This is a genomic window from Kribbella sp. NPDC020701 (assembly GCF_055562215.1).
Genome location: NZ_JBVHFT010000001.1, coordinates 341681 through 456601 on the forward strand (window position 1 = coordinate 341681; position 114921 = coordinate 456601).

The following is a 114921-nucleotide window of genomic DNA, read 5'->3' on the forward strand; positions in this document are numbered from 1 at the left end:
CTCAAGGTGCTCGACCAGAACGGCAAGCTCGTCACGGTCACGATGGGTTCGTACGGCGTCGGTGTCACCCGCGCGGTGGCCGCGATCGCCGAGGGCAACCACGACGAGCTCGGCCTGGTCTGGCCGCGCGAGATCGCGCCCGCGGATATCCACCTCGTTGCCACCGGCAAGGACAGTGAGGTCTTCGAGAAGGCGGCCGAGCTCGCGGCCGAGCTCGAGTCCCGCGGGCTCAGCGTGATCTACGACGACCGTGAGAAGGTCTCGCCGGGCGTGAAGTTCAAGGACGCCGAACTGCTCGGCGTTCCCACCATCGCCGTCGTCGGCAAGGGTCTCGCCGACGGCACCATCGAGGTCAAGGACCGCCGCTCCGGAGACCGCGCCGACGTCCCGGTCGCCGAGGTTGTCGACCACCTGGTCACCACCGTCCGCGGCTGATCCAGCTCCGGCCCCGCTTCCTCTGGGAGCGGGGCCGCGTCACGTCCGCAGGTGGGTCAGGGGCGGACCCAGACTGTCCAGCGTTCCAGGCGGAGGTAGTCGAGGCGTTGGTAGACGGGTTGGCCGTCGTCGGAGGCGATCAGGGCGGCGGGTTCGTCGGGGTGGTGGGTGGTGGCGGCCCAGGTGACGGCGGCGCCGGCGCCGCGGCCGCGGGCGGCGGGCATGACGGCGACGTTCTCGACGATGGTGAGGCCGGCGGCGTGGTGGCCGGTCGACGTCGCGAGGGGTACGTCGCCGTCGTACCCGACCCAGACCGTGGAGCCTTCGAGGAAGGACGTGGAGTAGACCGCGCCGGCCTGGAACGGCTGGAGCTCGGGGAGCGGGTAGCCCTCGACGAGGACGCGTTCGGCGTCGGCGAGGCCGGCGGCGTCGGTGACCTGGCGGATCTCGAGATCCGTGACCGGGGGAGTGGTGGTGCTGACCGGGAGGCGGATCATCAGTGGTGGGTGGCCGGCCAGCGCCAGGCCGTGTTCGCGGAGGTCGCGGGTCGGCCAGGCGCTGACGAACAGGTACGGCACGTTGTTCGGCAGCTCACGGGCGGCGTCGGCGATGACGTCGGCCGGATCGACGGGTTGCTTGGGGACGACCCAGTTCGTCAGCGGGCCGCGGTCGCCGAGAATCCCGCCGGCCCAGGTGTCGCCGTCGTACCACGGCCTACCGGCGCGGCGTGGGGCGTCGACCGCCCAGGACGCGTGCGCGAGGACGGCCCGGCGGACGAGCGAGTCAGCGGGATCGAGGTCCGGTTCCCAGCCGGTGGCGAGGGTCTCGCCCTCGGGTGGCAGGATCGACGACGCCATGGGCCCACTGTCGCACCGGTGACGAGGTTTGTCTCTCATTCCACCGTGTAAGGGTTGAGCGGAACAATGCCCTTACCTGATCATCGGGTGCGTGAGGACTTGCCGCTGTGCCTGATGTTTCGTTGTGGACCCTGCTTTTCCTGGTGATCGCGGCCTTCGCGGCCGGCTGGATCGATGCGGTGGTCGGCGGCGGTGGGCTGCTGCAGTTGCCCGCGATGCTGCTCGGCCTGCCGAACGCGTCCCCCGCGCAGATCCTGTCGACCAACAAGATCTCGTCGTTGTGCGGTACGGCGACCAGCGCGGTGACGTTCGGTGTGAAGGTCCGGCCCGATCGGAAGACCGTCGTACCGATGGCCATCCTGGCCGGACTGGGGGCTGCGGCCGGCGCGCTGGTGGCGACGAAGATCCCGATGTCGTGGTTCAAGCCCATCGTGCTGGTGCTGCTGATCGGCGTCGCGATCTACACCGCGTTCAAACCGTCACTGGGTGCGCGGACGGCGCTCCGCTTCGACGGTCGCGACCATTACGTCGCTGCGAGTGCGGTCGGCGTACTGATCGGCTTCTACGACGGCGCGGTCGGACCGGGCACGGGGTCGTTCCTGATCTTCGCGCTGGTCGGCTTCCTCGGTTACAACTTCCTCCAGGCCAGCGCGAAAGCCAAGATCGCCAACGTCGCCACCAACCTCGGCGCGATCGTCATCTTCGCGGTGCACGGCGCCCCGCTCTGGAAGCTCGGCCTGATCATGGGCGCCGCGAACATGCTCGGCGGCCTGCTCGGCGCCCGTACCGCAGTGGCCCGGGGCAGCCGCTTCGTCCGCGTCATCTTCCTGGTCGTCGTCTCGGCCCTCATCCTCCGCCTGGCGCACGACGTCTTCCACGGTTAGTGCTTGCTGAACGTGGGCGCCCACGGAGCGTTGTCGAGTCCGATGCGCTGGATCGCGGTCGCGGTCTGGGCCGCGAGGTCTTGCAGCGCGGCGATCTCGCCCGGGGTGGCGCGGTAGTGATGGGACCAGTACGCACCGATGGCGGCGACCGGGGTCGGCGAGCCGACCGGGACCATGACGAGACTGCGGACGAACGTCGGGAGGTAGGCCTCGAGCGGGATGCGCTCGTCGACGGTGATGTCGGGGACAACGGCGGTGTCGTCGTGCAGCATCGCCCAGCCGCTGATGCACGTGGCGATCGGGAACCGCTGTCCCTTCCAGAGCGGAGCGATCGCGTCCTCGTCGGCGTAGAAGCAGCGGTCGCCCTCGCGGAGCACGAACGTCGCTCCGTGCGCGCCGGTACGACGTCTCGCCTCGACCCGCACGACCTCGCCGACCTCCTCGAGAGTGCGGGTCGTTTCGAGTCTCAACAGTTCCGTCATGCCGCCATTCTGCGGCGGTTCCGCGCGTCGCGATAGGGTCACGGCATGGTCGACTACAACGGTCGGATGGGCAGTGTGTACGTCGCCGGCCGGAGGATGGCCCCCGAAGAAGTCCGACGGTGGTCCGCGGCGCTCGCGGCGTACCTGCCTGAGAAGCGACCACTTCAGATCCTCGATCTCGGTAGTGGCAGTGGCCGCCTCACGCCTGGGCTGGCCGACGAGTTCCACGGCCCGGTGTACGGCGTGGAGCCGTCGGACCGGATGCGGGAGACGGCTGAGCAGGCCGCGGTGCACCCGGCGGTGACCTATCTGAAGGGCAGCGCCGAGGACATTCCCTTGCCTGAGGCAACGGTGGACGGCGTACTGATGTTCCTGTCCTTCCATCACTTCCCTGACCAGTTGAGGGCGCTCCAGGAGGTACGCCGGGTGTTGCGGCCCGGGGGAGTGGCGTTCCTGCGGAGCCAGTTCTCGGACCTGATGCCGGATCTGTTCTGGTACGACTACTTCCCGTCCGCCCGCCTGGTCGACGCCGGTATGTACCGCTCTGTCGCCGAGGTCAAGGCGCTCGCCCGTGAGGCGGGGTTGCAGCCGGCCGAGGACGTTGTCCACGTGACCACGGAAACCTCGCGGACGCTGCGCGAGAGCTACGAGCGGCTCAGCCTGCGCGCGCTGTCGACGTTCGAGTACCTGCCGGCGGACGAGATCGAGTCCGGCTTCGAGCGCTTCGCCGCCGACGTAGCCCGCGATCCGGACCGCGTGATGCCCGTCTACTCCGCCGCCATGCTGGTACTGACCCGCCCGAGCTGACCAGGCGCCGTCCGGCTACAGGGTTACGCGCAGGGCCTCGGTGACCGGGTCGCCGGCGAGGAGGTGGGCTCCGGCCTCGTCAGCGATCGCTTGGTTCGCGCCTGCCCCGGCCAGGGCGAGTGGCGCGGTGGACGCGAGTGCGCGGAGTTCGTCGACGATCGGGGTCAGGCGTTCCGGGACGGTGGCGGCGATGACCACCAGTTGGGGTCCGGTGTCCGCGGCGATCCGGATCAGGTCGGCGATCGGGGTGTTGGCGCCGAGGTAGCCGATCCGCCAGCCGTTGCGGGCGAGCACGATGCCGAACGCCATCGGCGCCAGGTCGTGGAGCTCATCCGGCGGGCATGCGATGAGGGCCAGCGGTCCGCGCCCACCGCCCCAGCCGCGAGCCAGTCCGGCGAGGCGCCCGCGGATCACGTGACTCGCGAAGTGCTCCTGTCCGACCCCGACGACGCCTTGCGCGACGCGTTCCCCCAGATCGTGCAGGTACGGGATCACGACATCGCGCAGCACGGTCTCGACGGTGAACTCGTTCAGCAGCTGATCCAGCGCACCCTGCGCGCCCGGCTCGTCCATCGCATCAAGCGCCGCTCCAAACGCCGCCGCATCACCACGCCCAGGACCCGAGTACGCCGATCCGCGTGGCACCTCACGCGTGTCCGGCAGCTCGAGACCGCCCACGACCGGGGCGATCGACAAGTCCTCGGCGAGCGCTACGCGTGCGGCCTGGGCTGCTGAGAGACCTTTGGCCAGCTCTGCCTGCATTCGCAGTACGCGGCGCTCGTCGTTCTCGGAGTACAGCCGGAAGCCGCCGGCCGACCGGACCGGGGACAGCAGTCCGTACCGGTTCTCCCACGCCCGCAGCACGTGGTCGCTGACGCCGACCCGGCGGCTCAGCTCACCGATCCGGAGCAGCCCCGGTACCGAATCCATGCGGACACTCTACATTCCTTAGACGAATATTAGACAGACCTGCTAGGGTTCCTAGACAAACCTTAGACAACCCGTGGAGGGATCGACTGATGAGAGTTCAGCTGCTGCCGCGTCTCCTCGGCCTGCTCACGCTGGGGTACGGCGCCTACACCGCGGCCCGCCCGGAGTCGCTGATCCGGGCCGCGGGGCTGACGGACGAGCTGCCGGACTGCCGTTCCGGGCGGGTGCTCGGCACGGTGATCGGGGTCCGGGATCTGCTGTCTGGTACGGCGATGGTCGTCGCGCCGGCGGGCGCCCCGCTGCAGGCCGCGATCGTCGCCCGGGTCGCCTGCGACCTCAGCGACATGGCCGGCTTCGGCCTCGCCGGACCACCACGAACCCGAGCCAAGGTCGCCGGCATCGCCGCCGGCTGGGGCCTCCTTTGCGCTTCCTCCCTCGCAGCCACCCGGGCCCGCCGATGACCCACCTCGATACTCGCGGCCGCGCGGGCCTGCCGATGGCCCACGCCGACCACCGGCCGACGGTTGCGGTTGTCGGGGCTGGGGTGGCCGGCCTCACCGCGGCGTACCTGTTGTCGCGGTCGCACGCGGTCACCTTGTTCGAGGCAGAGCCCAGGCTCGGCGGCCACGCGCACACGCAGGTCGTCAGCGACGCAGCCGGGGTTCCAGTGCCGATCGACACCGGCTTCATCGTTCACAACGACCGCACCTACCCCTTGCTGCGCAGGCTGTTCGGCGAGCTCGGCATCGCGACCCGGCCGACCGAGATGAGCATGAGCATCACCGATCGAGCCACCGGCATCGAGTACGCCGGAGGTCGCGGTGCCGCCGGCGTCTTCGCCCAGCGTCGCCGGATCGCCGACCCGCGGTTCCTGAGCGTCCTCGGCCAGGTCGCCCGCTTCCACCGTCGTGCGACAGCGTTCCTGGCCGCGACCGATGACGCAGACCTGACCAGCCTCGGCGAACTCCTGGACGACGAGGGCTTCTCGCAGGAGTTCCAGCGGCTGTACGCCGTACCGCTCGTGTCCTGTGTCTGGTCCACCGGATCGCAGTCCTCACTGCAGTACCCGGCCCGCTATCTGTTCAGCTTCCTCGAGCGGCACGGCATGTTGTCGTTCCGGGACTCGCCGCGCTGGTCCACGGTCGTCGGCGGCTCCCAGACGTACGTCGCAGCCATCGCCGACCGCCTCGACCACATCTACGCGGGCCGACCAATCCGCGGGATCACTCGCGGAGTCGACGACGTACGCGTGACAGACGCCGCCGGCGAGACGGCCTCCTTCGATCGGGCAGTCATCGCCACCCACGCCGACACCGCGCTCGACTTGCTGGACGACGCGGATCCAGCGGAGAAGGAGGTGCTGTCCGCCTTCCAGTACGCGCGCAACGAGACAGTGCTGCACACCGACGCGTCGTTGCTGCCGCGGACGCCCCGTGCCCGAGCATCGTGGAACTTCCTGACCCCCGAGCCGACCGGCGACGATCGACCGGCGGTCGTGAGCTACTGGATGAACCGGCTGCACGGCCTCGACAGCGACACCCAGTTTCTGGTCACGTTGAACGCCCGCGAACGGATCGATCCGGCAGCGATCCTCGCGGTGATGGACTACCGCCACCCGGTGTACGACGCCGCCGCGGTCGCCGCCCAAACAAAGCTCGCCGCCTTGAACACCGATCGCACCGCCTTCGCCGGGGCGTATCACGGCTGGGGCTTCCACGAGGACGGCTGCCGCGCGGGTGTCGCGGCCGCGGCCGCCTTCGGAGCCACCTGGTGACGACCGAGTGATGACACTGAGCGACCTGCCGACAACGCCCGCGCTCGTCGTCGGACAGATCTGGCATCGGCGCCGGATCCCCGTCCGGCACGCGTTCCGGCACCGTACCTATCAGTGGCTCGTCGATCTTGACGATCTGCCGCAACTCCCGCCGTGGTTACGGCCGTTCGCCAAGTTCGACGCGAGCGACCACCTGGGCGCCACCGAGCCGGCCGGGATCAAAGCCGCTGTCAAGCGCTACCTGGCTCATCAGGGCATCGCCCTCGGATCCGCCGACCGGGTCGTGATGCTCGCGAACGCCAGGTTCCTCGGCTACGTCTTCGATCCGCTCACCGTGTTCTGGTGCTTCGCCGCCGATGGCTCGCTGCGGTGCGTGGTCGCCGAGGTGCACAACACCTACGGCGAGCGCCACGCCTACCTCCTTCACCCTGAGGCAGACGGTACGGCGGAAGTCGGCAAGGAGTTCTACGTGTCACCGTTCAACGACGTCTCCGGCCGCTACGACTTCACGTTCGTCGTCGCACCGGACCGCCTCACGATCTCCATCACGCTGAAGCGCCGAGGCCAACCGGTCTTCGAGGCCGGCTTCGGTGGCCGGATCCGCTCCGCGACAGCCGGCTCGGTGGCTCGAACGGTATTCACGCGGCCGGCGATGCCGCAGCGCGTCTCGATCCTGATCCGCGCGCACGGGATCTGGCTGTGGCTGCGCCGGCTGCCGGTGGTGTCCCGACCAGTCCACCACCCACCGGAAGGCGTCCGATGACCTCGATCACCACCGCGCGCGTTCACGATCTGCCAGGCCCGTTACGTCCTCGGGCCTGGCTCACCCGGGCCCTGGTCGACCGCGTCGTCGCAGGTCTGCCTGTCCGGGTGCTGTACCCGGACGGCGAGGTCCGGGGAGGCGGCGGCCCGCACGATCCAGCTGCGCGGATCGTCCGGCCGGCGTCCTTCTTCGACCGCCTCGGCCGCAATCCGAAAATAGGCCTCGGCGAGGCCTACCTGGCCGGCGACTGGACTGTTGCCGAGGGCACCGATCTCGGCGAGTTGCTGACGCCCTTCGCGGCCCGGCTTCCCACCTTGCTGCCGCGCCCGCTGACCCGGTTGCGTGGCGTGGTGGACCAGCGGATCCCGCGGCGGCTGCGCAACACGGTGTCCGGCGCACGGGCCAATGTCAGCGCACACTACGACCTGAGCAACGACCTCTTCGCCCGCTTCCTCGACCCGACGATGAGCTACAGCAGTGCGCTGTTCGACGGTGCACCGCCGTACGCCGGGCAGAGTCTCGAGGAAGCGCAGCGTCGCAAGATCGACCAGGTCCTCGACCTGGCCGGCGTGACCGAGGGCAGCCGCCTGCTCGAGATCGGCACCGGCTGGGGTGCCCTCGCGATCGCCGCCGCCCGCCGCGGCGCACAGGTCACCGGAGTCACCTTGTCCGGCGCACAACTCGAGTTCGCAAAGAGCTGGGTGGCCGAGGCCGGGCTCGACGACCGCGTCGAGCTGCGGCTGCAGGACTACCGCTCCGTACGAGGCGAGTACGACGCGATCGTCAGCGTGGAGATGATCGAGGCCGTGGGGCAGGAGTACTGGCCGGAGTACTTCTCCACGCTCGACCGACTGCTGGCTCCCGGCGGCAGGATCGCGGTGCAGGCGATCCTGATGGATCACGACCGCCTGCTGGCGACCAGGAACTCGTTCAGCTGGATCCAGAAGTACATCTTCCCGGGCGGACTGATCCCGTCCCGGCAAGCGATCGAGGAAAGCCTCGCGGCGAACACCCGGCTCCGGATCGTCGCCGATGATCGCTTCGGCCCGCACTACGCGGAGACGCTGCGCCGCTGGAGGCAGCGCTTCGACGAGCAGTGGCCGCGGATCCGGCCGCTCGGCTTCGACGAGACCTTCCGCCGGATGTGGGAGCTCTACCTGGCCTACAGCGAGGCCGGCTTCGCGTCGGGTTACCTCGATGTCGGTCAACTGCAGCTCACGAGGGGTCCGGAATGAGTGCCCTTGCCGGCAAGGCCGTCTGGGTCGTCGGCGCGTCCAGCGGGATCGGCGCGGCCCTGGCCGACGAGCTCGTCACGCGGGGTGCGCGGGTGGCGGTCTCGGCACGGAGAGCTGACCGACTCGAGGAAGTGGCCGGCGACCGGATGTCCGTCGTACCGCTGGATGTGACCGATCGGGGCGCGGTGGACGAGGCCTCCCGGCGAGTCGCCGACGAGATCGGCGGGCCGGACCTGGTCGTGTTCAGCGCGGGAGCGTGGGAGCAGCTGGATGCCACCGCCTGGGACCGGGATCGGTTCGCCCGGCAGATCGAGGTCAATCTGCTCGGCCTGAACAACGTCCTCGGCGCGGTGCTGCCACCGATGCTCGAGCGCGGCCACGGCGGGATCGTCGGGCTCGCGTCCGTCGCCGGCTATCGGGGCCTGGCCGGTGCTGAGGCGTACGGCGCCACCAAGGCGGCGCAGATCAATCTGCTGGAGGCGTTGCGGATCGCAGTCGGCCGGAGGGGTGTCGACGTGGTCACCGTTTGTCCCGGATTCGTCCGGACCGAACTGACGGAGGCGAACTCGTTCCCGATGCCGTTCATGATCGAGGCGGACCAGGCCGCCCGGTCGATCTGCGACGGACTGGAGCAGGGTCGGGCCGAGATCGTCTTCCCGCTGCCGATGGCGGTCCTGATGAAGCTCGCCCGCCTGCTCCCGGTCCGCCTCTGGGCGACCGCGATGCAACAGTTCACGCGTCCCAAAGGACGTTGAGGGCAGAGGGCTTGCGGAAGACGAGACCGCGCGGTGGGGGAGAGCCCGGTGCGAGACGCAGGCCCGGCAGCCGCAGTACGGCGTCGACGGCGGTCAGGGTCTCCAGGCGGGTGAGGTGCATGCCGAGGCAGATGTGCGGTCCGCTGGCGAAGGCGAGGTGGCGCCGGGCGTTGGACCGGCGTACGTCGAACTCGTCGGGCGACTCGAAGACTGCCGGATCCCGCCCGGCGCCGGCCAGCGACACGGTGACGAAGTCGCCGCGGCGGATCGACGCTCCGGCGAGCTCGACATCACGGGTGGCGTAGCGGTCGACCACGGCGGCGGCCGGTTCCAGGCGGAGCGACTCTTCGATCGCGTTGGCCAGCAACGAACGGTCGGCGAGCACCGCGTCGAGCTGGTCCGGATGATTCAGCAGGTGCCAGAGCGCGTTGGTGATCATCCCCTCGGTGGTCTCGATCCCGCCGAACATCAGCACCGCCGCGTTCGCGACCACTTCGTCCACGCCGAGCCCGGCCTGCGCCGCCGCGGCGATCAGCGCGTCCGGCGAATCGATGCCCGAGGCAACGTGTTTGTGCAGTTCCGCGAACGCCGCCGCTCCTTCGGCGGTGACCGGCCGACCGGCCGAGACTCCCGACACCGAGTCGGAGATCGCGGTGTACCAGGCCAGCACCGTCGAGGCCGAGGCCGGCGGCAATCCGAGCGAGAGGGCGACCACCGCAACAGACAGCGGCCCAGCCAGCGTCGTCCGAAGGTCAGCCGACTCATCGTCGCGGATGGCGCCCATCAACTCCTCGACGGTCTGCTCCACCGGCCCGGTGAACCGGCGCCGCGTCTCGGCCAGTCCGAACGGCGCCTCGAACGGATCGCGATGAGCGGTGTGCGCGGCACCGTCGAGCGAGAGCATCGAGGGCCCGACGACCTGCGCCGTGGAAAACCGCGGATCGTCGACGGTAAACGTCTCCGGATCCCGCAGTACCGCCATCACCAGCGCCCGCGAAGCCACCACCCAACCGCCGAGGGCCTCGACCCAGCCGATCGGCCGGAGCGCGGCGAGGGCCGCATGCGGATCTGTCTCGAGTTCCTCCAAGGTGGTCACGGGGCCACCCTAAATCGATGAGACCACAGACTAGACTGGTATTGCTGAGACAGATTGGATCTCAACGACTCAGCGGGCGTCCGGGTTACGGATCCTTCCCGAACGCCCTCTAGGGTGTGGGCCATGTCAGAGAACCTGGTGCTGCTACCTGCCGTCGATGTGGCGGACGGTCAGGCGGTCCGGCTGGTGCAGGGCGAGGCCGGAAGTGAGACGTCGTACGGCGATCCGCTGACGGCCGCGATGGCCTGGCAGGACGCCGGCGCCGACTGGATCCACTTGGTCGACCTGGACGCGGCGTTCGGTCGCGGCAGCAACCGGGAACTGCTCGCCGAGGTGACCGGCAAGCTCGATGTCCAGGTCGAGTTGTCCGGAGGCATCCGCGACGACGACTCGCTGGCAGCGGCGCTGGCGACCGGTGCGCGCCGGGTCAACATCGGCACCGCGGCGCTCGAGGACCCCGAGTGGTGCGACCGGATCATCCAGCAGTACGGCGACCGGATCGCGATCGGGCTCGACGTCCGCGGCCGGACCCTGGCGGCCCGGGGCTGGACCAAGGAAGGCGGCGACCTGTACGAGGTGCTCGAGCGGCTGGAAGCGGCCGGCTGCGAGCGGTACGTGGTCACCGACGTCACCAAGGACGGCATGCTGCAGGGCCCGAACCTGGATCTGTACCGCGATCTCTGCGTGCGCACCGACAAGCCCATCATCGCTTCCGGCGGCGTCTCCAGCCTGGACGACCTCAAGGCGCTCAGCACCCTGGTCTCCGACGGCGTGGAGGGCGTCATCGTGGGGAAGGCCCTGTACGCCGGGGCGTTCACCCTGACCGAGGCACTCGAACTCACGCGTGGAGGCGACAAGTGAGTCTGGCCGACAAGCTCAAGGACAAGAAGGTCCTGGTCACCGGCGTCACCGGATTCGTCGGTGAAGCGCTGCTGCACCGGATCATCGGTGACCTGCCCGGCACGACCGTGGTCGCGATCATCCGTCCGAAGGGCTCGCTGACCGGCACCGACCGGATGGCGCAGCTGCTGAAGAAGGACATCTTCAAGCCGTTCTACGGCGAGGGCACCGGGTACGCCGATGCCGAGGCGCTGTCGGCGGCCCGGATCCAGGTGATCGACGGCGATCTGGCCGACGTACCGGCGCTGCCGAAGGATCTCGACATCGTCGTGCACTGCGCCGGCGACGTCAGCTTCGACCCGCCGATCCACGAGGCGTTCACGACCAACGTGCTCGGCACGAAGAGCCTGCTGGAGCGGATCGATGAAAGCCGCGCAGGGACCGCGCGTCGTATTCATTACGTCCACATCAGCACCGCCTACACGGCCGGTCGCCGGCGCGGCGCGATCCCCGAGGCGCCGGTCGAGCACACCGTCGACTGGCGGACCGAGGCCGAGGCCGGGATGGCGATGAAGGCCCGGATCGAGGAGCAGTCCCGGTCGGCGCCGATGCTGGCCAAGTTCCGCAAGGACGCCGAGAAGCTGCACCGCCGCGCCGGTCACCTGACCGCGGCGGCCGACACCGAGCGCCGCCGGACCGAGTGGGTCGCGAAGAAGCTGGTCGAGACCGGCACCGAGCGGGCCCGCAGCCTCGGCTGGACCGACTGCTACACCTTCACCAAGGCGCTCGGCGAGCGCGTGGTCGAGGAGTTCGCCAAGACCCTGCCGACGTCGATCGTCCGGCCGGCCATCATCGAGTCCGCGGTGCAGAGCCCGCACCCGGGCTGGATCGAGGGCTTCAAGATGGCCGAGCCGCTGATCCTGGCCTACGGCCGCGGTGAGCTGCCCGAGTTCCCGGCCAGCCCGGACTCCGTGGTCGAGATCATCCCGGTCGACCACGTCGTCGGCGCGATCTGCGCCGTGATGGCGACCGAGCCGGAGCTCTCGAAGCCGGAGTACTACCACGTCAGCTCCGGCGCGCGGAACCCGCTGACCTTCGAGCAGTTGTACGCCGGAGTCCGCGCGTACTTCTCCAAGCACCCGTTCGACCTCGGCGAGCGCGGCGCGGTCCGGCTGCCGGTGTGGAAGTTCCCCGGCGGCGACTCGGTCGAGAGCATGCTCCGGTACGGCGAACGCGCGCACAAGGTGGCCGACGCCGTGATCACCCGCGTCCCGCGCAGCGAGCGGACCCGGAAGTACGCCCGCGAGCTGGACGTCCAGAAGCGCCGCCTCGACTTCCTCCGGCGCTACATGGATCTGTACTCCGAGTACGCCCAGGCGGAGCTGCAGTTCATCGACGACAACGTCCTCGCGCTGCACAACGCGCTCGAAGGTGACGACCAGGAGAAGTTCTGGTGCGACACCTCGATCGTGGACTGGCAGCACTACCTGCAGGAAGTGCACTGCCCGAGTGTCACCGACTCGCTTCGCCGGCTGGACGTCGTACGGAAGAAGCGGAACAAGGCGCTGGCCGAGTCGGCCGGTGTCCTCAAGAAGGTGGAGCCGTCGCAGGATGCGGAGATCATCGCCGCGTTCGACATGGACGGCACGCTGCTGTCGTCGAACGTGATCGAGACCTACCTGTGGATGCGGCTGCCCGAGCTGGACAGTCACCAGCGGGTCGGGGAGATCGGCCAGATGCTGCGCCGGCTGCCGAAGCTGATCTCGGCCGAGCGCAAGGACCGGGGCACGTTCCTGCGGACGATCTACCGCCGCTACGAAGGCGCCGACCTGGAGCAGCTGAACCAGCTCGTCGACGAGGTCCTCGCCGAGCACGTGCTCGAACGCTTGAGCGGCGCCGCTGTCCGGCGGATCCGCGAGCACCGCGCGGCCGGGCACAAGACGATCCTGATCACCGGCGCGATCCGGCCGCTGACCCGGCCGCTCGAGCCGCTCTTCGACGAGATCGTCGCCGCCGAGCTGGCCGTCGACGACCGCGGCCGCTGCACCGGCTTCCTGACCGGCCCGCCGCTGGTCGGTGAGTCCCGGGCCGCGTGGATCAAGCACCGTGCCCGCGGTACGAACATCGACCTGTCGAAGTCCTATGCCTACGCCGACAGCCACTCCGACCTGCCGATGCTGATGACCGTCGGCAATCCGGTCGCCGTCTCGCCGGACGTGTCGCTGTTCCGGGCCGCCCGGGCCGCGCGCTGGCAGATCGTCGACTGGAAGACCCCGTCCACTTCGTCCCGACTGGAGCTCCCAGGGGTGCAGCGTTTCTCCGGAGGTGTGGCCCGATGATGCTCGCGCTCGAGATGTACCGGTCGCCGGCCAAGTTGCTGGCGGCCAAGGCGGTCGGCGGCCGCATCCCCGGCATCCTGACCGGTCCGGCCGCGCCGCTGCGCCTCGTCACCATCAACGAACCGAAGGCCGAGCGGGCGGGCTGGGCGCGGATCCGCCCGATCCTGTCCGGTATCTGCGGTTCCGACCTCGGCATGGTGACCGGCAGTACCAAGATGTACTTCTCCGCGCTCGTCTCGATGCCCTTCGTCCCGGGTCACGAGATCGTCGGCGAGTTGCTCGACGACTGCGAGGACCTGCCCAAGGGCACCCGTGTGGTGATGGACTCGGTGCTGACCTGCGCTGCCCGTGGCGTCGAGCCGTGCGAGAACTGCTCGTCCGGCTCCACCAACCGCTGCGACCGGATCACGGTGGGTCACGTGACGCCCGGTCTGCAGACCGGCTTCTGCAGCGACACCGGTGGTGGCTGGGGCAAGCTCATGGTCGCGCACCGCAGCCAGCTGTACGCCGTGCCGGACGGGCTGGCCGACGAGCGCGCTGTGCTCGTGGAGCCCCTGGCCGGTGCTGTGCACGCCGCGTTGCGAGCCAAGGTCCAGCCGGGCCAGTCGGTCCTCGTCAGCGGCGCTGGGGCGGTCGGCCTGTTCGCGACGCTCGCCCTGCGCGAGCTGACCCAGGCGGGCCGGATCACCGTGGTCGCGAAGCACGCCAGGCAGCGCGAGCTCGCCCGGGCGTTCGGTGCCAGCGACGTCGTCGCGCCCGACGAGGTGTTCCGCGGCGTTCGCCGGTCGACGGGCGCGTTCCGCCTCAAGCCCGAGCTCGGCGCCAAGGAGTTCCTGCTCGGCGGTGTCGACATCGCCGTCGACGCGGTCGGCAGCAAGGACTCGATCGACACCGTGCTCCGGGTGACCAAGGCCGGCGGCCGGGTCGTCCTGTCCGGGATGCCGGCCAGTGGCGCCGACCTGTCGCCGATCTGGTTCCGGGAGCTGGAGCTGACCGGCACCTACGCCTCCGCGCGGCAGGAGCCGAACGAGCAACCCGCGTTCGAGACCGCGCTGGAGCTGGCCGCCAAGGCCCCGCTCGACGGGATCGTCGGGGCGAAGTACCCGCTGTACCGCTGGCGTGAGGCGATCGACCACGCGCATTCGGCCGGCCGACTGGGCACGGTCAAGGTTGCTTTCGATGTGAGGGCCTCATGAGGGCCGTGACACAGGCGCAGTACGTACGACGAGAGGGTTTCTGACATGTCTCGGCCAGGTTTTGTGCTTGAGGTGGACGACCGGACACCGCCGCTGCTGGTGCACAACGGTGAGGGCTTCCTGCTGGAGCGGTTCCCGCTCGGTACCCGGGTGGTGTACCCGCCGGAGGCGCTGCCGCCGGTCCGGGACGTCGAGGAGTCGATCCAGAACGCGCTGCTGAACCCGATCGACTCCGAGCCGCTGCCGGAGCTGCTGCGGCCCGGGATGCGGCTGACGATCGCGTTCGACGACATCTCGCTGCCGCTGCCGCCGATGAAGAAGCCGGACATTCGCCAGCGGGTGATCGAGGCCGTCCTGACGATGGCCGCCGACGCCGGGGTCGACGACGTCGAGCTGATCTCGGCGAACGCGCTGCACCGCCGGCTGACCCCGAACGAGCTGCGCGACATCGTCGGCGAGCGGGTCTTCCGGTCGTTCTTCCCCGACGGCAAGCTCTACAACTTCGACGCCGAGGACGCCGCGAACCTGACCCACCTGGGCCAGACCAAGCACGGCGAGGACGTCGAGATCTCCAAGCGGGCGGCCGAGTCCGACCTGCTGGTCTACGTGAACGTGAACCTGGTGGCGATGGACGGCGGCCACAAGTCGACGTCGATCGGGCTGGCCTCGTACAAGTCGCTGAAGCACCATCACAACAGCCACACGATGATCCACTCGCGGTCCTTCATGGACCACAAGGCCTCGAAGATGCACCACTCGGCCTGGCGGATGGGCGCGGTGCTGACCGAGCACGTCAAGGTCTTCCAGATCGAGACCACGCTGAACAACGACATCTTCGGCGGCGCGCTGGAGTTCCTGCAGAAGCGCGAGTGGGAGTGGTCGATCAAGGACCAGGCCTCGATGCTCGGCACCAAGCGGGCGCTCGCGGCGGCGCCGGGCAAGCTGCGGCACAAGATCTTCACCGACGTCCGGTCGAACTACGGGCTGACCGGGATCCACGCGGGCTCGATCGAGCCGGTGCACGAGAAGACGATCGAGAACGTGCACCGCCAGCACCTGGTCGAGGTGCAGGGCCAGTCCGACGTCGCGATCATGGGCGTGCCGTTCGTCGGCCCGTACAACGTGAACTCGGTGATGAACCCGATCCTGGCCGCCTGCATGGGGCTCGGCTACTACTTCAACTCGTACCGGGGCAACCCCGTGGTCCGCAAGGACGGCGCGGTGATCCTCTACCACCCGGTGCCGGACGAGTTCAGCCAGCTGCACCACCCGTCGTACGTCGACTTCTTCGAGGAGGTGCTCTCCGAGAGCACCGACCCGGCCACGATCGAGGCGAAGTTCGAGAAGCAGTACGCCGAGGACCCGTGGTACATCCACCTGTACCGGACGTCGTACGCCTACCACGGTGTGCACCCGTTCTACATGTGGTACTGGATCTCCCACGCCCTGGACCACTGCGGCGACATCGTCTGGGTCGGCGCGAACCGCAAGACGGTCGAGCGGATGGGCTTCCGGTCCGCGTCGACGCTGCAGGACGCGCTGGAGATGGTCAGCCACTCGGTCGGCCGGTCGCCGTCGATCACCTACCTGCACAACCCGCCGCACCTGCTCGCGGACGTGCGCTGATGGGTACCAGCCTCGTCAAGTTCAGCCGCGACACCGCGCGTGACGTCAAGCAGGTCGCGCGCGGCTGGCGGTGGGGCCGGCGGCCGCAGGTGCCGCGGTCGGCCGAGCCGTACGTGATCCCGAAGGAGACCTCGGTCTTCCCGACGAAGTGGGCTCGTACGCCGGCCGCGATCGCGGTCCGTGAGGTGCTGCAGAAGGGCGCGCTCAACTCGGTACTGCGGTTCGAGGTGAACCCGCAGGTGAGCGGTCTGGACTCGCTGCTCAAGCTGAACGGTCCGGCCCTGATCGTGGCGAACCACTCGTCGCACCTGGACACGCCGTTGCTGCTGTGCACGCTGCCGGGCGAGATGCGGCGTAAGACCGCGGTCGCCGCGGCGGCGGACTACTTCTTCGACACCTGGTGGCGGGCGACCGCGTCGGCGATCGTGTTCAACACGTTCCCGATCGAGCGCCGCGGCGGCAAGCTCAGTTCGACGCCGGGCGACCTGCTCGCGGACGGCTGGAACGTGGTCGTGTTCCCGGAGGGGACGCGCTCGCCGGACGGCTGGATGGAGCGGTTCCGGATGGGTGCGGCCTACCTGGCTGTCGAGCACGGTGTCCCGGTCATCCCGGTCGGCATCAAGGGCTCGTTCGCCGCGATGCCGCGCGGCCGCGGCTGGCCGGTGCCCGGTCGCCCGACGGTCGCGGTCCGGTACGGCGACCCGCTGCGACCGGCCGAGGGGGAGAGCGCCCGCGACTTCGCGCCCCGCATCTCCGCCGCGGTGTCGGCGCTCCTCGACGAGGAGTCGACCACCTGGTACGAGGCGCGCCGCCGCGTGGCGATCGGCGCGTCCCCGTCCCAGTCCGGTCCCGACGCTGCGCGCTGGCGCCGGGTGTGGGCATCGACCGCCCCGATCAAGCCTGCCGGTAGCAGGCGCAAGGCCTGGAAGTAGTCACCCCTGGTTGCGTCCGGAGATTGCTTCGGACGCAACCACGGCCAGTGCCTGGTATCCCGCGTCGTTCGGGTGCAGGTGGTCGCCCGAGTCGTACGCCGGGTTCAGCCGCTGCTCGTCCGCGGGATCCCCGACGGCCTGCGCGAAGTCGGCGACCGCGTCGTACTGGCCTGACGTGCGGATCCAGGTGTTGACCTGGTCGCGGATCGCCTCCGCCCGCGCGAAGTCGGCCGGTTGCATGTAGTCGGCCTTGAACGGCGTGATCGTCGCCCCGACGATCCGGACACCGTGGGCGTGCGCGGACCTGATCATGCTGCGGTACCCGGCCACGATCTGGTCCGCGGTGACCCTTGGCGTACTGCCACAGCCGAAGTTGAACTCGCTGTCCCAGATATCGTTCTCGCCTTCCTCCACGATCACGGTGCGAACCCCCGGCTGACCCAGGGCATCGCGCTCGAACCTGGCGACGCCCTGCGCGCCGAAGCAGGGCAACTCGCTGAGCAGCAGGTTCCCCGTGATCCCGACGTTGGCCACCCCGAGCCGGCGCGACCGCAGCCGCTCGGCGAGGGCATCCGAGTACCGGCGATCCGAACCGACGGTCGAGTTGTGCCCGTTGGTGATCGAGTCGCCGAACGTCACGACTGTGCCCGTCGCACCGGTCACGTCGACGCCGGTGAGGTAGTAGACCGAGTGGCTGGTCTCGCCTCCGACCACGTCGTCGTGCAGGTGGTCTCCGGCGGTCGCGTACGTCGTCGTCAGCCCGTCCTCGTGAAACGTGGCCGGCCCGGTGGAGCCCTCGACGTACAGGGAGATAGTGAGTTGTTCGCCGGCGACGGTCGGGATCTTGATCGGATCCGAGGTGATGGTCCGGCCGGGGGCGATGGTGGTGCGCGGCGAGCCGTGGAAGGTCGCGGTGAGGTGTCGTTCGCCCATGGTCACGCCGGTGAGGTGGAGCGGCGTGGTGCCGTACTGGTTGGAGAGCCGGATCCGCAGCGAGCGACCGCCGGTACTGAGCCGGATCGTGTGCCGGATCGTCTGGTGGTCGAAGCCCGTGGTGGACCAGTTCGCAGTGTTGGCGGTGGGTCGTTGCATCGCGGTCGCCCAGGCGGCGGACCAGCCGTCGTGCGCCGCGGCCGAGGCCGGCAGAACGGAGGAGGTGGCCAGCGCGAGTGCGGCAAGCAGAGTGGTTTTCATGTCCGCGATAGTTGCAGGGCATCTAGTTGCAATGCAACTAGATTTTTGGAGAGCGCCGGATCGCGGGGTCCGAGTCGGTACCCTTTCCGCGTGACTCTTGCCGTGCGTGTGATCCCCTGCCTGGACGTCGATGCCGGGCGGGTGGTCAAGGGCGTGAACTTCACCGGACTGCGGGATGCCGGCGACCCGGTCGAGATGGCCCAGGTGTACGACGCGGAGGGGGCCGACGAGCTCACCTTCCTCGACATCACGGCGTCGTCCGGTTCGCGCGAGACGACGTACGACGTGGTCGGGCGGACCGCCGAGCAGGTGTTCATCCCGCTCACCGTGGGCGGCGGGGTCCGCGAGGTGACGGACGTGGACCGGCTGCTGCGTGCCGGGGCGGACAAGGTCGGCATCAACACCGGTGCGATCGCCCGTCCGGAGGTGATCCGCGAGATCGCCCACCGCTTCGGCAACCAGGTGCTCGTGCTGTCCCTCGACGTACGGCGGGCCGCGGATCAGCCGAGTGGGTTCGAGGTGACCACGCACGGCGGCCGGAAGTCGGCCGGGCTGGACGCGATCGAGTGGGCCCAGCGCGGCTGTGAGCTGGGTGCGGGGGAGATCCTGCTGAACTCGATGGACGCCGACGGGACCAAGCAGGGGTTCGACCTCGAGCTGATCAAGGCGGTCCGGGCGGTGGTCGACGTACCGCTGATCGCCAGCGGAGGAGCGGGGGCGCCGGAGCACTTCCCGCCCGCCGTCGAGGCCGGCGCGGACGCGGTGCTCGCGGCCAGCGTGTTCCACTTCGGTGACTTCCGCATCGCCGACGTCAAGAAGGCGTTGCGCGACGCCGGGATCGTGGTCAGGTGAGCTCGCCGGTGACCGACCGGCCCGAGCAGAGCGAGCAGCTGGTCGCCGACATCGAGCAGGAACTGTCGGCGCTGTTCCGGCGGTCCCGCTCGGCGTCGCTGCGGCTGGCCCGCCGGGTCCACCCGGACATGGACGCGGCCGGCTACGCGCTGATCTCCCAGATCGAGCTCGGTACGCCGAGCGGCGGCGCCGGCGTCCGTGCGTCGGACGTGGCCCAGGCGCTCGGCCTGGACAAGTCCACGGTCAGCCGCGGGATCACCCAGCTCGAGAGCCTCGGCCTGATCGAACGCGTCGGCGACCCCGACGACGGCCGCGCCCGCCTGCTCCGCCTCACCGCGACCGGCGCCGAGAGCTTCGGCGCGATGCGCGCCCAGCGCCAGACCGAGTTCCGCGCCATCCTCGACCGCTGGAACCCCACCGACCTGGCCGACCTCGGCCGCCTCCTCGCCCGCCTGAACGACGACCTCGGCTGACCGGCCTCGCCGACGTCTGCCGCCTGCCGGCCCGCCTGAACGACGACCTCAGCTGACGGCGCGGCCGCCGTCGTCGTTGCCTGCGGCGCGCCACTGGGACCAGGTCAGGTCGTTGTCGTTCCAGGCGAAGTACGGCTGGGCGAGTGACGGGACGACGTACGTGTTGTTCTCGAAGCGGTTGTTGTTCCGGGTGTAGACGGCGGTGTCGCCGATGTCCTGGACGGCGCCGCTGACCTGACCGTCGGCCAGCGTGACGCGATTGTCGTGGACCCACACGTTCCGGACGACGTGCGGCCCGTACGGCGCCGGCCTCTCGTCGGCCCGGCCGCCGCTCTCGATCAGGGCGATCCCGTTCGCGTTGTCGCCGAGGGTGTTTCCGGCAATCTCGATGAGTCCCGTCGTCCCGCCCGAGGACTGGATCTGGATACCGGCCTCCCAGGCCCAGCCCTTGTGCTGCAGGCCGTTCCCGGAGATCTCGTTGTCCCGGATGACGGCGTCATAACTCATCTCGTGCTGGATGCCGGCTCCCCAGTTCGCGGTGATCCTGTTGGCCGAGTACTCCGTGTGGATGTTGCCGCCGTCGGTCCACAGCCCGGGACCGTGGTTGTCGTGGACGTAGTTGTGCGTGACCGTGTGCCGGCCGGTCTGCCAGCTCTTGCTCCCGCCGGCCTCCCAGTCCGGCGAGTACCCGGCCATCCCGTTGAACGAGATCTCATTGCCGCTCACCACCGATCCGTTGCCCCAGGCACCGAAACCGAGCTGGCCCTGGTGGTGCACGAAGTTCGCGCGGACGACGGCTCCGTCGGCCAGGCCGAGGCCGACGCCGTGGTTGAGGCGCACCTCGTTGTGCAGGATCTGCCAGCCCGACCCCATCCCGTACGGCGTCGTCCGGCGGGACTCGACGGCGGCGACCTGAGCCTCGTTCGCGGCCTGCTCGAGCACGAGGTTGGCGACGGTGACGTGGTCGACGGTCGCACGGATGAGGCTGGGCGCGACGGCCTGCTCGACCAGGTGGAGCCGCGGATCGTCGCCGATCGTGATCGTGTTCGTGCGGTAGTCGGCGTGGACGGTGCCGGCGGTCACGGCCGCCGCGGAGTCGACGCGCGTCAGCCGCTGCTTGTCGACGAAAACGTCCTCGGCGTACGTGCAGGTCGGTACGGGTTCCATGCACTCGCCGTGGTCGTCCGGTGCCGGCGGCAGGAATCCCGTGGCCGACCAGACGCCGCCGGTCTGCCGCCAGCCGGTCAGCACCTTCGACCCACTGATGACCGCCCCCGAAGCACCGATGAACGCGTCACCCTCCTTCGGCTCCAGGGGTTGTTCCAGCCGGTAGGTGCCGGGGGAGAGGCAGTACGTCGTACCCGCCGGATGCGCGGCGATGACCGACTGAAGATCCTCGGCGGGACTGACCACGACTCCATCACAGGTTCTCGGAACCGGGCCAACGGGGCCGGTGGGACCGACAGAGCCGGTGACGCCGGAGGGGCCGGACGGGCTGGCGGGGGTCGATCCGCCGCCTGCATCGAAAGGCCACGCCAGTGCCAGCAAACCCACCACTGCGCAGCCGGCCACGATCCAGCGCCCCCGGCCCGATGCCGGTCTCACGACGTCCCGCCACCGAACCAGGGCCGGACCGTCGTCACCGTCACCCCGATCCCGAACGCGGTCCACAGCAGCGCCGCGACCTGCGGCCCCTCCAACTGGGGATCGAAGAAGCAGGACACCAGCACAGCCGTGCACACCATCAGCGTGAGGACACCCACCTGGCGTCTGGTGTGCAGCCCTTCGCGCGCCAGCCGACGGCAGCCGGCGACCATGCGCCAGTACCAGCCCACCCACAAGGCGATCCACAACGAGATTCCGACCACCCCCAACCTCGCCAGGAGGTGCAGGTGCGAGTTGTGCGGGCTCCGCAAGGTGTCCTTGCCGGCGTCGAGCACGCCGACCTCGCTGGCCAGGTTCTGGCCGAACCCGGACCCGTCGACGAGGTGGCCGTCGTTGATCTGTTTGGCCAGGATCCGCGACCAGAGTTGCTGACGCCCCTCGACGGTGCCGCCGAGGTTGCCGGGTTCGTTCTTCCCACCGAGGCTCACGACGTTGTCGATCAGCTGGGTGGCCGAGAACTCCCGGCCCTGCAGTCCGCCGAGCGGAATCTTGAGCGACAGCAGCGAAGCCACTCCCAGACCGACGGTCATCACGAGTACGACGCGGGCGGCAAGCCCCACGCGGTTGCGGAGGAACGCCAGCCCGACCGCGCCGCCGGCCATCACGCCGAGCAGGCCACCCCGGTTCTGGGTGGCGGCGAGGGCGACCACCACCAGAGCCAGCACGCTCCAGCCCGTGCGACTGCGTGCGCTGCGCGTACCGGGAAAGAGCCACATGCACCCGAGCACGAGGAGCGCCGCGATGGCCGCGCTCCCAGATTTGTGCGACAGCACCGAGACCGCCGAGAACGGCACCGTCGGGAAGCTGTCGGACAGGGGATAGAGCACGACGGCGAACGGCAGCCACAGCAGCAGCCATGGAGTCAACCGCGTCAGCTGGGTGATCCACCGATCGATGAGTTCCGGTGATCTGGCCAGCGCCGCGGTCACGAAGAACCCGAACAGGCAGTAGAACCAGAGGGCGGCGTCCCGCACCGCATCCAGGTGGTAGGTGCCGACGCCGGGAATCGTCCGGATCAGTCCCCAGCCGGCGAACGCCACGAGCAGCGCGAGGATGGACTCGTCCCTCATCGGCATCTTGAGGTAACGGGTGGCCATGACGGTGGCAGCCGCGCCGACCCCCAGCACCATCTCGCCGACGAACAACGGACTGCCGGGCAGATGGAGGTAGGCGAAGGCCCGGTCGAACAGCAGGTAGCCGCCCAGGAGCGGCCCGAGCACGCGGCCGTACAGGACCCAGAGCCGGCCCGATGCCTGCGGCGGCGGAGCGCCCAGAACCGTGCCGCGTTCGCGTCGACTACCGGCGGCGGACGACATCCCGCATCAGCCCTGCGGTAGGCGTGCCGACGTTCGACGGTTCCTGGCGGGCCGGAAGGCGAGGCGGTCGCCGGCCTCCACCGACTCCTGGCCGATCCGCCGGGCGGTCCGCTCCCGCATCCGGCGGACGAACTTCGGCCCACGACCGGTCCGCCGGAAAACGTAGCCCGCCACGTCCGGCTCGACGTGCTCGAGACGCTCGACCACGGTGACGTGGTCCCGCACCGACTCGCCGGGGCCGAGGACGACGACGGTCGCGTCGGAGTCCTGCACCAGTTCGACCGCGTTCGCCGCTCTCAGCACCGCCGGACTGTCGATCAGCACGAGCTCGAAGGACTCCTTGGCCTCGGCGATCAGCTTCTCCACCGCCTCGGCGTACGCCGTGCCGCTGGTCCGCCGGACCCGGACGGTGCCGGCCCGGAGGACGGTGACATCGGCGTTGAGCGGGCTCGGCTCGATGCACTCCGACACCAGACAGCACCCGGCCACGACCTGCTCGAAACCGTCGGCCTCCGCGCTGCCCGGGAGGAGGAGGCCGGTGAGGGCGCTCCCGGTGGCATCGGCGTCCACCGCCAGGACCGGCGTTCCGCTCTCGGCGACCGCGAGCGCGAGGTTCGCCACGACCGCACTCCGATCGGTGCCGCTGTCCGCCGAGACGAAGACGACGGCCAGCCGGTGGTCGCGGGAAGCGCGCATCCGCTCGACCGACCCCGCGGTGAACCGGAAGGCCTCGGCGGTCGGCGACTGCGGATCGGCGGCCACCGGCAGCGGGTGGGCGGCGGCCGACAGGGCGGTCCGGATCCCGTGGTTCCCGGTCGACGGGATGTCGCCGATGAGGGGCGCGTCGTAGATCGCGACCGGGTCGAGGCGGTCGTCGAGGCACCGCTTGCGGCCGGCCCGCAGGTACGCCACCGCGGCGCCCAGCACGAGCCCGGCCACCAGCCCGATGGCACCGGACCGCTTCACGTTGCCGTTGATCGGCACCTGGGGTTCGGCGGCCCAGACGGCGCTCGGATGGGTGGCCAGGTCGAGCTCCAGGTCGACCAGGGTCTTCGTCCGCTGGTTCTTCAGGTCGACCAGCTGGCCCGCTGTCCGAGCGTCGTTGATGGCTCGCTCGACCGCGGCGACGTCGGCGGCACCTTGCGCGGCGGTGGCAGCGGATCGTGCGTCGTCGAAGGCCTGGAGCGCCGCGTTGACACCGGCCCGGGCCACCCTGGCGTCCGGCCAGGTGAAGGTGAGGGCGACGATGCTGGAGCCGAAGCTGCCCGGAGTGGCCTGCTCCGGAGGGGTGATCTCCAACGACTTGTGGTCGCCCGCGAAGTCGTCCTGGGTCAGCACGTTGTCATTCAGCGCCGTGTTGGCGATGGTGGCCGCGCGATCGGCCACCTCCTGGGATTGCAGCAGCAGAACCTGACTGTCGAAGTACTGGGTGCGGTCCTCGCCCTCGGCCAGCGTGCTCTGCGGCACCGTGACCGTTCCGTACGCGCGGTAGAGCTCGGTCTGCGCCGACGCGTACGCCATCGCCGCCCCGGACGTCAGCACAGCGATGACCACGACCATGATCCAGTGCCGGCGTACGGCACTGAAGACAGTCGGTTCAAACCGTGCTTGATCGATCCTGGTGGCCTTCATGGCCTCACCTCAGTCGCTCCCCTGGACTTCGGTGCACCGCCGCAGCAAATGCCCCCTTGCAGGATGATAGACGGAGAGTCGCCAAAATAGCTCGGTTTCAACCAATGACTGACTCTCCGTAAACGAAACCGCCCGGTCTGCCATATGGTTGCAGAAACCAACTAATTGGTATATAGTTGGGTTATGCAACTAGCTCAGGAACCCCTCGTCCCGGGGGTGGAGCGGGACGCGCCGGCCCAGGAGCTGCTCGAAGGAGTCAGTTCGCTGATCCGGGCGGTGCGCTGTGTGGAGCACCGGCACCCGATGCCCGACAGCGGGCTGCGACGATCCGACGCGAGTGTGCTCAAGGTCCTCCTCAAGGGCGGCGAGCAGCGCGGCGGTGAGATCGCCGCCAAGCTCGGCGTCGACGCCTCCGTGGTGAGCCGGCAAGTGACCGCCCTGGAGGCCGACGGACTGGTGAGCCGTCGGCCTGACCCGGCCGATGCCCGGGTCGGGCTGGTCAGCCTGGCACCCCGCGGAAGGGCTCAGCTGGAGGCCCTCTACTCGTCCTACACCCAGCATCTTCGTGCCGCCCTGGCGGACCTCGACGACGACATGCTGCTCGCCGCTGCGGAGACCATGCAGCGGCTCGCGCAGGCCATCACGGAGGTCAACCAGGTCGTGAGGCGCACCAACTCGACTGGAGACTGATGACTGTCACGGAGACCCGGCAGCAGGTAGTGCCCAACCCTGTGCTCGCTGCGCCGGAACTCACCCATCGCGAGATCCTCGAGATCCTGATCGGCCTGCTCGCCGCGCTGTTCACAGCGATGCTGAGCTCGACCATCGTCAGCAATGCCCTGCCGACGATCATCGCCGACCTCGAAGGCTCCCAGACGCAGTACACCTGGGTGCTGACCGCGAGCCTGCTGGCCACCACGGTGTCCACCCCGATCTGGGGCAAGCTCGCCGACCTGATGAGCAAGAAGCTGCTGGTGCAGCTGGCGATCTCGTTGTTCGTGGTCGGCTCCGCGCTGGCCGGCCTGTCCCACACCGTGCCGTTCCTGATCGGCGCCCGCGTGCTGCAGGGCCTCGCGATGGGCGGCCTGATGGCGCTGGCGCAGGCCATCATCGGCGCGGCCATCCCACCCCGCAGCCGGGGCCGGTACTCCGGCTACATGGGTGCGGTGATGGCGGTCGCGACCGTCAGCGGCCCGCTCATCGGTGGAGTCATCGTCGACACCTCCTGGCTCGGCTGGCGCTGGTGCTTCTATGTCTGCGTCCCGCTGGCCCTGATCAGCCTGGTGATCCTGCAGAAGTACCTGCACCTGCCGCTGATCAAGCGTGAGGTCCGGATCGACTACCTCGGCGCGATCCTGATCAGCATCGCCGCGAGCCTGCCGCTGCTCTGGGTCACGTTCGCCGGTCAGGACTTCGCCTGGATCTCCTGGCAGTCGGTGCTGTTCGTCGGTGGCACGGTGCTCGTCGGCATCCTCGCCGCACTGGTCGAGAACAAGGTCGCGGAGCCGCTGGTCCCGCTGAAGGTCGTCCGGCAGCGGACCACCGCGCTGGCGATCGTGGCCAGCCTGGCGGTCGGTGTCGCGATGTTCGGCAGCGCGCTGTTCCTCGGGCAGTACTTCCAGATCGCCCGCGGCTACAGCCCGACCGAGGCCGGTCTGCTGACGATCCCGATGATGCTCGGCTCGTTCCTCGGGTCGGTCGGCTCGGGACAGATGATCACCCGCTACGGCAAGTGGAAGCGGTACCTGGTGTCCGGCGGCATCCTGCTCGTGCTCGGGCTGACACTGCTCGGGACGATCGACCACACCAGCCCGTACTGGTACGTCGGTCTCGGCATGCTGGCCATGGGCCTCGGCATGGGCATGATGATGCAGAACCTGGTCCTCGCCGTCCAGAACACCGTGGACGTCCGCGAGATCGGCGCGTCGAGTGCGACGGTCAGCTTCTTCCGCAGCCTTGGTGGTGCGGTGGGCGTGGCCGTACTCGGCGCCCTACTCGCGACGCGCGTGAAGGACCTGATCATCGAAGGGGTGCTGTCCGGCCCAGGTGGTGCGGAGGCGGCGCGGAAGCTGCAGGAGGGTGGCTCCGACGGCACGAGCCTGCTGGACGTCAATCACCTGCCGCCGCAGCTGGCGGAGCTGGTGCGGATGTCGTACGGCGATGCGACCGGACGGATCTTCCTGATCGCGGCCGCGTGTGCCCTGGTCGGCCTGGTCGCGGCGTTCTTCATCAAGGAGGTCCCGCTCCGCAAGACCGTCGCCAAGGTCGACGTCGAGGACCTCGTCGACAGCAACGTGCACGACTAAAGTTCGGGTGGCTCCAGGTCGGTCAGTTCGCGGGTGCGGATGATCGGTGAGCCGACCAGCCACAGGACGGAGAGCAGGCCGCCGGCGGCGGAGACGAGGAGGGTTTCGCGGACACCGATCCAGGTGCCGAGGAACCCGCCGACGACCGCGCCTAGCGGCCTGACGCCGTAGTTGATGCTGGTGAACGCACCCGCGACCCGGCTGCGCATGTGGTCGTGGATGACCGCGGCCTGCAGTGAGTTCAGCGGTACGTCGAAACACATCACGGCGAAGCTCGCGACGAACTCGGCGCCGGCCAGCGCGGTGGCGCGGACCCAAACCGGACCGTCGGCCAGGACCACGAGTGCCATCGCGCCGGGGAAGACGATCGAACCGGCCGCGATCACCCGGCCGGCCCCGAAGATCCGGCTCAGCGGTGCGGCCGCGACCGCGCCGAGAAGGCCGCCGACCGAGCCGATCCCGAAGGCCAGGCCGATCGTTCCGGCTGAGAGCCCGAGCTCGCGGCTGGCGAACAACACCAGCAGCGCCATGCCCATCAGGTTGAAGAAGTTGACCGTGGTCGCGCAGCCGAGACTGCGGCGCAAGTACGGGTGCCGGAGCAGATAGCGCATGCCCTCGCGGGCTCGGGTGAGCAACGGTTCCGATGTCTCGTCGGCCTCGCCAGGTGTCGTCTTCAGCCGGCTGAGCTGGATCGCCGAGAACACGAACGACAACGCGTCCACGACGATCGCGACCGGTGCCGTCAGCCACTGCACGAGCAGACCGGCCACGGCCGGGCCACCCATGAAGGAGATCGACCGGGTCGCGGAGAGCTTGCTGTTGGCCTCGAGGAACTGGTCGCGCTCGACCAGCCGGACGAAGAACGACGCGTAGGCGGTGTTGAAGAGGACGTGCGCCGTACCGGCCAGGATCGCGATCGCGTAAAGCTGGCCGAGTCCCAGCAGGTCCACCCAGTACGCCACGGGCAGTGTGAGCAGCAGGACGGTGCGGGCCAGGTCGGCCGCGATCATCAGCGGGCGCTTGTCGCGGCGATGGTCGACCCAGGTGCCGATGAACAGCGAGGCGATGTTCGGCAGCCAGACGGCCGCGGTCAGGAAACCGACCTGGGCGGGGGAGGCGTCCAGCAGGGTGACGGCGATCAGTGGCAGGGCGAGCTCGGTGATCCGGTCGCCGAACTCGGACACGGTTTGTGCGGACCAGAAGGTCCGGAACCGCCGGTCGCGCCACAGACTGGTGGTGGTAAGTGTGCTCACGATGGTTCCCCCAGGGCAGGTTCAGGTTGTTGCTTTGGGCAAGAAAAGACGAACGGGTCCGGCTCAGGTGGTTGCTTCGGGCAAAGACATGCGGAGGTGGCGGACCGAGCGGGCGTCCGGCGGTGCGCCCTCCTCGCCGCGCTGGACGTACGGCGCGAGTACCTGCTCGATCTCCTGCTCGATCGCGTCGGCCTCGTCGACGGTGACGATCAGGCGGGTATTCGCGGACCCGGCCACGCGGCGCCACTCGGGATCCAGCTCGGGCTCGATATCGGCGAGCCAGTGCTGTGCCTGCTCCAGGGCCTGGCTCATCATCTCGGCCAGCAGCAGCCGGCCGGCCTCGACGCCCTCCGGGGTGTCCGGCATCGTGACCCGGAACCCACGGGCGACCGCGTTCCACCAGCGCTGCCGCCGGTCCGATCCTTCCGGCGGCGGGCCGTCTACCACCAGGCCGAACGAGGCCAGGTGTCGCAGGTGCCAGCTGGTGACGGACGGAGACGCGCCGACGTGCTCGGACAACTGGGTCGCCGTCGCCGGTCCGTTCTTCTGCAACCAGCTGAGCGCGGCGAGCCGGACGGGATGCGCCAGAGCCCGCATCGCCTGCGGGTCGGTGATCTCGAAATCGCCGTACGGATTTCTGAGAGACATGTTTCGAGAGTAATCTCTCAGATCTCCTGGAAGCAACCCCCTGTCGCCGGTCCGGGTCCGGCGGGACACTGGGCGGGGAGGTGTGACCGGGTGCGGGACGACAGTGATCCGGTGGCGGACATGGCCGCCCTCTACCGGCAGACCTGGCCGCGGCTGATCGGCGTACTGGTGTCGATCGGTGGATCGCGCGCGGACGCCGAGGAGGTCGCCCAGGACGCGTACGTGAAGCTGCTCGCCCGCTGGGACGCGATCCGCCGGTACGACGACCCGGAGACCTGGGTGCGTGCGGTCGCCGTGCGGACGATGATCAGCCGGGTACGCCGGCGGCAGGTGGCGACCCGGGCTCTGGCCAGGCTCACGGGCCGCCCGGACACCGCGCGTGGGACGGATGGTGCCGCGCTGGACGTGGCGGCCGCGCTGGCCCGGATCACGCCGGAGCAGCGGGCGATCGTCGTATTGCATGACGTCCTGGAGTTGCCGGTCGAGCAGATCGCGGTGGATCTGCAACTCGCGCCCGGTGCGGTGAAGTCCCGGCTGGCCCGGGCCCGGCGGGTCCTCGCGCCGTTGTCGGCGGTGACCGAGAATGCGTGACCTGCTGGTCGAGTACGTCGAGGCGCGGACGCCGGAAGAGGCGCCGCCGTTCGAGGATGTCCAACGTGCCGTTCGAGAGCGGCGCCGGCGGCGTTACGTCGTGTCCGCCGCGGTCGCGGCGATCGTGGTCGTGGCCGGGATCGCCGCCGGCGTCGGCCTCCCGAGGGCTGAGCGCGAGCCGACGTTCGGCCCCGAGGTGGCTCGGTACCTGGTCGACGGGCCGGCGCCACAGCAGTACAAGATCGGTACGACGCTGATCCTGCTGCGGGGCGAGATCGCGGTCACCTCGGTGCGGCTGGATCCGGATCACCTGTCAGTGCTGACCGTGGCGGTCGAACCCGACGAGGTCGCCATCGAGCCGTGCCTGCCGAACACGGTCGTCCGGATCCTGTCCCAGGACGCGTACTCGGTCCGGATCGCGGCGTACCGGTACGGCGTCGGCCCGGACCAGAACGAGGGCCACCAATGCACGAACCCCGGCCCCGCGCCGACCACTCTCGACCTCGACCTGCAGAGCGCGCTCGCGAACCGCACGGTGTACGCCGGAAGCACCGGTGACCGGGTCGTCCTGAAGGGACGCGGCTGCCTCAGGCCGGCTGGATCGTTCGCCGCCAGATGTCGCTGATGAGGTCAGCGCGCATGCCGACGGCGGTGTAGAGGGCGACGGCCGGGGTGGGGTTGCTGCTGTCGACGTGCAGGATGGTGCCGGAGCGTCCGGCGGCGGCGTCGACGGCGAAGGCGTCGTGCAGGAGGAACTTGGCGAGGCCGCGGCCACGGGCCTCCTCGATGACGGCGAGCCGGCCGACGTACCCGCAGTTCTCGGTACTGACGAAATTGTCGTTGCACTCGGTCACAGCGACCGCCCGGCCGTCGAGTTCGACGGTGGTCAGCTGCGACCAGTCGAACGTGGACCGGCTCTCTCGTGCCGCCGCCCACTCCGGGAACGGCCGCGGTTCGGCCGAAGGCTGTCCACGGAACGCCTCGACGAGTACGGCGTGCGCCGTCCGGCGACTCGTCTCGTCCAAGGCACCACGCCGTACGACGGCACCGACAGGCACGGCGGGTGGTTCCACCGGACCGTCGAAGGTGATCCGCATGCGGTGAATCGACGTATCGATCGTGAAACCGCGGGCGGCGAGGATCTCCGGCATCAGTTCGTCCTGCCGGATGACGCCGATGCTCACGACGACCTCGCCGGATCCACCTCGAGTGGCACGCTGCATCCCGCGCTCGAGCAACCACTCCACAATCGCCGGGTCCGCGCTCAGTGCTTCGAGGGTCATTCGGGTGCCGTCGTTGTGCGCCATCGCGGTGGCCGACCCGGCGAACTCACCGGCCGCGTCGAGCACCACCCAACCATCCGTCGCCGGGGTGAATCCGGGATCACGCAGGTAGTTCGCGACGTCCTCGGGACTGTGCTTCGCGAACCCGAGCAACGCGCGCGTGTAGTCGCCGGACCGCTCGGCGATCATCCCGGCGTCCTCGAGCCGCATCGGCCGGACGGTGTACCCGGCAGGCAGATTCATGCGTCCACCCGCAGTTGCCAGACGTCGATCACCAGCGTGGCGGTCATGCCGACGGACAGATACAGGTCGAGCGCGGGCGTCGGATTGTTCGTGTCCACGTGCAGGATCGTGCCGGTCCGTCCGGCCGCGGCGTCGAGGGCGAACTGGTCGCGCAGCAGGAACTTCGCCAGGCCCCGCCCACGAAGACCGAGCCGTAGCCTGTCAACCGGTCGCCGAGGTCGAAGACAGCCTTCGCGTCGTCCTTCGTCGGTGGGCGGACGGTGTACGTGGCAGGTAGTACGGCGGTCATTCAGACATGGTGGTGAACGACCGCCGTACTGTCGAACGGATTAGGTCAGCAGGCCTTCTCCCATTCGAGGTCGCAGGTGGTCTGCGTCGTCCTGAGGGTGTTCGGCGCGACTGCGGCCGGCGGCGCCTGGTCGGTCCAGGAAGCCAGCGTGACGCCGACCGCGTCCTCGATCGAGCGCGGGCTGACCAGGTAGTTGTTGCTGATCATCGAGAAGACCAGCTTGCGGCCGTCCTTGTTCGTCACGTAGCCGGACAGTGCCGTCACGCCGGTCAGCGAGCCGGTCTTGCCATGCAGGTTGTTGGCGGCCGGCGTGTTGAGCATCCGGCTGCGCAGTGTGCCGCCGACGAACCGTTGCGGGTTGCCGGCGATCGGCAGAGCGTCGTACCACTGCTGCCACCATGGCTCCTTCTGCGCCCCGATCAGTACGTCGGTGACGCTGTCGGCGGTGACGTTGACCTTGCGGGACAGGCCCGAGCCGTCGGAGAGGCGGATCCGGCTGGTGTTGACCCCGATGCTCTGCGCGTAGTCGGTGACGACGCCCAGTCCGGCCGACCAGCTGCCTTCGGCTTCGACGACGGCGCCCATCGCCTTGACCAGGGTCTCGGCGTGCATGTTGTTGGACAGCTTCAGGAACGGCGTCATCAGTTCGCCGACCGTCATCGACTCGTCCCGGGCGAGCTGCCGGGCGGTCGTCGGAGTGGCGGCGTTCTTGATCCGGCCGTCGACCTGGATGCCCTGCGCGGCGAGCGCGCGCCGGAAGACGTCGGCCGCGTAGAGCTCCGGCTCCCAGACCGTCACCCACTCCTGCCCGACCGAGGCGCCGAGCGGCACCGAACCGGTCACCCGGACGATGTTGGTGCCATGGTCGCGCTCGATGCTCAGCGTGTTGGCCGACCCAGCCGCGCCGGTGGTTGCGGTGCTGACCAGCTTGATCACGCCGTTCGCCGGCACGAGCGAGAGCTTCGCCGGTGCTCCGGCCGTTGCTCCGGGCAGGCTCTCGACGATCGCCGTACCCGAGTCGTAGTCGGTGTTCGGGGCGAGCGTGAGAGCGGAGATCTGGGCGCTGTAGTAGAACGGCTCGTCGTCCCAGGACCAGGTGTCGCCGAGGCGGACGTGGTCGAAGTACGTGTCGTCGGCGACCAGGTCACCCTCGACGCGACGGACGCCGGCCGCGCGGAGTTGCTTGGCGAGTCCGGCGTAGTCGGACTCGAGTGCGGTCGGGTCGCCGTACCCCTTGAGGTACAGGTCGCCGTTCAGCTTGCCGCCGCGGACGGACGCGGTCGCCAGTACGTCGGTGTGGAAGCGGTACGACGGGCCGAGCGTGTGCATCGCGGCCGTCGATGTGAAGAGCTTGGTGTTCGAAGCGGGCAGCATCCGCTGATCGCCGTTCCGGTCGTACAGCGTCTCGCCGGTGGTCGCGTCCCGGACCACGAGCGCGACCTGCGAGCCGTCGTACCGGCTGTCGTTCAGCAGGCTGTCCAGTCGCGTCTGCAGCGCTGTCGCCTGTACTGCGGTCGGCGCACCGGCCGACTGTGTGACCACCCCACCGACGGCCGCCGCCACTGCGGCGACAGAGGCGACCATCGCGCGCCCCGACACTCTCGGTAAATACTTCACGAGAAACTCCCTCAACCCAGGCGGAATCCAACTAGCGGGAGTCTCCACCCCCCGAGCCTCCGGGTCCAGTGATCAGCACGATTGACGTCGGCCCGGGTGGTTCGAAGTGCAGTAAGGCTTCCGGGTCAGGGAATCGCCGGGGGAGACCCCGGCCCTGACCCGGGAACCACCCGTCCGGTGCGTGGCGTGGTGCTACAGCGCTGCAACCTGCCTCGTACTCTCGTAGAGCACAGCGAGACGAACGGGGAGCACGAAGCAGGCGATGGCGAAACCACCAGAGCAGGTGTCCGGGACCCGGCGGCGACGCCCGGTCTGGCTGGACCTGCGCCGTACCGGCCGTGGCCTGCAGGCGATGCTCTACGGCGGCCTCGCCTCGCTGATCTCGCTCATCATCACGTTCTGGACGCTGCCGCAGATCAGCAGTGACGGCCGGCTGCCGATCCTGCGGCTGGTCGTGCTGCTCGCGGTCTTCAGCATGCTGATGCGCTGGGTGCTGGCCGGGGTCGCGATCCTGATCGGCTCGATCGGCGTCCTCGTCGGGGGACTGCTGTCGCAGTTCGGCGTCGTCTACCTCGGCATCACCGTGGATCCGGGCGTGACCCTGCACGGCGGTGTCGAGGCGCCGGTGGTGGTCGCGATCTGGATGGCGGCGGTGAGCGCCTTCGTCGGCTGGGTCGCGTACGCCGGCAGTGACGACGCGTACGTCGCCGAGGTGATGCGAGTCGTGCACCGCAGGGCCCGCAAGATCGAGGCGGCGCCGAAGACCGGGATGCTGATCCTCCAGATCGATGGCCTGTCCGCACCACTGCTGAACTGGATGGTCCTGGCCGGCAACCTGCCGAACCTGGGCGGCTGGATCCGGGACGGCAAGCACTCGATGGTCGAGTGGCACACCGGCGTACCGGCGACCACCCCGGCCAGCCAGGCCGGCATCCTGCACGGCGGCTCGAAGCACATTCCGGCGTTCCGGTGGTACGAGAAGGAGACCGGCCGGGTGATGGTCACCAACCGTGGCCGGGACGCCGCCGAGATCGAGGACCGGATGTCGACCGGGCGCGGGCTGCTCGCCGACGGCGGCGTCAGCATCAGCAACAACTGGTCCGGAGACGCGGACCGGTCCGAGCTGGTCTTCAGCCGGGCCGCCCTGCCGAACAGCCGCAGCCGGGGTTACGTTCGGTTCTTCTCCAGCCCGCAGGGTGCCGCCCGCGGTCTGGTGCTGTGCTTCGCCGAGATGGTCAAGGAAGTGCACCAGGCCCGTCGTCAGCGGGTCCGGCATCTGGTCCCGCGGGTCAAGCGGGGCGGCGGCTACATCTTCCTGCGCGCGATCACCAACGTGCTGCTCCGCGACCTGAACGTCTCGCTGGTCACCGACGAGCTGATCAAGGGCACCCCGGTGATCTACTGCGACTTCGTCGACTACGACGAGGTCGCGCACCACGCGGGCCCGACCCGAGCGGAGTCGCTGCAGACGCTGGAGGGTCTGGATCGGGTGCTGGGAGCGTTGCAGCGGATCATCGACACCCTGCCGCACTCGTACGAGATCGTCGTCCTGTCCGATCACGGGCAGAGTCAGGGCTCCACCTTCCTGCAGCGGTACGGGCGCACGCTCACCGAGGTGGTCGACGACCTGGTCGACACCACCAAGGAGCCGGTCGCGGCGGTTGGCAAGTTGGAGGGCTGGGGCCCCGTGAACGCGTTCCTGACCGAGCTGTCGCTGCGCCGCAGCGTGACCGGGACGGTGACCCGGAAGGCGCTGCACGGGAAGGCCAAGAGCGGCGAGGTGGAGCTCGGGCCGAAGGACTGCGAGCCGCCGATCGCCGCCGACGAGCAGATGGTGGTGACCGCCTCAGGCAACCTCGCGCTGCTCTACCTCGCGACCACGCCCGGCTGGGTGCCACTGGAAGAGATCGAGCTGCTGCATCCGAAGCTGATCCCTGGTCTGGCGACCCATCCCGGCGTCGGTTTCGTAGTGGTCGACTCGCTGGCCGAGGGACCGGTCGCGATCGGCCGGGCCGGAGTCCGGGTGCTGCGGTCCGGCCGGGTCGAGGGAGAGGACCCGCTGACGCCGTACGGGCCGTTCGCGGCGGCGTCGATGCTGCGGCAGGCGGAGATGCCGCACAACGGCGATGTCGTGGTGGTGAGCCGGCTGGACGAGTACACCCACGAGGTCGCGGCGTTCGAGGAACTGGTCGGCTGCCACGGTGGGATCGGCGGCTGGCAGACCGAGGCGGTCCTGGTGCACCCGAGTCGTTGGGTCCTGGACGAGCCTCCCGTAGGCTCCGACGCGGTCCACGCACTGCTGATCAGCTGGCTGGAGAAGCTGGGCCACCGCAAGGACCTGCGGAAACCGGTCGAGTCGAGTGTGGAGGCCTGAAAGCGTGCGGATCACCTGGTGGGGGCATGCCACCACCACGATCGAAGCGGCCGGCACGCGGCTCCTGACGGATCCGGTGCTGACGTCGCGGATCGCGCATCTGCGCCGCCGCCGCGGACCGTCCCCGCTGCCCGAGGCGGGGAAGTGTGACGCCGTCCTGATCTCGCACATGCACGCCGACCACCTGCACCTGACCTCGCTGCCGATGGTCGATCCGGAGGCCGCGCTGGTGGTCCCGCGCGGTGCCGCCAAGTTGATCCACCAGGACAGCGGCGCCGCCGTCTCGGAGCGTTGCATCGAGGTTGCCCCGGGCAACCAGGTGCGGATCGGCTCGCTCGACATCACCGCGATCACGGCCCATCACGACGGCCGCCGGCTGCCGTGGTCGTCGCACGCCGGCCCGGCCCTCGGGTACCGGGTGGAGGGCTCGCCGAGCGTGTGGTTCGCGGGCGACACCGATCTGTTCGACGGCTTGGCGGCGGAAACCGGTCCGGTCGACCTGGCGCTGATCCCGGTCGGCGGTTGGGGTCCGTCACTCGGACCGGGACACCTGGATCCGGAGCGCGCGGCGGAAGCGGTTCGGCGCGTCGGTGCGCGGATGGCGATTCCGGTCCATTTCGGGACGTTCTGGCCGATCGGGTGCGACTGGCTGAAGCCGGAACTGTTCCTGCCGCCGGGGGACCGCTTCAAGGCCGCGATGGCCGAGGTGGCTCCCGCGGTGAACGTGGAGGTCCTGCTGCCCGGCGAGTCGACCGAGGTGGCCGCACCGTGAAGGAGCGAAGCGAGTTCACCAACAAGCAGAGTGGGCCACGCCGGTCGTCCGCGCCCGCAGCGAAGCGAGGACGCGGATGACGGGCGACACGAGGTTCGACCTCTGGTACCTCTTCGCGCTCGCGGGCGCGGTTCTGGTCGGCGCGGTCCTGCCGGTTCTGCCGACCGGCGCCGCGGTGTCGGCGGGCGCCGTACTCGCGTCGCACAGCAACCCGATCGGGCTCTTCGGGGTGTTGATCGCCGGCGCGGCCGGCGCGTACATCGGCGACCTGATCGTGTACGCCGGCTGCCGGTTCGGTGGTGAACGGCTGGCCAAGCGGGTCGGGTGGCTGCGCGACAACGCCTCCCTCGATGCCCTGCGGCTCAGGCTGTCCGAGCACGAGATCGGCGTCCTGCTGACCTCCCGGCTGATCCCGGGCGGCCGGGTGCCGGTGCTGCTCGCGGCCGGCCTGGCCGGGTACCCGTGGGAACGGTTCGCGCTGGTCGACCTGACGGCATCGTCGCTGTGGGCCGCCGTCTACATGGCGATCGGGCTGCTCGGGTACGCGCTGTTCGACGAGCCGTGGCAGGGCGTGCTCGCCGCGATCCTGCTCGTCGTACTCGTGACCGTGAGCAGCAGCCTGGTCCGGCGTGTCCGGCGCACCCGGACCGCCCGGAAGTCAGACGCCGAATGATGCGCTGCGGAGCCGCTCGATCAGCTCCGCGTCGCCCTCCAACCGAACGTCGGCCACCTGCTGACGGCCGAAGCAGAACAGCACCAGCTCGGCCGGCTCACCGGTCACCGTCACCGATCCGAGCTCGGTCGGCCGCTTCGCGACGGACGTCGTACCGTCCGCGAGCCTGAGCACCAGACCGCTCGGGGCCTTCCGGGTCATCGTCTTCGACGCGAGCCGGACCGCCTTCCACAGGCCGGCCTGCTGCTCGTCCGGCAGGGTGCGGACGACGTACGACGGTTGCGCCCGCCGGACGTCCTCGTGGTGCACGAAGTACTCGGTCGTGTTGAGCTGGTGACCCAGCTTCGGGAGTGCGTAGATCGAGACCGGGGGCGGTCCGTTGCGGACCTTGTCGACCACCTCGGCGAAGCGGTAGCGCTCCTTGGCCCGCCGCATCCGCCGCTCGGTGGTGTCGGCGAGGGCGGAGATCATGATGCCCGGCCCGGCCATCGGATCGGCCTCCCGGACATACAGATGAACGGCGAGATCGTACGTCGACCAGCCTTCACACAGCGTGGGCTGATCAGGCCCCAACTGGTCGAACAGATCACACAGAGCGAGTCGTTCTACCCGGCTGTAGTCGGTCACAATCCCGATCGTAATCGCGAACCCAACCTTCCTCCCTTCCTTCCCTCCGCCCCGGCGGAGGGAAGGAATAAAGAAAACAAGAGGGGGCGCTGGAATGGCAGAATGTCATTCGTTGTCATGCCTGTGCCCGGTTATGCACCTGACTGTCCTGGAGAGCGTCTTGCCCATGCCGAAAGTCCCCGACAAGGGCAGCGTCACTCGGCGAGGGTTCGCGGTTCTGCGGGTGGCGATCTGGGAGGAGCCGTGGATCTTCGCCCTGTCCGTGCTGGCCGCCATGCTCTACGGCGCGATGACGGTGGCCGGCGGCTGGGCGCTCGGCTGGGCGACCGACCACGTGCTCCGGCCGGCCTTCGAGACCGGTGAGACCACCTTCGGCGCGATCGCGACGCTGATCGGGCTGTTCATCGGGATCGCGATCCTGAACGCGATCGGCGTCGTCGGGCGGCGGATCGGGGCCGGCATCATGCAGTTCCGGCTGCAGGCGACGTACCGGCGCCGGGTCACCCGGCAGTACCTGAAGCTTCCGCTGGAGTGGCACCACCAGCACTCGACCGGCATGTTGCTGTCGAACGCCAACGCGGACGTGGAGTCGACCTGGTTCGTGATCGCGCCGCTGCCGATGGCGATCGGCGTGATCGCGATGCTGGGGTTCGCGACCGCTGCGATGTTCGCGGCCGATGTCGCGCTCGCGCTGGTCGGCTGCCTGGTGTTCCCGCTGGTGTTCGTCGCGAACGTGATCTTCCAGCGCTACCTGCAGCCGCTCGCGACCCGGGCCCAGCAGCTCCGCGCCGACGTCTCCGAGGTCGCGCACGAGTCCTTCGACGGCGCCCTGGTGGTGAAGACGCTGGGCCGCGAGGCCGCCGAGACCGAGCGCTTCCGGGACCCGACGTACGCGCTGCGGGACGCGAACATCTCGGTGAACAAGGCCCGCGGTCTGTTCGACCCGGTGATCGACGGCCTGCCCCGGCTGGGCGTGCTCGCGGTGCTGCTGGTCGGCGTCGCCCGGGTGGGGTCGGGCGCGGCCGACGCGGGTGACGTGGTCCAGGTGGCGTTCCTGTTCACGCTGATCGGCTTCCCGATCCGGGCGCTCGGCTGGGTGCTCGGCGAGCTGCCGCGTTCGGTGGTCGGCTGGGATCGAATCCAGCGGGTCCTGACCGCGGAGGGCGGGATGGAGTACGGCGACGCCGAGCTGACGTCGACCAAGGCCGCGCGGCTCCAGGTGTCGGACGTGCGGTTCGGCTATCTGCCCGAGCGCGAGGTGCTGGCCGGCGTCGACTTCACCATCGAGCCCGGGCGGACCGTCGCGATGGTCGGGCCGACAGGCGCCGGGAAGTCCACGATCACCACGCTGCTGACCCGGCTGGTCGACCCGGAGAAGGGCGCCGTCAAGGTCGACGGGACCGATCTGCGCGACCTGGCCCGGGACCAGCTGGCCGACTCGGTCGCGCTGGTGGCGCAGACCGCGTTCCTGTTCGACGACACGATCCGCGGCAACATCACGCTCGGGGCCGACTTCGGCGACGAGGACGTCTGGGACGCGCTCCGGATCGCCCAGGGCGACGGCTTCGTGAAGGCTCTGCCGGACGGTCTGGACACCAAGGTCGGTGAGCGCGGTACGACGCTGTCCGGTGGTCAACGGCAACGCATCGCCCTGGCCCGCGCGCTGGTACGGCGTCCCCGCTTGCTGATCCTGGACGACGCGACCAGCGCGGTCGACCCGCAGGTCGAGGCACGGATCCTGGCCGGGCTGCGGTCCGCGGTGCAGGGGGCCGAAGCGGCCACGACGGTGCTGGTGATCGCGTACCGGAAGGCGACGATCTCGCTCGCCGACGAGGTGCTGTTCCTCGACGAGGGCCGGATCACGGCACAGGGCACCCATACCGAGCTGCAGGAGAAGTCGGCCGCCTACCGGGAGCTGGTCGACGCCTACGAGAAGGACGCTGAGCGCCGCCGGGAAGAGTCGGAGCTGGCCGCGGAAATTGACGATCTGGACGCAGAAGGAGCATCCGCGTGAGTACGGCTGAGGCATCATCGCGGTTGGACCACGCTGACGACGCGAGTGGTCTGGAGACGCTGCGGCAAGGGTTGAAGGTGTCGCCCGAGTTGGCCACCGGGTGGTTGGTGACCGGGCTGCTCGCGTTGACCATGACCGCTGGGCGGATCGTCGTACCGATCGCTGTTCAGCAGACGATCGACAAGGGCCTGTCCGGGTCGGGTGGGCCGGACATGTCGTACGTCGCCTGGATGTGCCTGGTCTGCGCGCTCGGCATTCTGGTCACCGCGGGAGCGTCGTACCTGACGACCGTGCGGCTCGCGATCAACTCCGAGAACGGGCTCGCGACGATGCGGATCAAGGCGTTCCGCCACGTGCACGACCTGCCGGTGCTGACGCAGAGCACCGAGCGCCGGGGTGCGCTGGTCAGCCGGGTCACGTCGGATGTGGACACGGTGTCGCAGTTCCTGCAGTTCGGCGGGTTCATCTTCCTGGTCAGCATCGGGCAGATGCTGCTCGCGACCGTGGTGATGTTCTTCTACTCCTGGCAGCTCGCGCTGGTGGTGCTGGTCTGCTTCATCCCGCTGTTCGCCAGCCTGAAGTACCTGCAGCGCGCGATGTCCAAGGCCTACGGTGTGGTCCGCGCGAAGGTCGGCGAGATGCTGTCCGCGATCGCCGAGCCCGTGGTCGGCGCTCAGGTGGTCCGCGCGTACGCCGTCGAGAAGCGGACCCAGGAGCGCATCGACGCCTCGATCGAGGACTACCGGCGGACCGCGACCAAGGCACAGGCGCTCACCGGTCTGACGTTCTCGATCGGCGGTCTGGCGGCGGGCCTGGCCAACGCCGGTGTGCTGTCGGTCGGCGTGCTGCTGGGAGTCGACAAGCAGGCGACGTTGGGGGAGCTCCTCGCATTCATGTTCCTGGTCGCGCTGTTCTCGGACCCGGTCCAGATCGCGACCCAGGTGCTGACCGACGCGCAGAGTGCGTTCGCCGGGTGGCGGCGGGTGCTCGGCGTGATCGCAACGCCGGCCGACGTGGTCGACCCGGGGGAGTCGGGCGTGAAGCAGCCGCGCGGGCCGATCACGGTCGAGTTCGCGGACGTGGACTTCGCGTACCCGGAGGGCGAGCTCGTTCTGCGCGATGTCGACGTACAACTCGAGCCGCACCGGCGGGTCGCGGTGGTGGGCGAGACCGGGTCGGGCAAGACGACGTTCGCGAAGTTGCTGACGCGGCTGATGGATCCGACCGCGGGCTCGGTCCGGCTGGACGGGGTGGACGCGCGGGAGATCTCGTTCGAGTCGCTGCGGGAGCGGGTCGTGATGGTGCCGCAGGACGGGTACCTGTTCGACTCGTCGCTCGCCGAGAACGTGCGGTTCGGGCGGCCGGAGGTGACGGACACGCAGTTGCTCGACGCGTTCGAGTCGCTCGGGCTGACGGACTGGCTGGAGTCGCTGCCGGACGGGCTGGAGTCGCCGGTCGGCCAGCGGGGTGAGTCGCTGTCCGCGGGCGAACGTCAGCTGGTCGCGTTGGTCCGGGCGAACATCGCCGACCCCGATCTGCTCGTCCTGGACGAGGCGACGTCGGCCGTCGACCCCGGCACCGAGGTCCGGGTGAACGCGGCGCTGGAGCGGCTGATGGCCGGGCGTACGTCGGTCACCATTGCGCACCGGTTGTCGACCGCGGAGGCGGCCGACGAGGTGCTGGTCTTCGACAACGGAGAGATCGTCGAGCGCGGCCCGCACGCCGACCTGGTCGGCGCCGGCGGCGTCTACACCCGCCTCCACGACAGCTGGATAGCCCAGCGCAGCGCGGTCTAGCCGGCTGGGGCTTCTCAGCGCGGCTGGGACTTCTCGGCGTGGGTGGGGTCGACCTCGGTGTGGGGCTGAGGTCGGCCGTGGTGCGCGCGGCGGCCAGGACCTAGGAGGGCGGTCCCGGCCGCGCGCGGTTTCACCTGTCAGACGGTCGGGGCGGCACCGTTCTCATGCCCGGCATCCGGCTGGGGTACCAGGAGGAACTCGACACCGCCCTTGTCGTCGACCGCCGCGTCCAGAATCTTGTCGTCCAGCGCGTTCGCGGCGTTCTGCTCGAGGAAAACCCGCGCACCGGCTTCCTCGACCACCTGGTCACCGGGCCGCGGTGCCTCCGTCGTCGTCACCGCGAGCGCCGGATCCGCCGGGTTTTCCTGCGAGATCCGCACCCCGGCCCCCTCCGGCGCACCCTCGACCCCAGTGATGCTCTTGATCACCAGCGTCGCGTTCTCAGTCAGGGTAAGCACAACCACTCCAAACGTTCGGTGTCATCGAGCCCGTCCCGTGCCCGATCCCGCCCAGCCCAAACACCCCGTCCCCGGCCCCCGCCGTACCGCCTGCCGTCCTTGAGCACCCACCAACCACGAAAGCGGCGCCACCGTGGTTGGTGGGTGCCCAAGGTCAGGCGGCGCGGTGGGAGGGGAGCGGTGCGACACGCCACGTGGGGGGATCGGCGGGACGCGACTCGCCTCGGGCGAAGGCGGCTCGGAGACGGGCGACCAGATCGGAGCGGGGAGCGACGACGTCTTCCCAGCCGAAATGCACCAGTTCGACGCCTCGATCGCCCAGCCGCTGGTCGCGGCGATGGTGCATCCGGATCCGGCGCCGCCGCTCCTCAGGACTGTCCGCCTCGTACTTCGCCAGTCCGTCGGCTTCCCCGATGGTCCGGAACCGAGGCCACCAGAAGTCGACACGCTCGGGCATCCAGCCGAAGCCGTCGAAGAACTGTGCCTGGAGCACTGGCGCGGGCAACCCGGCCGCGGCGAACAGGACCCGCGCGATCGACTCAAGCACCGACTCCGATCCCGGATCGCCGAACTCGAGCGCCGCCAAGGCTCCGCGGATTCCGGGCCAATGGTGCTGGCGCTCGGCGACGGTGAGCATCTCGGTCAGCGTCGTACCGGTCCGCAAGGCGTGGTCGACAGTGACTGCCGCCTCGCGCAGGGGCAACTCGCGGGCGAGATCGACAACCGTCCGCGCGGTACTGGTGACCGGCAGCCACAGGTGGCGTGACACATCGACGGTGGCCAGGCCGGCACGCCGTACGACGATGTCCGGGCGCCGCTGGTTGCGGTGGGCGGTGGGTGAGCGAGTCAGCCAAGCCGCGTCGATCGGCGGAGCCGACGAACGGCCCGTGTCGGTCCACAGGCGAAGGCCGGCCAGCCGGGCGGCGCTGAAGTGACTGACAACCGATCCCGGGTACGCCGCCTGAGCACAGGCGACGACCGCGAAGTACTCGTCGATGCGTCCGTCGACGTAATGCCCGTAGTGGTGCTGCAGGTGATGCCGGCGAACCAGCCGTCGGAGATCGGCATCACCCACCCCGAGCCCGCGCAACACATCCCGAGGCTGCGGAGTCTGCACAAGTGCCACGAGCCGCTTACGTACGACGTCCTCGAGCCGGTCCACTGCCCCAGCCTGCCGCCTCACGACCGACACCCGCACCCCACTTCCTCCCACCTGTGGAAAACCACTTTGGGCACGGGTCAACCAGTAGAAGGCGCGGATTTTGGTTGGTTGGTGCTCAAAGTGCCGGAAAGTCGGGTGCGGAGTGTCGGTGGGGTGGTGTGGGATCGGGGGTATGGCTATTGGGTTGGTGACACCGGGGGTTGGCGGGTTGGGGGCGGTTGTGCGGGTGCTGCGGGAGTGGCAGTCCGATGAGGGGGCGGTGCAGCTGCATCCGGGGGATCTGGGGTGGTTCTGGCGGTTCGGTGGTGAGGTGACGGCGGCGGCTACCCGGATCTGGAGCCGGGACGGGGAGATTCTGGCGGTCGGGCTGCTTGATGAGCCGGATCTGCTACGGGTCGCGATCGCTCCGGAGGCTCAGCGTGATGAGGAGTTGGCCCAACGGCTGGTGGAGGACGTGTCCGCGCCGGAGACCGGCGTACTGATCGAGGGCAAGGTGTATGTCGAGGCTCCGATGGGAGCGCTCGTCCAGGACCTGCTGTCCAAGGACGGCTGGGAGGCCGGCGAGCCGTGGGTGCCGCTGCGGCGTGATCTGAGCGAGCCGGTGCCGGATCCCGGCGTTCGGGTCGACGTGATCGGCGCGGAGGAGGCGCACGAGCGGACCAATGTCCAGCGGGCGTCGTTCGACGGGTCGACGTTCACGGACGCGCGCTGGCATGCGATGGCCGACGGCGAGCCGTACGCCGACGCCCGCTGTCTCGTCGCGCGCAACGAGCTGGGCGAGTCCGTGGCGGCCGTGACCGTGTGGTCGGCCGGCGAGGGAAGGCCGGGGCTCCTGGAGCCGATGGGCGTCCACCGGCTGCACCGCGGTCGCGGCTACGGCCAGGCGATCACCATCGCCGCCGCCCGCGCCCTGCAGGAGCTGGGGTCGTCCAGCGCCGTCGTGTGCACACCCGCCTTCAACGTCGGCGCCGTCGCCACCTACCAGTCCGCCGGCTTCGAACCACAACCCGAAACGCGAGACCTCGTCCGCAACGTCTAGGCAGCCGCGTCGTCCGCTGCCCGGAGGACGCGCAGGATGTTGCCGCCGGCAAGCTTTGCCAGCTCGGTGTCGTTCCAGCCGCGATCGGCGAGGGCCTCGAACAGCACCGGGTACGACGCAACGTCCGCGAGTCCCGTGGGGAACTCCGGGCAGCCGTCGTAGTCACCGCCGATCCCGATGTGGTCCACGCCGGCGATCCCGCGGACATGCTCGATGTGCTCCACCACGTCCTCCAGAGTGGCCAGGGGCTTCGGCAGGTCCGTCAGCTCGACCAGCTTGGCCTGGCCTTCCGGGCTGAGCGGATTCAGGTCCGGCTCCGCCTCGCGGGCGGCGGCGACCCAGTCGACGTACGCCTGGGAGACGAAGTACGGCACGAACGTCACCATGCAGACGCCGCCGTTCCGCGCCAGCGTCTCGAGCACGTCGTCCGGGGCGTTCCGCGGTACGTCGCAGATCGCGCGGGCCGACGAGTGGCTGAAGATCACCGGTGCGCTGGTCACCCGCAGCGCGTGCCGCATGGTGTCCGCGGAGACGTGTGAGAGGTCGACGAGCATGCCGATCCGGTTCATCTCGCGTACGACGTCCTCGCCGAAATCGTTCAGCCCGCCGAGCACCGGTTCATCGGTGGCGGAGTCCGCCCAGGACACGTTGTTGTTGTGCGTCAGCGTCATGTACCGCACGCCCAGCGAGCGCATCACCCGCAGGACGCCCAGCGACTCACCGATCGAGTGCCCGCCCTCCATGCCCATCAGCGACGCGATCCGGCCGGCCTTGATCGCAGCCTCCACCTCGTCGGCCGACGACGTCAGCTGCAGATCCTCCGGGAAGCGCTCCACGAGCCGCCGGACGAAGTCGAGCTGCTCGAACGTACGCCGTACCGAGTGGTCGTCCTGTGGCACCCAGAGCGACCAGAACTGCGCGCCGACGTGGCCCTTCCTCAGCCGGGGCAGGTCCGTGTTCAGCGTGGGCACCGAGCCGCTCAGGTCGTGCGCGTCCAGGTCGTACCTGGCCAGGTCGTAGAACGCGATCGGCAGGTCGTTGTGGCCGTCGATCACCGGGTGGTCACGTAACAGTTCGTCGATCCGCGTCATCGGGCCATCCTCGCAGTTGGAGGGCGTGGTCAGAAGGCAACCCGGGATCGGCGACAATGGGTGAGTGAGTATCGACGAGCTGACCTTCGACGCGGCCGGGCTGATCCCGGCGGTGGTGCAGCAATACGACACGCGCGAGGTCCTGATGGTGGGCTGGATGAACGCCGAGGCGGTCCGCCGGACCGCGGAGACCAAGCGGAGCACGTTCTGGTCCCGCAGCCGGCAGGAGTACTGGGTCAAGGGCGAGACCAGCGGCCATCGACAGCACGTCAAGCAGATCCTCGTCGACTGCGACGCCGACACGCTGCTGGTCCTCGTCGACCAGGAAGGCCCGGCCTGCCACACCGGCACCCGCTCCTGCTTCGAACACGGCGAGATCGAGGTCGCGTCGTGAACTCACCTGACATCGAGACCTTCCGTGAGTATGCGAAGGACCGCCGCGTCATCCCGGTGACGCGGCGGCTGCTGGCTGACGCGGAGACGCCGATCGGGGTCTACGGGAAGCTCGCCGCCGAGCGTGAGGGCACCTTCCTGCTCGAGTCGGCGGAGAACGGCGGCGTCTGGTCGCGCTACTCGTTCATCGGCGTCCGCTCCGCCGCGACGCTGACCGAGCGCGACGGCGAGGCGCTCTGGACCGGCCACCCGCCCGTGGGTCTGCCACAGAGCGGTGACCCGCTGCGGGTGCTCCGCGAGACGGTGGAGATCCTGCACACGCCCCGGCTGCCGGACCTGCCCCCGCTCACCGGCGGTATGGTCGGCTTCCTCGGGTACGACGCCGTCCGCCGGCTGGAACGGTTGCCGGACACAACGACCGACGACCTCGGCCTGCCCGAGCTCACCTTCCTGTTCGCCACCGACCTGGCCGCGCTCGATCACGAGACCGGCGAGATCTGGCTGATCGCGAACGCGGTCAACTGGGACGACTCCGACGAGCGCGTCGACGAGGCGTACGCCGATGCCGTCCGCCGGCTCGACGCGATGGAGGCGGACCTCGCCGAGCCGACCCCGTCGTACGTCGTCCGCGCGAATCGGACCGCGGAGCCGGAACCGCACCGGCAGCGGTCGAGCGCGGAGTACCGCGAGGCGGTCGAGCACGCCAAGGAGGAGATCCGGGCCGGTGAGGCGTTCCAGATCGTCGTGTCCCAGCGGTTCGAGCTGCAGACCACGGCGTCCGCGCTCGACATCTACCGGGTGCTGCGTCGCTCCAACCCGAGCCCGTACATGTACCTGGTCCGCCTGGACGGCTTCGACATCGTCGGCTCGAGTCCCGAGGCGCTGGTCAAGGTCACCGACAACAAGGTGATCCTGCACCCGATCGCCGGCACCCGCCGCCGCGGCGCGACGCCGGAGGAGGACCACGCGCTCGAGGCAGAGTTGCGCGCCGACGCCAAGGAGCGCGCCGAGCACCTGATGCTGGTCGACCTCGGCCGCAACGACGTCGGCCGGGTCTGCGCGCCGGGCACGGTCGAGGTGGTCGACTTCATGGACGTCCGCCGCTACAGCCACGTGATGCACCTGGAGTCGACCGTCACCGGGCAGCTCGCGGCCGGCAAGACCGCGTTCGACGCGCTCAGCGCCGCGTTCCCGGCCGGAACGTTGTCCGGGGCACCGAAGCCGCGGGCGATGGAGATCATCGACAAGCTCGAGGTGACGCGCCGCGGGGTGTACGGCGGAGTCGTCGGCTACCTGGACTTCGCCGGTGACGCCGACACCGCGATCGCCATCCGGACCGCGGTGCTGCGCGGCTCCACGGCGTACGTGCAGGCCGGTGCGGGAATCGTTGCCGACTCCGACCCGGCCGCCGAGGACGCGGAGTGCCGGACCAAGGCGGCCGCCGTGCTGAACGCGATCGCGGTCGCGGGAACGTTCAGTGACGTATGAGGGACGTATGAGGCCACAACGGCTGGTCGACCTCCTCGCCCTGGTGGCGCTGGTTCTGCTCGGGTTGTCGGCGTACCTGACGTGGTCCTCGGCCGATCCGGGCAGCGGTCGGCCGGTCGTGGACTTCAACGGCTACACCGTCACCAAGGCACCGGTGACCCTCGCACTGGCGTCGGTGGTCGCGATCGTCGTAACGAAACTGGCCGGGACCGTATTGCGTCGCGTGCTGGCCGCTCTCGTGCTGCTGATGGGCGCCGCCGCGATCGGCGTTGCGCTGCGGGTGCGACCGGACGTGGACGAGCTCAGCCGGATCCGGCCGGAGTTGAGCCAGGCAGTCACCGATCGGGTCACGCTGGACGGTGGACCGGCGCCCTGGTTCGCGCTCGCCGGGGGACTGGCCTTGGTCGCGGCAGGCCTGATCGCCTTGCTGACAGCGGGAAGGTGGCGCCGGCCGACGGCGCGGTACGAGCGTGATCCGGCCGCGGCAGCGTCGGATGAAGGAGCCGATCAGTGGAAGGCGATCGACGCCGGGGAGGACCCGACTCTCTGATCGCGGCGGGCTACCGCCACAATAGGACGGGACGACAACGAGGAGTGGCGCCAAACATGGACAATACGGTGGCTGACCAAGGAGCGGATCAAGCGGCGCGGGTGAGCGAGGAGGCTCCCCACGATCTGCACGGCAACAGCCCGGCGGCCTGGACCGCGGTGACCATCGTGCTGATCGCGTTCACGGTCGGCGCGATCGCGATGGTGCTCGGCCCGAACTGGGTGTTGTTCTGGATCTCGGTCGCGATCGCCGTACTGGGGGCGCTGACCGGCAAGGTCATGCAACTGCTGGGCTTCGGGGTCCCGGCCCACGGCGACCACTGAGGGGCGGACGGACATGACTGTGCTTGACGACATTCTCGCGGGGGTCCGGGAGGACCTCGCGGAGCGCCAGGCGCGGGTCAGCCTGGACGATCTGAAGCAGGAGGCCCAGCGCAAGCCCGATGCCAAGGACCCGATGCCGGTGTTCCGTGGTGACGGGATCGCGATCATCGCCGAGGTGAAGCGGTCCAGCCCGTCCAAGGGCGATCTGGCCGAGATCACCGACCCGGCCGCGCTGGCCGGTGAGTACGAAGGTGGTGGCGCGGCCGCGATCTCGGTGCTGACCGAGCGGCGCCGGTTCAACGGCAGCCTGGACGACCTGCGTGCCGTCCGCGGCCGGGTCGACGTCCCCGTGCTGCGCAAGGACTTCATCGTCTCGTCGTACCAGCTCTGGGAGGCCCGTGCGGCCGGCGCCGACATGGTGCTGCTGATCGCCGCCGCGCTGGAGCAGGAGGCACTGGTCTCGCTGATCGAGAGGGCGCACTCGATCGGCCTGTGCCCGCTGGTCGAGGTGCACGACGAGGAGGAGACCCGGCGTGCGGTGGACGCCGGAGCTCAGCTGATCGGCGTGAACAACCGGAACCTGAAGACCCTCGAGGTCGACCGGACCACCTTCGCCCGGGTCGCTCCGACGATCCCGTCCAACCTGGTCCGGGTGGCGGAGTCCGGAGTCCGCGGGCCGCATGATGTAATCGAGTTCGCGCGCGCCGGGGCCGATGTCGTCCTCGTCGGTGAAACCCTGGTGACCGGCCGCGATCCGCGCGCCTCGGTCGCCGACCTCGTCGCCGCCGGATCGCACCCCGCCATCCAGCAGCGGCACTAGCACCCCGCGCCGTCAGCCGGTCCGGGGCACCACACCCCCGCGCCGGCGGCGTGGGGTATTTGGAAGGCTTGTACGGATGACAACTGTGCTGCCCGACCAGCTCGGGCACTTCGGCCGTTTCGGCGGCAGGTTCATGCCGGAGGCGCTGATCGCGCCGCTCGACGAGCTCACCACGGCCTGGCGCGAAGCCATGGCCGACCCGGAGTTCACCGGTGAGTTCGAGCGGATGCTGCGCGAGTACATCGGTGCGCCGAGCCTGCTCTACGACGCGACCCGGCTGTCCGACGTCGCCGGTGCCCGGATCCTGCTGAAGCGCGAGGACCTCAACCACACCGGCGCACACAAGATCCGCAACGCGATCGGCCAGGCGCTGCTGACCAAGCGGATGGGCAAGACCCGCGTGATCGCCGAGACCGGCGCCGGCCAGCACGGCGTCGCGACCGCGACCGCGTGCGCCTACCTGGACCTCGAGTGCGTGGTCTACATGGGCGAGGTCGACACCGAGCGGCAGGCGCTGAACGTGGCGCGGATGAAGCTGCTCGGCGCCGAGGTGATCTCGGTCAAGACCGGCAGCCGGACGCTGAAGGACGCGATCAACGAGGCCCTGCGGGACTGGGTCGCCAGCGTGGACCAGACGCACTACATCCTCGGTACGGCGGCCGGTTCACATCCGTTCCCCGCGATGGTGCGTGACTTCGTCCGGGGCATCGGCGACGAGGCCCGGGAGCAGTCGCTCGCGTTGCTGGGCAAGCTCCCGGACGCCGCGGTCGCCTCGGTCGGCGGTGGGTCGAACGCGATCGGCCTGTTCACCGCGTTCATCCCGGACGCGGACGTGAAGCTGTACGGCATCGAGCCGGGCGGCGACGGGTTCGAGACCGGCCGGCACGCGGCCACGATCACCGCCGGGCAGGTCGGCGTACTGCATGGTGCGCGGTCGTTCCTGCTGCAGGACGAGGACGGTCAGACGATCGAGTCGCACTCGATCTCGGCCGGCCTGGACTACCCCGGTGTCGGGCCCGAGCACGCGTGGCTGGCCGAGACCGGGCGCGCGTCGTACCGGCCGATCACCGACGCCGAGGCGATGGAGGCGTTCAAGCTGCTGTCGCGGACCGAGGGGATCATCCCCGCGATCGAGTCCGCGCACGCGGTCGCCGGCGCGGTCGACATCGCCAGGGAATTGGGGCCGGAGGCAACCATTCTGGTGAACCTGTCCGGTCGCGGCGACAAGGACATGGACACGGCCGTCGCGTGGTTCGGCCTGATCGACTCGGAGACCGCTGGTGAGTGAATTGGTTGCCCTGGGCAAGGCCGGGGCCGCGATCCGGAAGGCGAACGACGCGGGCCGCGGCGCCCTGGTCGGGTACCTGCCGGCGGGCTTCCCGACGTACGACGGTGGTGTGGACGGGATCAAGGCGCTGATCGACGGCGGCGTCGACGTGGTCGAGGTCGGCCTGCCGTACAGCGACCCGGTGATGGACGGCGTCACCATCCAGCGCGCCACCGAGGTGGCCCGGGCCGGTGGGCTGCGGACCCGCGACGTCCTGAGCACGATCGAGACGGTCGCGGCGTACTCCGATGTCCCGGTGCTCGTGATGACGTACTGGAACCCGGTCGAGCGGTACGGCGTGGACCGGTTCGCAGCCGACTTCGCCGGCGTCGGGGGAGCGGGGCTGATCACCCCCGACCTGATCCCGGACGAGGGTGCGGAGTGGATCGCGGCCGCCGACAAGAACGACCTGGACAAGGTCTTCCTGGTCTCGCCGTCGTCGACCGACGAGCGGATCGCGATGACCACGGCTGCCTGCCGCGGTTTCGTGTACGCGACCGCTGTGATGGGTGTCACCGGTGCGCGGGACAAGCCGTCGGATCTCGCCGCGCCGCTGGTGGCCCGGGCGAAATCGGTGACCGGCCTGCCGATCGGCGTCGGCCTCGGAATCTCGAACGCGGACCAGGCGGCCGGTGTGGCAGCGTTCGCGGACGCGGCGATCGTCGGCGCGGCACTCGTCAAGGCACTCGAGGACGGCGGCCCGGCCGGTGTGCGAAAGCTCACCGAAAGCCTCGCCGAAGGCGTCCGCAGGGAACCCAGCGCCGCCGCCGGTCGTTAGACACGCCGTGAGTCGAACCCGAAACGCGGCCCTTCTCCTGGCCGCGGTGGCTCTGCTCGCCCTCGCGGGCTGCAGTGGCGGCAAAGAGAAGGCGGACAACCCCGGCGGTGCGATCATCCGCACCACGCAGAACCCGAACGGTCTGCGCGGGGCGACGCTGGACCGTCCCTACTCGTTGCCGGCGGCCACCCTGACCGACACCGGCGGGAACCCTTTCAACTTGGTCACCTCGACCAAGAAGCCGGTCACGCTGGTGTTCTTCGGTTACACGAACTGTCCGGACGTGTGCCCGACAGTGATGGCCGACGTGGCGTCCGCGCTGACCAAGCTGGACGAGTCGGTGCGGGACCAGGTGCAGTTGCTGTTCATCACCACCGACCCGTCCCGGGACACCGGCCCGGTGATTCGTAAGTACCTGGACCGGTTCGACCCGTCGTTCGTCGGGCTGACCGGTTCGCTGACGTCGATCAAGGACATCGCGAAGGCTGTCGGCGTACCGGTGGAGGGGATGCAGAAGCTTCCTTCCGGTGGGTACGAGGTCGGTCACGGTGCGCAGGTGATCGGCTTCGGTAAGAACGACAAGGCGAACGTGCTCTGGTTGTCGAACGCCGCCATCGGCGACCTGGCCCACGACTTCGGGAAGCTGGTGGAGGACAACCAGTGAAGGTTCGACCCTGGTTCGAATGGGTCTCGCTGGGAGCGCGACTGGTGCTGGGCGGCGTGATGCTGGTGGCCGGCGCGCTGAAGGTCACCGATCCGGAGACGGCTGCTCAGGCGGTCCGCGCGTACGAACTGCTGCCGTCGTCGCTGGCGGCGCCGGTCGGCTGGGGGCTGCCGTTCCTGGAGATCGCGATCGGATTGCTGTTGATCGTCGGTTTCGGTGTCCGCGCCGCGGCGGTGGCCGCGGGTGTTTTCATGGTCGTGTTCATCGCCGCGGTGGCCTCCGCCTGGGTCCGCGGCCTGGCGATCGACTGCGGCTGCTTCGGCGGTGGTGGCCAGGTCGCCCCGGGGCAGACGAAGTACCTGCAGGAGATCCTGCGGGACATCGCCTTGCTGGCCCTGGCAGCCTGGTTGTGGTGGCAGCCCACCAGTAAGTTCGCCCTCGAGTCCGATTCGCACAGCCCGTCAGGAGTCACCGCGTCGTGAGCAAGACCAAAGCCCCCGTGAATCCGCTGGTGCAGCAGCCGAAGCGACGGATCACACCCGGGATCATCGTGGTGATCGTCCTGGTGCTCGCTCTCGGCGGCGGCGTCGGGGTGCAGTACTGGCGCGGGCACTCCAAGGTCGAGGTGACCTCGACCGGGAAGACGGAGCCGGCCGTGATCACCGGACCGGGGACGTCCGGCAAGGGCGTCACCGTCGGCCAGGCCGGCGCCAAGGCGCACATCGACCTGTACCTGGACTTCCGCTGCCCGCACTGCGCGGAGTTCGAGGAGTCGACCGGCGCGACCATCGACAAGCTGGTCGAGGACGGTACGGCGACGCTGACCTACTGGCCGCTCGCCTTCGTCAATCCGGACGCCTCACCGCGGCTGGCCAACGCGTTCGCGGCCGCGGCCGCGAACGGCAAGGCGCTCACCTACGCCGACGAGATGTACGGCGACTTCTCCAAGTCGTGGACCACCAGCCAGCTGATCGAGCTGGGAAAGCAGCTGGGCATCGGCGACGCGAAGTTCCAGCAGGCGCTGCAGGACGACACGTACGCCGGTTGGCTGGACACCGTCTCGAAGGCCTCGGACGACCGCGGCGTGACCGGGACGCCGACCGTCTACGTCAACGACAAGCAGCTGGACGCCGACCAGCTCACCGCCGACGGCCTGCAGAAGGCCGTGGATGCGATCGCGAGCTGACGCACCGAGTCCCCATCGTGACCATGAGTTTCTGGCCGTGCTGGGACGGGTCGAGTAGCGTTCCTGGTTGCCATGTCTAGTCTGATTCCCGCCGTGATGGTTCCGGCGTTCATCCCCAGCCCGAGCCAGGGTGTCTGGCACGTCCTCGGCCTGCCGATCCGCGCGTACGCGCTGTGCATCCTGGCCGGTATCTTCATCGGTTACTGGCTCGGCCGACGCCGCTGGGTCGCCCGCGGCGGTTCGCCGACCGTGCTGGCCGACATCATGTTCTGGGCCATCCCGTTCGGGCTGGTCGGGGCGCGGATCTACCACGTCATCACCGACGCCGAGCTGTACTTCGGCGCGGGCCGGCACCCGATCGACGCACTGAAGATCTGGCACGGCGGACTGGGCATCTGGGGTGCCGTCGGCTTCGGCGCGCTCGGCGCCTGGATCGCCTGCCGGCGCGCCAAGGTGCCGTTCCTGGCGGTCGCGGACGCGATGGCGCCGGGGATCGCGCTGGCGCAGGTGTTCGGGCGGTTCGGCAACTACTTCAACCAGGAGCTGTTCGGCAGGCCGACGACCAAGCCGTGGGGCCTGGAGATCGCCCCCGAGCACCGGCCGGACGGGTTCGCCGACTTCGCCACGTTCCATCCGACCTTCCTGTACGAAGCGATCTGGAATCTCGGCGTGGTCGTGCTGGTCATCCTGGTCGACCGCCGCTTCAAGCTGGGCCACGGCCGCGCGTTCTTCCTCTACGTGGCCGGCTACACCGCGGGCCGCGCCTGGATCGAGAACCTGCGCATCGACACGGTCAACCACTTCCTCGGCCTCCGCCTGAACGTGTGGACCGCCCTCATCCTGTTCGTCCTCGCCGTCGTCGCCTTCATCATCAGCGCCCGCAAGTACCCCGGCCAGGAAGACCTCACCACCGGCCCCGCCGCCGGCAAGCCCACCGCGGACGCGGCGACGCCGGAAACGGTGGACGACGAGCAGGCGAGCACCGACGAATCAGCTGATACTGAAACGACGGACGCCGTACCGGACAAACCAAAGGTCGAGGCGACCAACGGTTCCGAATCAGATGGGTCTCGTGACTGACATTCCCGAGGTTTCTGCCGAGCACCACGGAGATCACACCCACCGTGATGTGAACGGCGGCTGGCTGCGACCTGCCGTCTTCGGCGCCATGGACGGCCTGGTCTCGAACTTCGCCCTGATCGCGGGCATGGACGGCGGTACGACGTCCGGCTCGCAGGTGATCGTGCTCGCCGGGCTGGCCGGACTGGCCGCCGGCGCGTTCTCGATGGCAGCCGGGGAGTACACCTCGGTCGCCTCGCAGCGCGAGCTCGCCCGGGCCGAGATCGAGGTGGAGCGCAAGGCGATCCAGCGGCACCCGATCGACGAGGAGATCGAGCTCGCCGAGACCTACCGCGCCAAGGGCCTCGACCCGGACCTGGCCAGCAAGGTCGCCAAGCAGTTCCACACCGACCCGGACCAGGCGCTGGAGGAACACGTCCGCGAGGAGCTCGGCATCGATCTGCACGACCTGCCGAACCCGCTGCTCGCGGCCGCGTCGTCGTTCGTCTGCTTCGCGGTCGGCGCGTTCATCCCGCTGGCGCCGTACCTGCTCGGTGCGGGCAGCGTCGTACCGGCCCTGATCCTGTCGCTGACCGCCCTCTTCGTCTGCGGCGCGGTCGTGTCGAGGGTGACCAGCCGGTCCTGGTGGTACTCCGGCCTCCGCCAGCTCATCCTCGGCGGCCTGGCCGCGGGCCTCACCTACTTCGTCGGAACGCTGGTCGGACCCGGAATCTAGGCCTTGAACAGCCCGCTGTAGGCGTTGAGCGCGGGCTGGCCGCCGAGGTGGGCGTAGAGGACGTTGGAGTCCTTCGCGATGTCGCCGTTCCGGATCAGGTCGATCAGGCCGGCCATCGACTTCCCCTCGTAGACCGGGTCGATGATCATCCCCTCGAGCCGACCGGTGAGCCGGATCGCGTCCAGCGTGGACTGCACCGGGATGCCGTACCGGTCACCGGCCCAGCCCTCGAGCACGGTGATCTCGTCGTCGCGCAGGTCCCGGCCGAGGTCGATCAGCTCCGCGGTGGCGCGCGCGATCCGCTCGACCTGGTCGCGGGTCTCCTGCAGCTTCGCGCTCGCGTCGATCCCGATCACCCGCCGCGGCCGGTCCTGGCCGGCGAACCCGGCGATCATCCCGGCCTGCGTCGACCCGGTCACCGCGCAGACGACGATCGTGTCGAAGAAGACGCCGAGCTCGCGCTCCTGCTGCTCGACCTCGTAGGCCCAGTTGGCGAACCCGAGCCCGCCGAGCCGGTGGTCCGAGGCTCCCGCCGGGATCGCGTACGGCGTACCTCCGCGCCGCTCGACGTCCGCGAGGGCTTCCTTCCAGCTGTCCTTGAACCCGATCCCGAACCCGGCCGGATCGAGGCGGACCTCGGCCCCCATGATCCGGCTCAGCAGGATGTTGCCGACCCGGTCGTTCAGCGCGTCCGGCCAGTCGACCCAGTTCTCCTGCACCAGCACGGCCTTCAACCCGACCTTCGCCGCGACCGCCGCGACCTGCCGGGTGTGGTTGGACTGATACCCACCGATCGACACCAGCGTGTCGGCCCCCTGCGCCAGCGCGTCCGGGATCAGGTACTCCAGCTTCCGCGTCTTGTTCCCGCCGTACGCCAACCCGGAGTTGCAGTCCTCCCGCTTGGCCCAAACCCGCGCCCCGCCAAGCTCGGCACTCAGCCGCTCGAGCAAGTGCACCGGGCTGGGCCCGAACGTCAATTGGTACCGCGGAAAGTCGTTCAGTGTCATAGATTCCTCCAGTGTTCCCTGGCGAGATCGACGTACTCCCGTCCACCTACCTCAACCACCTGGGCACCATCTTCGCCCGCTTCGACACCCAGGACTCCGGCAACGTCGCGTACGGCGTCCAAACCCCCGACCACAAGTACTTCGTCAAGACCGCGGGCGACCCCACGGACAGCACGCCGTACCTCGACTTCGACGGCCGGGTCGCCCTCCTCCGCACCGCCGTGGAGCTCGCCGAGTCCGTCAGCCATGCCACGCTGCCCACCGTGCACGCCGTGATCGAGTCCCCGTCCGGCCCGCTCGTCGTCTACGACTGGCGCGACGGCGAACACCTGGGCAACGACCGCGACCACCCCGCCAGCGCTCACCAACGCTTCCGCGCCCTCCCGCCGAGCGAGATCCTCGCCGCCCTCGACGAGCTCTACGACCTGCACGCGAAGCTCGACGCCGCCGGCTGGGTCGAGGGCGACTTCTACGACGGTGCGCTCCTCTACGACTTCGGCGCGCGCCGACTCACCGTCATCGATCTCGACACCTACCGCCGCGGCCCCTTCCGCAACACCATGGGCCGCATGTTCGGCTCCACCCGCTTCATGGCCCCCGAACAACACTCCCTCGGCGCCCCCATCGACACCCGCACCACGGCCTACGTCCTAGCCCGCACCGCCCTCGTCCTCCTCCCCGACCCCCCGCCCCCGCAGTACGCCGTACTCCAAGTAGCCACCACGACCCGCTACCCGACCTACCAAGCCTTCCACCAGGCGTGGTTAGCAGCCCGAACCTGACGACTCCACGCCAGTTGCCGGGGCCTGAGACAGGAACTGGTGGGTGCGGACCTGTTATTACATGTCTCAGCCCCCCACGAGGTGTCTCAGCCCCCCACGAGGTGTCTCAGCTCCCGGAAGGTGTACGCACTCCTGGAACTGTCTGTGCTGCGTACCGACGGACGGGTAGTGGTCGACTGCAGCGCTGTCCGCTCGCCTCCGTCACCCGGTCCCACCCGGGATCTGGGCGACCACTACCCGTTCGTCGGTACGCGGCACGGCTTCTATGAGACGTGGTCGGCGGCTTCGTTCACCACGTCTGACAGCGTCTGCAGTCGGGCGACGTGATCACCGGGGTTCGGCTGGGTCAGGGCCCACGCCGCGCGTGACAGGCCGGTGTAGGCCGCGACCAGCGTGGTTCCGCGGCGTACGGCGTCTGTCTTCTCGGCATGGGTTGCCAAGAGGTCGTCGAGTGAGGTGTCTACGGCTAGCAGTAAATAGGCGAGGTCGAAGCCGGGTGGGCCGAGGCCGAACTGTTCCCAGTCGATGGCCAGTACGTCGTCGCCGTCGCGGCCGGGCAGGTTGACCGGATGCGCGTCTCCGTGGGTCGCGACTCGAGGTAGGGCGTCGAGGGCCGCTAGGGCGACGTCTCGCCGTGCCCAGAGGGCATCCGTGGCTGGTGAGTTGAGGCCTGCGCGCGAAAGGGCGCTCCAGCCGCCACGGCGTTCCACGGTCGTCAGGCGGTCTCGGAGTACGTCCCGGGCACCCCACGCCGGCTCTTGTATCGAGGAGCGTGCGAAGCGGCCCAGGGCGGCAGCCAGGGCGACTGGGGTCCACTGGGCGGGGGGCACGTAGGCCATTCGGAGGGTGATGCCTGACGGGTCGCGTTCCACGCCGAGACACGCCGGGGAGCGGAGGCCGGGGGTTGAGCTGACGATGCCGGATTCGGCGACGAGGGCCTGGCGTTCCCAGTAGGCGTGGTGGCGGGGGTCTTGGACGCCACGGACGAGGCGTTTGACCACCTCGCGGTCGGGGGTGAGCCAGACGCCGCCGGTGGCTTGGCCGGTGCCGGCGGTCAGGGAGCGCCAGGCGGGGGAGGGCTGCCAGGTCATGGGCGTGGCCTATCAGATGGCGACCCGTCTCAGCAGGTGAATTTCAGGGGGCGTGGGTGGTTGCGGGGCGGGGTTGCTGGGAAGATTAGGGCTGGTAGTGAGCGCTTGCTTACTGTGGGTTATCAGGGCGTTGTGACGGTGGGACGAGCGTCCATCTGTCGGGCGTCATGAGGTAGTCTCGGGACTCCCGGCTTGGGCCAATGTTGTCCCGCGGCCAGTTGTTGACCGTAGGACGACGGGAGCCCCTGAATGTTTGGTCGCCCCCCATTCCCGAGCGAGGGACTCTACGACGGGCAGCACGAGCACGATGCTTGTGGTGTCGCTTTCGTCGCGACCCTGACCGGTGAACCGAGCCACGACATCGTGGCCAAGGCTTTGACCGCCCTGCGCAACCTCGAGCACCGCGGCGCCTCGGGTGCCGAACCGGACTCCGGCGACGGCGCCGGCATCCTGATCCAGATCCCGGACGCGTTCTACCGCAAGGTGTGCGAGTTCGAGCTGCCGGCCAAGCACAGCTACGCCGCCGGCATCGCATTCCTGCCCGCCGAGGCCGACGACGCGGCCAAGGCGATCGACCGGATCGAGGAGCTCGCGGCCGAGGAGAACCTGACCGTCCTCGGCTGGCGGGACGTCCCGACCAGCCCGGACCTGCTCGGCGCCACCGCACGCTCGGTGATGCCGACGTTCAAGCAGCTCTTCGTCGCCGCGAAGGCCGGCCGGGTGCTCGGCCTGGCGCTGGAGCGGATGGCGTTCCGGCTCCGGAAGCGGGCCGAGAAGGAGACCGAGACCTACTTCCCGTCGCTGTCCGGCCGGACCATCACCTACAAGGGGATGCTGACCACCGACCAGCTGGACAAGTTCTTCCCCGAGCTGACCGACCCCGACTTCGCCTCGGCGATCGGCATCGTGCACTCCCGGTTCTCCACCAACACGTTCCCGTCCTGGCCGCTGGCCCACCCGTACCGGTACATCGCCCACAACGGCGAGATCAACACCGTCCAGGGCAACCGGAACTGGATGCGCGCCCGCGAGGCGCTGCTGTCCAGCGACCTGATCCCCGGCGACCTCGAGCAGCTCTACCCGATCTGTACGCCGAGCGCCTCCGACTCGGCCTCCTTCGACGAGGTCCTCGAGCTCCTCCATCTGGGCGGCCGCTCACTGCCACACGCGATGCTGATGATGATCCCGGAGGCGTGGGAGAACGCCACCACGATGGATCCGAAGCGTCGCGCGTTCTACGAGTTCCACTCGACCCTGATGGAGCCGTGGGACGGCCCGGCCTCGGTGGTCTTCTCCGACGGCACCAAGGTCGGCGCGGTGCTCGACCGCAACGGCCTGAGGCCATCGCGGTACTGGGTGACTGATGACGGTCTCGTCGTACTCGCGTCCGAGGCGGGCGTCCTCGACATCGATCCGGCCACGGTCACCGAGAAGGGCCGGCTCGAGCCGGGCCGGATCTTCCTGGTCGACGTCGACGCGCACCGGATCATCACCGACTCCGAGGTGAAGAACGCGCTCGCCACCGAGCATCCGTACGACGAGTGGCTGCACGCCGGCCTGATCCGGTTCGAGGACCTGCACGAGCGCGAGCATGTTGTCCACAGCCACGCGTCGGTGACCCGCCGCCAGCAGGTGTTCGGGTACACCGAGGAGGAACTGCGCGTCATCCTCACCCCGATGGCGAAGGCCGGTGCCGAGCCGATCGGCTCGATGGGCACCGACACGCCGATCGCCGTACTGAGCGACCGGCCGCGGCTGCTGTTCGACTACTTCGCGCAGCTGTTCGCCCAGGTCACCAACCCGCCGCTGGACGCGATCCGCGAGGAGCTCGTGACCTCGCTGTCGTCGAGCCTCGGCCCGGAGTCGAACCTGCTCAACCCGAGCCCGGCGTCCTGCCGACAGGTGGTGATCCCGTTCCCGGTGATCACCAACGACGAGCTCGCCAAGCTGCGGCACATCAACCTCGACGGCGACATGCCGGGCCTGGCTACCACGGTCCTGCGCGGTGTGTACGACGTCGAGGGCGGGGGAGAGGCCCTGCGGGCACGGCTCGCGGAGATCTGCGCCGAGGCCGACGCGGCGATCAAGGACGGCGCCCGGATCCTGGTGCTGTCCGACCGGCACTCCAACGCCGACAGCGCCCCGATCCCGTCGCTGCTGCTGACCGCCGCGGTTCATCACCACTTGGTGAGGGAGAAGACCCGTACGCAGGTCGGTCTGGTCATCGAGGCCGGTGACGTCCGCGAGGTCCACCACGTCGCCCTCCTGATGGGGTACGGCGCGGCCGCCATCAACCCATACCTCGCACTGGAGTCGGTCGAGGACTTGTGCCGCCGCGGTACCTACCTGCCCGGGATCGAGCCCGAGCAGGCAGTGCGCAACGTGGTGAAGTCGCTCGGCAAGGGCGTGCTCAAGGTCATGTCGAAGATGGGTGTCTCGACGGTCGCGTCGTACACCGGCGCCCAGATCTTCGAGGCGAACGGGCTGTCCCCGTTCCTGGTCGACATCTACTTCACCGGTACGTCGTCGAGGCTCGGCGGCGTCGGCCTGGACACGATTGCCGAGGAGGTACGCCGCCGGCACCTGCGCGCGTACCCGGCGGACGGGATCCTGCCCGCGCACCGCAAGCTGGAGATCGGCGGGGAGTACCAGTGGCGGCGTGAGGGTGAGCCGCACCTGTTCGATCCGGACACCGTGTTCCGGCTGCAGCACAGCACCCGGACCGGGCGCTACGACATCTTCAAGCAGTACACCGCTCGCGTGGACGAGCAATCCGAGCGGCTGATGACGCTGCGCGGGTTGTTCGGCTTCAAGAGCGACCGCGAGCCGATCTCCGTCGACGAGGTCGAGCCGGTCAACGCGATCGTCAAGCGGTTCTCCACCGGTGCGATGAGCTACGGCTCGATCAGCGCCGAGGCGCACACCACGCTGGCGATCGCGATGAACCAGCTCGGTGGCAAGTCGAACACCGGTGAGGGCGGCGAGGACTCCGACCGGCTGCACGACCCGGCGCGGCGGAGCTCGATCAAGCAGGTCGCGTCCGGGCGCTTCGGTGTCACCTCGGAGTACCTGACGAACTCCGACGACATCCAGATCAAGATGGCGCAGGGTGCCAAGCCGGGCGAGGGTGGCCAGCTGCCCGGCAACAAGGTCTACCCGTGGGTGGCGAACACCCGGCACTCGACGCCGGGCGTCGGCCTGATCTCGCCGCCGCCGCACCACGACATCTACTCGATCGAGGACCTGGCCCAGCTGATCCACGATCTGAAGAACGCCAACCCGCAGGCGCGCATCCACGTGAAGCTCGTCTCCGAGGTCGGCGTCGGTACGATCGCCGCCGGTGTCTCGAAGGCCCACGCGGACGTCGTACTGATCTCCGGTCACGACGGTGGTACCGGTGCGGCACCGCTGACGTCGCTGAAGCACGCCGGTGGTCCCTGGGAGCTCGGACTGGCCGAGACCCAGCAAACCCTGCTGCTGAACGGATTGCGCGACCGCATCGTCGTGCAGACCGATGGCCAGCTGAAGACCGGCCGGGACGTGGTCATCGCGGCGCTGCTCGGTGCGGAGGAGTACGGCTTCGCCACCGCGCCGCTCGTGGTGTCGGGCTGCATCATGATGCGGGTCTGCCACTTGGACACCTGCCCGGTCGGCGTTGCGACCCAGAACCCGGTGCTGCGCGGGCGGTTCTCGGGCAAGCCCGAGTTCGTGGTGAACTTCTTCGAGTTCATCGCCGAGGAAGTTCGCGAGTACCTGGCCGAGCTCGGCTTCCGGTCGCTGGACGAGGCGATCGGGCACGCCGAGGTGCTGGACATCCAGCGTGCGGTCGACCACTGGAAGGCCGACGGGCTCGACCTGTCGCCGATCCTGCACGTGCCGGCGCTGCCCGCGGGCGCGTCGCGTCACCAGGTCGTCGGCCAGGACCACGGCCTCGACAAGGCGCTCGACAACGAGCTGATCCGGATCTGCGAGCCCGCGTTGGAAAGCGGCGAGCCGGTACGGGCGCAGTTGGCGATCCGCAACGTCAACCGGACCGTCGGCACGATGCTCGGTCACGAGATCACCAAGCGGTACCGGGCGGCCGGGCTGGCCGACGGCACGATCGACCTGACCTTCACCGGATCGGCGGGCAACTCGTTCGCCGCCTTCGTCCCGAACGGGGTCACGCTGCGGCTCGAGGGTGACGCCAACGACTACGTCGGCAAGGGGCTGTCCGGTGGTCGCGTGGTGATCCGTCCGGATCGCCGCGCACGGTTCGACGCGGCCGACCAGATCATCGCCGGCAACGTCATCGCGTACGGCGCGACGTCCGGTGAACTGTTCATCAGTGGTGGCGTCGGGCAACGGTTCTGCGTCCGGAACTCCGGGGCCACCGCGGTCGTCGAGTCGGTCGGCGACCACGCCTGTGAGTACATGACCGGTGGGCGCGTCGTCGTACTCGGCGCCGTCGGCCGGAACTTCGCGGCCGGCATGTCGGGCGGCGTGGCCCACGTGCTCGATCTGGACCACACCTTGGTGAACCCGGATCTGGTGGATCTGCACCCGGCGACCGAGGACGAGTCCGAACTGCTGCACGACCTGGTCCGCCGGCACCACGAGGAGACCGGTTCGGAACGAGCGGCCAAGCTGCTCGCCGACTGGCCCGAGGCGGCTACCAGGTTCACCACGGTGATGCCCCGCGACTACGCCCGGGTGCTGGCGGCCAAGGCGGCCGCCGAGCGGGACGGGCTGGACGAGGACGCCACCACGCGAGCGATGATGGAGGCCATCTGATGGCTGACCCGAAGGGATTCCTGACCACCCAGCGGGAGGTCGCCGAGCGGCGGCCGGTCGACGAGCGGGTGCAGGACTGGAAAGAGGTCTACCCCGGTGGGCCTGGCAAGGCACTGCTGCCGATCATCACCAAGCAGGCCGGTCGCTGCATGGACTGCGGCATCCCGTTCTGCCACAACGGCTGCCCGCTGGGCAACCTGATCCCGGAGTGGAACGACCTCGTCTGGCGCGACGACTGGTCCAGCGCGATCGAGCGGCTGCACGCGACCAACAACTTCCCGGAGTTCACCGGCCGGCTCTGCCCGGCGCCGTGCGAGACCTCGTGCGTACTCGGGATCAACCAGGACCCGGTGACGATCAAGAACGTCGAGGTCGCGATCATCGACAAGGCCTGGGAGTCCGGTGACGTCCGGCCGCAGCCGCCGGAGTGGCTGACCGGCAAGACGATCGCGGTCGTCGGTTCCGGCCCGGCCGGTCTGGCCGCCGCGCAGCAGTTGACCCGCGCGGGCCACACCGTCGCGGTGTACGAGCGCGCCGACGCGCCCGGGGGCCTGCTGCGGTACGGCATCCCCGAGTTCAAGATGGAGAAGGAACAGGTCGACCGCCGGATCCAGCAGATGAAGGAGGAGGGCACGGTCTTCCGCTCCGGCGTGAACGTCGGCGTGGACGTGACCGGGACCCAGCTCAAGCAGCGGTACGACGCGGTCGTGATCGCCACCGGGGCCACCGCCGCCCGCGACCTGCCGGTGCCGGGCCGCGAGCACGGCGGGATCCACCAGGCGATGGAGTACCTGCCGCAGTCGAACCGGGCCTCGCTCGGCAAGCTGGTCGAGGACCAGATTCTTGCCACTGGCAAGGATGTGGTGATCATCGGCGGCGGCGACACCGGGGCCGACTGCCTCGGTACGGCGCACCGGCAGGGTGCCCGCTCGGTGACCCAGCTCGAGATCATGCCGCGACCGGGTGACGACCGCCCGGCCGGCCAGCCGTGGCCGACGTACCCGATGATCTACCGGGTCGCCTCGGCGCACGAGGAGGGTGGCGAGCGGGTCTACTCGGTCTCCACCGTCAATTTCGAGGCCGATGCCGAGGGCAACGTCTCCGGACTGAACCTGGTCGAGGTGGAGTTCAAGGACGGCAGGCTCGTCCCGGTCGAGGGCACCGAGCGGACCATCCCGGCGCAGCTGGTGCTGCTCGCGATGGGCTTCCTCGGCCCGGAGCGCGAGGGCTTCCTCGAGCAGCTCGGCGTCGAGCTGGACGAGCGCGGCAACGTGAAGCGGGACAAGACGTACCAGACCTCGGTCGAAGGTGTTTTCGCCTGCGGCGACGCCGGTCGCGGTCAGTCCCTGATCGTCTGGGCCATCGCCGAGGGCCGGTCCTGCGCCAACGGCGTGGACACCCTCCTCACCGGCTCGTCCACCCTCCCCACCCCCATCCCCCCGACCGCCCGCCCGCTGGCGGTCTGAACCTTGTGCGCCCACCAACCACAATTCGTGACGAAAAGTGGTTGGTCGGTGCCCAAGGTGGGACGTCCCGATAGGTTGGGAGTGTGGCTACGCGCCTGGTGACCCGAGCTCGGCTCCGTGCAATCGCGCCGTGGGCCGCACTCACCCTGCTCTGGCTGGTCACCTCGCTCGCGGTCGGTCTGTTCGCGTTCGCCAACGACTCCGAGCGGGTCACGATCGGCGCCCACGCGGCGACCGTCTCGCCGACCTTCGACGGGCACGCCACCGTCGACCTCGGCGCCGTCCTGCCCCGGCTGCGGATCGCCGCCCACAATCCGCTCGGTCTCGGTGTCAACATCGACGTCCAGGAGACCGACGCCGACAACCTGACCGACCTTATCAACCGCGACGCCCTGATCGCCTCCCAGCCCGACGGTGAGATCGCGCGGATCCAGCAGGTGGTGCGGGACATGGCGGTCGACGACGCGCTGGCGGGCGCCGGTTCCGGTCTGCTCGTGGTCGTCCTCGTGGCGACCGTCTGGGCGGTGGTCGGCACCCGGCGCCGCCGCGAGCTGTGGCACCTGGTGCACCGGCACGAACGACGCCTCGAGCACCGCGCGATCGTCGTCCTGGTCGCGATGCTGATCACGATCGCGTCAATCTTCGGACCGGCCAGGATGCGGCCGGCCGACGTACCGCCGACCGAGTGGCGCCCGCTCGCCCAGTTGCTGCCGGAGATCCCGCTGGACGCACAGCTGCAAGGGGTCGAGGTCGCGTCCGGGTTCTCCACCACGGGTGGGGTCGGGGTGATCCGGACGGCGGTCGAGACGTACCAGCGATCGACCCGGTTCTACGGTCAGCTGAAGGATCGGGTCGGCGACGTCGCCGGCGAGATCCATCAGCCCGGCGAAGGCCAGAAGGTCGCGATCCAGGTCAGCGACCGGCACGACAACATCGGCATCGACGGTTTCGCCGCGGAGGTGGCGAAAGCGGGCGGCGCGAAGATCCTGATCGACGCCGGGGACGACACCTCGTCGGGTCAGTCCTGGGAGGTGTTCAGCATCAACTCGTTGCGCCAGCACTTCAAGGACTTCAAGGTGGTCGCCGTCGCGGGCAACCACGACGCCGGCGGGCACGTCGAGAACGCGATGCGCAAGAACGGTTTCACGGTGCTGGACAGCAAGCCGGTCGAGGTCGAGGGCATCCGGTTCCTCGGTGACAGCGATCCGACCAAGACCGGCCTGGGCAGTGCGGACCAGCCGGGTGACGAGACCACTGCCGAGCAGTCGCAGCGGCTGGCGGACATCGCCTGCGACCAGCCCGAGGACAAGCGGATCTCGACCTTCGTGGTCCACGACCCTTCGTCGTTCGCGGACACCGCCACCCTGGGCTGCGCGACCCTGCTGCTGTCGGGTCATCTGCACCGGCAGGTCGGCCCGGAGAGCAAGGTCGTCGACGGCCGTCCGGTGACGACGTACACGAACGGTACGACCGGGGGAGCGGCGTACGCGTTCGCCCTCGGCTACACGCTGCGGCGGCCGGGCGAGGTCACGCTGATCACGTATCAGAAGGGTCAGCCGATCGGCCTCCAGACGGTCACCGCCGAACTCACCGGCGACATCACGGTCGGCGCCTACACCCCCTTGCCTTCTTGACGATTCAGGCTTCGTCCCCTCTTGTCATCAGCTGTTAACTGTCCAGTAAGGGGGGCGGACCAGCGGGCGCAGTGGTTTGTAGGAGTAGGGTTTTGTGACGTGCGTCGCGCAAAGATCGTTTGTACGCTCGGCCCGGCTACGGCCGCCCCTGAGCGCATCCTGGAACTCGTCCAAGCAGGTATGGACGTCGCAAGACTGAACCTGAGTCACGGCGCCCATGCCGAGCATGAGCGGATCTATCAGCGGATCCGCACCGCAGCGGCCGAGACCGGCCAGAACGTCGGGATCCTGGTCGACCTGCAGGGTCCGAAGATCCGCCTGGCGGAGTTCGCCGAAGGCAAGGCCACCCTGACCTACGGCGAGCGCTTCACCATCACCACCCGGGAGGTGCCGGGTGACGTGACCATCTGCGGTACGACGTACGACGGCCTGCCCGGTGACGTGAAGCCGGGCGACCAGCTGCTCATCGACGACGGCCGGATCGCGCTGGTCGCCGAGGAGGTGACCGAGACCGACGTGGTCTGCCGGGTCACCGTCGGCGGACCGGTGTCGAACCACAAGGGCATCAACCTGCCGGGTGTCGCGGTCAGCGTGCCGGCGATGTCGGAGAAGGACGCCGAGGACCTGCGCTGGGCGCTGCACCTGCCGGCCGACATGATCGCGCTGTCGTTCGTGCGCGACGCGTCCGACATCCAGCTGGTGCACAAGATCATGGACGAGGAGGGTCTGCGGATCCCGGTCGTCGCCAAGATCGAGAAGCCGCAGGCGGTCGCCAACCTGGACGAGATCATCGAGGCCTTCGACGGGTTCATGGTGGCCCGCGGCGACCTCGGCGTGGAGCTCCCGCTCGAGGAGGTCCCGCTGGTCCAGAAGCTGATCATCGACCAGGCCCGGCTGAACGCGAAGCCGGTGATCGTCGCCACCCAGATGCTGGAGTCGATGATCTCCGCGCCGCGGCCGACCCGGGCCGAGGCGTCCGACGTCGCGAACGCCGTACTCGACGGTGCCGACGCGGTGATGCTGTCCGGTGAGACCAGTGTCGGCCGGTTCCCGATCGAGACCGTCAAGACGATGTCCCGGATCGTGGAGTCGACCGAGGAGCACGGCCTCGGCCGGGTGGCCGAGATCGACTGGGAGCCGCGGACCAAGGGTGGCGTGATCGCCCGGGCCGCCGCGGACGTGGCCGAGCGGCTCGAGGCGAAGTACCTGGTGGCCTTCACCCAGTCCGGTGACACCGCGCTGCGCCTGGCCCGCTACCGCACCGAGATCCCGGTGCTCGCCTTCACGCCGGTCCCGTCGGTCAGCTCCTGGCTGAGCGTCGTCTGGGGAATCGAGACGCACATCGTCCCCACCGTCGACCACACCGACGAAATGGTCCGCCAGGTAGACCAGCGCCTCCTCGAACTCGGCAAGCTCAACAAGGGCGACCTCGTAGTCATCGTCGCCGGCTCCCCACCCAGCCTCCCCGGCTCCACCAACGCCCTCCGAGTCCACCGCATGGGCGACGCCATAGAAGGCATAGCCCCCGCCTACCGCAACCCGGCCCCGTAGACACCTGATGTGAGGCGGGCAGCCAGGCGATCCGGCTGTCCGCCTCTCGTCATTTCGGCAGGTTGTAGGCGACCGGGTGCAGTGGCTGGTAGACCGGCAGGCAGGCGCCGCTGGGCAGGAAGATGCGGGCGGAAACACCAGCAGCTCCGCAATAAACTCCGATCAGCTTCCGCATCCCCGCTGTGCAGAATCGCCTGAGCCCCCAACGAACACGCCGCACTCCTCTCACCTGAGCCTTCACGGTACGACGCGCGGGCGGCTACGACTTCGGCCCGATGAACTCGTCCAGCCGGGCAACCGCCTCGCGCCGGGCGACGGACAACGCGTTTCGCCGAGGCATTCGCCACGGGATGTCCAGCAGGCCGAGCGTCCACTGGCAGATCCGCATGATGTCGGCGGACTCGTTGGAGAACATGTAGCGCGAGTACTCGTATCTCTTCGGCCGGCCACCCACCGTCCGGGTAGCCCAGTTCGCGAACCGGCACCCATCGGAGTTGAACAACCCACGCAGCAACAGTTCGGGATGCCCGGCAACGATGTCCCGTTGCCAGGCCGTCAACTCGATCCGGCGCCGGTGCTTCGGACCAGGTCCGTGTTGCGGGAACATGCACGGCCAATGCTTCCAGTACGAGACGACCGACGTGTACCCGACGGCCTGGACCCGGTGCACGGGTCGGCTCGGGTGAACCGCGACGATGGCCGCCTCCGCTTCGTCGATGAGGCGCGGATAGCGGTCGTCACAGGCGATCCGCAGGTCATAGACGCCCCTTCGATGCTTCGATAGACATCCGTCGCCGAGGTAGAGGCCGAGGAGATGCGCGTACGACGGGGTCGGCAGCTTCCCGTTCGAGCAGAGTGGGCAGCTGGTCGGGTCAGGCGCACGGTCCGTCCGGTCCCGCCAGTCACGGAGCGTGGCCCGACTCACCCCGAGCCGCTTGCTGATCGCGTTGAGACTGTCCCCGACCACCATCGCCGCCAGCGCGACAGCACGCACCTGCTCGTCGTACATGACACAAGACTCGCAGCCGCGACCGACAATTTCGTCGGCCGATTGTGTGCCCTGGGTGGGACTCGAACCCACACTGGATGCTGTTTGAGAGCACTGCCTCTGCCGATTGGGCTACCAGGGCGTTGCGGAGAAGATCCTAACCCATCGAACACCCCGAGATCTCGCAAGGGGCACGCCGCCAGGAGGTCGTTGCCCAGTGCCCCGAAAGCTTCTGGGTGGGCAGTTCTGACCCGATGGCGCCGGATCTGCTGGAGATCGGCCGGGGTCGATAAGGTGTGCCTTGTGACTGCTAAGCGTGTGGTGATCGCTGAGGACGAGGCTTTGATCCGGATGGATCTGGCCGAGATGCTGGCCGAGGAGGGGTACGACGTCGTCGGGCAGGCGGGGGATGGGGAAGAGGCCATCCGGCTGGCGACCGAGCATCGGCCGGATCTGGTGATCCTCGACGTGAAGATGCCCAAGCTGGACGGGTTGAGCGCGGCGGAGAAGATCGCCGGCGAGCGGATCGCACCGGTGCTGATGCTGACCGCGTTCTCGCAGCGCGAGCTGGTCGAGCGGGCCCGCGACGCCGGCGCCATGGCGTACCTGGTGAAACCGTTCTCCAAGGCCGACCTGCTGCCCGCGATCGAGATCGCCGCCTCCCGGTACGTCGAGCTCGCCGAGCTGGAGCGTGAGGTCGCCGGCCTGGCCGAGCGGCTGGAGACCCGCAAGCTGGTCGATCGGGCCAAGTCGATCCTGCAGACGAAGTTCGGGCTGTCCGAGCCGGACTCGTTCCGCTGGATCCAGAAAACCGCCATGGACAAAAGAGTTTCCATGCGGCAGGTCGCGGAGTTGGTTGTTGACGAGGCTGGCGGTAGTGACTGAATCACTCTCCGCTCATCGAGCTGAGCGCGCGTACAGCAATCACTGATACTCATGCTGCTTACCGCTGTAACGACCTCACAACACACACTCCGTGACATCGCCGAGAGAGCTTGCTGAGGTCTAACCTGCCGGTGCTCGCGGGAAACGCGGGAGTCCGGGTTTCCCGGACTATCCAGACATGGGAGGAACAGTGCACCAGCGTTCCGTAGTAAGGGTCGGCGCGTCGCTGATCGTTGCGTCGTTGGCCCTGACTGCCTGCGGCTCACGCAGTGGCGACGACTCCGGGGGGGACTCCGGAGGTTCGACGAAGACTGCCAAGATCGGCGTGATCGCGCCTCTGTCAGGAGACTTGTCGGCGCTGGGACTGGGTATCCAGCACTCGGTCGAGCTGGCCGTGAAGCAGGCCAACGACTCCAACGCGATCCCGGGCTGGAAGCTCGAGGTCGTGCCGAAGGACGACGAGGCGAAGCCGGACCCGGGTAAGAACGCGGCCACCGCGCTCGCCGGTGACGCGGACGTCATCGGCGTGGTCGGCACGCTGAACACCAGCGTCAGCCAGCAGGTCCAGCCGGTGCTCGCACCGAAGAACATCGTCCAGGTCTCGCCGGCCAACACCGGCCCGGGCCTGACCCAGGGCGCGAACTGGCAGACCGACCCGAAGCGGCCGTACCCGACGTACTTCCGCACCTGCACGACCGACGCGGTCCAGGGTCCGTTCGCGGCTCGCTACCTGTACGAGACGGCGAAGATCACCAAGGTCGCCACGATCCACGACAAGAAGGCGTACGGCCAGGGTCTGGTCGGCACCTTCACCGAGGAGTTCAAGAAGCTGGGTGGTCAGGTCGTCGCGGCCCAGACCATCAACCCGGACGACTCGAACTACCAGGCCGTGATCTCCGCGATCAAGCCGTCCGCCCCGCAGGCGGTCTACTACGGTGGTGAGTACCCGCAGGCCGGTCCGCTCTCGCAGCAGATGAAGGCCGCCGGTCTGAACGTCCCGCTGATGGGCGGCGACGGCATCTACGACCCGAAGTACATCACCCTGGCCGGCAAGACCAGCACCAACGACCTGGCTACCTCGGTCGGCGCGCCGGTGGACGCTCTGGAGTCGGCGAAGAAGTTCGTCGCGGACTACAACGCGGCCGGCTACAAGGACCCGTACGCGGCGTACGGCGGCTACTCCTACGACGCGGCGAACGCGATCATCAACGCCCTGAAGACCTCGCTGAAGGACGCCAAGGACGTCGAGTCCGCCCGTCAGGCGACGGTTGATGCCCTCGGCAAGGTCTCCTTCGACGGCGTGACCGGCAAGGTCGCCTTCGACCAGTACGGCGACACCACCTCCAAGGTGCTGACGGTGTACAAGGTCGACGGCGGCAAGTGGGCCACCGTGGAGACCAAGGACTTCGAAGCCAAGTAAGCAGAGTCGACCTCATGCCTCGGGGGTGGGAGCGATCCTCCCACCCCCGTGGCGTGTCATAACTGAGGTAGATGGGAGGTCGACGTGGACCAGTTCTTCCAGCAGCTCGTGAACGGGCTGACTCTGGGGTCGCTGTACGCCCTGATCGCGGTCGGTTACACCGTCGTCTACGGCATCGTGCAGCTCATCAACTTCGCCCACGGCGAGGTCTTCATGATCGGTGCGTTCGGCGCACTGACGACGTACCTGTTGTTCTTCGACGGCAAGACCAACCTGTGGATCCTGCCGATCATGATCATCGGCGCGATCATCGCGTCGGTCGGCACCGCCGTGGCGATGGAACGTGTCGCGTACCGTCCCCTGCGGAACGCGCCACGACTCGCACCGCTGATCACCGCGATCGGTATCTCGGTGTTCCTGCAGGAGTTCGTCCGGCTCTTCTACGAGCGCCCGGGCTGGACGCTGTTCGGCTTCGCCGGAATGGCGCTGGGCATCGGCTACTACGTCGGCACGCGGGTGTCGAAGGCCGAGCTGAACCATCCGGTGACCAAGTGGTACGACCGTGCCGCGCTGATCGGCGCCGTGGTCGGCCCCGTCGCCGTCTGGGTAGGGGTACGGCAGATCAGCAGCGACCTGACCGCGGGGCTGGTGGTGGGCGTGGTCATCGTGGGCGCGATCGTCGGTACGGCGATCGGCTGGCTGGCCGGTCTGGCCGTACGACGGAGGGCGCGCACGGAGATCAAGATCCCGGCGATCGCGGCGGCCGCGGCCACCGCGGCCGTGGCCGCGGTGGTGGGCTGGGTGCTCTTCGAGAAGCTCATCAGCAGCATCACCTGGCCGAGCGCCAAGCAGCGCATCCCGTTCCCGCAGATCGATGTGGTGACCGGAACGGCGATCGACATCGGTGGCGTGACCATCCAGCGGTCCGCGATTTTCACCATGGGCGCGCTGGCCATCTGCGCCATCCTGCTGTGGTTCTTCATCAACCGGACCCGGCTCGGCCGCGGTATGCAGGCCGTGTCGCAGGACCCGGACACCGCCCGGCTGATGGGTATCAACGTGGACCGGATCATCGTGGTCGCGTTCGCACTCGGCGCCGTTCTCGCGGCTATCGCGGGTGTGTCGCAGGGCCTGCAGAACAACAACATCGACTTCCGGATGGGCTTCCTTGCCGGTCTGAAGGCGTTCACCGCCGCCGTCCTCGGTGGTATCGGCAACATCTACGGCGCCGTCGTCGGTGGTCTGGTGCTCGGTGTCATCGAGGCGATGGCGACGCAGTACATTCCGGGCCAGTTCGGTGGTAGCACCTGGAAGGACGTCTGGGCCTTCGTGATCCTGATTCTGGTACTGGTGTTCAGGCCGCAGGGCCTGCTCGGCGCAAGGGTGGTGGACCGGGCATGACCGATGTGAGGACGCCTCCGGCGGGGCCGGAGACCGCGGCTGAGCCGCAAGCCAAGCCGTTCGCCTGGCCGCTGGGCCTGGCCGGTGTGGTGCTGGTCGTCGTGGGCTCGTTCCTGTCGTGGAGCTACGACAGCACGATCCTGGGCGACCTGTCGATCAACTTCTACCCGGGTGGCCTGCAGATCCTGGCGATCATCCTCGCCTTGATCGCGCTGGTCCTGCTGCTGGCCGAGAAGGGCCCGCTGTCGAAGCTTGGCGTGTGGCTCGACGCCACGGCCGGTCTACGGGCACTGGGCTTCACTCTGACGCTGTACATGCTGCTGGTCCTGATCGCGATCTCGGTCGACTCCGACGGCTTGATCAACGTGAACCCCGGCGCGTACATCTCGTTCGCCGGTGCCGTGCTGATCCTGGTCAGCGCCTGGATGCTGCCGTTGCGGCAGTTGCGGGACATGAGCGAGGCCAAGTTGCCGGCCTGGCTCGAGATCCTCGCGATCGCGGTGCTGATGGGCGGCGTGCTGTTCCTCGCGGCGTACGCGCTCGGGTTGGAGGACGCCTGGTCGTTCATCCTCTGCCTGGTGTTCATCGCCGCGGTCGTGGCCGTACTGTTCCGGACCGGGGTAATGAGCTGGGTCGGCCATGTCTCGCAGCGGCAGCGCAAGGTGCTGACGCTGTCGGCGGTCGTGGTCGCGTTCCTGTTCCCGTTCACCCAGGGCGGCTCGGACGCGAACATGTCGATCGCCACCCAGGTGCTGGTCTTCGCGGCGACCGCGATGGGCCTGAACATCGTGGTCGGTCTGGCCGGCCTGCTCGACCTCGGGTACATCGCGTTCCTCGGGTGCGGCGCCTACGTGGCCGCCACCATGTCGACGTCGGCGTTCGCGACCGTCGGGTGGAAGCCTCCGTTCCTGGTCGTGATGCTGATCGGCGCCAGTGTCGCGGCGACCCTGGGTCTGATCATCGGCACGCCGACACTGCGGGTCTCGGGTGACTACCTCGCCATCGTGACCCTGGGCTTCGGTGAGATCTTCCGGTTCTCGATGTTCAACCTGGACGGCAACAACGGCCCGAACCTGACCAACGGGCCGAACGGTGTCCCCGGCATCCCGGACCTGGAGATCGGCGGCTTCAATTTCGGCGACGTGCACACGGTCGCGGGAATCGAGCTGGGCCGGTTCTCGAACTACTACTTCCTGCTGCTGGTCCTGACCGGCTTCGTCATCCTCGTCTTCTCGCGGCTGAACAACAGCCGGATCGGCCGTGGTTGGGTGGCGATCCGGGAGGACGAGAAGGCGGCTGAGGCGATGGGCGTGAACACGTTCGGGCTGAAGCTGCTCGCGTTCGCGACCGGTGCCTTCCTGGCCGGCCTGGCCGGCACCATCAAGGCTCATCAGGACGGCGCGGTCAGCCCGGACCAGTTCATCTTCCTGGAGTCGGCGTTCCTGCTCGCCGCGATCGTGCTCGGCGGTATGGGCACCATCGCCGGTGTGTTGCTGGGGGCAGCGATCCTGAAGCTGCTGCCGGAGAAGCTGCGGTTCTTCTCGGAGTACCGGCTACTGCTGTTCGGCCTGCTGCTGGTGCTGATGATGCGGTTCCGCCCGGAGGGTCTGGTCGCGAACAGACGCCGCCAGTTGGAGTTCCACGAAGAGGACGAGCAGCTGGCCGTCGAGATCGACGAAGAGCACCTGTTCGTCGAGGAGGCGAAATGACCGTCACCGAAACGACCCCGGCACCGGCCCGGGCGTCCGGCGCCGCGGTGCTGGAAGCCACCGGCGTGACCATGCGGTTCGGTGGTCTGCTGGCGGTCAACGACGTCAACCTGACGGTCCGCGAAGGCGAGATCGTCGGCCTGATCGGCCCGAACGGGGCCGGCAAGACGACCTTCTTCAACTGCCTCACCGGCCTCTACAAGCCGACCAGCGGCGAGGTCCGGTTCGCCGGTACGCCGCTGCCGCCGAAGCCGCGGGCGGTCGTCAAGGCCGGGATGGCGCGGACGTTCCAGAACATCCGGCTGTTCGCCAACATGACCGCGCTGGAGAACGTGATGGTCGGCCGTTACTGCCGGACCAGCTCGGGCGCGCTCACCTCGGTCCTGCGGGGGCCGAAGTTCCGCCGCGAGGAAGCTGCCACCATTGCCCGGGCCCAGGAGCTCCTCGACTTCGTCGGCCTCGGCAAGTCCACCGACCACCTGGCCCGGAACATGCCGTACGGCGACCAGCGCCGGCTCGAGATCGCGCGAGCGCTGGCCACCGACCCGAAGCTCGTCCTGCTGGACGAGCCGACGGCCGGTATGAACCCGCTGGAGACCCGGCAGGCCAGCGACCTGATCTTCAAGATCCGGGACTCGGGCCTGTCGGTCGTGGTGATCGAGCACGACATGCGGTTCATCTTCAACCTCTGCGACCGGGTCCTCTGCCTGGTCCGCGGCGAGGCGCTGATCGAGGGCACCCCGCAGGAGGTGCAGTCCGACCCGCGGGTGATCGAGGCCTACATCGGCACCGGCGAGCAGGACGACGAGGACGAGGACGTCGTACCGCAGCAGCCGCAGGACGTAGTCGACGGCGAGGAGGAGACCCCATGACCGCGATGCTCGAGGTCCGCGACCTGGAAGTTGCCTACGGCAAGATCGTTGCGGTGAAGAAGATCAGCTTCAGCGTGGAGCAGGGGCAGGTGGTGTCGCTGATCGGCACCAACGGCGCCGGCAAGACCACCACGCTGCGGACGATCTCGGGGCTGCTCCGGCCGACGTCGGGCGAGATCCTGTTCCAGGGCGAGCGGATCGAGCAGGTGGCCGCGCACGACATCGTCGCCCGCGGTCTGGCCCACTCACCGGAAGGGCGGCGGATCTTCCCGAGGCTGTCGGTCGAGGAGAACCTGATGCTCGGCGCGTTCGCCCGTAAAGACCCCGGGGGCGTGCGCGCCGACCTGGACGCGGCGTACGACCTGTTCCCGATCCTGGGGGAGCGGCGCAAGCAGCCGGCCGGGACATTCTCCGGTGGTGAGCAGCAGATGCTGGCGATGGGCCGGGCGATGATGAGCCGGCCGAAGCTGCTGATGCTGGACGAGCCGTCGATGGGGCTGTCGCCGATCATGATGAAGCGGATCATGTCGACGGTCACCGAGCTGCAGCAGCAGGGCACCACGATCCTGCTGGTGGAGCAGAACGCGCAGGCGGCCCTGAAGCGGGCCGACTTCGGTTACGTGCTGGAGGTCGGCAAGATCGTGCTGTCCGGCACCGGCCGCGATCTGCTGGTCAACGACGAGGTCCGCAAGGCCTACCTCGGCGAGGACTGAGTTCGTCTGCCTGAGCCCCTCTGGTGTCACACCAGAGGGGCTCAGCTGCGGATGGCCACCAGTAGCTGCACAAGCAGGGGAGCGACGATCAGCGCCGGCAGCAGATCGGCAACCGCGACCTGCTTGAGCTTGAGCAGTCGCAGCGCGACACCGATCAGCATCACGCCACCGGTCGCCCCGAGCGCGGTCACCTGCGCGTCCGGGAGTACGTCGCCCAGCACCGCACCGACCGCGGTCATCGAGCCTTGGACGACGAGTACGACCAGCGCCGAGGCGGCCACGCCCCAGCCGAAGGACGCGGCGAAGGCGATCGAGGTGAAACCGTCCAGAACCGCCTTCAGATACAGCTGATCCGCGCCCCGGCCGAGTCCGTCGGACAGCGCGCCCAGGAACGTCAGCGGACCGACGCAGAACACCATCGACGCCGACACGAATCCCTCGACGAAGGTGCTCTGTCCTTCACCCCGGTCGAAGCGGTGCTGGATCCACGCACCGAAGCCCTCGAGCCGCTGCTCGATCCGCAGCAGCGAGCCGATGATCCCGCCGATCAGCATCGCGCCGAGCACGATCAGGACCGGAGCGCTGTCGCCGACCGCCTCGCTGAGCACCTGATCGCCGACCGTGAGCGCTGCCGAGATCGCGATCAGCAGCGTGACCAGGCCGATCGCATCGGTGACCAGATCCCGGGTCCGGTGACTCAGCCGATGCCCGATGAGTACGCCGAGTACCGAGCCGACGAGCACTGCCGCGACGTTCACGACGGTGCCGATTCCGATGAACAAACCTGTCTCCGATCAGCCCTGGCCGCGCAGCTTTGCAAGTGACCCCCGAGGGCCTACTGTTGCGCGAGGACGAGCGTATCCGCCGTCCTCGTTCACCTCGGGGGTGGACCGGACCAGGAGGTCGCTGTGGCAGCAGCCATCGAGGTGAGGGACGCCCAGCGAGGCGATGCCGATGCCTTGGTCGCGTTGTGGCGCGAGCTGGCCACCGCGGGTGCGCATCCGTCACGGTTGCCCGCGACACCGTCCGCGGCGGCCGTCGAGGTTGCCGTCAGCAAGCATGTGGACGACCCGTTCGGCCGGTTGCTGGTCGGCGAGCTGGACGGCGAGGTGCACGGCATGGCGTACTTGCGCCGCACCGCGATCAGCCCGCTGCACGAGGACCTGACGGTCACGATCGAGTATCTGCACGTCAGCGACACCGCCCGCCGGCACGGCCTGGGCAAGGCCCTGATCGCGGAGGCGGTCGCCTGGGCCGAGCACGAGAGCTGCGCACACCTGGCCGTGGTCGCCCCCGCGATCGCCCGCGAGGCGAACAGGTTCCTTGCGCGGTTGGGTCTCGGGCAGGCCGGCGTGCTGCGGTTCGCGAACACCCACACGGTGCGTCGCCGGCTCGCCGCCGAGCACGCGCCGAACCTGCTCGCCCTGCTCTCGTCGCGACGGTCCGTGGCGGCCCGCCGCGCGCAGCTCGGCCGCCCGCTGCCGGCCGCCGCGCCGCCGATCGACGTCAGCTACCCGGCGGAGCCTGAATCAGCTGGCACGTGATCCGCGCGGTGCAGACGCGCTTGCCCCGGTCGTCGGTGACGACGACCTCGTACGACGTCGTCGTACGGCCGAGGTAGATCGGGGTGGCGACCCCGGTCACGGTGCCCTCGCGGACCGCACGGTGGTGGGTGGCGTTGATGTCCACGCCGACGGCCACCTTGTCGTAGCTCGCGGCGTGCAGCGCCGAGCCGATCGAGCCAAGGCTCTCGGCCAGGACACAGGACGCGCCGCCGTGGAGGAGGCCGTAGGGCTGCGTGTTGCCGTTGACCGGCATCGTCGCGACCACCTTCTCCGGGGACGCTTGGCTGACAACGATTCCCATCAGCTGCAGCAGCGTGCCCTCCATGCCCATCCCCGGGCCGAGGTCCATTTGATCAGTCACAGGGGCACACTACGCGGGTGTGTCAGAACTGTCGGCGGGAACCACTAGAGTCGGTACGTGGCTCCAGAAACCAACACCTCGACGATGACCAAGGGCACCACGGGGGACGCCCCGCAGCCTGGCACCGGCCGGCCGCGGATCCTGCTGCTGGACGGGCACTCGCTGGCGTACCGGGCGTTCTACGCGCTCCCGGTGGAGAACTTCTCCACCACCACCGGGCAGCACACCAACGCGGTGTACGGGTTCACCTCGATGCTGATCAACATGCTCCGCGACGAGCAGCCGACGCACATCTGCGTCGCGTTCGACGTGTCCCGCAAGACCTTCCGCTCCGAGCAGTACGCGGAGTACAAGGCTGGCCGGTCGAAGTCGCCGGACGAGTTCAAGGGTCAGGTCTCGCTGGTCAAGGAGGTGCTCGAGGCGCTCCGGATCCCGACCACCGAGATCGACGGCTGGGAGGCCGACGACATCCTCGCCACGCTCGCCACCCAGGCGGCCGAGCAGGGCTTCGAGGTGCTGATCAGCAGCGGTGACCGGGACGCGTTCCAGCTGGTCAGCGACGACATCACGGTGCTGTATCCGAAGCGTGGCGTGTCCGAGATCGCCCGGATGGACCCGGCCGCGGTCGAGGAGAAGTACGGCGTACCGCCCCGGCTGTATCCGGATCTGGCCGCGTTGGTGGGGGAGCAGAGCGACAACCTGCCCGGCGTGCCCGGGGTCGGGCCGAAGACGGCGGCCAAGTGGCTGAACCAGTTCGGCTCGCTGAACGACGTGGTCGACCGGGTCAACGAGATCAAGGGCAAGGCCGGCGAGTCGCTGCGTGAGCACCTCGCCGACGTGATCCGGAACCGGCAGATCAACGAGCTGGTCCGCGACCTGACCCTGGACGTTGTGGTGGACGACCTGGTCCGGACGCCGTGGGACCGGGACAAGGTGCACACGCTGTTCGACAGCCTTGAGTTCCGGGTGCTGCGCGAGCGGTTGGTCGCCGAGCACGAGGAGGTCGACGCGACCGTCGACCACGGGTTCGAGCTGCAGGGCGTGCAGCTGAAGCCGGGTGAGGTCGCCGCCTGGCTCAAGGAGCATGTCAACGCCGGTGAGCGGGTCGGCGTCGCAGTGCAGGGCAGCTGGGGTCGTGGCACCGGCGAGATCACCGGACTGGCGCTGGCGAACACCTCCGGCGCGGCAGCCTGGTTCGACCCGACCGTACTGACGCCCGACGACGACGCGGCCTGGCAGGCCTGGCTCGCGGACCCGAAGCAGCCGAAGGCGCTGCACGACGCGAAGGGCCCGCTGCTCGGCTTCCTGGAGCGCGGCTGGACGCTGGCCGGTCTGAGCTCGGACACCCAGCTGAGCGCCTATCTCGCCCGTCCGGACCAGCGGTCGTACGACCTGGCCGACCTGACCGTGCGGTATCTCAAGCGCGAGCTGCGCAACGAGGAGGCGGACAACGGCCAGCTCAGCTTCGACGACGTCGAGGGCGGCCCGGCCGCGGATCACACGATGCTGCGCGCCCGGGCGATCGCCGACCTGGCCGACACCCTCGACGCCGAGCTCGAGAAGCAGGCCGGTACTGCGCTGCTCGCGGACGTCGAGCTTCCGCTGATCGACGTGATCGCCGGGATGGAGCGGGACGGGATCGCGGTCGACCGGCCGTATCTCGAGCAGCTGGAGGAGCGGTTCGCCACCGGAGTCCGGGAGGCCGCGACGGCGGCGTACGACGTGATCGGCAAGGAGATCAACCTCGGTTCGCCGAAGCAACTGCAGGTCGTGCTGTTCGACGAGCTGCAGATGCCGAAGACCAAGCGGACCAAGACCGGCTACACCACCGACGCGGATTCGCTGCAGGCGCTGTTCGAGAAGACCGAGCACCCGTTCCTGGCGTACCTGCTGGCGCACCGGGACGCGACCCGGCTGCGGCAGACGGTCGAGGGGCTGCTGAAGACGATCAGCCCGAAGGACGGCCGGATCCACACCACGTTCAACCAGACGATCGCGGCGACCGGGCGGCTCAGCTCGACCGACCCGAACCTGCAGAACATCCCGATCCGGACCGAGGAGGGCCGCCGGATCCGGCAGGCGTTCATCGTCGGCGAGGGCAACGAGTCGCTGATGTCGGCCGACTACAGCCAGATCGAGATGCGGATCATGGCGCACGTGTCCGAGGACCAGGGTCTGGTCGACGCGTTCAACTCCGGGATGGACTTCCACTCGGTGACGGCGTCCCGGGTGTTCTCGGTCGAGCCGTCCGCGGTGACGCAGGAACAGCGCGCCAAGATCAAGGCGATGAACTACGGGCTCGCCTACGGCCTGTCGGCGTACGGGCTGAGTCAGCAGCTGAAGATCGGCGTCGACGAGGCGAAGGGCTTGATGGACGAGTACTTCGAGCGCTTCGGGGGCGTCCGCGACTACCTGCGCTCGATCGTCATCGACGCCGGCAAGAGCGGGTACACCGAGACGATCCTGGGCCGCCGGCGGTACCTGCCGGACCTGACCAGCGACAACCGGCAGCGCCGCGAGATGGCCGAGCGGATGGCGCTGAACGCGCCGATCCAGGGCTCGGCCGCGGACGTGATCAAGATGGCGATGCTCAAGGTCGACGCGTCGCTGCGCGAGTCCGGCCTCAAGTCACGGATGCTGCTCCAGGTCCACGACGAGCTCGTCTTCGAGATCGCCCCCGGCGAACGCGAGCCGCTCGAGGAGCTCGTCCGCCGCGACATGGGCCGCGCGGTCGAGATGACCGTGCCCCTGGACGTCTCGGTCGGCGTCGGCCGCACCTGGCACGAAGCCGCGCACTAGGGCGTCAGCCCCCGACCCCCGGTAGCAACGGCATCGGGTCGGGGGACAGGGCGTTGTCGATCGACGTCAGTTCACGGGGATTGAGCGGAGGCAGGTCGCCAAGCGGGAACCAGGCGACCTCCAGCGACTCGTCGTCGTTCACGCGCGGTTCGCCACGCACCCAGCGGCAGCGGAAGCAGAGGTCGAGGAACTGGACCTGGTCGCCGTTGGGGTAGCTGGACGGCGGCTGGGCCTCGACGCTGACGAGGCGCTCGACGGCGACCTCGACCGCGGTCTCCTCGTGGATCTCCCGGGCCAGGCCGAGGGCCGGCTGCTCACCCGGTTCGAGGATGCCTTCGACCAGGGCCCATCGGCCGGTGTCGGCACGCCTGACCAGCAGGACCTCCGCGTGGTCGTTCAGGACCACGCCGGTGATGCCGGTGAGCCAGAGCAGGTCGTGCCCGATCTTCTCGCGCAGCTCGAGGATGAACTTCGGGGTCGCCATGCCCAGCACCCTATCGAGCGGGCCGGAGCACTTACTTTCCGCAAGAAAGATGTCCGATAGACAGTAAGCGGAAAGCGTTTGCACGCAAGATGCGGACAGTGAGCGGCCGATCTCGGTCGGTTGCTGTCGAGGTCTTCCGCACTGTGTCTTTCTCTGTCATTCTGCCGGGCAAGATCCGAGATCCTATCGGATATTGCTCTCGGATATTTCGTGCTTGTTCCGACCCAGCCGCCTAGGAGGAACCCATGCCGAACGACGATGCCCGACCGCCGGCACTCAGTCGTCGATCACTCATCGCGGGGGCGTTAGGACTCACCGCCGCGACCGCCGGCGGTGGTCTGCTCAGTGGCTGCAGTGGCTCCAGCACTGCGAGCGGCGCGGCCGCGGGCGCCGGCCAGGCCGCCCCCAGCGTCACCCTCGGCCCGAAGCTGACCACCGTGCAGTACCCGGAGGGGTACGTCGGACCGGTCGCCCGCACGCTGAAACCGCTCACGACCGAGAAGGTGACGTTCAAGATCGTCGTCAAGCAGGACGTGACGATCGGTGACTGGAAGACCAACGCCTTCACCAAGTGGCTGGAGGAGAAGACCGGCGTCCACATCGAGTGGAGTCAGATCGGCGGCACCGACGACGACGTGATGACCAAGGTCAACGCGATGATCGCGGCCGGCGACATCCCGGACGCCTTCCTGGGCGTCAACTTCACCCGGTCGCAGCTGTTCCTTTACGGCGCGCAGGGACTCTTCACCGACGTCGGCGGGCACATCGACGCCTATGCGCTGAACCTGCAGCAGGCGATGAAGGACTACCCGGAGACCCGCAAGCTGATCCAGGCGCCGGACAAGAAGATCTACTCGTTCCCGGGCATCAACGACTGCTTCCACTGCCGGGCCATCGACGGACGGGCCTGGCTGAACATCGACTGGATCAAGCAGGTCGGTCTGGAGATGCCGAAGACCACCGACGAGTTCCGCGAGGTACTGCGCGCGTTCAAGAAGGCGGATCTGGCCGGCAACGGCAAGACGATCCCGTTCGCCGGCTTCAACGAGGCTCCCATCGACCCGTTCTTCATGAACGCGTTCCTCTACGATCCGGGCGAACCGTGGCTGGTGGTCAAGGACGGCAAGGTCGACGTCGCGTTCGACAAGGACGAGTGGCGTGAAGGCCTGAAGTACGCGAACGGCCTGTACCGCGAAGGGCTGATCAGCCGGGACATCTTCACCGCCGACGGGGACCAGTTGAAGCGCTACGGCAACGCCCCGGGCAAACCGCTGATCGGGGGTGCCCGATCGAACTACTGGGGCAACTTCCTCGACATCGACCAGAAGGACCCGAACGCCCGCTGGCGTCAGTACGAGGCGTGTCCGCCGCTGAAGGGACCGAACGGCGTCCAGTACGCCGCCTGGGACTACCTGACCGTCGGCGTCGAGGTGTCGCACCTGGTGATCACCAAGAAGTGCGCCAAGCCGGATCTGCTGGTCCAGTGGGCCGACGCGCAGTACGAGCTGGAGGCGATCCTGCGCGGGTACGGCGGCCCGAAGTTCGCGTGGGCGAAGAAGGGTGATCTCGGGATCAACGGCAAGCAGGCGGTGTACGGGTTCGACGCGACCTGGAACTCGCAGAAGAACCTCAACTGGGGCCAGGACAACCCGATGTACCGCTCCCAGGACTTCCGGCTCGGTGAGCGGGTGCAGCCGGGCGACCTCACGTTCGAGAAGCCGCTGTACGAGCAGACCAAGGAGCGGTTCTTCCCGCTCAAGCAGCCGCAGGAGATGCAGTTCCCGCCGGTCACCCTGGACCAGGACCAGGCCGCGCAGGAGGCCGAGCTGAAGACCAACCTCAAGGGCGAGGTGAACCAGTCGTTCGCCAAGTTCCTCACCGGGCAGCTCGACCCGAACGACGACGGCGCGTGGAACGACTACAAGGACCGGGTCAGCAAGATCGGAGTGAAGCCGTACCTGGACCTCCAGCAGGCCGCCTACGAGACGTACAACGGATGAGCGAGCGGAGCGAGCTCATCATCAAGCACAGCGCGTCTCGTGTCTCATCCGCGCCCGGAGCGAAGCGAGGACGTGGATGAGCGCCGCCGGAACGCTGCCGCCGGACGAGACGCGGTTGGCGGTCGGCGCTTCGATCCAGGACACCCGCGGCGACAAGATCGCGATGGCCTGCATCTATACCGCGCTCGGCCTCTTCTGCCTGGCGATCCTGTACCCGCTGATCTACGTTCTCAGCGCCTCGGTCAGCAACACCAGGAAGGTGTCCGCCGGCGAGGTCTGGCTGTGGCCGGTCGGGTTCACGCTGGATGCCTACAGGGCGATCTTCGACTACAAGGCGATCGTCAGCAGCTTCGGCAACTCGGTGTACTACGCGGTCGCCGGGGCGCTGGTGGCCACGGTCCTCACGTTGCTGGCGGCGTACCCGTTGTCCCGGAAAGGGCTGCCGGGCAAGGGGCTGATCATGGGGGCGTTCGTGTTCACCATGATGTTCAACGGCGGCCTGATCCCGACGTACCTGGTGGTCGACCAGCTGGGACTGCTGAACACGCGCTGGGCGATCATCCTGCCGACCGCGATGGCGGTCTGGAACGTGATCATCACCCGGACCTACTTCATGGTCACGATCCCGGAGGAGCTGGTGGAGGCGGGGAAGGTGGACGGCTGTAGCGACTTCAGCTTCTTCTGGCGGGTCGTCCTGCCGCTGAGCAAGCCGATCATCGCGGTGAACCTGCTGTTCTACGCGGTCGGGCAGTGGAACTCGTTCTTCAACGCGCTGATCTACCTGACCAATGAGCACCTGTTCCCGCTGCAGGTGGTGCTGCGCCAGATCCTGATCCAGTCCAAGGTCGACCCGTCCCAGATGCAGGACACCAGCAAACTCCTGCAGATGCAGGAACTGCAGCAGCAGCTGAAGTACTCGCTGATCGTGATCGCGATGATCCCACCGCTGCTGATCTACCCGTTCGTGCAGAAGCACTTCGTCAAGGGGGCCATGGTGGGCTCCTTGAAGGGATGAGCGTATGACGACCTCAACAGAAGCAGAGGCCCGCTCGTCGGTGCGGACGGCGGCGCCCAAGCGGACGCGCACGGCGAAGAACGCGGTGGGGCTGGGGCTGCGGATGCGCCGGAACTGGCAGCTGTACGCGATGCTCGCGCTACCGCTGCTCTGGCTGGCGATCTTCGCCTACTGGCCGATGTACGGCGTGATCATCGCCTTCAAGGACTACAACGTGGTGTCCGGGATCTGGGGCAGCCCGTGGGCCGGGATGAAGTACTTCGACCGGTTCGTGGAGTCGTACCAGTTCTGGCGGCTGATCAAGAACACCGTGTACCTGCACGTCTACGAGCTGGTGGCCACGTTCCCGTTGCCGATCATCCTCGCGCTCTGCCTGAACACGGTCCGGAAGAAGTGGTTCAGCCGGTCGACGCAGCTGATCACCTACGCACCGCACTTCATCTCCACGGTGGTCGTGGTGGGTCTGCTCGTCGTCCTGACCAGCCCGAACACCGGGGTGACGAACAAGCTGATCGGCCTGTTCGGGTTCGGCCCGGCGAACCTGATGGGCGACTCCGGGATGTTCCGGCACCTCTATGTCTGGTCCGGAGCGTGGCAGACGATGGGGTTCGCCGCGATCATCTATCTGGCCGCGCTGACCAGTGTGCCGCCGGAGCTGCACGAGGCGGCGATCGTGGACGGGGCGTCGCGGTTGCGGCGGATCTGGCACATCGATCTGCCGGCGATCGTGCCGGTGGCGGTGATCCTGCTGATCCTGAACATCGGCTCGATCCTGTCGGTCGGGTTCGAGAAGGTGCTGCTGATGCAGAACAGCCTGAACCTCGATGTGGCCGAAGTGATCGACACCTATGTGTACAAGATCGGTCTGGCGTCGTCGGTGCCGCAGTTCAGCTATGCGACCGCGATCGGTTTGTTCAGATCGGTGATCGGGCTGGTGCTGCTGGTACTGGCGAACACCTTCGCCCGCCGCTTCGCGCGGTCCAGCCTTTGGTGATGGCGAGTCTCTGGTGAGCTAGTCGGTCGCCTGGCGGTGGAGTCCCACCGCCAGAGCGGCCGACAGCGCCAAGGCGCAGGTGCTGGTCATCGCGACCAGCACCTTCACGCCGGCCAGCCCGGTGGCGATCCCGGCGCCGAGGACGATCCCGGCCGCGACCGCGAGGACGGCCAGTCCGACCCAGATCACCAGCGCGGCGCGCTTCTCCTGCTGCGCGATCGCGGCGTACACGACCAGTTGCAGTACGGCGTACGCCGAGCCGGAGATCGCGAACAGCCAGGTGTACGGACCGAGTGGCGCGTAGTTCTCCTTGCCACCGATGATCGTGACCACCAGGTCCGGCAGCAGGAGCGTGCCGATGACCGCGCACACACCGAGGCCCGCGACGGCCATGATCGCCCGGCGCAGCCGCACGGTGTCACCGGGGGAGCTGGCCAGGGACGGGAACACGATCACGATGACGAACTGCGGCAGGAACAGGCACGCCTTCGCCACGATCACCCCGGCCGCGTAGTACCCGCTGTCGGTGCCGTCAAGCAGCGCGCGCGCGAACAGCACATCAGCGTTCGCGATCACGAAGAACGCGAGCAGGGTGTGCGTGCCGTGCACCGTCTCGCGCAGCGCCGCTTTGATGTGCTCAGCCGAAGCCCCGGTCGACCCGCGCAGGAGGAAAGCTCCCAGCAGAGCGGGTACGGCGGCGCCGAGAGCGAGACCGATCATCGCCGAGTCAAGCGATGGATGCACGATCAGCGCACCACCGCCGAGCACCAGGCGGCCGACGCCGACCGCGGTGTAGACGGCGGCCAGCTCGGTCCAGCGCTGGCTGCCTTGCAGGACCCCGAGTTGTGAGCCCATCACGGTCAGACAGCCGAGGGTCGGTGCGAGGAGCAGCACCGCGACTATGGAGTCGATGTGCAGCAGCCACATGAACAAAGGCGTCGCCACCACGCACACTGCGGTGAGTCCGAGCGCCGAACGGCGGCCGGCCTTGAGCATGGCGTCGGACAGCGCCTCGGCGTCCTTGCCGGAGCCGGTGTGGGTGGCGAGCCGGCGGGCGCCGGTCGCCTGCAGGCCGAGTGAGGCGACATTGCCGATCAAGAGCAGGCCGAGCAGCGCGGTGATCGCACCGAACTGCTCCGGTATCAGGCGGTGACTGCTAATCAGGGTGAAACCGTAGGCGGCGACGTTCATGATGGCCATGCCGACGGCAACGACCGTGGCACTGCGCAGGAACGCCAAGCGGGGTGTCTTGGGCTCTTGCTCCGGAGTGGTGTCAGAACTCATGCTCTACTGCCTCAGGGCATTGGGTGGGGAGGTGGTCATGTCAGAACGTGCGTCAGAACGTGCGCAGCGCGTCCTGCCGTGGTTGTGGCCTGTCCTGCTCACCCTGCTGATCACTGCTCCGCTGCTCGCTCCGGGCTTCGTGGTCGGCTACGACCTGGTGTTCGTGCCGGACCTCACCGTACGACTTGACCTGTTCGGTGTCACAACGGCCATGCCGCGGGCGGTCCCGTCCGACATCCTCGTCGCCCTGGCCGACGAGGTCACCGGCGGCCAGGTGCTGGACAAGCTCGTTCTGGTAGCCATTCCGCTACTGTCCGGCCTCGGCATGACAGCCCTCTGGCGCGAGCTCCGCCTGGGTGGCGCGCTGCCGGGCGCCGCCGCCGCGACGCTCTACCTCTGGAACCCGTTCGTGGCCGAGCGACTGCGGTTGGGTGCCTGGGCGCTCCTCCTCGGGTACGTCGCCCTGCCGTGGCTCGTGCGGTCCGCTGTCAGACTGCGTCGGGGGGAGGGCTGGCCCGGCTTCGTGCTCGCCTCCGCCGGGTGTGCGCTGACGGCATCAGGTGGAATCACCGGACTGCTGGTCGCAGGGCTGCTCTTGTTGTGGCCGCCGCGAGCACCCAAGCTGTGGCCGCTGGGCGCGGCAGTCCTGCTGAACGCGCCGTGGCTGGTGGCAGGCCTCACTCATGGTGGAAGCTCGACGACCGACCCCGCCTCAGTGGCCGCGTTCGCCGCTCGCGACGAGGGCTATGGCGGCACGCTGCCCACTTTGCTCACCTTGGGCGGTGCCTGGAACGCGAATGTTGTCCCCGGCAACCGAGGCGACCTGTTGCCGCTGATCTTCGCCTTCGTCATGCTGCTTGCCTCGGTGGCCGGTGTGGTCCTCTGGTGGCAACGGGATCACCTAGTGGGAGCCTTGGTCGTAGCTGCCGGCATCGCATTGCTCATTGCGCTCGCTGGAGTCGTCGCGCCCGGTGCGTTCGCCCAAGTCGTCGCGCACGTACCAGGGGCGGGCCTCTTCCGCGACGGTCAGCGCTACCTGCCACCACTGGTCCTGCTCGAGTCCGTCGGCTTCGGCGTTGCGATCACTGCGGTCCTGAAACACGTCCACCTGCAGAAGGTGGTCGGAGTCACCGCGGTGCTGCTTCCGATCGCGGCTCTCCCCGCGCTCTCCGGCGGAGCCGGTCTGCACGTGTCGCACTACCCGGCGGAGTGGGAGCAGGCACAGCAGGCGGTTGCCGGCCGCTTCATCCCGTGGCCGTTCGAGTCCTATCGCGCACCGCTGTGGAACGGACGCCGCCCGGTGCTCGACCCGATGCCGCGGTACTTCGCCCAGCCCTCAGTCGTCCCTGACGAGTTGATCGTGAGCGGCCACCGACTGGCGGGCGAGGACCCGAGTGCCGCCGCCGTGGCAACCGCGATCCGCGGGGCCATGCGTGACAGGACCGATCCGACATCGGTCTTGCTGCAGCAGGGCGTCGGGTGGGTGGTGGTCGACCGTGAAGCCGGCGGACCAACGCCATGGACTCTCATGCGCGGTCTCACGGAGGAGTTCTCCGGTCCGACTGTCACGGTCTACCGACTCGCTGGGACGCCGGTCCCGCAGCACCATGCGCTCTGGCGGACAGTCGTCGTACTGGCTGCCTGGGCGGCCGCGGGAATGACCTTGATCGCCGCTCTGGTGTCTGTGGTCCGGCGTTGTTACTCTTCGGTTCACTTGACCGGGAGGGGACACGTTTCATGGGATCACTGATCGGTGCGGCCATCGCCGTACTCGCCGGGCTAGCGGTGGCTACCACGACGGTTGTCGGGGTGGTTCAGTCGGTGAAGGAGGACCCGGCGCCGCCGCCCGGTCAGACCCAGGGGCAGGCGGACGAGCCGATCGTCGGCTACGGGATGAAGTAGGCGTCAGCAGTCGATCGAAGGCCAGTGCGGCGGCACACCAGGTGAACCTGCCCGCACTGGCCGACGCTCCCTCCGACAGCCGCTGCCGCAAGGCGCCGTCCTGCAGTAGACGAGTGATCGCCTCGGCGAACTCAGCAGGACTGTCCACCAGCACACCCGAGACTCCGTCATGGACGGACTCTGTCGGCCCGCCGGCACTCCGGTAGGCCACCGTGGGTACGGCGTGACCCGCGGCCTCACCGACGACGAGACCCCAACCCTCCTTGAGGCTTGGCAGTGCGAGCACCCAGGCCTCGTCGTACGCCGCGTGCTTGTCGTCCTCGCTGACATGGCCACGGAACTCGACCGCGTCCCGCAGGCCGCGCTCCTCGACGTACGTGCGTAGTGAGTCCTCCCACCAGCCTGAGCCGACAACTATCAGGCGAGCGTCGGGAACGACCTTGCGTGCCTGTGCGATCGCGTCGACGGCGTGCTCGAGTTGCTTGTGCGGAACGAGGCGGCCGACACACACCACGGTCGGCGCGGATGCCTTCGGTTGCTGGCGTGCCGGCGCCGGATCGGTGCCGTTGTGGATCACCTCGATGTCGGTGACGCCCAGCCCGAGGAGTTCGTCGCGTGACGCCGATGACACCGTTACGTAAGGACAATCGGCGTACAGGCGTGGTGCGACGCGGGACTCCAGCCACCATCCGAGCCGGCCACGCCAGCCCGGGTACACCACCTGCCACTGCTCCTGGTGCACGTGATGCACGAGGACGACGACGGTACGACGTACGAGACGGGTAAAGAATGGGAGTCCGTTCTGCACGTCGACAACGCGGTCCGGCCGGCGCAGCAAGGTGTGCAGGAGGCCGCGTAGGTACACCGTGACCTTGGTCCCTCGGTACACGTACCGGACGTCGTGGCGACGCGCTTCCCGTGGGCTCCCCGGGTACGCCGCGCAGAGCACGGTCACCGACCAGCCCAATGCCGCAAGGCCTCTAGCCACCTCCTCCACATAGCGCTCCGAGCCTCCGCCCTCCGGGTTCGTCGTGTCCCGCCAATTCAGCAACAGCACGCTCTGCGCACGCACCTGGTCAGCCCCACCCCTCTGGTCACCTCCCCCGAGGTAATGGCCGGGGACGTTACCAAGGAGTAACGATGTCCGCCAGACCTCGCGAGATCCGTTAATGTCCCGCCTGTGCAGGTGATGACGAACACCACGGACAACCGGGAGTGGACGGCCGATCTCGGGCGTGCGATCCGGCTGTTCCGGGCGTTCGGCGTCGAGCAGACGGACCCGGATCGCTTCTACGAAACGCTTGCTGCAGACTCCGTCGGCCAACTGCGCCAGTACGCCGATCTCCGCGGTGCACGGATGCTCGACGTCGGTGGCGGACCGGGGTACTTCGCCGACGCGTTCCGCCAGGCCGGAGCGACGTACTACGCGATCGACTCCGACCTCGGTGAGCTGAGCGGCCGCGGTGAACCCACACCGGGCACTGTGCTCGGCAGCGGCATGGCTCTGCCGGTTGCAGACGCTACAGTCGACATCTGCTTCTCGTCCAACGTGCTGGAGCACGTGCCCGACCCGTGGCTGATGGCTGACGAGTTGGTTCGCGTCACCCGGCCCGGTGGGACGGTCTTCCTGTCGTACACCGGCTGGTGGGGACCGCATGGCGGTCACGAGACGGCGCCTTGGCACTACCTCGGCGGACACCGCGCCGCCAGTCGGTACGAGCGCCGCCGGGGGCATCCGCCGAAGAACAGGTTCGGTGAGTCGCTGTTCCCGATCACAGTGGCCGGGGGACTGCGGTGGGCACACGCCTGCCCGGAAGCGGACCTCGTCGCGGCGGTGCCGAGGTATCACCCGCGCTGGGCGTACGGCGTACTCGCGGTGCCCGCGCTGCGGGAGGTCGTGACCTGGAACCTCGTCCTGGTGCTCCGGCGTCGATGAGGAGACTGAAGGCCGGCAGTTCGGAGCAGGTGGTCTGGCGAGCGAGGCTCGTGCTGGGCTGCCTGTTCCTGATCGCCCTGTGCTTCCACCAGGCGCCCGGCAAGATCGTGCCCGACACCAAGCTCGACCTCACCGCCGCGCCAGGTGGCTTCCTCGCTCGCGCACTGCACCTGTGGGATCCACTGGGTGCGTTCGGTCAACTGCAGAACCAGGCCTACGGCTATCTGCTGCCCATGGGCCTGTTCCACTGGCTCCTGGATTCGCTGTCGGTGCCGGACTGGATCACGCAACGCCTGTGGTGGTCGCTGGTTCTCTGTGTCGCCTTCCTCGGTGTCTGGAAGCTCTGCAATGCCTTGCAGTACGGCGTCCCCTGGACGCGCTTCGCCGTCGCGCTGTTCTACGCCTTGAGTCCGCGGATGCTCGGCGAGCTGTCGATCACGTCGGTCGAGGTGTGGCCGATCGCGATGGCTCCGTGGGTACTGCTGCCACTCGTCACCCCGCGCGCCCGCTCCGGTTGGTGGCGGGTCGGTTGGTCGGCCGTGGCGTTCGCACTGGTCGGGGGAGTCAACGCGGTCGCTACCGGCGCGACGCTCGTACTGCCTGCGATCTGGCTGATCACTCGGCGACTGGACCGGTCGACGGTGAAGGTAGCGGTCGGCTGGTTGGGCTGTGTGGTCGCGGTGTCGACCTGGTGGCTCGTGCCACTGCTGCTGCTCGGTCGCTACAGCCCGCCGTTCCTCGACTGGATCGAGGACGCGGCCGTGACCACCGGTACGGCGAGTGTGTTCGAGTCCTTCCGTGGTACGTCGCAGTGGCTCAACTTCCTGTCCGGCGGTGATGGACCGAGCTGGCCGGCGGGTTGGCTCTATGTCACGCAGCCGACGCTGATCCTGATCACCGCAGTGATCGCTCTGCTCGGCCTTGCAGGCTTGGCGATGGGATCGCTCAAGAACCGCGGCTTCCTGCAGCTGTCGCTCGTGGCGGGCCTCTTGCTGGTGACCCTGGGCCACGCAGGTGCGGCTGGCTCACCACTGGCGCCGCAGTTGCACGACCTGCTCGACGAACCGCTGGCAGCACTGCGCAACACGCACAAGTTCGAGCTGGTCGCGCGTCTGCCGCTCACTCTGGCTGCGGCGCATTCGCTGAGCCGGCTCGCGGAGTGGTCCGTTGCCCGCGGAATCCACCGCCGAGTTGTCCCGGTCCTGGTCGCCTGCCTGGTCGTCTCGGTCGCGACGCCGGCCATCTTCGGTCAGCTGCCCAGACATGAGTCGTACGAGGCCATCCCCGCACACTGGCGGGAGGCCGCTACCTGGCTCGACAACCAGTCCGCACCGGGCAGCGTGCTGGTCGTCCCGGCCGCGTCATTCGCGGACTTCACCTGGGGTTCGACGAAGGACGAGCCGTTCCAGGCCCTGCTGAAACGACCCATGGCCGTGCGAGACGCCGTACCGCTGGGGTCTGCCGGGACGACGCGGTGGCTGGACGAGGTGGAGCGCCGGCTCGGGTCCGGCGTCGGAGACCAGACACTGCGACAGGCGCTCACACGTGCGGGAGTCAGGTACGTCGTCGTACGCAACGACCTCAGGTACGACGCACAGGTGACGCCGACGTTGGCGGTGCACGAGAGCCTGGCCGAGTCCGGGATCAAGCGAGTGGCGCACTTCGGCCCAGCCACCGGCAGCACCATCGAGCAGCCCGATGCGACGCTCGATGGGCACACGCGACTGCCCTACCTGAGCGTGGAGATCTACGACGTCGGCAGCACCAGTGCCGGTCGCCTGGTTCCGCAGTCGCGGCTCGTGGAAGTCCGTGGCGCGGCCGAGGACGTACCGGCCGCATTGACGGCACTCGGCGGCGACCGTGACGCGATCACCAGCACCGACGCCGCGGGCCGGCTCGACGGGTTGCCGCTGGTCCAGACCGACGGCATGCAACGCCGTGAGGTGTCGGTCGGTCGCCCGGCGGAGAATTACTCGCCGGTGCTCACCGAAACCGAACAGGGCCGCCAGCATCGCCGCACCCTCGGGTACGACGTCGACGCCAAGGCACCGAGTACGACGCGGACATGGGACGGCGGCGTGGTCGACGTACGGGCGTCTTCGTCCGCGGCGGATGCGGATGCCACGTTGCGGACCGGACCGGGCAACGGACCGTTCGCCGCGGTGGACGGCGATCCGTCCAGTCGCTGGATCTCGGGAACGTTCGGCCGGAGCAGTGGTGAATGGCTGGAGCTGACGTTCGCGTCGCCGCGCACGGTCGACGGGCTGACGGTCCAGTTCTCGCTGGCACCGCCGACCACCGAAGCGGTCCGGATACTGCAGGTCGATACGGACGCCGGGTCGATGACCTCGGTGCTCTCCGGGTCAGCCGATCCGGAGAGCATCCCGACTCCACCGGGCAAGACGCAGCGGCTGCGGCTCAGTGTCGGAGTGACCGACGGCAAGAACCCGAACGGGGTGTCGATCGCCGAGGTGACCCTGCCGGGTATGGCTGCCGTCAGCAGGCTCAGCGTGCCCGACACTGACCGGCAACCGAGCGCACTGGTGTTCAGGAACCAGCAGATCGGGCGGTCTGCCTGCCTCCACATCGACACCCGGCCGCTGTGCCGGCAGAGCGACGCCAAGGACTCGGAGGAGCCGACCGGGCTCTTGCGCAGTGTGGAGCTCCCCAAGGCGGCGTCGTACCAGCTGCAGGGGACCGCACTGGCCAAGGACGGCGCGACTCTCGAGGGCATGCTCGTCGTACCGGGGGCCATCACCGCCTCCGCCTCGTCCCGGGCCGTCACGGCTCCGGAGGGGCGGCCGGGTGCAGCCGTCGACCGCGATCTCGGCACCGGCTGGGTGGCGGATCCCAGCGACCCGGCGCCGAGCCTGACCTTGAGGTTGCCCAGGGCACGGGAGTTGAGCGGGCTGCAGTTCCTCACCGATCCGTACCTGACCGCGTCTCACCCGGCCGAGGTGCTGCTGCGCTTCGACGGCAGTCCACCGACGCGGAGCACGGTGGATCCCGAGGGCTACGTCCGGTTCGGCGCACGGAAGGCTCGGACGGTCGAGGTGGATTTCGCCGGAACCAGACCGATGGTCGACTTCGACTCAGCGACCGGGTACGCGCGGACCGCACCGGTCGGCGTGGCGGAGGTCCGGGTGCTCGGTGCCGACGATCTGCGCAAGGCACTCGACCTGAACGGCCAGAACGGGGCGTACTGCGGCTATGGCCCAGGTGTGCGCGTCGACGGCGTACCGGCGGATACCCAGGTGAAGGCGACCGTGCGCGACCTGCTGCAGCGGCGGCCGGTCACCTTCACCACGTGCGGGAAGGACTCCGTGGTGCCACTGCAGGCAGGGCGGCACAACGTGGACGTCCTGGCCGGTGGCGGCTTCGTGCCGACCGAGACGACGCTGACCACGGCAGGGCTCGGCGACGTGTCCACCACGCCGGTGCAGAGCGTGGACGTGTGGCGTCCCAACCCGGCCGAGCTGACCGCCGAGGTGCCGGCCGCGGACGAGCAGTCGGTGCTGACCGTCGCCCAGAACTACAACGAGGGCTGGCAGGCGTACGACGGCAGTGGCCACAAGCTGACCCCGATCCGCGTCGAGGGCTGGCAGCAGGGCTGGGTGCTGCCGGCAGGCCCCGAGCAGGTGGTCACCGCTCGCTTCATGCCGGACCGGACGTACCGGGCCGGCCTGTTGGTTGGGTTGCTCGGTCTGTTGACAGTCATCGGCATGGCGGTGTTCGTCCGGCGGCGCAGGTCGAGACACTCGGGACACGGGCTGCGCGAAGGTCGCAGCATCGGACCATGGCTCGCTCTGGGTATCGGTCTGGCCGCGGGGTGGTTCATGTCCGGCTGGATCGGGCTCGGTGCGGTCGCGGTGGCCGCAGTCTGCGCGTGGTTCTTGTCCAGGTGGGTGCTGCTCGTGGTGGTCGCCGCTGCGGTGCTGCTCGGGACTCTGGTGGCGGTGGTTCAGCCCTGGCCGGACGGGGGAGCAGGTGTGACCTCGGGAGTCGTCCAGGCGTCGATCTTGTTCGGCTGCGCGCTCGCACTGCTGTCTTCCGGTGAGACGTCATACGACTTGTCCCGCCTGCCAAGGCGCATGATGGGCCGCTCCATCCCGTAGTAGCTCGCTGCGGCGACGGCGGCCGACAGGACGAGCGTGGGGAAGAACAGTACGGCGAACTTCCCGCTGAAGAGCTCGTAGCCGCTGATCCGCTCGATCAGGCTCAGCACGATCAGGTGGTACGCGAAAACGCCGTACGAGATGTCGCCGGCGACATGACCGACCCTGCCACCTAGGACCCGTGCCGTGCGCGCAGTCGGTGTCACGGCCGGGAAGAGTACGCACGCGGCGACGCCGGTGTAGAGGAGACTCTTCATGAACGCCTGACCGGCTGTGGACGTGGTCAGGTTGTACGGCCCGGCCACCGGAGTCGCGGCGATCAAGAGCAGCGCCACGGCGATTCCCCAGACGGTCCCAGGGATCTTGGTGAGCGTGTCCAGGGTGGACGGCCCGAGGCGACCGCTGGTGCGGGCGACCTGCCACAGTGCGAACCCCATGCCGACCGCGAACCAACCGAGGTAGCCAGGCAACCAGAGGCCTGCCTGCGGATGACCGGTCGCGTTCACTGCAGCCATCCACACCGGTCCGAGGACAGTCAGCACACCGAGGACGACGAGTCGCCAGCGCACACTGCGTCGGGTGGGACGCTCGTACCCGGTCAGAAGCTTCGCCAACGCGGGTAGGAGAAGGTAGAACGCGACCTCGGTGGCCAGACTCCACAGCTGGGTGAGCCCGTCCGCCGCGATCCCGTCGAAGTAGATCTGGGTGAGTGTCGCGTGCTGGAGGTACGTCGCCCAGCTCACGCCGTCCTTGTGCGGTACGAGCAGAGCGGCGAGCACTATGGCGACCCAGAGCGCCGGCAGGATCCGGAGGGCCCGATTGCGTAGGTAGGGCAAGGTGAGCGGGGGAAGTGTGCCTTCGAACCACGCCACGGCGTGTGGCCTGTAGAGCAGGAACCCGGAGATCGCGAAGAAGATCGCCACCCCGACGTCCAGCCTCGACAGCACCCCGGCGAACGGCCCGCTCAGCGACGCGCCGGTGTGGAACCCGACATGCGTGGTGAGCACCGCAAGCGCACCGATGGCCCGGAGCCCGTCCAGCGCCGGGAATCTGGTCCTCATCCAGGCAATCCGATCTCGAGGTTCTGCACGCACAGGTTCGTTGCGGGATCGGAGGAGCGTAGCCGGACCTCCGTGGCTTTGATCCGCCGCGACGGACCGAAGTACATGTTCCCGAGTCCCGCGGGCCACTTCGCCCCCGGCAGCGCCGCAACGTTGCCGTCGGCGTCCACCAGTTCGATCGACACGCTGTTCTCCCGGTTGGAGAAGTACGCCACCTTGGCGAACCAGTTCGCGGTGGCGACCTCGTTCTGCGTCGATGCCAGCGGAATGCTGAGTGTTTCGGTGCCGTGCATGAGGTGGTTGCAGAAGGAGTTCGGCTCCTTGGCCGGCTCGCTGCGCGACCACACCGCCAGCTGGGAGGGACGCAGGTGTCCGGTGTCGTCGACGATCAGTGGCTCACTGCTCGGAGACTGCAACTGGAACGGGATCCCAGCCATCCTCAGCACCGGTGAGAGCCGGGTGTCGGACATCAAGGCGTTCACGATCGGCGGCGGCATCGACGTGTCCCACAGGTTCACGTTCGGTCCGGCGCGATCCAGCTCGGCGGTCACGGTCGCGAAGTACGCCTTGGCCGGGTTCTTGCCCCATTCCCTGGCGAACCCGGTGTCCGACACGACCACGCCCGCGATCAGGAACGCGACCGGAACGACCACGAATGTCCGGACCTGGACCGTGCTCAGCGACAGCACGGCAGCCAAGGTGAGCGGGATCGAGAGATCGGACCAATAGTGGTAGTGCGAGGTGAACAGATCGCCGAACAGGACGAATCGTCCGTACGACACCAGGACGACTGTGACCAGCACGTAGATCGCGACGGATCCCCACAGCAGCAGCACTCGTCGGTCCCGGCGCCACGCCGTCAGCAGGAGCAGAGCAGCCACCACGCCGCCGACGACCACGGCCACAGTCGGTGCGGCAGCCGTGCTCATGATCGTGAAGGTGTCCCACTGCCAGGGTCCGCCGACCAGGGCACCCAATGCGACGGCGAACCCGCGGCCGAGGGCCTTCAGCAGAGCGCCTGGTCCGGGCAGGTGACCGGTCGACGGGTTGCCGTGGGTCAGGTAGAGGATGCCAAAGGCAATGATCGGGGCAGTGAGGGCGGCGGCGAAGGGCCAGGTGCGGCGGAGCCAGGGGCGAATCGGCTCGGTGCGGAGATAGAGCGCCAGGGCGACGGCCGTGAACAGGATCAGGCCTGACTTCTCCCAGCAGGCCAGGGTGATCAGGAGCGATAAGGGGCCGTAGGCAATGGCTCGCCGGCGGTGGTCGTCGTACCAGTCGATGGTTGCGTGCAGCAACAGCAAGCCGAAGACGTGGGCGGAGAGGTTGTTGACGCCACTCGACAGTGACATGAACGACGGCATGCTGAGCGGCGTCAGTGCGTAGAAGGCCGTGCCGGCGACGACCCACCAGCTCGAGCCGAGGATCCGGATCAGCAGCAGGCCCATCAGGACGATCGCGATCGCCTGCATCACCACCCGCCAGCCGACGGTGAAGTCGTGGTCGAGCGGCGCGACCGCGGCGAAGACCGCGTAGACGAACCGCAGGCCCGGCGCGATGTGGTCGTTGACCGGCGTCAGCAGTTCGGCCGGCGCGAAGCCGCGACCGCCCTGGACCAGGAAGTCGAGGTCGTCGCTCAGCCACGAGCCCCGGCGCGCGAGGACTCCGAGCACGGCCGACTGCAGCACCGCGATCGCCACGACGACGCCGCGGAGAGCCGATGTCTGCGGTGCCGTCGGCAGCGTCCGGATCCCCCTCATGCGGCGCGACTATATGACAGTTCGAAATTCTCTCGCGCATCGTCTGTTCAAGGTGGCTACCCGCTGGTAGCGTCCCGCGAACAGACCAGGAGGGGATGCAGTGGGGACTCGTAGTCGAGCGGCGTTGATCGGGCTCGGGGTGTTCTTCGTCGGCGTTGCGGCGCTGGCCAGGTTCTATGCGTATCCGACGCTGGCGGTGGCGCCCGCGGACCAGATCGCGCACACGGTGTCGGCCGGGCCGGACGCCACCATCTTCAGCGTCGCGGACCTGAAGGAGAAGAAGGGTGTCGAGCTGGAAGCACGGCGGACCGTCCGTGGTGACGTGGCCGCCGCCGACAAGATCAGCAAGGCGCTGAACCGCAAGGTGGTCGTGTTCGACACCGCGGTGGTGACGGACGACTCGAAGAACTACCAGTTCCCCGACGACGCGTCGCTGACCGGCCTGATGCCGCTGAGCTTCGTCCAGGAGCGGGTCGTGCTGGACGCGCACACAGGTGAGGCGGTGCGCTGGAACCCGTCCGGTGACGACAACAGCGGCGAGTACATCGCGACCACGCTGGAGAAGGCGGACCGGCTCAAGCCCGACCCGACGAGCGCGTTGTTCAAGGGACATGAGGGTCTGGTGCTGAAGTTCCCGTTCGGCACCGAGAAGAAGACCTACCAGTTCTGGGACACCACGCTGCGCAAGGCGTTCCCGATCACTTACAAGGAAACGACCAAGCTGGACGGCCTCAAGGTCTACGTCTTCGAGCAGGACATCCCGAAGCAAGAGGTGCCGCTGGCGAAGCCGCTCGAGGTGCCGGGCAGCCTGGTCGACCAGCTCGGCCAGGATTCCGTCGAGGTGCAGCGGACGTACAAGAACACCCGGACGCTGTGGGTCGAGCCGGTCACCGGCGCGATCATCAAGGGCCGTGAGCACCAGCTCGCCACCATCGCGTACGACGGCGAGGACAAGCTGACCGCCACCAAGGTCACGATCGCGTACGACGACGCGACGGTGAAGAAGAACGTCAAGGGCGCGGTCGAGAACGGTCACAACGAAGGCGGCTACCAGTCGAAGGCGACGCAGCTGCACCTCATCGGCTTCTGGGTGCCGTTGCTCTCCCTGATCCTCGGACTGCTCCTGCTGGGCTTCGTGGCCGTGCGGTCAGGCCTTCCGGGCCGACCAGATGGCGGTGCCGGGGACTAGCCGGCCGCGGTCCGGTCCCCAGCCGCCCCAGACCAGCTCGTGCCCGGCCGGCCAGTCGGGCTCGAGCAGGTCGTCGACGACGAAGCCGGCGCCAGTGAGTGCGCGAATCCAGTCGCCGGTGGTGCGGTGGTGCTCGGCGTAGACCGGCGTACCGGCGTCGTCGACCTCCACGTACGGCGTGCGGTCGAAGTAGGAATGGGTGATCCGCAGACCGGCCGGGCTGGGGTCGTCCGGCATGGTCCAGCGGAACGGGTGCGTCACCGAGAACACGAGCAGCCCGCCCGGCTTGAGCGTCCGGGCGATCTCGCGGAGCGCGGTCTCGGCGTCGGCCACGAACGGCAGCGCGCCGAACGCCGAGCAGACGATGTCGAACGTGCCGTTCTTATAGGGCAGCGCTACGGCATCGGCCGCGACCGTCCGCACCGCGGTTCCGGTCCGCGCGTCGAGTTCGCGCGCGATGCGCAGTTGCTCGACGGAGATGTCGAAAGCGACGACGTTCGCGCCTTGCCCGGCCAGCCAGCGCGAACACTGCGCGGCGCCGCACCCGACCTCGAGGATGCGCTTGCCCCGGACCGGACCGAGCAGCTGGGCCGATTCCTCGTCGACACCCTCGGGACACCAGATGAAGCGGTCGTCACCGAGGAAGTCACCATGTTCGGCCAGATACTCGCCGGCCGCCGCGTTCCAGTAGGCCCGGCTGGCCCGCGAAGTCTCCGCCTCGGTCAACTCCACCCGCACCGGCCCAGTCACAGAGGAAACTCTAGTGTTCAGCGGTATGAGTGATTTCGCGGCCAGCGCTGTCCCGCTGACGGGCGGGTACGGCGGTCAGACGTATGCGGTCAGCGCCGGCGGCGAGGACGCCGTACTGAAGTTGTATGTGAAGGACCCCGGGCGGGCGGCGATCGACGCGGCGCTGCTGCAGCTGGTCCGCGGACTGCTGCCGGTGCCGCGGGTGCTGGAGGCGAAGCGTGAAGGGTCCGTCGAGGACCCGCCCTATCTGCTGACCGAGCGGCTGCCTGGGGTGAACCTGCAGGTCTACCTGGAGACGGCGGGGGAGGACGAGCGCCGGACGGTCGGGGAGCAGTTGGGGGAGCTCCTGGTGCGGCTCAGCGGGATGCCGTTCCTGACCTTCGGGCTGTTCCGGGACGGCGAACTGGCGATCGAGCCGTTCGGGTCGGGCGATCTGGAGCAGTACGTCGAGGGTCTCGACCTCGGGTTCAGCCCGGAGCAGGCGGTGAACTTCGCCGGCGTGATCGCGGCGGCCGAGGACGTACTGGCCGAGGGGGTCGACCGGGTCTGCCTGGTGCACAGCGACTTCAATCCGAAGAACCTGCTGGTGGATCCTGCGACCGCGCGGATCACCGGGCTGATCGACTGGGAGTTCGCTCACGCGGGATCGCCGTACACGGATCTGGGAAACCTTTTCCGCTTCTGCGTCGATCCGGCGCTCGCCGGGGCGGTGCTGAGCGTGCTCCGGGGGAGCGGGCTCGGGCTGGGGGAGCCGCTCGTGGACCTGGGCCGGGCGGCCGACCTGTGGGCACTGCTGGACCTGGCCGCCCGCTCCACCGAGCACGAGATCGCGGCCGCCGCCCACGACCTGGTGGCTCGCATGGCGGACACGAGTACCCTCTCCGGAGGACGACCCGCCCTAGGGGATGTGTGCTGACCCCGTCCGTGCTGCGCGGCACTCGGCACGGGCTCGCGACTGGACGGGGTCAGCACACACCCGCTGGACGTCGTACATTGAGATGAATGGCACGTCGGGAGACCTCGGCGGGCGGCCGGTACGGACCGGGTGCCCCAGGTTGTGCTGTCTTCGTCAAGACCGGTATTCTGTGAGATGCGCTATGGGCCCGCGCGACCTCGGACGGAGCAGGCTCGTGCTCGCAGCAGTCGGTGGTGAATCTGTGCTCTTCAGGCAATCCAGCGGTTTGATGCGATCCAACGGTTCATGACGCGACCGCACAACACCACCAGTCCACGGAGCAACCCACCACATGACGGCCAGCATCGAGGCACCTCTCGACCCCGCAGTACGCAGCACCCCGCAGGTAGCGGTCAATGACATCGGGTCGGAGGAAGACTTCCTCGCGGCGATCGATCAGACCATCAAGTACTTCAACGACGGCGATATCGTCGAGGGCACCATCGTCAAGGTCGACCGGGACGAGGTCCTGCTCGACATCGGTTACAAGACCGAAGGCGTGATCCCCTCCCGCGAGCTGTCGATCAAGCACGACGTCGACCCGAACGAGGTCGTCAACGTCGGCGACCACGTCGAGGCCCTGGTTCTCCAGAAGGAGGACAAGGAAGGCCGCCTGATCCTCTCGAAGAAGCGCGCCCAGTACGAGAAGGCCTGGGGCACGATCGAGAAGATCAAGGAAGAGGACGGCGTCGTCACCGGCACGGTCATCGAGGTCGTCAAGGGTGGTCTCATCCTGGACATCGGCCTGCGTGGCTTCCTGCCGGCATCGCTCGTCGAGATGCGCCGGGTCCGCGACCTCCAGCCGTACGTCGGCCAGGAGATCGAGGCCAAGATCATCGAGCTGGACAAGAACCGCAACAACGTGGTCCTGTCCCGCCGGGCGTGGCTGGAGCAGACGCAGTCCGAGGTGCGGATGAACTTCCTCACCCAGCTGCAGAAGGGCCAGATCCGCAAGGGTGTCGTCTCCTCGATCGTCAACTTCGGTGCGTTCGTGGACCTCGGCGGCGTCGACGGTCTGGTGCACGTCTCGGAGCTGTCCTGGAAGCACATCGACCACCCGACCGAGGTGGTCGAGGTCGGCCAGGAGGTCACCGTCGAGGTGCTGGACGTCGACATGGACCGCGAGCGGGTCTCGCTGTCGCTGAAGGCGACCCAGGAAGACCCGTGGCAGCAGTTCGCCCGGACCCACCAGATGGGCCAGATCGTGCCCGGCAAGGTCACCAAGCTGGTTCCGTTCGGTGCGTTCGTCCGCGTGGAGGAGGGCATCGAGGGTCTGGTGCACATCTCCGAGCTGGCCGAGCGGCACGTCGAGATCCCGGAGCAGGTCGTCCAGGTCAACGACGACACGATGGTCAAGATCATCGACATCGACCTCGAGCGTCGCCGGATCTCGCTGTCGCTGAAGCAGGCCAACGAGGGTCTCGACCCGGTCTCCGACGACTTCGACCCGACGTTGTACGGCATGACCGCGACGTACGACGACCAGGGCAACTACGTCTACCCCGAGGGCTTCGACCCGGAGACCGGCGAGTGGCTCGAGGGCTTCGACGCTCAGCGCGAGGAGTGGGAGCGGCAGTACGCCGAGGCCCACACGCGCTGGGAGGCCCACAAGAAGCAGATCGAGGACGCCAAGACGGCGGACGTCGAGGCCGGCGAGGCGTCGACGTACTCCTCTGCGGCTGCTCCGAAGGACGACGCTCCCGTCGAGGGTGCGCTCGCTTCCGACGAGGCGCTGCAGGCGCTCCGCGAGAAGCTGACCGGCCAGGGCTGATCCCGGCCCGGTAGGTAGCAAGACCCGGAACCCCCGCACCCCCGTACTGGGTGCGGGGGTTCCGCATGTCTGCGGTGGGTCAGTCGTAGGCGCGGCGGGGTTTCGGCTCGCCGAGGTCGGTGCCCCACTGGCCGCGGCCTTCGCCCTTCAGCCGCATCTTCAGCTCCATGATCTGCGCCCGTGCCCCGCTGGCGGTGAAGAAGCCGGTCAGATAGGACTCGTTCGGCGCTCCGACCTCCCAGGCCGGCACCTGTTGTTCGCCGTACCTGACCATGCGGATCGCGGGGTCCTCGCCGGCGCTGATGCGGGCCGCATCCTGTGCGCAGGCGGGCACCCGGCGGGTCGGTCCGTAGGCCGGCGTCCAAACCACATTGGTGCTCGACGGGCCGTGCTGTGGATTGAAGAGGCAGGGTGTACGTCGCTCCGGCAGCGGAGCGCCCGTGAGTCGGGCTCGGGCGCACGCCAGCGCGTAGCGGCCGGCCGTGAGAGTGTCGATCAGTGTGCTGACCGAATCGGCCGAGGTCAGCTTGTCGACCATCCGCCGGGCGGACTCGTACGCATCGAGCGCGGACTGGTAGTCGTGCCGCAGCTCTGTGTCGAGCTCGCCGGTCAGCATGTCGCCGAAGCGCGTGAGCTCCTCGCCGAACTGGATCACGTCCTCGTCGGCCATCGATCGAACCTGCCGGAGCTCGAGTGCGGCCCGGCGTCGCAACCACCCCATAAGTCATGGTAGGCCGAGGCTGACTAAGGTGCTGGCGTGCTGAGAGTGGGGCTGACCGGTGGAATCGGGTCCGGGAAGAGCGCGGTGTCGTCGCGGCTGGCGGCCCGTGGGGCGGTGCTGATCGACTCGGACGTGCTCGCGCGCGAGGTGGTCGCCCAGGGAACCGACGGGCTGGCCGAGGTGGTTGCGGCCTTCGGCGACGGCGTACTGACCACCGAGGGCGAGCTGGATCGGCCGGCGCTCGGGCGGATCGTGTTCGGTGACGAGCCGGCCCGGCGGACGCTGGAGGCGATCATCCATCCGCTCGTCCGGGCGCGGGCCGCCGAGATCGAGGCGGAGTCACCCGCCGGCGCGATCGTCGTCCACGACATCCCGCTGCTGGTGGAGACCGGTCAGGCGGACAGGTTCGACGTCGTCCTGGTGGTCGACACGCCGGTCGACGTACAGCTGGAGCGGTTGACGTCGCAGCGCGGGATGACTGAGGCGGAAGCCAAGCAGCGGATCGCCAGTCAGGCGTCCCGGGAGGACCGGCTCGCGGTGGCCGATCTCGTCGTCGACAACTCCGGCACGCTCGCCGACCTGGACCGTCGGATAGACGAAATGTGGGCCGCCCTACAGGACCACGCAGGGCACGGTCCGGACACGAAAAGGTGACCCCTGCGCGGTAAATGATGAATCCGGGACCGGCTGTACGAGAATCTGTCCCGGTTCGGCCCGGGAGTGATCGGGCCGGCCACCGACGGCGCGCCCCGCGCCGGTCCGGACGTCCGAGGTTGGGAGGATGGCGTGGTTTGCCCGCGCTGCAACTCTGACGTCCCCGAGGTATCGCACTTCTGCCACCACTGTGGCAACGATGTGCGCTCCGGGGACGCCGAGCGGAAGAACGCGTACGCTGCCAGGCCCGATGAGCCGGTGGCGTCGTTCAAGCTGGTTTCGACGATCATGCCGCAGGGCTCCGGCACGCAGCCGTACACGTACAAGGTCGCGCTCGGCGTCGGCCTGCTGCTGACCGTCGTGACCGCCGCGCTCGGCGCGCTGCCGGTGGCGATCATGATCGCGGCGTTCGCCATTCCGATCGTCTACATCCTCTACCTGTACGACGTGAACCTCTGGGAGGACGAGCCGATCCCGGTCGTCGCCGCGGCCTTCGTGCTGACCGGCGTCCTGGCCGCGGTGTTCACCTGGCTGTGGTCGGACAAGCTCGCGCTCACGCTCGACACGATCGGTGGCAACGACGCCGGCCCGTCCGGGCGTGACCTGCTGATCCTGCTCCTGCTGGTGCCGGTCGTCTCGGAGCTGATCCGGCAGATCGGCCCGCTCTACCTGGCCTCCCGGCCGCGGTACGACGACCTGATGGACGGCTTCACGTTCGGCGTGGTGGCCGGTGTCGGCTACGCCTGCTTCGAGACGCTGGTGCTGCACTGGGGCTGGATCAGCGGCGGCTTCGCCGGTCCGGGCAGCAGCGCCGGTACCTGGATCTCGATCGTGGTCCTGCACGGTTTCATCAAGCCGCTCATCTACGGTTCGGCGACCGGTCTCGCGGGCGCGGAGTTCTCCGGCCTGGGCGAGGGGTACGACGGCTTCACGCCGCGCTGGGTGTCCGGCGTACTCCAGGCGATCGCGGTCAACGCGCTGTTCCAGGGCGGTGTCTACCTGCTCGGCTTCGTCGGCGGCCACGGCTCGACCATCGGCGCGATCCTCGGTGTGCTCTGGGGCCTGCTGCTGCTCGGCGCGCTGATCATCCGGGTGCGGACCGTGCTGCACAAGGGTCTTCTCGAGGCGGCGCTGGAGTCGGCCGCGCGCGGCGGTTCGAACCACGCGTCCGGCGATCTGGCCTTCTGCTCGCGCTGTGAGATGCCGCTGCTCCCGCACTCCGACTTCTGCTCCGCGTGCGGCAACTCGGTGCGATCCGTGCCGAAGTCCGCCCGGGGTGTGACGGCACCGGTGGGCGCGAGTGGGTACGAAGCGACGACTGGGGAGACGCAGGTATGAGCAATCCACAACCGCCCCACGGACCGGGCGGCCAGCCGCCGTACGGCGGTCAGCCGGGTCATCCCCAAGGTCAGCCGGGTCAGCCCCAAGGTCAGCCGGGTCAGCCCCAGGGTCAGCCGGGTTATGGACAGCAGGGGCAGCCAGGTTATGGGCAGCCGCAGGGGCAGCCTGGCTACGGACAGCAGCCCGGTCAGCCGCAGGGTCAGCCGGGGTACGGTCAGCAGCCGGGCTACGGGCAGCAGCCGCCGCAGGGCCAGCCCGGGTACGGGCGCCCGCCGCAGGCCCCACCGGGATACGGTCAGCAGCCGGGCCGGCCGCCGTACCCGCAGCCTGGTCAGCAGACGTTCCCCGGTCAGCAGCAGGCGCCGTACCAGGGTCAGCAGCAGTACCAGGGCCAGCAGTACCCCGGCCAGCAGCAGTATCCGCAGCAACAGCAGTACCCGGTGCAGCAGCAGTACCCGGGCCAGCAGCAGTGGGGTCAGCACCGTGGTCGGACCCCGCGCGGCAAGGGTGGCAACAAGATCCTGTTCATCGCCGGTGGTGCGTTCGCCGTCGTCGCGGTGATCGGTGTCGTGCTGGCCGTCGTCTTCAACCAGGGCGACGACAAGAAGGCAGAGCCGACCCCGGAGCCGACGACCAGCCAGAGCACCGAGCCGACCGGCAACGTCGACGAGGGCATCGAGGTCGCCGAGGGCGTCTTCGTGAAGCCGCAGCCCGGTTACCTCCGCAAGAGCCTGGACAAGTTCACCGGCGTCTACCTGCTCAAGCAGGGCGAGGCGTACTTCATGGTGAACGCGTGGAAGGCCGACGAGGGTGAGAACACCGCGACCGTGCTCCCGCAGCTGATGTCCGCGGAGACCAAGGACCTGTCCTCGGTCAAGAAGGGCGAGCCGAAGGAGACCAAGCCGGGCGAGGGCGACAAGACCGACGTGAAGGTCGTCACCACGCAGAGCTTCGACGCGGTCTCCACCACCCAGAACGGCAGCTTGCCGGTGGTCGGGTTCGTCGGCGTGATCGAGCGCAACGACGGCGTCATCACGATCATTCGGGTGTACGGGCGCAAGGACAAGGTGTCCACCATCCAGCCGGACTCGACCGCGATGCTGCGGTCGGTGGTCAAGAGCCAGTGACCGGCAAGCGCGACAAGGGTTCCGGCGCGGGTAACCCCTGGGTCAACAAGCCCGGCTCGGACGAGGACGATGCGGCGCCGGTCGAGCCGGAACGGCCGGTGTCGCCCTGGGACCTGGAAGTGCCACCGCCTCCGTCGCCATGGGCCGACCCGAACACCCCCGGACCGGGGCCTGGCCCTGGTCCGGCGACGGAGACGAGCTCGGCCTGGGGTGAGAAGGTCGGGCCGCCGTCGTTGCGGCGGCCACCGCCGGAGAAGAAGGGTCCGCGGTTCCCGCCGCTGCTGATCCCGATCGCCGCCGGCCTGATCGTGGTCGTCCTGGTCGCGATCGCGCTGATCGTGCTGTCCGGCGGCGACGACACCGCGGACCCCACGCCGACCCCGACGCCGACGGTGACTTCGCCGACGACGTCGTACCAGCCGCCCGCGAACGCGATCGCGGTCGGCTTCGGCGTCTCCGTCGTACCGGTGGACGGCTGGAGCCTGCTGGCGAAGGAGACGCAGGGCAAGGAGCTCGTGACGTACGCACCGAACGGCGAGCCGCGCTCGTTCTTCTGGGTCCGGCAGAAGCAGAACGTGACCGCGCAGGCGTACGTGCTCGGCATCGTCGAGGGCGAGACCGAGAACGAGATCGCCCAGCTGGGCAACGTCCGGAACCTGCCGTGCCCGAAGGACGTCCTGGAGGAGTGCGTCGCGATCAGCTACACCTCCACCGCCAAGGACAAGTCCGGCGCGGACGTGAAGGTGCAGGGCTACGTCGAGGCGTACCGGCGCAAGGACAAGGTGGTCACCGCGCTGGACTTCCGCACCCGCGTCGACTTCGCCCAGAAGGCCGAGGCGGACGCGACGACGATGAAGAAGTCGGTGCTCGACAGCCTGTGATGACGATTCCCCTGAACGACCGCGAGGAACAGCTATGAGTCAGCATTACGGGCCGCCCCCGGGACCGCCTCCCGCCCCCGCTCCTGGCGGCTGGGGACCCGGACCCGCCGGTCCCTCGCGGTCTGGTGGTTGGGGACCCGGACCCGCCGGTCCCTCGCGGTCTGGTGGTTGGGGTCCGGGGCCGAACCGGCCGCCGCAGCGCCCGGCGAAGTCGAACCGGACCCAGTGGATCATCATGGCCGGCGCGATCGTCGCGGTCGCGCTGATCGCGGTCGGCGTGGTGGTGCTGGTCACCGGCGGCGGAAAGGGTGACGACCCGGCCGCGACGGACACCCCGGACCCGACCGGCACCCTGTACACGCCGTCGCCGACGCCCACGCCGGACGACACCAAAGGCCCGAACGACATCGGGGTCGAGGTCGGCTGGGGTGTCTGGTTCACGCCGGCCAAGGGCTGGCTGCCGGACTGGGACAAGTCCAAGAGCGGGAAGAACTACATGCTGCAGCAGTTCAACGCGCGCGGGCTGCTCGACGGGTACTACTGGGTCCGGCAGACCGAGTTGTACGACGCGAAGGGCTTCGCCGAGCACCTGGTCGACATCGAGTCGAACGGCATGCAGGGCGTCCGGATCGGCAAGGGCGTGGCCTGCAAGCCGGCGAACGAGTCGATCAAGGCCTGCTATGCGCTGTCGTACGCCGGCGTGTGGGTGGGAAAGACTGGGAAGAAGGTCGCGATGCGGGGCTTCGTGACCGCCTACCAGGACAAGTTCGACCGCGTCACCGCCACCGACGCAGCCCTGGAAACCAGAGTCTACGAACGCCGGGTCAACGAACTCATCTACATGAACAACTCAGTAGTAAAGAGCATGTGACCTGCGCCAACCACCCGCCGAGCATGTGCGGCAACCACCCGCCCGCCCACATGTGACCTGCGGAGCCCACCCACCCGCCGAGCGCAGCGAGGTGGGTGTGTTTTGTGCTTTGACCTGGGGTTTTAGATTCTGTCGGTGGTGGGTCGTACGGTGGGGGACATGAGACAGGTCTCGGATCTCCAGCGTATGGTCGCCCCGCTGAAGGTGGTGTCCGATTTCGAACCGGCCGGTGACCAGCCGGCCGCGATCGCGGACCTCGAGCGGCGGATCAACGCCGGCGAACAGGACGTAGTACTGCTGGGCGCCACCGGAACCGGTAAGACCGCGACCATCGCCTGGCTGGCCGAGAAGATCCAGCGCCCGATGCTGATCCTCCAGCCGAACAAGACCCTGGCCGCCCAGTTCGCGAACGAGCTGCGGCACTTCTTCCCGGCCAACGCAGTCGAGTACTTCGTCTCCTACTACGACTACTACCAGCCCGAGGCGTATGTCCCGCAGACGGACACCTATATCGAGAAGGACTCCTCGATCAACGAGGAGGTCGAGCGCCTGCGGCACTCGGCCACGTGGTCGCTGCTGACCCGCCGCGACGTGGTCGTGGTCGCGACCGTCTCCTGCATCTACGGCCTGGGTTCCGCGGACGAGTACCTGAACCGCATGATCCACGTGAAGGTCGGCACCGAGATGGACCGCGACGGCCTGCTCCGCAAGCTCGTCGGCGTGCAGTACGCGCGGAACGACCTGGCCGGCACCCGGGGCACGTTCCGGGTCCGCGGCGACACGCTCGAGGTGTTCCCGGTGTACCAGGAGCTCGCCGTCCGGGTGGAGTTCTTCGGTGACGAGATCGAGCGCGTGATGACGCTGCACCCGCTGACCGGTGAGGTGATCAGCGAGGAGGACGAGGTCTACATCGGCGCCGCGACGCACTACGTGACCGCGCCGGAGCGGATGGAGCGCGCGATCACCTCGATCGAGGCCGAGCTGGAGGAGCGGCTGGCCGAGCTGGAGCGCGGTGGCCAGTTGCTGGAAGCACAGCGGCTCCGGATGCGGACGACGTACGACATCGAGATGATGCGTCAGATCGGCACGTGCTCCGGCATCGAGAACTACTCGCGGCACACCGACGGTCGAGAGCCGGGTACCGCGCCGCACTGTCTGCTGGACTACTTCCCCGAGGACTTCCTGCTGGTCATCGACGAGTCGCACGTGACCGTCCCGCAGATCGGCGGGATGTACGAGGGCGACATGTCCCGGAAGCGGACGCTGGTCGAGCACGGGTTCCGGCTGCCGTCGGCGATGGACAACCGCCCGCTGCGCTGGGAGGAGTTCCTGGAGCGGATCGGCCAGACCGTCTACCTGTCCGCGACCCCGGGGCAGTACGAGCAGGACAAGTCCGACGGGCACGTCGAGCAGCTCATCCGGCCGACCGGTCTGGTCGACCCCGAGGTGATCGTGAAGCCGACCAAGGGCCAGATCGACGACCTGATCCACGAGATCCGGATCCGGGTCGAGCGCGACGAGCGCGTCCTGGTCACCACCCTGACCAAGAAGATGTCCGAGGACCTGACCGACTACCTGCTGGAGATGGGAATCCGGACCAGGTATCTGCACAGCGAGGTCGACACGCTCCGCCGGGTCGAGCTGCTCCGCGAGCTGCGAATGGGCGAGTACGACGTCCTGGTGGGTATCAACCTGCTGCGTGAGGGCCTCGACCTGCCGGAGGTGTCGCTGGTCGCGATCCTGGACGCCGACAAGGAGGGCTTCCTGCGCTCCGGCCGGTCGCTGATCCAGACCATCGGCCGCGCCGCCCGGAACGTGTCCGGCCAGGTGTTCATGTACGCCGACAAGATCACCCCGTCGATGGAGCTGGCGATCGACGAGACCAACCGGCGCCGGGCCAAGCAGATCACGTACAACGAGGCGAACGGCGTCGACCCGCAACCGCTGCGGAAGAAGATCGCCGACATCACCGACATGCTGGCCCGCGAGGACGCCGATACCGCCGAGCTGCTCGGCTCCGGCCGGACACAGTCGCGCGGCAAGGCACCGGTGCCGGGTGGAGGCAAGGCGAAGGCGGGGGAGAAGGCGAAGGAGCTGGCCGGCGGCCTGCCGTCGTCCGACCTGGCCGACCTGATCCAGCAGCTCACCGACCAGATGCACAACGCGGCCGCGGAGCTCCAGTTCGAGGTCGCGGCCCGCTACCGCGACGAGATCTCCGAGCTGAAGAAGGAGCTCCGTCAGATGACCAACGCGGGAGCGAAGTAGTCAGTCCCGCGGTACGACGGTGTGCTTCGGTGACTCGTCGACGTGCAGGGTGAAGATGTCCGGCCGCGCATAGTGGCCGACGGCATCGAAATCGAACCTGCCGCGATCCAGCTCGCCGAGGTCCAGCTCGGCGAGCAGGACACCTTCGCCACCGCGTAACGGGCCGGCCAGGATCTCACCGAGCGGGGAGACGATCACGCTGCCGCCGTTGATCAGGACCGTCTCCGGCGCGTCGCCCTGGATCGGATGGACGTCGTCGGGGAGGTCGGCGCGGGTGAGGTACTGGTTCGCGCTGATCACGAAGCAGCGGCCCTCGAGTGCGACATGCCGCATGGTCGCTTGCCACTGATCACGGTCGTCCACCGTGGGTGCGCACCAGAGCTCGACACCCTTGGCGTACATGGCCTGCCGGAACAGCGGCATGTAGTTCTCCCAGCAGATCGCAGCGCCGAGCACACCGAACTCCGTGCGTACGGCGGGCATGGTCGAGCCGTCGCCCTGGCCCCAGAGGAAGCGCTCGGCCGCGGTCGGCATCAGCTTGCGGTGCTGTGCGACCAGTCCGCCGACCGGGTCGATGAACAGCGCCGTGCAGTACAACGTGCCACCATCGCGCTCGATGACGCCGGCGACGACGTGAACGCCCAGCTCGGCCGCGAGTTCGGCCAGCCTGCTGGTCTCCGGACCGGGCACCTCGACCGCCGCCTCGCGGTACCGCCTAAAGGTGTCGCGTCCTTCGGGTGACCGCGAACCAACGGTGACGCCGAAGTCGAGCCCTTTCGGGTAGCCACCGAGAAAGGCCTCCGGCAAGACGACCAGCCGCGCGCCGCCCGCTGCGGCCTCCCGCAGGTACCGCTCGGCCTTGACCAGGGTCGCGGGGGTGTCGAACAGCGTGGAACCGGCCTGGACCGCGGCGACGACGACAGAAGTCATGCCGAGCAGCGTAGTTCTGTCCGCCGCGAGGTCTACTGTGCCTGTCAGACCTACCAGGGGAGGACGGCAATGTTCGATCACCTGTCGCTGCAATGTGACGACCTGGGCGCGAGCCGGCGGTTCTACGAGCAGCTGCTCGGTCCGCTGGGGATCAGCGTGAGCATGGACTTCGGCGACGTGCTCGGGCTGTCCGGGCCGGACGGCGTACCGAAGTTCTGGCTCGGCAAGCACACGACCGGCGGCGCGCAGCGGGAGATTCACCTCGCCTTCACCGCCCCGGATCGCGCGGCGGTGGATACCTTCCACGCCTCCGCTCGGGAGTTGGACGCCGAGATCCTGCACGAACCCCGCGAATGGCCTGAGTACCACCCCGGCTACTACGCGGTCTTCGTGCGCGACCCGGACGGCAACAATGTCGAAGCGGTGAGCCACGCGTGACGAGGCTGAGTGGTAAAGAGATCCTCGCGCACTGCCTGGCGAAGCCGGGCGCCTGGCAGGACGAGCCCTGGGAGGGGGATGTCGTCGCGAAGGTCGGCGACAAGATCTTCGCGTTCCTCGGCGGTGGCGAGGGAGTCGGGCTCAAGTGCGGCGCCAACCGGGACGAGGCGGACGAACTCGTCGACACCTACCCCGACGACGTCAGCAAGATGGCCTACATCGGGCGATCCGGGTGGAACACGGTCCGCCTCGGCGGGACTGTTCCCGACGCCGAGATCCTCGAGCTGATCGACACGTCGTACGAGACGATCGTCGCCAAGCTGCCGAAGAGCAGACGCCCGTAGCAGACGAACACCACGCGTCCATCGGGGGCCAATTGATCACGCTGCGCAATTATTCCCTGACTGGGCTGTGACGATATCGACAGGCGGAGACGGCGCGCTGGATTTGGAGTCTTGGACATCGACCCGTCAGAATAGTCGTGGAGAAGGGGAGTATTCCTTCGCGGCGGCATCGTCATCACGGTCAAGGATTCGCTCCTGCGCCCGGTGCCACCGGCCGGACTCATCACACTGAGTGCGGCGGAAGAGACCTTCGGAGTCCTGTTTCGTCTGAGCTCCGGAGGTTATTTGATGCACGTTGCTGACTACGTTTGGTACATCACGGTCGGCGTGCTGCTCGCGCTGCTGGCCTTCGACGTCTTCATCATCGGCCGCCGCCCGCACGAACCGACCACCCGGGAGTCCGCGATCGCGATCGCGTTCTACATCGGTCTGGCGGTCCTGTTCGGCCTCGGGGTGTGGGTGTTCTCGGGCGGCAACTATGCGGGGGAGTTCTTCGCCGGCTGGCTGACCGAGTACAGCCTCAGCGTGGACAACCTGTTCATCTTCCTGATCATCATGTCGAGGTTCGGCGTACCCAGGAAGTACCAGCAGACCGCCCTGCTGGTGGGCATCATCCTGGCGCTCGTCTTCCGCGGCATCTTCATCGCGGTCGGTGCGGCCGCGATCAACCAGTTCTCCTGGATCTTCTACCTGTTCGGCGCGTTCCTGCTCTACACCGCGGTCCACCTGGCGAGGCAGGGCGAGAACGACGACGAGGACTTCAAGGAGAACGCGGTCATCCGGTTCGCCAAGAAGCGGCTGAACGCCACCGACGAGTACAACGGCGTCAAGCTCACCGTGATCAAGAACGGCAAGCGGCTCGTCACCCCGATGGCGATCGTGATCGTCGCGCTCGGTACCACCGACCTGCTGTTCGCGCTCGACTCGATCCCGGCGATCTACGGCCTGACCCAGGAGCCGTTCCTGGTCTTCACCGCGAACGTGTTCGCGCTGATGGGTCTGCGGCAGCTGTACTTCCTGCTCGGCGATCTGCTCAAGCGTCTGGTCTACCTGTCGCTCGGCCTGTCGGTCGTGCTCGCCTTCATCGGCGTGAAGCTGGTGCTGCACGCGATGCACGAGAACGAGCTCCCGTTCATCAACGGCGGCCACCACATCGAGTGGGCTCCCGATATCCCGATCTGGTTCTCGCTCGGCTTCATCATCATCACGCTCGGTATCACCACCGTCGCCAGCCTCCGCAAGTCCCGCGCCCTCCCGGCGGACCCCGCGGCGGACACCGACGACCCGCCGGCCGCTTCGAACGGCACGCCGGCCGCTTCGAACGGCACGCCGGCCGCCTCGAACGGTACGACGGAGCCCGAGCTCGACCCGAAGACCAAGGCGGAGCTCGACGCCCTCCGCGAGCCGGAGCCGCACGAGTCGGACTCCAAGAAGCCCTGACCTGACAAGCCTTCACGTCGCCCCGGACCCTGCGGTCCGGGGCGACTCGTCTGACAGCCCCTCACCTGGTCCGTCGTACCAGCGACTTGGTGCGGACGGGACCGATCCGGTGCCTGTTCTGCCGCGAACCGCTGGAAAAGGGCGGGGACCGGTGGAGGGATCGAGATCATGCGAGTGCCCGGACTGCACAAGCTCAGCAAGCGACCCGGACGAGACCGCGGACGGCATCGCCGCGGCCGGCCGGCGGCCCAGCATCGCTGGCAGTCGGCGGGTTTGGCCGGTGGGGTGTTGACCCTCGCAGCGGTGGTGGCTCTCACGGCGTCGGGGACCGCACAGCTCCCGGACCGCCCCCCGACCGGCCGGTACGACGCGGCCGAGGGTGCGGAGGCGTCAACGGCCGATCCGTTCATCGATGACGAGGTGCTGGACGAGTTCGTCAAGCCGGAGCAGCTGGTCGCGGTCCCCGTCGGACCTGGCCGGGTGGCGAAACCGGTGCAGATGGTGCTCTCCGGTGCGCCGGTGATCAGCACGCTCGGCGAGAGCGGGATCCCCGAGGTCGCCGTACGGGCGTACAAGAAGGCCGAGGCGCGGTTGGCAGTCAGCGACCCCGGTTGCGGGGTGCCGTGGACGCTGCTCGCCGCGATCGGACGGGTGGAGTCCAACCACGGGCGGTTCGGTGGCGCCAAGCTGCGCGACGACGGCTCGGCCACCCGGCGGATCCGCGGCATCCCGCTCGACGGCCGGCCGAACGTCGCGCTGATCCGCGACTCCGACGGCGGCGCGCTCGACGGCGACACCGTGTATGACCGCGCGGTCGGGCCGATGCAGTTCATCCCGTCGACCTGGCGCTCGGTGAACGCGGACGGCAACGGCGACGGGTTCGCCGACCCGAACAACCTGTTCGACGCTGCGCAGGGCGCCGCCCAGTACCTCTGTACCGGTACGTCGAACCTGCGCGACCCGGCCCGCGCCGGTCAGGCGGTACGGCGCTACAACAACGCCGACTCCTACGTCCGGGTAGTACTCGGGCTGGCCCGGACGTACGAAGCCGGCCGGGTGGTCGGCCTGCCGTCGACCGGAGACCTGCTCCCGAACGAGCCCGTCGACCCGCCGGCGATCCGCCCCTGGCCGACCGACGATCAGCCAGGCGACTCGGTCCTCGCCAAACCCGCCCCAACCCAACGCACCGAACCCGCCTGGCCACCACGAGCGACAACCCGCCGGCAGCCGACGACCGCGCCACCGAACTGGCCGAACCCGGTCGTCCCCCTGCCCAGCAAGCCCACCGCCCCCAAACCCACCGCAAGTACAACCAACCCGAAGCCGTCCCAGCCGACCCAGACCCAACCGCCCCAGCCGAAGCCGTCGGCGGCGCAGCCGTCCAAGTCCGCTCCGACCCAACCGCCCAAGCCGACACCGTCCCGTCCGACGGTGACCGAGCCCCGACCGTCCGAACCCGAGTCGACGCAACCGTCCCAGCCGAAGCCGTCCGAGCCTCAACGGTCCGAGCCCAAGCCGACCCAACCGTCCGAGCCCAAGCCGACCCAACCGTCCGAGCCGAAGCCATCCGAGCCGAAGCCATCCGAGCCGAAGCCGTCTGAGCCCGAGGCGACTCAGCCGCCCGAGCCGACACCGTCACAGCCGAAGGCGTCCGAGGCCGAGCCGTCGGAGTCCGGTTCACCCACGCCGGCACCGTCCGCCGAACCGACCCTGGAGCGGAAGCCGAACACAGCCGCGGTCGGCTGGGCTCCGGCGATGCGCCAAGTAGTCGGCCGAGCCCTGGCCAACCCCACCTGCCCCCCAACCCGCACTCCCGCAACCGACCAGCGCTCGAAGACCTGCCCCGACGCCTCGGCGAAGCCGTCCCCGGCCCGGGACGACAAGAACCCGGACGCCAAGAACCCGGACGCCAAGAACCCGGCCGCCAAGAACCCGGCCGCCAAGAACCCGGCCGACAAGAACCCGGCCGACAAGAACCCGGCCGACAAGAACCCGGCCGACAAGAACCCGGCCGACAAGAACCCGGCCGACAAGAGCCAGGACGGCCAGAACCGGGAACGGTGCACACCGCAGAACGTGTGCAAGGTCCCGAGTTCCCCGCGTCCGCCCGCCAAGCCCGGGCGCTGAGCGACAGGCCGCCATGCATCCGAGGTGCACGATCCAGTGCGTCGCCGGGTTGAAGCGAGAGCTCCACGAAGGAGCTCTCGCCCGGCCGGTCGGTGGCGCGGGCTCCGGGGACGAGGGCCTCTCCGGGTGGTTAGTGGCGCTTGCGGCGGTCTGCCTTCGACTGCGCTCGGCGGCGCTTCCGCTCGCGGCGAGCCCGGTCCTGCTCGGCGTGGGTTCGCTCATGCTCGGGGTGGGTTAGCTCATGCTCGGTGTGGGTGGACCTGGTGCTCCCCGGTGACGCGGTGCTGTCACCGGCCTTGACCCGGGCGTTGCGGATCAGAACCACAACCACGCAGAGGATCGCCAGCCCGGAGAACATGATCACGTACCACATGCTGATCCCCTCCCGGTCCCCGTCGATTCTCGACGGCCCGACCGGCGAGCGCCTCATCCGCCGCGGGTGACAGCCGCCGCGCCTCGCCTGCCCACCCAGCTTCCCAGGGGTTGCCCGCTCACCTGGAGGGTTGCCCACTCAGATTCTCAGTGGGCAACCCTCCAACTCAGGGGATGCCCACTGAGTTGGAGGGTTCGCCGAACCGGGTCGGGCGTGGGACGGCGGGATCGGGGGTGGGGAGGGTTCGCCGAACCGGGTCGGGCGTGGGACGGCGGGATCGGGGGTGGGGAGGGTTCGCCGAACCGCGGGTGGCCGGGGTGGTCCCGAGGTGATCCGGCGGGTGGGGGGCGGGGTCAGGGGTGGGAGAGGGGTCTCACCCCAGCCGTGGACGACGGAGGCGGCCCGGGAGGAGCGCGCCGAGGAGTTCTGAGCGGATGGCGAGGGTTTGGGTGGTTGGGGCTTCGAGGGGGATGCGGTTGAGGCCTCGAACTGCGGTGCGGAGGATGCCGTTGCCTTGGGCTACTAGGTCGGCGGGGATCGCGGGGGCGCCGTGGAGGGCGCTGAAACGCTGCCTACGGCGGCGGCGTTGGAGTCGGTGTCGCGGTCGGCGGCGACGGACAGGCCGAGCGTACGGCGGTAGTCGCCGTCTCCCCAGAGCAGGGCGGTGCTGATGATGGCCGCGGAGGCTGTCGATGGCGAAGCCCTCGTCCTCCGGTCGGCAGAGCGCGAACAGGCAGGCTGTTGGTGGGAGAACGAGCCGGGCTGCAGTACTCGGGTGCTTCGCCGAGCCAACGCTCCGGGGCTCACCGAACCGCGGCGCCTGTTCGCTGACGACGAGGTCACAGGAGGGAGGCGCGAGCGGCACGTGCTCGGCGTCTTGCATGCACACGCGGAAGGTGGGTTTGCAGAGCGCGGGCCGTTCGGAGCTGTTCAGCGGGCAGATCAAACGGCGACCAGGTGGGCGCCGGACCTGGTGAGTCAGGCCGACCGGTACGCCGGACCGCAGGCCAACTCGAGTACGTCGAGGCCGTCGACTTTGCCGAGGGCCGCGGTCAGGCTCCGGTGGGCGGATGCCGGAGCCGGACCGCGGATTACCGGGCGAGCGGGACGGCCAGGTCGACGACCTGGACACTGCTCGGGAAGGTCCCGAGCTTGGTGGCCTTGCCAGTGGTGAGGCCGATGTCGTACAGCCGCATGCGTCCGCCGGTGTTCAGTACGGCGAGACCGCGGTTGCCGCCGCCTTGCGTGGAGATGTCGAACCCGGCCCACGGGCCGGCATCGACGGTGAGCTTGCCGGTGGGCGCGAGCAGCCCGGCGTTCGCCGGTGACTGGATCACGACCTGGTCGAGCATGGTGTCGATGTCGAACAGCGTCGTCGCGGTGTTCGGGTCGAGGTCGTTGTTCGTGTACGCCGCCGCCGTCACCTGGGTCGCCGTGGTCGGCGGAGCCGGCGGCACGCCCGGGTAGGCCAGCGTGCCGTCGGTGGCGGTCATGCCCGCGGCGGGCGTACCGGCGGGGTCGTCGAGGTTGTGACGC

Annotated in this window: 101 protein-coding genes, 1 tRNA gene and 1 pseudogene (2 of these 103 only partly in view); 70 read left to right on the forward strand and 33 right to left on the reverse strand. The window is 68.7% G+C overall.

Annotated features, from left to right (window positions below):
• A protein-coding gene (locus ACZ3HV_RS01560; protein WP_465679807.1) for a proline--tRNA ligase crosses the window boundary here: on the forward strand, window positions 1-435 show its 3' portion. 1329 nt of this gene lie to the left of the window's left edge; only the last 435 of its 1764 coding nucleotides appear in the window; the start codon falls outside the window, past its left edge; its stop codon occupies window positions 433-435.
• A 56-nt stretch (window positions 436-491) separates the two neighbouring features.
• On the opposite strand, the gene ACZ3HV_RS01565 is transcribed toward ACZ3HV_RS01560, so the two are convergent.
• Window positions 492-1292 (reverse strand): hypothetical protein, encoded by an 801-nt coding sequence (locus ACZ3HV_RS01565; protein WP_465679809.1) that lies wholly within the window; start codon window positions 1290-1292, stop codon window positions 492-494.
• 107 nt (window positions 1293-1399) lie between these two features.
• Here ACZ3HV_RS01565 and ACZ3HV_RS01570 point away from each other — a divergent pair, with 107 nt between their 5' ends.
• Window positions 1400-2176 carry a sulfite exporter TauE/SafE family protein gene (locus tag ACZ3HV_RS01570; RefSeq protein ID WP_465679811.1) on the forward strand — a complete coding sequence of 259 codons (777 nt, stop codon included), beginning with the start codon at window positions 1400-1402 and terminating at the stop codon, window positions 2174-2176.
• Here ACZ3HV_RS01570 and ACZ3HV_RS01575 read toward each other — a convergent pair.
• The gene (locus tag ACZ3HV_RS01575; RefSeq protein WP_465679813.1) at window positions 2173-2658 is read right to left on the reverse strand and encodes a GAF domain-containing protein; all 486 of its coding nucleotides are present in this window, start codon (window positions 2656-2658) and stop codon (window positions 2173-2175) included. The genes ACZ3HV_RS01570 and ACZ3HV_RS01575 overlap by 4 nt on opposite strands.
• A gap of 45 nt (window positions 2659-2703) precedes the next feature.
• Between ACZ3HV_RS01575 and ACZ3HV_RS01580 the strand changes: the two genes are divergently transcribed.
• Window positions 2704-3465, forward strand: a complete 762-nt coding sequence (locus ACZ3HV_RS01580) for a class I SAM-dependent methyltransferase (protein ID WP_465679814.1) — start codon at window positions 2704-2706, stop codon at window positions 3463-3465.
• 15 nt (window positions 3466-3480) lie between these two features.
• Here ACZ3HV_RS01580 and ACZ3HV_RS01585 read toward each other — a convergent pair whose 3' ends face one another.
• Window positions 3481-4395: a MerR family transcriptional regulator gene (locus ACZ3HV_RS01585; RefSeq protein WP_465679815.1), complete on the reverse strand. Its 915-nt coding sequence runs from the start codon at window positions 4393-4395 to the stop codon at window positions 3481-3483.
• An 89-nt stretch (window positions 4396-4484) separates the two neighbouring features.
• Between ACZ3HV_RS01585 and ACZ3HV_RS01590 the strand changes: the two genes are divergently transcribed.
• The 5 genes from ACZ3HV_RS01590 to ACZ3HV_RS01610 are packed head-to-tail and all read left to right on the forward strand — an operon-like array spanning window position 4485 to window position 8922.
• Complete coding sequence (locus ACZ3HV_RS01590) at window positions 4485-4856, forward strand: hypothetical protein (RefSeq protein WP_465679817.1); 372 nt, start codon at window positions 4485-4487, stop codon at window positions 4854-4856.
• Window positions 4853-6169: an NAD(P)/FAD-dependent oxidoreductase gene (locus ACZ3HV_RS01595; protein WP_465679818.1), complete on the forward strand. Its 1317-nt coding sequence runs from the start codon at window positions 4853-4855 to the stop codon at window positions 6167-6169. Before ACZ3HV_RS01590 ends, ACZ3HV_RS01595 begins: the two co-directional genes overlap by 4 nt.
• Before the next feature lie 10 nt (window positions 6170-6179).
• Window positions 6180-6932 (forward strand): DUF1365 domain-containing protein, encoded by a 753-nt coding sequence (locus ACZ3HV_RS01600; protein ID WP_465679819.1) that lies wholly within the window; start codon window positions 6180-6182, stop codon window positions 6930-6932.
• Window positions 6929-8167 (forward strand): class I SAM-dependent methyltransferase, encoded by a 1239-nt coding sequence (locus ACZ3HV_RS01605; RefSeq protein ID WP_465679820.1) that lies wholly within the window; start codon window positions 6929-6931, stop codon window positions 8165-8167. Before ACZ3HV_RS01600 ends, ACZ3HV_RS01605 begins: the two co-directional genes overlap by 4 nt.
• Window positions 8164-8922, forward strand: a complete 759-nt coding sequence (locus tag ACZ3HV_RS01610; RefSeq protein ID WP_465679821.1) for an SDR family NAD(P)-dependent oxidoreductase — start codon at window positions 8164-8166, stop codon at window positions 8920-8922. Before ACZ3HV_RS01605 ends, ACZ3HV_RS01610 begins: the two co-directional genes overlap by 4 nt.
• Here the strand turns inward: ACZ3HV_RS01610 and ACZ3HV_RS01615 are convergent.
• The gene (locus tag ACZ3HV_RS01615) at window positions 8900-10018 is read right to left on the reverse strand and encodes a cytochrome P450 (RefSeq protein WP_465679822.1); all 1119 of its coding nucleotides are present in this window, start codon (window positions 10016-10018) and stop codon (window positions 8900-8902) included. The genes ACZ3HV_RS01610 and ACZ3HV_RS01615 overlap by 23 nt on opposite strands.
• A 123-nt stretch (window positions 10019-10141) precedes the next feature.
• Between ACZ3HV_RS01615 and priA the strand changes: the two genes are divergently transcribed.
• The 5 genes from priA (at window position 10142) to ACZ3HV_RS01640 (ending at window position 16951) form a co-directional block, all read left to right on the forward strand.
• Window positions 10142-10879 (forward strand): bifunctional 1-(5-phosphoribosyl)-5-((5-phosphoribosylamino)methylideneamino)imidazole-4-carboxamide isomerase/phosphoribosylanthranilate isomerase PriA, encoded by a 738-nt coding sequence (gene priA / locus ACZ3HV_RS01620; protein WP_465679823.1) that lies wholly within the window; start codon window positions 10142-10144, stop codon window positions 10877-10879.
• The gene (locus ACZ3HV_RS01625) at window positions 10876-13197 is read left to right on the forward strand and encodes an HAD-IB family hydrolase (RefSeq protein ID WP_465679825.1); all 2322 of its coding nucleotides are present in this window, start codon (window positions 10876-10878) and stop codon (window positions 13195-13197) included. Before priA ends, ACZ3HV_RS01625 begins: the two co-directional genes overlap by 4 nt.
• Window positions 13194-14393 carry a zinc-dependent alcohol dehydrogenase gene (locus ACZ3HV_RS01630; RefSeq protein ID WP_465679827.1) on the forward strand — a complete coding sequence of 400 codons (1200 nt, stop codon included), beginning with the start codon at window positions 13194-13196 and terminating at the stop codon, window positions 14391-14393. Before ACZ3HV_RS01625 ends, ACZ3HV_RS01630 begins: the two co-directional genes overlap by 4 nt.
• A gap of 72 nt (window positions 14394-14465) precedes the next feature.
• Window positions 14466-16019, forward strand: coding sequence for an NPN-dependent hydroxyacid isomerase, LarAH14/15/16 family (gene larAH / locus ACZ3HV_RS01635; RefSeq protein ID WP_465679829.1), 1554 nt, complete (start codon window positions 14466-14468; stop codon window positions 16017-16019).
• Window positions 16019-16951: a lysophospholipid acyltransferase family protein gene (locus tag ACZ3HV_RS01640; RefSeq protein ID WP_465679831.1), complete on the forward strand. Its 933-nt coding sequence runs from the start codon at window positions 16019-16021 to the stop codon at window positions 16949-16951. Before larAH ends, ACZ3HV_RS01640 begins: the two co-directional genes overlap by 1 nt.
• Here ACZ3HV_RS01640 and ACZ3HV_RS01645 read toward each other — a convergent pair whose 3' ends face one another.
• Window positions 16952-18145, reverse strand: coding sequence for an SGNH/GDSL hydrolase family protein (locus ACZ3HV_RS01645; protein ID WP_465679833.1), 1194 nt, complete (start codon window positions 18143-18145; stop codon window positions 16952-16954).
• A gap of 90 nt (window positions 18146-18235) precedes the next feature.
• Between ACZ3HV_RS01645 and hisF the strand changes: the two genes are divergently transcribed.
• Window positions 18236-18997 carry an imidazole glycerol phosphate synthase subunit HisF gene (gene hisF / locus ACZ3HV_RS01650; RefSeq protein ID WP_360370946.1) on the forward strand — a complete coding sequence of 254 codons (762 nt, stop codon included), beginning with the start codon at window positions 18236-18238 and terminating at the stop codon, window positions 18995-18997.
• Complete coding sequence (locus ACZ3HV_RS01655; RefSeq protein WP_465679835.1) at window positions 18994-19470, forward strand: MarR family winged helix-turn-helix transcriptional regulator; 477 nt, start codon at window positions 18994-18996, stop codon at window positions 19468-19470. Before hisF ends, ACZ3HV_RS01655 begins: the two co-directional genes overlap by 4 nt.
• Before the next feature lie 48 nt (window positions 19471-19518).
• On the opposite strand, the gene ACZ3HV_RS01660 is transcribed toward ACZ3HV_RS01655, so the two are convergent.
• From ACZ3HV_RS01660 to ACZ3HV_RS01670, 3 genes are all read right to left on the reverse strand, one after another.
• Window positions 19519-20883 (reverse strand): right-handed parallel beta-helix repeat-containing protein, encoded by a 1365-nt coding sequence (locus tag ACZ3HV_RS01660; RefSeq protein ID WP_465679837.1) that lies wholly within the window; start codon window positions 20881-20883, stop codon window positions 19519-19521.
• 188 nt (window positions 20884-21071) lie between these two features.
• On the reverse strand, window positions 21072-22451 hold the full coding sequence (locus ACZ3HV_RS01665) for an O-antigen ligase family protein (protein ID WP_465679839.1): 1380 nt from the start codon (window positions 22449-22451) through the stop codon (window positions 21072-21074).
• 6 nt (window positions 22452-22457) lie between these two features.
• Entirely contained in the window at window positions 22458-24083 is a 1626-nt protein-coding gene (locus tag ACZ3HV_RS01670) for a Wzz/FepE/Etk N-terminal domain-containing protein (protein ID WP_465679841.1), read from the reverse strand.
• Window positions 24084-24266: 183 nt separating this feature from the next.
• Here ACZ3HV_RS01670 and ACZ3HV_RS01675 point away from each other — a divergent pair, with 183 nt between their 5' ends.
• Together ACZ3HV_RS01675 and ACZ3HV_RS01680 are read left to right on the forward strand one after the other, a co-directional pair.
• Window positions 24267-24773: a MarR family winged helix-turn-helix transcriptional regulator gene (locus ACZ3HV_RS01675; protein WP_465679843.1), complete on the forward strand. Its 507-nt coding sequence runs from the start codon at window positions 24267-24269 to the stop codon at window positions 24771-24773.
• Window positions 24773-26389 carry an MFS transporter gene (locus ACZ3HV_RS01680; protein WP_465679845.1) on the forward strand — a complete coding sequence of 539 codons (1617 nt, stop codon included), beginning with the start codon at window positions 24773-24775 and terminating at the stop codon, window positions 26387-26389. The genes ACZ3HV_RS01675 and ACZ3HV_RS01680 overlap by 1 nt, the downstream gene beginning before the upstream one ends.
• On the opposite strand, the gene ACZ3HV_RS01685 is transcribed toward ACZ3HV_RS01680, so the two are convergent.
• Both ACZ3HV_RS01685 and ACZ3HV_RS01690 read right to left on the reverse strand, forming a co-directional pair.
• A complete protein-coding gene (locus tag ACZ3HV_RS01685; protein ID WP_465679847.1) occupies window positions 26386-27642 on the reverse strand; it encodes an MFS transporter in 1257 nt (418 codons plus the stop codon). The two genes, ACZ3HV_RS01680 and ACZ3HV_RS01685, sit on opposite strands and share 4 nt — an antisense overlap.
• A 63-nt stretch (window positions 27643-27705) precedes the next feature.
• Window positions 27706-28290, reverse strand: coding sequence for an ArsR family transcriptional regulator (locus ACZ3HV_RS01690; protein ID WP_465679849.1), 585 nt, complete (start codon window positions 28288-28290; stop codon window positions 27706-27708).
• Window positions 28291-28380: 90 nt separating this feature from the next.
• Here ACZ3HV_RS01690 and ACZ3HV_RS01695 point away from each other — a divergent pair, with 90 nt between their 5' ends.
• Both ACZ3HV_RS01695 and ACZ3HV_RS01700 read left to right on the forward strand, forming a co-directional pair.
• Window positions 28381-28881: an RNA polymerase sigma factor gene (locus ACZ3HV_RS01695; protein ID WP_465679851.1), complete on the forward strand. Its 501-nt coding sequence runs from the start codon at window positions 28381-28383 to the stop codon at window positions 28879-28881.
• Window positions 28874-29506, forward strand: coding sequence for a hypothetical protein (locus ACZ3HV_RS01700; protein WP_465679853.1), 633 nt, complete (start codon window positions 28874-28876; stop codon window positions 29504-29506). Before ACZ3HV_RS01695 ends, ACZ3HV_RS01700 begins: the two co-directional genes overlap by 8 nt.
• Here the strand turns inward: ACZ3HV_RS01700 and ACZ3HV_RS01705 are convergent.
• Both ACZ3HV_RS01705 and dacB read right to left on the reverse strand, forming a co-directional pair.
• Window positions 29469-30407 (reverse strand): GNAT family N-acetyltransferase, encoded by a 939-nt coding sequence (locus ACZ3HV_RS01705; RefSeq protein ID WP_465679855.1) that lies wholly within the window; start codon window positions 30405-30407, stop codon window positions 29469-29471. The two genes, ACZ3HV_RS01700 and ACZ3HV_RS01705, sit on opposite strands and share 38 nt — an antisense overlap.
• 334 nt (window positions 30408-30741) lie before the next feature.
• Entirely contained in the window at window positions 30742-32313 is a 1572-nt protein-coding gene (gene dacB / locus ACZ3HV_RS01710; RefSeq protein ID WP_465679857.1) for a D-alanyl-D-alanine carboxypeptidase/D-alanyl-D-alanine endopeptidase, read from the reverse strand.
• A 262-nt stretch (window positions 32314-32575) separates the two neighbouring features.
• On the opposite strand from dacB, the gene ACZ3HV_RS01715 reads away from it, so the two are divergent.
• The 3 genes from ACZ3HV_RS01715 to ACZ3HV_RS01725 all read left to right on the forward strand — a co-directional run bounded on the left by ACZ3HV_RS01715 (window position 32576) and on the right by ACZ3HV_RS01725 (window position 36132).
• Window positions 32576-34687: an alkaline phosphatase family protein gene (locus ACZ3HV_RS01715; protein ID WP_465679859.1), complete on the forward strand. Its 2112-nt coding sequence runs from the start codon at window positions 32576-32578 to the stop codon at window positions 34685-34687.
• Between the two features lie 4 nt (window positions 34688-34691).
• Window positions 34692-35459: an MBL fold metallo-hydrolase gene (locus ACZ3HV_RS01720; RefSeq protein WP_465679861.1), complete on the forward strand. Its 768-nt coding sequence runs from the start codon at window positions 34692-34694 to the stop codon at window positions 35457-35459.
• A 76-nt stretch (window positions 35460-35535) separates the two neighbouring features.
• The gene (locus ACZ3HV_RS01725) at window positions 35536-36132 is read left to right on the forward strand and encodes a DedA family protein (RefSeq protein ID WP_465679863.1); all 597 of its coding nucleotides are present in this window, start codon (window positions 35536-35538) and stop codon (window positions 36130-36132) included.
• Here ACZ3HV_RS01725 and ACZ3HV_RS01730 read toward each other — a convergent pair.
• Window positions 36118-36759 carry a TIGR03085 family metal-binding protein gene (locus tag ACZ3HV_RS01730; protein ID WP_465679864.1) on the reverse strand — a complete coding sequence of 214 codons (642 nt, stop codon included), beginning with the start codon at window positions 36757-36759 and terminating at the stop codon, window positions 36118-36120. The two genes, ACZ3HV_RS01725 and ACZ3HV_RS01730, sit on opposite strands and share 15 nt — an antisense overlap.
• Before the next feature lie 166 nt (window positions 36760-36925).
• On the opposite strand from ACZ3HV_RS01730, the gene ACZ3HV_RS01735 reads away from it, so the two are divergent.
• Window positions 36926-38773 carry an ABC transporter ATP-binding protein gene (locus tag ACZ3HV_RS01735; protein ID WP_465679866.1) on the forward strand — a complete coding sequence of 616 codons (1848 nt, stop codon included), beginning with the start codon at window positions 36926-36928 and terminating at the stop codon, window positions 38771-38773.
• Window positions 38770-40569 carry an ABC transporter ATP-binding protein gene (locus ACZ3HV_RS01740; protein WP_465679868.1) on the forward strand — a complete coding sequence of 600 codons (1800 nt, stop codon included), beginning with the start codon at window positions 38770-38772 and terminating at the stop codon, window positions 40567-40569. The genes ACZ3HV_RS01735 and ACZ3HV_RS01740 overlap by 4 nt, the downstream gene beginning before the upstream one ends.
• Window positions 40570-40706: 137 nt before the next feature.
• Here the strand turns inward: ACZ3HV_RS01740 and ACZ3HV_RS01745 are convergent, their stop codons facing one another.
• Window positions 40707-41027 (reverse strand): Fe-S cluster assembly protein HesB, encoded by a 321-nt coding sequence (locus ACZ3HV_RS01745; RefSeq protein ID WP_465679870.1) that lies wholly within the window; start codon window positions 41025-41027, stop codon window positions 40707-40709.
• Between the two features lie 154 nt (window positions 41028-41181).
• A complete protein-coding gene (locus ACZ3HV_RS01750) occupies window positions 41182-42189 on the reverse strand; it encodes a hypothetical protein (protein ID WP_465679871.1) in 1008 nt (335 codons plus the stop codon).
• A gap of 172 nt (window positions 42190-42361) precedes the next feature.
• On the opposite strand from ACZ3HV_RS01750, the gene ACZ3HV_RS01755 reads away from it, so the two are divergent.
• The gene (locus ACZ3HV_RS01755) at window positions 42362-43228 is read left to right on the forward strand and encodes a GNAT family N-acetyltransferase (RefSeq protein WP_465679872.1); all 867 of its coding nucleotides are present in this window, start codon (window positions 42362-42364) and stop codon (window positions 43226-43228) included.
• Here ACZ3HV_RS01755 and ACZ3HV_RS01760 read toward each other — a convergent pair.
• On the reverse strand, window positions 43225-44319 hold the full coding sequence (locus tag ACZ3HV_RS01760) for a dipeptidase (protein WP_465679874.1): 1095 nt from the start codon (window positions 44317-44319) through the stop codon (window positions 43225-43227). The genes ACZ3HV_RS01755 and ACZ3HV_RS01760 overlap by 4 nt on opposite strands.
• Before the next feature lie 64 nt (window positions 44320-44383).
• Between ACZ3HV_RS01760 and hisI the strand changes: the two genes are divergently transcribed.
• The 12 genes from hisI (at window position 44384) to ACZ3HV_RS01820 (ending at window position 53643) form a co-directional block, all read left to right on the forward strand.
• A complete protein-coding gene (gene hisI / locus ACZ3HV_RS01765; protein ID WP_449829108.1) occupies window positions 44384-44713 on the forward strand; it encodes a phosphoribosyl-AMP cyclohydrolase in 330 nt (109 codons plus the stop codon).
• Window positions 44710-46200, forward strand: a complete 1491-nt coding sequence (locus ACZ3HV_RS01770) for an anthranilate synthase component I (protein ID WP_465679875.1) — start codon at window positions 44710-44712, stop codon at window positions 46198-46200. Before hisI ends, ACZ3HV_RS01770 begins: the two co-directional genes overlap by 4 nt.
• 7 nt (window positions 46201-46207) lie before the next feature.
• Complete coding sequence (locus ACZ3HV_RS01775) at window positions 46208-46750, forward strand: Trp biosynthesis-associated membrane protein (protein ID WP_465679876.1); 543 nt, start codon at window positions 46208-46210, stop codon at window positions 46748-46750.
• A gap of 68 nt (window positions 46751-46818) precedes the next feature.
• A complete protein-coding gene (locus ACZ3HV_RS01780; RefSeq protein WP_465679877.1) occupies window positions 46819-47073 on the forward strand; it encodes an HGxxPAAW family protein in 255 nt (84 codons plus the stop codon).
• A gap of 13 nt (window positions 47074-47086) precedes the next feature.
• Complete coding sequence (trpC, locus tag ACZ3HV_RS01785) at window positions 47087-47893, forward strand: indole-3-glycerol phosphate synthase TrpC (protein ID WP_465679879.1); 807 nt, start codon at window positions 47087-47089, stop codon at window positions 47891-47893.
• 76 nt (window positions 47894-47969) lie between these two features.
• The gene (gene trpB / locus ACZ3HV_RS01790; protein ID WP_465679880.1) at window positions 47970-49181 is read left to right on the forward strand and encodes a tryptophan synthase subunit beta; all 1212 of its coding nucleotides are present in this window, start codon (window positions 47970-47972) and stop codon (window positions 49179-49181) included.
• The gene (gene trpA / locus ACZ3HV_RS01795; protein WP_465679882.1) at window positions 49174-49998 is read left to right on the forward strand and encodes a tryptophan synthase subunit alpha; all 825 of its coding nucleotides are present in this window, start codon (window positions 49174-49176) and stop codon (window positions 49996-49998) included. Before trpB ends, trpA begins: the two co-directional genes overlap by 8 nt.
• A 7-nt stretch (window positions 49999-50005) precedes the next feature.
• On the forward strand, window positions 50006-50662 hold the full coding sequence (locus tag ACZ3HV_RS01800; protein WP_465679884.1) for an SCO family protein: 657 nt from the start codon (window positions 50006-50008) through the stop codon (window positions 50660-50662).
• Window positions 50659-51144, forward strand: a complete 486-nt coding sequence (locus ACZ3HV_RS01805) for a MauE/DoxX family redox-associated membrane protein (protein WP_465679886.1) — start codon at window positions 50659-50661, stop codon at window positions 51142-51144. Before ACZ3HV_RS01800 ends, ACZ3HV_RS01805 begins: the two co-directional genes overlap by 4 nt.
• Window positions 51141-51848 (forward strand): DsbA family protein, encoded by a 708-nt coding sequence (locus ACZ3HV_RS01810; RefSeq protein ID WP_465679888.1) that lies wholly within the window; start codon window positions 51141-51143, stop codon window positions 51846-51848. The genes ACZ3HV_RS01805 and ACZ3HV_RS01810 overlap by 4 nt, the downstream gene beginning before the upstream one ends.
• Window positions 51849-51920: 72 nt before the next feature.
• Window positions 51921-52928, forward strand: coding sequence for a prolipoprotein diacylglyceryl transferase (gene lgt / locus ACZ3HV_RS01815; RefSeq protein WP_465679890.1), 1008 nt, complete (start codon window positions 51921-51923; stop codon window positions 52926-52928).
• Window positions 52912-53643 (forward strand): VIT1/CCC1 transporter family protein, encoded by a 732-nt coding sequence (locus tag ACZ3HV_RS01820; RefSeq protein WP_465679892.1) that lies wholly within the window; start codon window positions 52912-52914, stop codon window positions 53641-53643. Before lgt ends, ACZ3HV_RS01820 begins: the two co-directional genes overlap by 17 nt.
• Here ACZ3HV_RS01820 and ACZ3HV_RS01825 read toward each other — a convergent pair.
• On the reverse strand, window positions 53640-54650 hold the full coding sequence (locus ACZ3HV_RS01825; RefSeq protein ID WP_465679893.1) for a 1-aminocyclopropane-1-carboxylate deaminase: 1011 nt from the start codon (window positions 54648-54650) through the stop codon (window positions 53640-53642). The genes ACZ3HV_RS01820 and ACZ3HV_RS01825 overlap by 4 nt on opposite strands.
• 11 nt (window positions 54651-54661) lie before the next feature.
• Here ACZ3HV_RS01825 and ACZ3HV_RS01830 point away from each other — a divergent pair, with 11 nt between their 5' ends.
• Window positions 54662-55432: a protein kinase family protein gene (locus tag ACZ3HV_RS01830; protein ID WP_465679894.1), complete on the forward strand. Its 771-nt coding sequence runs from the start codon at window positions 54662-54664 to the stop codon at window positions 55430-55432.
• Between the two features lie 263 nt (window positions 55433-55695).
• Here the strand turns inward: ACZ3HV_RS01830 and ACZ3HV_RS01835 are convergent, their stop codons facing one another.
• A complete protein-coding gene (locus tag ACZ3HV_RS01835) occupies window positions 55696-56523 on the reverse strand; it encodes a phosphotransferase (RefSeq protein ID WP_465679896.1) in 828 nt (275 codons plus the stop codon).
• A gap of 249 nt (window positions 56524-56772) precedes the next feature.
• On the opposite strand from ACZ3HV_RS01835, the gene gltB reads away from it, so the two are divergent.
• The 4 genes from gltB (at window position 56773) to pyk (ending at window position 65947) form a co-directional block, all read left to right on the forward strand.
• On the forward strand, window positions 56773-61296 hold the full coding sequence (gltB, locus tag ACZ3HV_RS01840) for a glutamate synthase large subunit (protein WP_465679897.1): 4524 nt from the start codon (window positions 56773-56775) through the stop codon (window positions 61294-61296).
• The gene (locus ACZ3HV_RS01845) at window positions 61296-62762 is read left to right on the forward strand and encodes a glutamate synthase subunit beta (RefSeq protein WP_465679899.1); all 1467 of its coding nucleotides are present in this window, start codon (window positions 61296-61298) and stop codon (window positions 62760-62762) included. Before gltB ends, ACZ3HV_RS01845 begins: the two co-directional genes overlap by 1 nt.
• Window positions 62763-62845: 83 nt before the next feature.
• Window positions 62846-64396, forward strand: coding sequence for a metallophosphoesterase family protein (locus ACZ3HV_RS01850; RefSeq protein WP_465679900.1), 1551 nt, complete (start codon window positions 62846-62848; stop codon window positions 64394-64396).
• Between the two features lie 99 nt (window positions 64397-64495).
• Window positions 64496-65947: a pyruvate kinase gene (gene pyk / locus ACZ3HV_RS01855; RefSeq protein ID WP_465679901.1), complete on the forward strand. Its 1452-nt coding sequence runs from the start codon at window positions 64496-64498 to the stop codon at window positions 65945-65947.
• A gap of 49 nt (window positions 65948-65996) precedes the next feature.
• Here the strand turns inward: pyk and ACZ3HV_RS01860 are convergent, their stop codons facing one another.
• The 3 genes from ACZ3HV_RS01860 to ACZ3HV_RS01870 all read right to left on the reverse strand — a co-directional run bounded on the left by ACZ3HV_RS01860 (window position 65997) and on the right by ACZ3HV_RS01870 (window position 67077).
• Window positions 65997-66122 carry a hypothetical protein gene (locus ACZ3HV_RS01860; RefSeq protein ID WP_465679903.1) on the reverse strand — a complete coding sequence of 42 codons (126 nt, stop codon included), beginning with the start codon at window positions 66120-66122 and terminating at the stop codon, window positions 65997-65999.
• Window positions 66123-66206: 84 nt separating this feature from the next.
• A complete protein-coding gene (locus ACZ3HV_RS01865) occupies window positions 66207-66956 on the reverse strand; it encodes a helix-turn-helix domain-containing protein (RefSeq protein WP_465679905.1) in 750 nt (249 codons plus the stop codon).
• Between the two features lie 47 nt (window positions 66957-67003).
• A tRNA-Leu gene (locus ACZ3HV_RS01870) sits at window positions 67004-67077 on the reverse strand.
• Window positions 67078-67238: 161 nt separating this feature from the next.
• Here ACZ3HV_RS01870 and ACZ3HV_RS01875 point away from each other — a divergent pair.
• The 6 genes from ACZ3HV_RS01875 to ACZ3HV_RS01900 all read left to right on the forward strand — a co-directional run bounded on the left by ACZ3HV_RS01875 (window position 67239) and on the right by ACZ3HV_RS01900 (window position 73935).
• Window positions 67239-67820 (forward strand): ANTAR domain-containing response regulator, encoded by a 582-nt coding sequence (locus ACZ3HV_RS01875; RefSeq protein WP_465679907.1) that lies wholly within the window; start codon window positions 67239-67241, stop codon window positions 67818-67820.
• 178 nt (window positions 67821-67998) lie between these two features.
• Entirely contained in the window at window positions 67999-69240 is a 1242-nt protein-coding gene (locus ACZ3HV_RS01880) for a branched-chain amino acid ABC transporter substrate-binding protein (RefSeq protein WP_465679909.1), read from the forward strand.
• 84 nt (window positions 69241-69324) lie between these two features.
• Window positions 69325-70641, forward strand: coding sequence for a branched-chain amino acid ABC transporter permease (locus ACZ3HV_RS01885; protein WP_465679911.1), 1317 nt, complete (start codon window positions 69325-69327; stop codon window positions 70639-70641).
• A complete protein-coding gene (locus ACZ3HV_RS01890) occupies window positions 70638-72350 on the forward strand; it encodes a branched-chain amino acid ABC transporter permease (protein ID WP_465679913.1) in 1713 nt (570 codons plus the stop codon). The genes ACZ3HV_RS01885 and ACZ3HV_RS01890 overlap by 4 nt, the downstream gene beginning before the upstream one ends.
• A complete protein-coding gene (locus ACZ3HV_RS01895; protein WP_465679915.1) occupies window positions 72347-73222 on the forward strand; it encodes an ABC transporter ATP-binding protein in 876 nt (291 codons plus the stop codon). Before ACZ3HV_RS01890 ends, ACZ3HV_RS01895 begins: the two co-directional genes overlap by 4 nt.
• A complete protein-coding gene (locus ACZ3HV_RS01900) occupies window positions 73219-73935 on the forward strand; it encodes an ABC transporter ATP-binding protein (RefSeq protein ID WP_465679917.1) in 717 nt (238 codons plus the stop codon). Before ACZ3HV_RS01895 ends, ACZ3HV_RS01900 begins: the two co-directional genes overlap by 4 nt.
• 41 nt (window positions 73936-73976) lie before the next feature.
• On the opposite strand, the gene ACZ3HV_RS01905 is transcribed toward ACZ3HV_RS01900, so the two are convergent.
• Window positions 73977-74717, reverse strand: a complete 741-nt coding sequence (locus tag ACZ3HV_RS01905) for a DUF554 domain-containing protein (RefSeq protein ID WP_465679919.1) — start codon at window positions 74715-74717, stop codon at window positions 73977-73979.
• Between the two features lie 126 nt (window positions 74718-74843).
• On the opposite strand from ACZ3HV_RS01905, the gene ACZ3HV_RS01910 reads away from it, so the two are divergent.
• Window positions 74844-75479, forward strand: a complete 636-nt coding sequence (locus ACZ3HV_RS01910; RefSeq protein WP_360376090.1) for a GNAT family N-acetyltransferase — start codon at window positions 74844-74846, stop codon at window positions 75477-75479.
• On the opposite strand, the gene ACZ3HV_RS01915 is transcribed toward ACZ3HV_RS01910, so the two are convergent.
• The gene (locus ACZ3HV_RS01915) at window positions 75442-75861 is read right to left on the reverse strand and encodes a hotdog fold thioesterase (RefSeq protein ID WP_465679922.1); all 420 of its coding nucleotides are present in this window, start codon (window positions 75859-75861) and stop codon (window positions 75442-75444) included. The two genes, ACZ3HV_RS01910 and ACZ3HV_RS01915, sit on opposite strands and share 38 nt — an antisense overlap.
• Window positions 75862-75945: 84 nt before the next feature.
• On the opposite strand from ACZ3HV_RS01915, the gene polA reads away from it, so the two are divergent.
• Entirely contained in the window at window positions 75946-78660 is a 2715-nt protein-coding gene (gene polA / locus ACZ3HV_RS01920; RefSeq protein WP_465680432.1) for a DNA polymerase I, read from the forward strand.
• 4 nt (window positions 78661-78664) lie between these two features.
• On the opposite strand, the gene ACZ3HV_RS01925 is transcribed toward polA, so the two are convergent.
• Window positions 78665-79144, reverse strand: a complete 480-nt coding sequence (locus tag ACZ3HV_RS01925) for an NUDIX hydrolase (protein WP_465679924.1) — start codon at window positions 79142-79144, stop codon at window positions 78665-78667.
• A 245-nt stretch (window positions 79145-79389) separates the two neighbouring features.
• Here ACZ3HV_RS01925 and ACZ3HV_RS01930 point away from each other — a divergent pair, with 245 nt between their 5' ends.
• From ACZ3HV_RS01930 to ACZ3HV_RS01940, 3 genes are all read left to right on the forward strand, one after another.
• Entirely contained in the window at window positions 79390-81144 is a 1755-nt protein-coding gene (locus tag ACZ3HV_RS01930; RefSeq protein ID WP_465679926.1) for an extracellular solute-binding protein, read from the forward strand.
• A gap of 76 nt (window positions 81145-81220) precedes the next feature.
• Complete coding sequence (locus tag ACZ3HV_RS01935) at window positions 81221-82159, forward strand: carbohydrate ABC transporter permease (RefSeq protein WP_465679928.1); 939 nt, start codon at window positions 81221-81223, stop codon at window positions 82157-82159.
• Window positions 82160-82163: 4 nt separating this feature from the next.
• Entirely contained in the window at window positions 82164-83153 is a 990-nt protein-coding gene (locus ACZ3HV_RS01940) for an ABC transporter permease (RefSeq protein WP_465679930.1), read from the forward strand.
• An 18-nt stretch (window positions 83154-83171) separates the two neighbouring features.
• On the opposite strand, the gene ACZ3HV_RS01945 is transcribed toward ACZ3HV_RS01940, so the two are convergent.
• Window positions 83172-84437 carry an MATE family efflux transporter gene (locus ACZ3HV_RS01945; RefSeq protein ID WP_465679932.1) on the reverse strand — a complete coding sequence of 422 codons (1266 nt, stop codon included), beginning with the start codon at window positions 84435-84437 and terminating at the stop codon, window positions 83172-83174.
• A gap of 37 nt (window positions 84438-84474) precedes the next feature.
• On the opposite strand from ACZ3HV_RS01945, the gene ACZ3HV_RS01950 reads away from it, so the two are divergent.
• Together ACZ3HV_RS01950 and ACZ3HV_RS01955 are read left to right on the forward strand one after the other, a co-directional pair.
• Window positions 84475-86187: an MmpA family trehalose lipid delivery protein gene (locus ACZ3HV_RS01950; protein WP_465679933.1), complete on the forward strand. Its 1713-nt coding sequence runs from the start codon at window positions 84475-84477 to the stop codon at window positions 86185-86187.
• Window positions 86079-86339 (forward strand): DUF2613 family protein, encoded by a 261-nt coding sequence (locus ACZ3HV_RS01955; RefSeq protein WP_360376135.1) that lies wholly within the window; start codon window positions 86079-86081, stop codon window positions 86337-86339. Before ACZ3HV_RS01950 ends, ACZ3HV_RS01955 begins: the two co-directional genes overlap by 109 nt.
• Here the strand turns inward: ACZ3HV_RS01955 and ACZ3HV_RS01960 are convergent.
• Entirely contained in the window at window positions 86227-87411 is a 1185-nt protein-coding gene (locus tag ACZ3HV_RS01960) for a glycosyltransferase family 4 protein (RefSeq protein WP_465679935.1), read from the reverse strand. The two genes, ACZ3HV_RS01955 and ACZ3HV_RS01960, sit on opposite strands and share 113 nt — an antisense overlap.
• 117 nt (window positions 87412-87528) lie before the next feature.
• Between ACZ3HV_RS01960 and ACZ3HV_RS01965 the strand changes: the two genes are divergently transcribed.
• Window positions 87529-88275 carry a class I SAM-dependent methyltransferase gene (locus tag ACZ3HV_RS01965; protein ID WP_465679937.1) on the forward strand — a complete coding sequence of 249 codons (747 nt, stop codon included), beginning with the start codon at window positions 87529-87531 and terminating at the stop codon, window positions 88273-88275.
• On the forward strand, window positions 88272-92390 hold the full coding sequence (locus ACZ3HV_RS01970) for an alpha-(1->3)-arabinofuranosyltransferase domain-containing protein (RefSeq protein ID WP_465679939.1): 4119 nt from the start codon (window positions 88272-88274) through the stop codon (window positions 92388-92390). Before ACZ3HV_RS01965 ends, ACZ3HV_RS01970 begins: the two co-directional genes overlap by 4 nt.
• A 26-nt stretch (window positions 92391-92416) precedes the next feature.
• On the opposite strand, the pseudogene ACZ3HV_RS01975 reads toward ACZ3HV_RS01970, so the two are convergent.
• Both ACZ3HV_RS01975 and ACZ3HV_RS01980 read right to left on the reverse strand, forming a co-directional pair.
• Window positions 92417-93451: pseudogene (locus tag ACZ3HV_RS01975) on the reverse strand (acyltransferase family protein); the annotation flags it as partial.
• Window positions 93448-95208: a hypothetical protein gene (locus ACZ3HV_RS01980; RefSeq protein ID WP_465679941.1), complete on the reverse strand. Its 1761-nt coding sequence runs from the start codon at window positions 95206-95208 to the stop codon at window positions 93448-93450. The pseudogene ACZ3HV_RS01975 and the gene ACZ3HV_RS01980, both read right to left, overlap by 4 nt.
• A gap of 100 nt (window positions 95209-95308) precedes the next feature.
• On the opposite strand from ACZ3HV_RS01980, the gene pgfA reads away from it, so the two are divergent.
• Window positions 95309-96397, forward strand: a complete 1089-nt coding sequence (gene pgfA, locus ACZ3HV_RS01985; RefSeq protein ID WP_465679943.1) for a cell envelope lipid trafficking protein PgfA — start codon at window positions 95309-95311, stop codon at window positions 96395-96397.
• On the opposite strand, the gene ACZ3HV_RS01990 is transcribed toward pgfA, so the two are convergent.
• Complete coding sequence (locus ACZ3HV_RS01990) at window positions 96356-97147, reverse strand: class I SAM-dependent methyltransferase (protein ID WP_465679945.1); 792 nt, start codon at window positions 97145-97147, stop codon at window positions 96356-96358. The two genes, pgfA and ACZ3HV_RS01990, sit on opposite strands and share 42 nt — an antisense overlap.
• Window positions 97148-97172: 25 nt before the next feature.
• On the opposite strand from ACZ3HV_RS01990, the gene ACZ3HV_RS01995 reads away from it, so the two are divergent.
• Window positions 97173-98063: a phosphotransferase family protein gene (locus ACZ3HV_RS01995; RefSeq protein WP_465679947.1), complete on the forward strand. Its 891-nt coding sequence runs from the start codon at window positions 97173-97175 to the stop codon at window positions 98061-98063.
• Between the two features lie 331 nt (window positions 98064-98394).
• The gene (gene rpsA / locus ACZ3HV_RS02000) at window positions 98395-99873 is read left to right on the forward strand and encodes a 30S ribosomal protein S1 (RefSeq protein WP_465679950.1); all 1479 of its coding nucleotides are present in this window, start codon (window positions 98395-98397) and stop codon (window positions 99871-99873) included.
• 79 nt (window positions 99874-99952) lie between these two features.
• Here rpsA and ACZ3HV_RS02005 read toward each other — a convergent pair whose 3' ends face one another.
• Window positions 99953-100594 (reverse strand): hypothetical protein, encoded by a 642-nt coding sequence (locus ACZ3HV_RS02005; protein WP_465679952.1) that lies wholly within the window; start codon window positions 100592-100594, stop codon window positions 99953-99955.
• 36 nt (window positions 100595-100630) lie between these two features.
• On the opposite strand from ACZ3HV_RS02005, the gene coaE reads away from it, so the two are divergent.
• From coaE to uvrB, 6 genes are all read left to right on the forward strand, one after another.
• Window positions 100631-101248, forward strand: coding sequence for a dephospho-CoA kinase (gene coaE, locus ACZ3HV_RS02010; RefSeq protein WP_465679954.1), 618 nt, complete (start codon window positions 100631-100633; stop codon window positions 101246-101248).
• Between the two features lie 201 nt (window positions 101249-101449).
• Window positions 101450-102586, forward strand: coding sequence for a PrsW family glutamic-type intramembrane protease (locus ACZ3HV_RS02015; RefSeq protein WP_465679956.1), 1137 nt, complete (start codon window positions 101450-101452; stop codon window positions 102584-102586).
• A complete protein-coding gene (locus tag ACZ3HV_RS02020) occupies window positions 102583-103716 on the forward strand; it encodes a hypothetical protein (RefSeq protein WP_465679958.1) in 1134 nt (377 codons plus the stop codon). Before ACZ3HV_RS02015 ends, ACZ3HV_RS02020 begins: the two co-directional genes overlap by 4 nt.
• Window positions 103713-104597, forward strand: a complete 885-nt coding sequence (locus tag ACZ3HV_RS02025) for a hypothetical protein (RefSeq protein WP_465679959.1) — start codon at window positions 103713-103715, stop codon at window positions 104595-104597. The genes ACZ3HV_RS02020 and ACZ3HV_RS02025 overlap by 4 nt, the downstream gene beginning before the upstream one ends.
• Window positions 104598-104832: 235 nt before the next feature.
• Window positions 104833-105468, forward strand: a complete 636-nt coding sequence (locus tag ACZ3HV_RS02030) for a hypothetical protein (protein WP_465679961.1) — start codon at window positions 104833-104835, stop codon at window positions 105466-105468.
• A gap of 159 nt (window positions 105469-105627) precedes the next feature.
• Window positions 105628-107733 (forward strand): excinuclease ABC subunit UvrB, encoded by a 2106-nt coding sequence (gene uvrB / locus ACZ3HV_RS02035; protein WP_465679963.1) that lies wholly within the window; start codon window positions 105628-105630, stop codon window positions 107731-107733.
• Here uvrB and ACZ3HV_RS02040 read toward each other — a convergent pair whose 3' ends face one another.
• Window positions 107734-108663: a nitrilase-related carbon-nitrogen hydrolase gene (locus ACZ3HV_RS02040; RefSeq protein ID WP_465679965.1), complete on the reverse strand. Its 930-nt coding sequence runs from the start codon at window positions 108661-108663 to the stop codon at window positions 107734-107736.
• A 69-nt stretch (window positions 108664-108732) separates the two neighbouring features.
• On the opposite strand from ACZ3HV_RS02040, the gene ACZ3HV_RS02045 reads away from it, so the two are divergent.
• The 4 genes from ACZ3HV_RS02045 (at window position 108733) to ACZ3HV_RS02060 (ending at window position 113012) form a co-directional block, all read left to right on the forward strand.
• A complete protein-coding gene (locus ACZ3HV_RS02045; protein ID WP_465679967.1) occupies window positions 108733-109101 on the forward strand; it encodes a VOC family protein in 369 nt (122 codons plus the stop codon).
• The gene (locus ACZ3HV_RS02050) at window positions 109098-109445 is read left to right on the forward strand and encodes an MmcQ/YjbR family DNA-binding protein (protein ID WP_465679969.1); all 348 of its coding nucleotides are present in this window, start codon (window positions 109098-109100) and stop codon (window positions 109443-109445) included. Before ACZ3HV_RS02045 ends, ACZ3HV_RS02050 begins: the two co-directional genes overlap by 4 nt.
• Window positions 109446-109733: 288 nt before the next feature.
• Complete coding sequence (locus ACZ3HV_RS02055; protein ID WP_465679971.1) at window positions 109734-110885, forward strand: TerC family protein; 1152 nt, start codon at window positions 109734-109736, stop codon at window positions 110883-110885.
• Window positions 110886-111053: 168 nt separating this feature from the next.
• The gene (locus ACZ3HV_RS02060) at window positions 111054-113012 is read left to right on the forward strand and encodes a lytic transglycosylase domain-containing protein (protein ID WP_465679973.1); all 1959 of its coding nucleotides are present in this window, start codon (window positions 111054-111056) and stop codon (window positions 113010-113012) included.
• Between the two features lie 130 nt (window positions 113013-113142).
• Here the strand turns inward: ACZ3HV_RS02060 and ACZ3HV_RS02065 are convergent, their stop codons facing one another.
• Together ACZ3HV_RS02065 and ACZ3HV_RS02070 are read right to left on the reverse strand one after the other, a co-directional pair.
• Window positions 113143-113385, reverse strand: coding sequence for a hypothetical protein (locus tag ACZ3HV_RS02065; protein WP_465679975.1), 243 nt, complete (start codon window positions 113383-113385; stop codon window positions 113143-113145).
• Between the two features lie 1091 nt (window positions 113386-114476).
• Window positions 114477-114921 carry the 3' portion of a DUF4394 domain-containing protein gene (locus ACZ3HV_RS02070; RefSeq protein WP_465679977.1) on the reverse strand. 488 nt of this gene lie beyond the right edge of the window, so only the last 445 of its 933 coding nucleotides appear in the window; the start codon falls outside the window, past its right edge — the gene reads right to left on this strand; the stop codon is at window positions 114477-114479.

Coding starts and splice junctions, on each gene's coding strand:
- lgt (WP_465679890.1), top strand. CDS start 51,921: ATGTCTAGTCTGATTCCCGCCGTGATGGTTCCGGCGTTCATCCCCAGC.
- ACZ3HV_RS01575 (WP_465679813.1), bottom strand. CDS start 2,658: ATGACGGAACTGTTGAGACTCGAAACGACCCGCACTCTCGAGGAGGTC.
- ACZ3HV_RS01980 (WP_465679941.1), bottom strand. CDS start 95,208: ATGAGGGGGATCCGGACGCTGCCGACGGCACCGCAGACATCGGCTCTC.
- ACZ3HV_RS01600 (WP_465679819.1), top strand. CDS start 6,180: ATGACACTGAGCGACCTGCCGACAACGCCCGCGCTCGTCGTCGGACAG.
- ACZ3HV_RS01735 (WP_465679866.1), top strand. CDS start 36,926: ATGCCGAAAGTCCCCGACAAGGGCAGCGTCACTCGGCGAGGGTTCGCG.
- ACZ3HV_RS01680 (WP_465679845.1), top strand. CDS start 24,773: ATGACTGTCACGGAGACCCGGCAGCAGGTAGTGCCCAACCCTGTGCTC.
- ACZ3HV_RS01965 (WP_465679937.1), top strand. CDS start 87,529: ATGACGAACACCACGGACAACCGGGAGTGGACGGCCGATCTCGGGCGT.
- ACZ3HV_RS02040 (WP_465679965.1), bottom strand. CDS start 108,663: ATGACTTCTGTCGTCGTCGCCGCGGTCCAGGCCGGTTCCACGCTGTTC.
- ACZ3HV_RS01940 (WP_465679930.1), top strand. CDS start 82,164: ATGACGACCTCAACAGAAGCAGAGGCCCGCTCGTCGGTGCGGACGGCG.
- ACZ3HV_RS01725 (WP_465679863.1), top strand. CDS start 35,536: ATGACGGGCGACACGAGGTTCGACCTCTGGTACCTCTTCGCGCTCGCG.
- ACZ3HV_RS01835 (WP_465679896.1), bottom strand. CDS start 56,523: ATGACCTGGCAGCCCTCCCCCGCCTGGCGCTCCCTGACCGCCGGCACC.
- ACZ3HV_RS01715 (WP_465679859.1), top strand. CDS start 32,576: ATGGCGAAACCACCAGAGCAGGTGTCCGGGACCCGGCGGCGACGCCCG.
- ACZ3HV_RS01880 (WP_465679909.1), top strand. CDS start 67,999: ATGGGAGGAACAGTGCACCAGCGTTCCGTAGTAAGGGTCGGCGCGTCG.
- ACZ3HV_RS01900 (WP_465679917.1), top strand. CDS start 73,219: ATGACCGCGATGCTCGAGGTCCGCGACCTGGAAGTTGCCTACGGCAAG.
- ACZ3HV_RS02020 (WP_465679958.1), top strand. CDS start 102,583: ATGAGCAATCCACAACCGCCCCACGGACCGGGCGGCCAGCCGCCGTAC.
- ACZ3HV_RS02060 (WP_465679973.1), top strand. CDS start 111,054: ATGCGAGTGCCCGGACTGCACAAGCTCAGCAAGCGACCCGGACGAGAC.
- ACZ3HV_RS02045 (WP_465679967.1), top strand. CDS start 108,733: ATGTTCGATCACCTGTCGCTGCAATGTGACGACCTGGGCGCGAGCCGG.
- ACZ3HV_RS01945 (WP_465679932.1), bottom strand. CDS start 84,437: ATGAGTTCTGACACCACTCCGGAGCAAGAGCCCAAGACACCCCGCTTG.
- ACZ3HV_RS01585 (WP_465679815.1), bottom strand. CDS start 4,395: ATGGATTCGGTACCGGGGCTGCTCCGGATCGGTGAGCTGAGCCGCCGG.
- ACZ3HV_RS01760 (WP_465679874.1), bottom strand. CDS start 44,319: ATGACGCGGATCGACGAACTGTTACGTGACCACCCGGTGATCGACGGC.
- trpB (WP_465679880.1), top strand. CDS start 47,970: ATGACAACTGTGCTGCCCGACCAGCTCGGGCACTTCGGCCGTTTCGGC.
- ACZ3HV_RS01970 (WP_465679939.1), top strand. CDS start 88,272: ATGAGGAGACTGAAGGCCGGCAGTTCGGAGCAGGTGGTCTGGCGAGCG.
- ACZ3HV_RS02005 (WP_465679952.1), bottom strand. CDS start 100,594: ATGGGGTGGTTGCGACGCCGGGCCGCACTCGAGCTCCGGCAGGTTCGA.
- ACZ3HV_RS01755 (WP_465679872.1), top strand. CDS start 42,362: ATGGCTATTGGGTTGGTGACACCGGGGGTTGGCGGGTTGGGGGCGGTT.
- ACZ3HV_RS02055 (WP_465679971.1), top strand. CDS start 109,734: ATGCACGTTGCTGACTACGTTTGGTACATCACGGTCGGCGTGCTGCTC.
- ACZ3HV_RS01580 (WP_465679814.1), top strand. CDS start 2,704: ATGGTCGACTACAACGGTCGGATGGGCAGTGTGTACGTCGCCGGCCGG.
- uvrB (WP_465679963.1), top strand. CDS start 105,628: ATGAGACAGGTCTCGGATCTCCAGCGTATGGTCGCCCCGCTGAAGGTG.
- ACZ3HV_RS01670 (WP_465679841.1), bottom strand. CDS start 24,083: ATGAAGGCCACCAGGATCGATCAAGCACGGTTTGAACCGACTGTCTTC.
- ACZ3HV_RS01690 (WP_465679849.1), bottom strand. CDS start 28,290: ATGTCTCTCAGAAATCCGTACGGCGATTTCGAGATCACCGACCCGCAG.
- ACZ3HV_RS01925 (WP_465679924.1), bottom strand. CDS start 79,144: ATGGCGACCCCGAAGTTCATCCTCGAGCTGCGCGAGAAGATCGGGCAC.
- ACZ3HV_RS01640 (WP_465679831.1), top strand. CDS start 16,019: ATGGGTACCAGCCTCGTCAAGTTCAGCCGCGACACCGCGCGTGACGTC.
- ACZ3HV_RS01565 (WP_465679809.1), bottom strand. CDS start 1,292: ATGGCGTCGTCGATCCTGCCACCCGAGGGCGAGACCCTCGCCACCGGC.
- ACZ3HV_RS02030 (WP_465679961.1), top strand. CDS start 104,833: ATGGCCGGCGCGATCGTCGCGGTCGCGCTGATCGCGGTCGGCGTGGTG.
- ACZ3HV_RS01860 (WP_465679903.1), bottom strand. CDS start 66,122: ATGCGGAAGCTGATCGGAGTTTATTGCGGAGCTGCTGGTGTTTCCGCC.
- ACZ3HV_RS01950 (WP_465679933.1), top strand. CDS start 84,475: ATGTCAGAACGTGCGTCAGAACGTGCGCAGCGCGTCCTGCCGTGGTTG.
- ACZ3HV_RS01930 (WP_465679926.1), top strand. CDS start 79,390: ATGCCGAACGACGATGCCCGACCGCCGGCACTCAGTCGTCGATCACTC.
- ACZ3HV_RS01895 (WP_465679915.1), top strand. CDS start 72,347: ATGACCGTCACCGAAACGACCCCGGCACCGGCCCGGGCGTCCGGCGCC.
- ACZ3HV_RS01675 (WP_465679843.1), top strand. CDS start 24,267: ATGCAACTAGCTCAGGAACCCCTCGTCCCGGGGGTGGAGCGGGACGCG.
- ACZ3HV_RS01825 (WP_465679893.1), bottom strand. CDS start 54,650: ATGACACTGAACGACTTTCCGCGGTACCAATTGACGTTCGGGCCCAGC.
- ACZ3HV_RS01645 (WP_465679833.1), bottom strand. CDS start 18,145: ATGAAAACCACTCTGCTTGCCGCACTCGCGCTGGCCACCTCCTCCGTT.
- ACZ3HV_RS01935 (WP_465679928.1), top strand. CDS start 81,221: ATGAGCGCCGCCGGAACGCTGCCGCCGGACGAGACGCGGTTGGCGGTC.
- ACZ3HV_RS01820 (WP_465679892.1), top strand. CDS start 52,912: ATGGGTCTCGTGACTGACATTCCCGAGGTTTCTGCCGAGCACCACGGA.
- ACZ3HV_RS01610 (WP_465679821.1), top strand. CDS start 8,164: ATGAGTGCCCTTGCCGGCAAGGCCGTCTGGGTCGTCGGCGCGTCCAGC.
- rpsA (WP_465679950.1), top strand. CDS start 98,395: ATGACGGCCAGCATCGAGGCACCTCTCGACCCCGCAGTACGCAGCACC.
- trpC (WP_465679879.1), top strand. CDS start 47,087: ATGACTGTGCTTGACGACATTCTCGCGGGGGTCCGGGAGGACCTCGCG.
- ACZ3HV_RS01705 (WP_465679855.1), bottom strand. CDS start 30,407: ATGAATCTGCCTGCCGGGTACACCGTCCGGCCGATGCGGCTCGAGGAC.
- ACZ3HV_RS01775 (WP_465679876.1), top strand. CDS start 46,208: ATGAGGCCACAACGGCTGGTCGACCTCCTCGCCCTGGTGGCGCTGGTT.
- ACZ3HV_RS01630 (WP_465679827.1), top strand. CDS start 13,194: ATGATGCTCGCGCTCGAGATGTACCGGTCGCCGGCCAAGTTGCTGGCG.
- ACZ3HV_RS01845 (WP_465679899.1), top strand. CDS start 61,296: ATGGCTGACCCGAAGGGATTCCTGACCACCCAGCGGGAGGTCGCCGAG.
- ACZ3HV_RS01665 (WP_465679839.1), bottom strand. CDS start 22,451: ATGTCGTCCGCCGCCGGTAGTCGACGCGAACGCGGCACGGTTCTGGGC.
- ACZ3HV_RS01700 (WP_465679853.1), top strand. CDS start 28,874: ATGCGTGACCTGCTGGTCGAGTACGTCGAGGCGCGGACGCCGGAAGAG.
- ACZ3HV_RS01595 (WP_465679818.1), top strand. CDS start 4,853: ATGACCCACCTCGATACTCGCGGCCGCGCGGGCCTGCCGATGGCCCAC.
- ACZ3HV_RS01605 (WP_465679820.1), top strand. CDS start 6,929: ATGACCTCGATCACCACCGCGCGCGTTCACGATCTGCCAGGCCCGTTA.
- ACZ3HV_RS01890 (WP_465679913.1), top strand. CDS start 70,638: ATGACCGATGTGAGGACGCCTCCGGCGGGGCCGGAGACCGCGGCTGAG.
- ACZ3HV_RS02065 (WP_465679975.1), bottom strand. CDS start 113,385: ATGTGGTACGTGATCATGTTCTCCGGGCTGGCGATCCTCTGCGTGGTT.
- ACZ3HV_RS01590 (WP_465679817.1), top strand. CDS start 4,485: ATGAGAGTTCAGCTGCTGCCGCGTCTCCTCGGCCTGCTCACGCTGGGG.
- polA (WP_465680432.1), top strand. CDS start 75,946: ATGACCAAGGGCACCACGGGGGACGCCCCGCAGCCTGGCACCGGCCGG.
- gltB (WP_465679897.1), top strand. CDS start 56,773: ATGTTTGGTCGCCCCCCATTCCCGAGCGAGGGACTCTACGACGGGCAG.
- priA (WP_465679823.1), top strand. CDS start 10,142: ATGTCAGAGAACCTGGTGCTGCTACCTGCCGTCGATGTGGCGGACGGT.
- ACZ3HV_RS01995 (WP_465679947.1), top strand. CDS start 97,173: ATGAGTGATTTCGCGGCCAGCGCTGTCCCGCTGACGGGCGGGTACGGC.
- ACZ3HV_RS01865 (WP_465679905.1), bottom strand. CDS start 66,956: ATGTACGACGAGCAGGTGCGTGCTGTCGCGCTGGCGGCGATGGTGGTC.